General features: G+C 71.7%; 79 protein-coding genes and 12 pseudogenes (1 of these 91 running past the window's edge). 52 read left to right on the top strand and 39 right to left on the bottom strand.

Annotation, left to right across the window (positions count from 1 at the left end; translation table 11 throughout):
- Positions 1–1,532, top strand: the 3' portion of a protein-coding gene (locus AC3ETA_RS09730) for an FUSC family protein (protein ID WP_432192410.1). It extends 673 nt beyond the left edge of the window; 1,532 of the gene's 2,205 nt are visible here — the last part of the coding sequence; the start codon falls outside the window, past its left edge; the stop codon is at positions 1,530–1,532.
- 9 nt (positions 1,533–1,541) lie between these two features.
- The gene (locus tag AC3ETA_RS09725; RefSeq protein WP_432192409.1) at positions 1,542–2,699 is read left to right on the top strand and encodes a PP2C family protein-serine/threonine phosphatase; all 1,158 of its coding nucleotides are present in this window, start codon (positions 1,542–1,544) and stop codon (positions 2,697–2,699) included.
- Positions 2,700–2,718: 19 nt separating this feature from the next.
- Here AC3ETA_RS09725 and AC3ETA_RS09720 read toward each other — a convergent pair.
- Positions 2,719–2,925: pseudogene (locus AC3ETA_RS09720) on the bottom strand (RICIN domain-containing protein); the annotation flags it as partial.
- A 214-nt stretch (positions 2,926–3,139) separates the two neighbouring features.
- On the opposite strand from AC3ETA_RS09720, the pseudogene AC3ETA_RS09715 reads away from it, so the two are divergent.
- Positions 3,140–3,214: pseudogene (locus tag AC3ETA_RS09715) on the top strand (RidA family protein); the annotation flags it as partial.
- Here AC3ETA_RS09715 and AC3ETA_RS09710 read toward each other — a convergent pair.
- Positions 3,215–3,880 (bottom strand): NAD(P)H-binding protein, encoded by a 666-nt coding sequence (locus AC3ETA_RS09710; RefSeq protein ID WP_432192408.1) that lies wholly within the window; start codon positions 3,878–3,880, stop codon positions 3,215–3,217.
- Positions 3,881–3,944: 64 nt separating this feature from the next.
- Entirely contained in the window at positions 3,945–5,108 is a 1,164-nt protein-coding gene (locus tag AC3ETA_RS09705) for a mannose-binding protein (protein WP_432192407.1), read from the bottom strand.
- Here AC3ETA_RS09705 and AC3ETA_RS09700 point away from each other — a divergent pair.
- The 5 genes from AC3ETA_RS09700 to AC3ETA_RS09680 all read left to right on the top strand — a co-directional run bounded on the left by AC3ETA_RS09700 (position 5,107) and on the right by AC3ETA_RS09680 (position 12,308).
- Entirely contained in the window at positions 5,107–5,337 is a 231-nt protein-coding gene (locus tag AC3ETA_RS09700; RefSeq protein ID WP_432192406.1) for a hypothetical protein, read from the top strand. The genes AC3ETA_RS09705 and AC3ETA_RS09700 overlap by 2 nt on opposite strands.
- Before the next feature lie 251 nt (positions 5,338–5,588).
- On the top strand, positions 5,589–6,329 hold the full coding sequence (locus AC3ETA_RS09695; RefSeq protein ID WP_432192405.1) for a type VII secretion system-associated protein: 741 nt from the start codon (positions 5,589–5,591) through the stop codon (positions 6,327–6,329).
- Positions 6,326–7,609 carry a ricin-type beta-trefoil lectin domain protein gene (locus AC3ETA_RS09690; protein ID WP_432192404.1) on the top strand — a complete coding sequence of 428 codons (1,284 nt, stop codon included), beginning with the start codon at positions 6,326–6,328 and terminating at the stop codon, positions 7,607–7,609. Before AC3ETA_RS09695 ends, AC3ETA_RS09690 begins: the two co-directional genes overlap by 4 nt.
- A gap of 152 nt (positions 7,610–7,761) precedes the next feature.
- Positions 7,762–11,076 carry a right-handed parallel beta-helix repeat-containing protein gene (locus tag AC3ETA_RS09685; protein WP_432192403.1) on the top strand — a complete coding sequence of 1,105 codons (3,315 nt, stop codon included), beginning with the start codon at positions 7,762–7,764 and terminating at the stop codon, positions 11,074–11,076.
- On the top strand, positions 11,073–12,308 hold the full coding sequence (locus AC3ETA_RS09680) for a S8 family serine peptidase (RefSeq protein ID WP_432192402.1): 1,236 nt from the start codon (positions 11,073–11,075) through the stop codon (positions 12,306–12,308). Before AC3ETA_RS09685 ends, AC3ETA_RS09680 begins: the two co-directional genes overlap by 4 nt.
- A 63-nt stretch (positions 12,309–12,371) precedes the next feature.
- On the opposite strand, the gene eccCa is transcribed toward AC3ETA_RS09680, so the two are convergent.
- The gene (gene eccCa / locus AC3ETA_RS09675; RefSeq protein ID WP_432192401.1) at positions 12,372–16,364 is read right to left on the bottom strand and encodes a type VII secretion protein EccCa; all 3,993 of its coding nucleotides are present in this window, start codon (positions 16,362–16,364) and stop codon (positions 12,372–12,374) included.
- A 454-nt stretch (positions 16,365–16,818) separates the two neighbouring features.
- On the opposite strand from eccCa, the gene eccD reads away from it, so the two are divergent.
- The 9 genes from eccD (at position 16,819) to AC3ETA_RS09630 (ending at position 43,024) form a co-directional block, all read left to right on the top strand.
- Positions 16,819–18,225 (top strand): type VII secretion integral membrane protein EccD, encoded by a 1,407-nt coding sequence (gene eccD / locus AC3ETA_RS09670; protein ID WP_432192400.1) that lies wholly within the window; start codon positions 16,819–16,821, stop codon positions 18,223–18,225.
- Positions 18,226–18,265: 40 nt separating this feature from the next.
- On the top strand, positions 18,266–19,831 hold the full coding sequence (eccB, locus tag AC3ETA_RS09665; protein ID WP_432192399.1) for a type VII secretion protein EccB: 1,566 nt from the start codon (positions 18,266–18,268) through the stop codon (positions 19,829–19,831).
- 474 nt (positions 19,832–20,305) lie between these two features.
- Positions 20,306–20,641, top strand: a complete 336-nt coding sequence (locus AC3ETA_RS09660; protein WP_351198081.1) for a hypothetical protein — start codon at positions 20,306–20,308, stop codon at positions 20,639–20,641.
- 87 nt (positions 20,642–20,728) lie between these two features.
- On the top strand, positions 20,729–21,037 hold the full coding sequence (locus tag AC3ETA_RS09655; RefSeq protein ID WP_432192398.1) for a WXG100 family type VII secretion target: 309 nt from the start codon (positions 20,729–20,731) through the stop codon (positions 21,035–21,037).
- A gap of 122 nt (positions 21,038–21,159) precedes the next feature.
- On the top strand, positions 21,160–21,630 hold the full coding sequence (locus tag AC3ETA_RS09650; RefSeq protein ID WP_432192397.1) for a type VII secretion system-associated protein: 471 nt from the start codon (positions 21,160–21,162) through the stop codon (positions 21,628–21,630).
- A gap of 25 nt (positions 21,631–21,655) precedes the next feature.
- Positions 21,656–24,955 carry an AAWKG family protein gene (locus tag AC3ETA_RS09645; protein ID WP_432192396.1) on the top strand — a complete coding sequence of 1,100 codons (3,300 nt, stop codon included), beginning with the start codon at positions 21,656–21,658 and terminating at the stop codon, positions 24,953–24,955.
- 181 nt (positions 24,956–25,136) lie between these two features.
- On the top strand, positions 25,137–25,592 hold the full coding sequence (locus AC3ETA_RS09640; protein ID WP_432192395.1) for a YbaB/EbfC family nucleoid-associated protein: 456 nt from the start codon (positions 25,137–25,139) through the stop codon (positions 25,590–25,592).
- Positions 25,592–25,966: a hypothetical protein gene (locus tag AC3ETA_RS09635; protein ID WP_432192394.1), complete on the top strand. Its 375-nt coding sequence runs from the start codon at positions 25,592–25,594 to the stop codon at positions 25,964–25,966. Before AC3ETA_RS09640 ends, AC3ETA_RS09635 begins: the two co-directional genes overlap by 1 nt.
- Before the next feature lie 81 nt (positions 25,967–26,047).
- Positions 26,048–43,024: a WXG100-like domain-containing protein gene (locus AC3ETA_RS09630; RefSeq protein WP_432192393.1), complete on the top strand. Its 16,977-nt coding sequence runs from the start codon at positions 26,048–26,050 to the stop codon at positions 43,022–43,024.
- 15 nt (positions 43,025–43,039) lie between these two features.
- Here AC3ETA_RS09630 and AC3ETA_RS09625 read toward each other — a convergent pair whose 3' ends face one another.
- Positions 43,040–44,923, bottom strand: coding sequence for an exo-alpha-sialidase (locus tag AC3ETA_RS09625; RefSeq protein WP_432192520.1), 1,884 nt, complete (start codon positions 44,921–44,923; stop codon positions 43,040–43,042).
- Positions 44,924–45,128: 205 nt separating this feature from the next.
- Complete coding sequence (locus AC3ETA_RS09620; RefSeq protein WP_432192392.1) at positions 45,129–46,343, bottom strand: erythromycin esterase family protein; 1,215 nt, start codon at positions 46,341–46,343, stop codon at positions 45,129–45,131.
- A 58-nt stretch (positions 46,344–46,401) separates the two neighbouring features.
- On the opposite strand from AC3ETA_RS09620, the gene AC3ETA_RS09615 reads away from it, so the two are divergent.
- The 9 genes from AC3ETA_RS09615 to AC3ETA_RS09575 all read left to right on the top strand — a co-directional run bounded on the left by AC3ETA_RS09615 (position 46,402) and on the right by AC3ETA_RS09575 (position 55,100).
- The gene (locus tag AC3ETA_RS09615; protein ID WP_432192391.1) at positions 46,402–47,151 is read left to right on the top strand and encodes a TioE family transcriptional regulator; all 750 of its coding nucleotides are present in this window, start codon (positions 46,402–46,404) and stop codon (positions 47,149–47,151) included.
- Positions 47,152–47,521: 370 nt separating this feature from the next.
- On the top strand, positions 47,522–47,908 hold the full coding sequence (locus tag AC3ETA_RS09610) for a hypothetical protein (protein ID WP_432192390.1): 387 nt from the start codon (positions 47,522–47,524) through the stop codon (positions 47,906–47,908).
- A gap of 78 nt (positions 47,909–47,986) precedes the next feature.
- Positions 47,987–49,498 (top strand): GT4 family glycosyltransferase PelF, encoded by a 1,512-nt coding sequence (gene pelF, locus AC3ETA_RS09605; protein WP_432192389.1) that lies wholly within the window; start codon positions 47,987–47,989, stop codon positions 49,496–49,498.
- Positions 49,495–50,898 (top strand): hypothetical protein, encoded by a 1,404-nt coding sequence (locus AC3ETA_RS09600; protein WP_432192388.1) that lies wholly within the window; start codon positions 49,495–49,497, stop codon positions 50,896–50,898. Before pelF ends, AC3ETA_RS09600 begins: the two co-directional genes overlap by 4 nt.
- An 88-nt stretch (positions 50,899–50,986) precedes the next feature.
- On the top strand, positions 50,987–51,988 hold the full coding sequence (locus AC3ETA_RS09595) for a GDP-mannose 4,6-dehydratase (protein ID WP_432192387.1): 1,002 nt from the start codon (positions 50,987–50,989) through the stop codon (positions 51,986–51,988).
- A 31-nt stretch (positions 51,989–52,019) separates the two neighbouring features.
- Positions 52,020–52,733, top strand: coding sequence for a nucleotidyltransferase family protein (locus AC3ETA_RS09590; RefSeq protein WP_432192386.1), 714 nt, complete (start codon positions 52,020–52,022; stop codon positions 52,731–52,733).
- An 8-nt stretch (positions 52,734–52,741) separates the two neighbouring features.
- Complete coding sequence (locus AC3ETA_RS09585; protein WP_432192385.1) at positions 52,742–53,644, top strand: NAD-dependent epimerase/dehydratase family protein; 903 nt, start codon at positions 52,742–52,744, stop codon at positions 53,642–53,644.
- The gene (locus AC3ETA_RS09580; protein ID WP_432192384.1) at positions 53,641–54,303 is read left to right on the top strand and encodes a spherulation-specific family 4 protein; all 663 of its coding nucleotides are present in this window, start codon (positions 53,641–53,643) and stop codon (positions 54,301–54,303) included. Before AC3ETA_RS09585 ends, AC3ETA_RS09580 begins: the two co-directional genes overlap by 4 nt.
- Positions 54,300–55,100 carry an endo alpha-1,4 polygalactosaminidase gene (locus tag AC3ETA_RS09575; RefSeq protein ID WP_432192383.1) on the top strand — a complete coding sequence of 267 codons (801 nt, stop codon included), beginning with the start codon at positions 54,300–54,302 and terminating at the stop codon, positions 55,098–55,100. The genes AC3ETA_RS09580 and AC3ETA_RS09575 overlap by 4 nt, the downstream gene beginning before the upstream one ends.
- 212 nt (positions 55,101–55,312) lie before the next feature.
- Here the strand turns inward: AC3ETA_RS09575 and AC3ETA_RS09570 are convergent, their stop codons facing one another.
- The 11 genes from AC3ETA_RS09570 to AC3ETA_RS09520 all read right to left on the bottom strand — a co-directional run bounded on the left by AC3ETA_RS09570 (position 55,313) and on the right by AC3ETA_RS09520 (position 67,424).
- Positions 55,313–55,801 carry a hypothetical protein gene (locus tag AC3ETA_RS09570; protein ID WP_432192382.1) on the bottom strand — a complete coding sequence of 163 codons (489 nt, stop codon included), beginning with the start codon at positions 55,799–55,801 and terminating at the stop codon, positions 55,313–55,315.
- A gap of 297 nt (positions 55,802–56,098) precedes the next feature.
- Complete coding sequence (locus AC3ETA_RS09565; RefSeq protein WP_432192381.1) at positions 56,099–56,842, bottom strand: methyltransferase domain-containing protein; 744 nt, start codon at positions 56,840–56,842, stop codon at positions 56,099–56,101.
- A gap of 94 nt (positions 56,843–56,936) precedes the next feature.
- Entirely contained in the window at positions 56,937–58,361 is a 1,425-nt protein-coding gene (locus AC3ETA_RS09560) for a Gfo/Idh/MocA family protein (RefSeq protein WP_432192380.1), read from the bottom strand.
- A 619-nt stretch (positions 58,362–58,980) separates the two neighbouring features.
- A complete protein-coding gene (locus AC3ETA_RS09555) occupies positions 58,981–59,973 on the bottom strand; it encodes a zinc-dependent alcohol dehydrogenase family protein (RefSeq protein ID WP_432192379.1) in 993 nt (330 codons plus the stop codon).
- On the bottom strand, positions 59,970–60,857 hold the full coding sequence (locus tag AC3ETA_RS09550) for a carbohydrate ABC transporter permease (protein ID WP_432192378.1): 888 nt from the start codon (positions 60,855–60,857) through the stop codon (positions 59,970–59,972). The genes AC3ETA_RS09555 and AC3ETA_RS09550 overlap by 4 nt, the downstream gene beginning before the upstream one ends.
- Positions 60,854–61,813, bottom strand: coding sequence for a carbohydrate ABC transporter permease (locus tag AC3ETA_RS09545; protein WP_432192377.1), 960 nt, complete (start codon positions 61,811–61,813; stop codon positions 60,854–60,856). Before AC3ETA_RS09545 ends, AC3ETA_RS09550 begins: the two co-directional genes overlap by 4 nt.
- 81 nt (positions 61,814–61,894) lie before the next feature.
- A complete protein-coding gene (locus tag AC3ETA_RS09540) occupies positions 61,895–63,250 on the bottom strand; it encodes an ABC transporter substrate-binding protein (protein ID WP_432192376.1) in 1,356 nt (451 codons plus the stop codon).
- A gap of 88 nt (positions 63,251–63,338) precedes the next feature.
- The gene (locus AC3ETA_RS09535; RefSeq protein WP_432192375.1) at positions 63,339–64,100 is read right to left on the bottom strand and encodes a DeoR/GlpR family DNA-binding transcription regulator; all 762 of its coding nucleotides are present in this window, start codon (positions 64,098–64,100) and stop codon (positions 63,339–63,341) included.
- A gap of 286 nt (positions 64,101–64,386) precedes the next feature.
- Positions 64,387–65,139, bottom strand: a complete 753-nt coding sequence (locus AC3ETA_RS09530) for a hypothetical protein (protein WP_432192374.1) — start codon at positions 65,137–65,139, stop codon at positions 64,387–64,389.
- On the bottom strand, positions 65,136–66,800 hold the full coding sequence (locus AC3ETA_RS09525; protein WP_432192373.1) for a serine/threonine-protein kinase: 1,665 nt from the start codon (positions 66,798–66,800) through the stop codon (positions 65,136–65,138). The genes AC3ETA_RS09530 and AC3ETA_RS09525 overlap by 4 nt, the downstream gene beginning before the upstream one ends.
- Positions 66,801–67,217: 417 nt before the next feature.
- Positions 67,218–67,424: a DUF2180 family protein gene (locus AC3ETA_RS09520; RefSeq protein ID WP_432192372.1), complete on the bottom strand. Its 207-nt coding sequence runs from the start codon at positions 67,422–67,424 to the stop codon at positions 67,218–67,220.
- A gap of 276 nt (positions 67,425–67,700) precedes the next feature.
- Here AC3ETA_RS09520 and AC3ETA_RS09515 point away from each other — a divergent pair, with 276 nt between their 5' ends.
- The 5 genes and pseudogenes from AC3ETA_RS09515 to AC3ETA_RS09495 all read left to right on the top strand — a co-directional run bounded on the left by AC3ETA_RS09515 (position 67,701) and on the right by AC3ETA_RS09495 (position 72,280).
- Positions 67,701–68,867, top strand: coding sequence for a Rieske 2Fe-2S domain-containing protein (locus tag AC3ETA_RS09515; protein WP_432192371.1), 1,167 nt, complete (start codon positions 67,701–67,703; stop codon positions 68,865–68,867).
- A gap of 40 nt (positions 68,868–68,907) precedes the next feature.
- Positions 68,908–69,099, top strand: coding sequence for a VOC family protein (locus tag AC3ETA_RS09510; RefSeq protein ID WP_432192370.1), 192 nt, complete (start codon positions 68,908–68,910; stop codon positions 69,097–69,099).
- A gap of 207 nt (positions 69,100–69,306) precedes the next feature.
- Positions 69,307–70,636, top strand: a pseudogene (locus AC3ETA_RS09505) (PP2C family protein-serine/threonine phosphatase).
- 82 nt (positions 70,637–70,718) lie between these two features.
- Positions 70,719–71,447, top strand: coding sequence for a FadR/GntR family transcriptional regulator (locus AC3ETA_RS09500; RefSeq protein ID WP_432192369.1), 729 nt, complete (start codon positions 70,719–70,721; stop codon positions 71,445–71,447).
- On the top strand, positions 71,444–72,280 hold the full coding sequence (locus tag AC3ETA_RS09495) for a sterol desaturase family protein (protein WP_432192368.1): 837 nt from the start codon (positions 71,444–71,446) through the stop codon (positions 72,278–72,280). Before AC3ETA_RS09500 ends, AC3ETA_RS09495 begins: the two co-directional genes overlap by 4 nt.
- 51 nt (positions 72,281–72,331) lie before the next feature.
- On the opposite strand, the gene AC3ETA_RS09490 is transcribed toward AC3ETA_RS09495, so the two are convergent.
- From AC3ETA_RS09490 to AC3ETA_RS09475, 4 genes are all read right to left on the bottom strand, one after another.
- Entirely contained in the window at positions 72,332–74,479 is a 2,148-nt protein-coding gene (locus AC3ETA_RS09490) for a bifunctional serine/threonine-protein kinase/ABC transporter substrate-binding protein (protein ID WP_432192367.1), read from the bottom strand.
- Positions 74,480–74,527: 48 nt separating this feature from the next.
- Positions 74,528–76,762, bottom strand: coding sequence for a bifunctional serine/threonine-protein kinase/ABC transporter substrate-binding protein (locus AC3ETA_RS09485; protein WP_432192366.1), 2,235 nt, complete (start codon positions 76,760–76,762; stop codon positions 74,528–74,530).
- Positions 76,755–77,681 (bottom strand): hypothetical protein, encoded by a 927-nt coding sequence (locus AC3ETA_RS09480; RefSeq protein ID WP_432192365.1) that lies wholly within the window; start codon positions 77,679–77,681, stop codon positions 76,755–76,757. Before AC3ETA_RS09480 ends, AC3ETA_RS09485 begins: the two co-directional genes overlap by 8 nt.
- A gap of 387 nt (positions 77,682–78,068) precedes the next feature.
- Positions 78,069–80,798 carry a SpoIIE family protein phosphatase gene (locus AC3ETA_RS09475; RefSeq protein WP_432192364.1) on the bottom strand — a complete coding sequence of 910 codons (2,730 nt, stop codon included), beginning with the start codon at positions 80,796–80,798 and terminating at the stop codon, positions 78,069–78,071.
- Between the two features lie 201 nt (positions 80,799–80,999).
- On the opposite strand from AC3ETA_RS09475, the gene AC3ETA_RS09470 reads away from it, so the two are divergent.
- From AC3ETA_RS09470 to AC3ETA_RS09455, 4 genes are all read left to right on the top strand, one after another.
- Positions 81,000–82,121 (top strand): PP2C family protein-serine/threonine phosphatase, encoded by a 1,122-nt coding sequence (locus AC3ETA_RS09470; protein ID WP_432192363.1) that lies wholly within the window; start codon positions 81,000–81,002, stop codon positions 82,119–82,121.
- 182 nt (positions 82,122–82,303) lie between these two features.
- On the top strand, positions 82,304–83,059 hold the full coding sequence (locus AC3ETA_RS09465; RefSeq protein ID WP_432192362.1) for a hypothetical protein: 756 nt from the start codon (positions 82,304–82,306) through the stop codon (positions 83,057–83,059).
- 53 nt (positions 83,060–83,112) lie between these two features.
- The gene (locus AC3ETA_RS09460) at positions 83,113–83,325 is read left to right on the top strand and encodes an enoyl-CoA hydratase-related protein (protein WP_432192361.1); all 213 of its coding nucleotides are present in this window, start codon (positions 83,113–83,115) and stop codon (positions 83,323–83,325) included.
- Between the two features lie 343 nt (positions 83,326–83,668).
- A complete protein-coding gene (locus AC3ETA_RS09455) occupies positions 83,669–84,730 on the top strand; it encodes an NAD(+)/NADH kinase (RefSeq protein ID WP_432192360.1) in 1,062 nt (353 codons plus the stop codon).
- Between the two features lie 13 nt (positions 84,731–84,743).
- Here AC3ETA_RS09455 and AC3ETA_RS09450 read toward each other — a convergent pair whose 3' ends face one another.
- Entirely contained in the window at positions 84,744–84,872 is a 129-nt protein-coding gene (locus tag AC3ETA_RS09450; protein WP_432192359.1) for a hypothetical protein, read from the bottom strand.
- 78 nt (positions 84,873–84,950) lie between these two features.
- Positions 84,951–85,280: a TetR/AcrR family transcriptional regulator C-terminal domain-containing protein gene (locus AC3ETA_RS09445; RefSeq protein ID WP_432192358.1), complete on the bottom strand. Its 330-nt coding sequence runs from the start codon at positions 85,278–85,280 to the stop codon at positions 84,951–84,953.
- A gap of 18 nt (positions 85,281–85,298) precedes the next feature.
- Between AC3ETA_RS09445 and AC3ETA_RS09440 the strand changes: the two are divergent.
- Both AC3ETA_RS09440 and AC3ETA_RS09435 read left to right on the top strand, forming a co-directional pair.
- Positions 85,299–85,611 (top strand): annotated as a pseudogene (locus AC3ETA_RS09440) (MFS transporter); the annotation flags it as partial.
- 47 nt (positions 85,612–85,658) lie between these two features.
- A pseudogene (locus AC3ETA_RS09435) lies at positions 85,659–85,973 on the top strand (FAD-dependent oxidoreductase); the annotation flags it as partial.
- A 28-nt stretch (positions 85,974–86,001) separates the two neighbouring features.
- On the opposite strand, the pseudogene AC3ETA_RS09430 reads toward AC3ETA_RS09435, so the two are convergent.
- Positions 86,002–86,868 (bottom strand): annotated as a pseudogene (locus AC3ETA_RS09430) (sensor histidine kinase); the annotation flags it as partial.
- Between the two features lies 1 nt (position 86,869).
- Between AC3ETA_RS09430 and AC3ETA_RS09425 the strand changes: the two are divergent.
- Positions 86,870–87,613, top strand: a pseudogene (locus tag AC3ETA_RS09425) (endonuclease/exonuclease/phosphatase family protein); the annotation flags it as partial.
- Positions 87,614–87,671: 58 nt separating this feature from the next.
- On the opposite strand, the gene AC3ETA_RS09420 reads toward AC3ETA_RS09425, so the two are convergent.
- Positions 87,672–88,745, bottom strand: a complete 1,074-nt coding sequence (locus AC3ETA_RS09420) for an alkene reductase (protein WP_432192357.1) — start codon at positions 88,743–88,745, stop codon at positions 87,672–87,674.
- Positions 88,746–88,870: 125 nt separating this feature from the next.
- Here AC3ETA_RS09420 and AC3ETA_RS09415 point away from each other — a divergent pair, with 125 nt between their 5' ends.
- Positions 88,871–89,248, top strand: coding sequence for a MerR family transcriptional regulator (locus AC3ETA_RS09415; protein WP_432192356.1), 378 nt, complete (start codon positions 88,871–88,873; stop codon positions 89,246–89,248).
- A gap of 264 nt (positions 89,249–89,512) precedes the next feature.
- Positions 89,513–90,820 carry an MFS transporter gene (locus AC3ETA_RS09410; protein ID WP_432192519.1) on the top strand — a complete coding sequence of 436 codons (1,308 nt, stop codon included), beginning with the start codon at positions 89,513–89,515 and terminating at the stop codon, positions 90,818–90,820.
- Between the two features lie 283 nt (positions 90,821–91,103).
- Here the strand turns inward: AC3ETA_RS09410 and AC3ETA_RS09405 are convergent.
- Together AC3ETA_RS09405 and AC3ETA_RS09400 are read right to left on the bottom strand one after the other, a co-directional pair.
- Positions 91,104–91,574 (bottom strand): annotated as a pseudogene (locus tag AC3ETA_RS09405) (MFS transporter); the annotation flags it as partial.
- Positions 91,567–92,646: pseudogene (locus AC3ETA_RS09400) on the bottom strand (HAMP domain-containing protein); the annotation flags it as partial. The pseudogenes AC3ETA_RS09400 and AC3ETA_RS09405, both read right to left, overlap by 8 nt.
- 697 nt (positions 92,647–93,343) lie before the next feature.
- On the opposite strand from AC3ETA_RS09400, the gene AC3ETA_RS09395 reads away from it, so the two are divergent.
- Entirely contained in the window at positions 93,344–93,571 is a 228-nt protein-coding gene (locus AC3ETA_RS09395; RefSeq protein ID WP_432192355.1) for a hypothetical protein, read from the top strand.
- A gap of 8 nt (positions 93,572–93,579) precedes the next feature.
- On the opposite strand, the gene AC3ETA_RS09390 is transcribed toward AC3ETA_RS09395, so the two are convergent.
- From AC3ETA_RS09390 to AC3ETA_RS09375, 4 genes are read right to left on the bottom strand one after another with little or no spacing between them, the layout of a single operon-like run.
- Positions 93,580–94,416, bottom strand: coding sequence for a carbohydrate ABC transporter permease (locus tag AC3ETA_RS09390; RefSeq protein ID WP_432192354.1), 837 nt, complete (start codon positions 94,414–94,416; stop codon positions 93,580–93,582).
- Positions 94,413–95,393, bottom strand: coding sequence for a carbohydrate ABC transporter permease (locus tag AC3ETA_RS09385; RefSeq protein ID WP_432192353.1), 981 nt, complete (start codon positions 95,391–95,393; stop codon positions 94,413–94,415). Before AC3ETA_RS09385 ends, AC3ETA_RS09390 begins: the two co-directional genes overlap by 4 nt.
- Before the next feature lie 2 nt (positions 95,394–95,395).
- A complete protein-coding gene (locus tag AC3ETA_RS09380) occupies positions 95,396–96,697 on the bottom strand; it encodes an ABC transporter substrate-binding protein (protein WP_432192352.1) in 1,302 nt (433 codons plus the stop codon).
- Entirely contained in the window at positions 96,694–97,935 is a 1,242-nt protein-coding gene (locus AC3ETA_RS09375; RefSeq protein ID WP_432192351.1) for an aminotransferase class V-fold PLP-dependent enzyme, read from the bottom strand. The genes AC3ETA_RS09380 and AC3ETA_RS09375 overlap by 4 nt, the downstream gene beginning before the upstream one ends.
- A gap of 228 nt (positions 97,936–98,163) precedes the next feature.
- Between AC3ETA_RS09375 and AC3ETA_RS09370 the strand changes: the two genes are divergently transcribed.
- On the top strand, positions 98,164–98,892 hold the full coding sequence (locus tag AC3ETA_RS09370) for a FadR/GntR family transcriptional regulator (protein ID WP_432192350.1): 729 nt from the start codon (positions 98,164–98,166) through the stop codon (positions 98,890–98,892).
- Here the strand turns inward: AC3ETA_RS09370 and AC3ETA_RS09365 are convergent.
- On the bottom strand, positions 98,828–99,088 hold the full coding sequence (locus AC3ETA_RS09365) for a YhjD/YihY/BrkB family envelope integrity protein (RefSeq protein WP_488187633.1): 261 nt from the start codon (positions 99,086–99,088) through the stop codon (positions 98,828–98,830). The genes AC3ETA_RS09370 and AC3ETA_RS09365 overlap by 65 nt on opposite strands.
- 61 nt (positions 99,089–99,149) lie before the next feature.
- Between AC3ETA_RS09365 and AC3ETA_RS09360 the strand changes: the two genes are divergently transcribed.
- The gene (locus tag AC3ETA_RS09360) at positions 99,150–99,830 is read left to right on the top strand and encodes an alpha/beta fold hydrolase (protein ID WP_432192349.1); all 681 of its coding nucleotides are present in this window, start codon (positions 99,150–99,152) and stop codon (positions 99,828–99,830) included.
- Between the two features lie 93 nt (positions 99,831–99,923).
- On the opposite strand, the gene AC3ETA_RS09355 is transcribed toward AC3ETA_RS09360, so the two are convergent.
- A complete protein-coding gene (locus AC3ETA_RS09355) occupies positions 99,924–100,556 on the bottom strand; it encodes a TetR/AcrR family transcriptional regulator (RefSeq protein ID WP_432192348.1) in 633 nt (210 codons plus the stop codon).
- An 80-nt stretch (positions 100,557–100,636) separates the two neighbouring features.
- On the opposite strand from AC3ETA_RS09355, the gene AC3ETA_RS09350 reads away from it, so the two are divergent.
- Entirely contained in the window at positions 100,637–101,572 is a 936-nt protein-coding gene (locus tag AC3ETA_RS09350) for an oxidoreductase (protein WP_432192347.1), read from the top strand.
- On the opposite strand, the gene AC3ETA_RS09345 is transcribed toward AC3ETA_RS09350, so the two are convergent.
- Positions 101,468–102,634, bottom strand: a complete 1,167-nt coding sequence (locus AC3ETA_RS09345) for an NAD-dependent epimerase/dehydratase family protein (protein ID WP_432192346.1) — start codon at positions 102,632–102,634, stop codon at positions 101,468–101,470. The genes AC3ETA_RS09350 and AC3ETA_RS09345 overlap by 105 nt on opposite strands.
- Positions 102,635–102,660: 26 nt before the next feature.
- Between AC3ETA_RS09345 and AC3ETA_RS09340 the strand changes: the two genes are divergently transcribed.
- Positions 102,661–102,957, top strand: a complete 297-nt coding sequence (locus tag AC3ETA_RS09340) for an SbtR family transcriptional regulator (RefSeq protein WP_432192345.1) — start codon at positions 102,661–102,663, stop codon at positions 102,955–102,957.
- Between the two features lies 1 nt (position 102,958).
- On the opposite strand, the gene AC3ETA_RS09335 is transcribed toward AC3ETA_RS09340, so the two are convergent.
- Both AC3ETA_RS09335 and AC3ETA_RS09330 read right to left on the bottom strand, forming a co-directional pair.
- Entirely contained in the window at positions 102,959–105,175 is a 2,217-nt protein-coding gene (locus AC3ETA_RS09335; protein WP_432192344.1) for an MMPL family transporter, read from the bottom strand.
- On the bottom strand, positions 105,172–105,768 hold the full coding sequence (locus AC3ETA_RS09330; RefSeq protein WP_432192343.1) for a class I SAM-dependent methyltransferase: 597 nt from the start codon (positions 105,766–105,768) through the stop codon (positions 105,172–105,174). The genes AC3ETA_RS09335 and AC3ETA_RS09330 overlap by 4 nt, the downstream gene beginning before the upstream one ends.
- 219 nt (positions 105,769–105,987) lie before the next feature.
- Here AC3ETA_RS09330 and AC3ETA_RS09325 point away from each other — a divergent pair, with 219 nt between their 5' ends.
- The 6 genes and pseudogenes from AC3ETA_RS09325 to AC3ETA_RS09300 form a co-directional block, all read left to right on the top strand.
- Entirely contained in the window at positions 105,988–107,160 is a 1,173-nt protein-coding gene (locus AC3ETA_RS09325) for a sensor histidine kinase (RefSeq protein WP_432192342.1), read from the top strand.
- Positions 107,157–107,849, top strand: coding sequence for a response regulator (locus AC3ETA_RS09320; RefSeq protein WP_432192341.1), 693 nt, complete (start codon positions 107,157–107,159; stop codon positions 107,847–107,849). The genes AC3ETA_RS09325 and AC3ETA_RS09320 overlap by 4 nt, the downstream gene beginning before the upstream one ends.
- A gap of 110 nt (positions 107,850–107,959) precedes the next feature.
- A complete protein-coding gene (locus AC3ETA_RS09315) occupies positions 107,960–108,919 on the top strand; it encodes a Dyp-type peroxidase (RefSeq protein ID WP_432192340.1) in 960 nt (319 codons plus the stop codon).
- A gap of 139 nt (positions 108,920–109,058) precedes the next feature.
- Positions 109,059–110,363, top strand: a pseudogene (locus AC3ETA_RS09310) (Clp protease N-terminal domain-containing protein); the annotation flags it as partial.
- Positions 110,364–110,538: 175 nt separating this feature from the next.
- Positions 110,539–110,733, top strand: coding sequence for a hypothetical protein (locus tag AC3ETA_RS09305; protein WP_037863050.1), 195 nt, complete (start codon positions 110,539–110,541; stop codon positions 110,731–110,733).
- A gap of 121 nt (positions 110,734–110,854) precedes the next feature.
- Positions 110,855–111,383: pseudogene (locus AC3ETA_RS09300) on the top strand (FdhF/YdeP family oxidoreductase); the annotation flags it as partial.
- Positions 111,384–111,412: 29 nt separating this feature from the next.
- Here AC3ETA_RS09300 and AC3ETA_RS09295 read toward each other — a convergent pair.
- The 3 genes from AC3ETA_RS09295 to AC3ETA_RS09285 are packed head-to-tail and all read right to left on the bottom strand — an operon-like array spanning position 111,413 to position 114,538.
- Positions 111,413–112,216 (bottom strand): hypothetical protein, encoded by an 804-nt coding sequence (locus AC3ETA_RS09295; RefSeq protein ID WP_432192339.1) that lies wholly within the window; start codon positions 112,214–112,216, stop codon positions 111,413–111,415.
- A gap of 49 nt (positions 112,217–112,265) precedes the next feature.
- Entirely contained in the window at positions 112,266–112,682 is a 417-nt protein-coding gene (locus AC3ETA_RS09290) for a hypothetical protein (protein ID WP_432192338.1), read from the bottom strand.
- Positions 112,679–114,538, bottom strand: coding sequence for a hypothetical protein (locus tag AC3ETA_RS09285; protein ID WP_432192337.1), 1,860 nt, complete (start codon positions 114,536–114,538; stop codon positions 112,679–112,681). Before AC3ETA_RS09285 ends, AC3ETA_RS09290 begins: the two co-directional genes overlap by 4 nt.
- 228 nt (positions 114,539–114,766) lie before the next feature.
- On the opposite strand from AC3ETA_RS09285, the pseudogene AC3ETA_RS09280 reads away from it, so the two are divergent.
- A pseudogene (locus tag AC3ETA_RS09280) lies at positions 114,767–115,343 on the top strand (regulator); the annotation flags it as partial.

Below are 115,343 nucleotides of genomic sequence, written 5' to 3'. Positions count from 1 at the left end.
CCCGCCGGCTCCTAGAACAGCTGGCGCATCTGACCGAGAGGGGCGAGCTGCGCGAACTCGTGCGGAGCGGTGCGAGGAACGACAGCGTTCGGGAGAGCGGAAAAGGCGGCCGGGACACGGCGCTGCGAACGCTGCTGCCGCGCGTGGTGTCGCTCCTCGACGAGACCGCCGCCGCCCTGCACACGGGCCGGGCCGCCCCGGGCCCGCAGCGGATGGACGAGGCCATCGACGACTTCCAGCGGATCCGCCTCCGGCAGGCGGCGGGACCCGCCGACGAGGTACCCGCGGCGGACGTGCTGCGCAGACAGGCGGCACTGCTGGCGGTCGCCGAGTCGGTGCGCGCCCTGGAGATCTCCGTACGGGTCGGCCTCGACGGACGGCGCACCCCGCCCATCGAACCCACGGAACTGTTCTGGTACACGCACACCGCCGCCGCACAGCTGTGGCTGCGCCGGATCACCGGCAACATCTCGCTGCGCTCGGTGCAGTTCCACAACGCCCTGCGGATCGCGATGGCGTTGGCCGCCGCACGCCTCGTGGCGGGCTCGCTCGATCTGACGCACGGCTTCTGGGTGCTGCTCGCGGTGCTCACGCTGAGCCGGACCACCGTGGGGGAGGCCTGGTCGGCCATCCGCCAGGCCGTCACCGGCAACCTCGTGGGCGCCGTCGTCGCGGGCGCCCTGCTCACCGGCCTGGGCCGGCACACCGAGGCGTACGCGGCCATCCTGGCGCCCGCCATGCTGATCGCCTTCGCGCTCGGGCCGCTGCTCGGCATCGCCTGGGCGCAGGGCCTGTTCACGCTGGTCGTGGCCACCGCGTTCGCCCAGATCGCCCCCGCCTCCTGGCGACTGGCCGAAGCCCGGATCGTGGACGTGGTCACCGGCAGCGCCATCGGTCTGCTGTGCGGAATGCTCGCCTGGCCGGCCGGCGCCCGCGCCGAGGTGCGCAGAACCATGGCGGGCCTCCTGTACGAGTGCGGCCCGCTGATCAAGGGCACCGTCGGCATGCTCGCCGCGGTGCCGCCGGGCTCCGTCCCCGCCCCGGCTTCGCTGCCCGCGCTGCACCGGCTGCGCCTGGCCGAGTCCGCCTACGCCCAGTTCCGCAGCGAACCCGGCAGCGACGCACACGTCCGCGCCGACTGGCACGCCGTGATCCTCACCGCCCACCACATCCTGCTCGGCGCCCAGTGGCTGCCCCGCTTCGACCTGCCCGCCGACGCCCTGCCGCCCGAGGCCGGTGACCGGGCCAGGGCCGGCGCCGACACGCTCGCCCGCAGGACCGACCGGCTCGCCGACCTGTGCAGCGGCAGACGACCGAAGGCAGCCGAGAAGGCGACGCCACCCGTGCGGCCGACCGGACCGCCGTTGCCGGTCCTGGTCGACCTCGACATGTGGCTGCGCAGCCTCACCGCCCAACTCACCCGCATCGAGGCCGCACTGCCCGAGGCGATCCGGCGGCCATCGCGCGGTACGGCGGCCGCCGGCACCGCGAGCCCAGGGCGCGGGGCCGGCCACGACGGGCCCGGAAGCTAGGGGCGCGCCGTGCCCGGCCGGCACCTCCGCGACGAACTACAGGGCCCCACCCTGCGCGGCTGGGTCTGGTGGCTGCCGCTGGCCGCGGTCCTCGTCGACGTGGCCGCCGAGTTCATCGTCAGCGGTCGTGAACCGGTGAGCTTCATGCTCATCGCGGTCCCGCCGCTGGCCGCCGCGACCCGCGGCCCGCGGGGCACCGCGATGTCGGCGGTCGTGTGCCTGGGGCTGCAGATCTGGATGGCGGCCCGCCGTCCCGGTCACGTGGACGAGCAGCACCACATCGCCATGTACCTCGCCACCGCCCTCATCGGCATCGCCAGTGTCGCGCTCGCCGCGCAGCGGGAACGGACCCGGCAACACCTCATCCGCGCCAACTCGGTCGCCGAGGCCATGCAGCGAACCCTGCTGCGCCCGGTGCCGCGAAGACTCGGCGCGGTGCGTGCCGCCGGGTTCTACGAGGCCGGCGAGGGCGGCACCCTCGTCGGCGGAGACCTGTACGACATGTGCGATACGCCCTTCGGGGTACGGGTGATCATCGGTGACGTCCGCGGCAAGGGGCTCGGCGTGGTGCAGACCGTCGCCGCGGTGCTGGGCAGCTTCCGGGTCTCGGCCCACGAATGGCAGAGCCTGAGCGCCCTGGCCGCCAGGCTGGAACTCAGCATCGCCCGCAACAGCCCGGCCGGCGACGACGGCGACCCCGAACTGTTCGTCACCGCACTGGTCGTGGAGTTCCCGCCGGAGGGCGGTGAGGTGCGCATCGTCGACCGCGGGCACCCCGCGCCCGTGGCGGTCGGCCCGAACGGCGCCCGACGACTGCCCACGGCGCCCGGACTGCCACTCGGGCTGGGCGGCCTTGCGCCGGACGGGGCCGACGCCACGGTGCACCCCCTCGGACCGTCGGAGGTGCTCGTCCTGCACACGGACGGAGTGAGTGAGGCGCGTGACGCGGGCGGCGTCTTCTACCCGGTCCTCGAACGGCTCGGGCAGCGGTTCTCCGGGGAGCGCGCACCGGACCCGCAGACGGTTGTCTCGTTCGTCCGCACCGACGCGGAACGCTGGTCGGCGCAGGCCGACAACGACGACCGTGCCGTCCTCGCCCTGTCGCTGGACCCCGTGACGTCCCGGCGCCGGACCGGACGGGACACCGGCGACGCCAAGGGCGGGTAGCGTCGCCGGCCCTCGACCAGGGCTGTGCGGTCAGCCGGAAGGACTGTGCGGTCGAGTTGTCACAGGGCCGCTGCACCCATTGCACGCTGTTCGCGGAACTGCCCGTCGTGCTCAGGCACTTGCGGCTGTGCCGGGCGACGAAGCGGTAGTTCCCCGATGCCTCCCGCTCGGGGCGCCACTGCTGGTTGCCGCCACCGCCGTGGGACCACAGCTGCAACGGCGCGTTGGGCGGCCAACGGCGCCTGCGTCGACGCCAGGGCGGCGGCCACTGCGCATGTCATGACACGACTTATTTCACCTCATGATGTGAGAAGTGCGCGAAATGACCTGTCAAGCGGATGGCGTGTATCGGCGTCCAGGAGGTCCGGTTCGACGAAGGAGATGCCGGGAGATGCCGCAGTTCCACCGCCGTGCTGATCGGCGGTGGAACGTTCTTCGCGGCCATCACGATGCTCGGGGTCACGCGACTGGCTGTCCCGGGCCGGATGGTCGAGCCGGAGGGCACCGCCGTCGCGTCAACCGCCGAGTCGGTTGATCTGGTCCGTCCGCACAACTCGCGGTCCGGAACCGTCGAGCCGGGCGACGGCGATCATCGCCCGTCCGAGGTGCTCGGTGCTGGTCACGTAGCGGGGCGTCACACGGCGCAGGACCGGATAGAGCCAGGACGTGAACCGGTACGCCAGCCGGTACCACCGCGTGGCGGAGGTCTCCCCATGGACGGGCTGGATCCATCCGGGGCGGAAGGCGTACGCGTGCATGTCCATGGCCATCAGCGCATTCTCCGTCCGGCCCTTCACCCGGGCCCAGAAGACGCGTCCCCGCTCCGTGCTGTCGGTGCCTTCCCCCGACACGTACACGAAGGTCACGTGCGGATTGTCGGCGGCCACCACCCGGGCGGCCTCCAAGGTGCAGTCGTAGGTGATCCTCTCGTAGTCCTCATGGCTGAGTCCCACGGACGAGACCCCGAGGCAGTAGAAACAGGCGTCCGCCCCTGAGAGTTCTCTTGCGATCGGGGTGAGATCGGAGAAGTCGGCGTGCCGCACCTCGCGAAGCTTCGGCGCGTTCCTGCCGAGCGGCCGACGTACGACGGCGACGACTTCGCCGACCTCCGGTTCTTCCAGGCATGCGCGCAGAACACCTTGGCCGACCATGCCTGTTGCCCCGAAGAGAACTACCTTCACCTTGCCTCCATCCGGATTGCTCGCGGCGGGGGTGTACCCGGCAGGTCATCCCCGCCGCAGGGGGTCAGGTCGACCAGAGCACGGCGCCGTTCTGGACGATGACCACCTTGGCGTCGGCACGGAGGACGAGTCGGGCTCCTTCGTGGCCCCAGGTCTGGGAGGCCCAGATGGGGCGGTCCTCGCCATTGTGGATGACGAGGTTGCCGTCCGACTGGAAGATCGCCCGGTGGTTCGAGCCGAAGGTCATGGACGCCCAGATCGGGTTGCCGTGCTCGTTGTAGACGACGAGGTTGCCGTCGGTCTGCATGACCATCCGGATGCGGTTCGTGGTCCAGGCCTGGTTGACCTCCAGGACGCTGGTCGCGAAGACGGTCTCGGTGCTCCAGTTCGGCTGCGGGGTCGCCTTGGGCTTCGGCTTGGGCTTGGCCTTCGGCTTCGCCTCGGGTTTGCTGCTCGGGCTGGACTCCGGCGTGGGTACGACGGGCTGGGGCGCGGTGACCTTGGCGGGCGCGCTCTTCGTCGCCTTCGCCTTCTTCGGGGACGGACTGGGCTTCTCGGCCACGTAGTCGTCGAGGGCGGCGGGGGCGGACGTCGGGTTGAGGACGGTGTCGGAGCCCTCCGCGGCCAACCCCTTGGCGGAGTCCGGGGGGCCGTCGTCCTTCGCGCTGCCGGTCAGCAGCAGGGGTATGGCAATCAACGCGGCGCCGGCTATCGCCGCGCCCGCCAGGATCGGCTTGCGAGGGCGGCCGCTGCCGGCACCGGTGTTGGTCCTGGTGCCCGGCGGCGTCGTCGCCACGGCGGCCGCTACGGCGACGCGCTCCTCTGATGCCTCGGTGGTCCCGGCTGCGGCTGAGGCAGCGGCTTCGTCGGATCCGGTGGCGGTGGTCTCACCGGTGTCGGGGACCGGGGTGGCGGTGGGCTCCCCGGTGCCCGAGACGGTGGGCTCCCCGGTGCCCGTGGCGGTGGTCGCCTCGGCAGCGGCGGCAGTCGGCTCCCCGGCCCCGGTGGTGCCGGACTTCGCCCCTGCGGTGCCGGTTTCCGACGCGGTGTTCCCGGACTCCGCCTCAGGAGCAGGAGCAGGAGCAGGAGCAGGAGCAGGAGCCGCAGCAGGGGCGGGACTCGGGGTCGGCTCGTCCGGTGCGGCAGGCGTGGGCGGCATTGCGGTCTCCCCTGCGCGGGTGGCGGCCGCCTCCGCGTTCGCGTCGGGGGTGGGGGGCTGGGGGGACATGCGGTACTCCTCCTCGGTGGCGGAGCTGTCGGTTGTGGCCGGGGCCCGTGCAGTGGTCGGCTGGACGAACACCGGGAAGCCCGGCGGGTGCTGTTCGAGCGCCGCGCCGGGGTCGGACCGGTTCGGCCCGGTCCCGGTCGCCGAGGTGCACCGACCCGCCGCGGTGGCGGCCGCAGACCGATCCGACGCCTTCTCGAACTACGAGGTCTTCCCGTACGGCCCAACTTAGCCCGTAGCAAGGGCGATCGGCCGACCGCCTCCCCCAACTCCCGCGTCGCTTTGTCCACTCACGCCTCGCTGCTCCCGGAAAGTTCCCGACCCGGGCAGCAAACGGGCACGCGGGCACGCGATTCGGACCCTGCCCGCTCCGCAACGGGCGGTGCTCGTGTGGCATCCTGGGCTCCCGATCTGATCATCGCCGGCACGTGCGCAAGCCGCCGGCACCCAAGTGTTCGTACTGACCGAAGAGTTCAGGTGGAGATGCGGCCCGGACAACGGCTAGAGGGCGGGCCCGACGTGCCCGACAGCTCCGGGCCGGCCACCGTGGAGCCGTCCGGCGCCGACGACGTCGAGGTCACCGACATCCCCGGGATACCCGAGGCCGTACGGGACGCCGCCCGCCGTGCGCCCGGCCACTGGATCGGGATGGTGGACCCGGAGTGGACCCAGGACCGTACGCCGCCGGAATGGGCGGTGGCGGGGGAGTGGCAGTCCGACGACAGCGGAGACGTCGGGGTCTACCGTCCCAACCCGGCCTACCGGCCCTCGGCACGGGTGCTCGGCTGGCCGGAGCCCACCGACCCGGTGGACGCGGCGGCGCAGCGGGCGGCCACCGGCTACGGCTCGGTCGACGAGGTGATCGCGGTGCTCGCGGAAGCGGAGGTCACGGTGGTGCGCGGACCGGACGGCGGGCCGCTGACGGCAGCCGGCCTGGACGGAAGCCCAGTGATCCTTTCGTTCACCTCACCGGCACACGAGTTCATGTCCGCGGCACTTCGCCATGACACCGTTCCGGCGCAGGAGCTGGCCCGATCGCTGCGCGGTTCCGGTGCGCAGCTGATGGTCAACGCCGGTGCCGCGGCCCCCCTGCTCGTCCCGGCGGACAGGCTCCTCGACGCCCTGCCCGAACCGGAAGCCGAGCAGGCGCCCGCGGCCCCTTCCGAGGTCCGGACCCGCAACTCTTCCGAACCCCGGCCCCACACCACAGGGAGGACCCCGTGACGCGTCCGGCCCAGAACACCCCCGCCTCCCCACGGGCGGAGTCCGGTTCCGCCGGCGAGGAGACGGCCTCGACCGCCACCGTCGCCCAGCCCCAGCCCCAGCCCCAGCCCCAGGTTGAGTCCACCCAGGGGCAGGGCGAGGCCGACCGGGCGAAGTCGCGAGGCACGCAGGCGAAGCCCGACGCCGAGGCCGGGACATCGGCCGCCGCACCTGAGTCCGCCGCACCTGAGTCCGCCGCACCTGAGTCCGCCGCACCCGAGGCCGCTGCGAAAGGCCGTACCACCGGGCCGGAGCCCGCGGCAGAAACCGCCCCCGGCAGCCGGTCCGGGTCCGAAGCCGAGTCGAACCCCGACTCCGACTCGGAGTCCGCCCCCGGCGCTGCCGCGGAGGCCAAGAGCCGGCTGCCCGCGCTCGTGCGGACCATGACCGCCACCGCCATCGACCGGCCGCAACAACAGGCCGCTCCCGTGGGCCGGCCGGGCAAGGCCGTGCTGGCCGGGGCCGCCGTCGCCGGGGCACTGCTCGTGTCGGTGCCGTTCCTCGTGCTCACCGGGGGCGACGACAAGGACGCCGGAACGGCGCCGGCGGGAGGCACCGTACTCGGTGACGGCGCGCAGGAGGCACCGGGCGACTTCGTGGTGACCAAGCCCGACACCGGCACTCCGGACGACGACGAGAAGCGTTCCGGCAAGCCCGACAAGCCGGTGAAGCAAGCCCCGGGCGGGGGCACGGCGCAGGGCTCGGGCAAGGAGACGCCGAAGCAGGACGGCGGCGGAAAGGAGCAGCCCAAGGGGGACACGGGCAAGCAGGACGAGCCCGCGAAGCCGGGTGGCGGGAAGACGTCCGGGGGCGGCGCCGCCGACCAGCCCGCGAACCCCGGCCCAGGTGTGACGTTCAGCGCCCCGGTCTCCGTGCGCAGCCATCTCTCCGGTCGCTGCCTCGACGTACCGAACGCCGACTTCGGCGACGGCAAGAAGCTGTTCGTGTGGGACTGCAACAACGGCGTGGCGCAGAAGTGGCAGTTCGCCTCCGACGGCACCATGCGCATCCAGGGCCTGTGCCTGGACGTGGCCAACGCGAACTACAACGACGGCACCCCGATCCAGATCGCCCGGTGCAGTGGCAACGCCGCCCAGAAGTTCGTCCTCAACGAGCGCCACGACCTGGTCAACACCGTCGTCGGCAAGTGCGTCGACATCAAGGACAACAACACGGGCAACGGCGCCTGGCTGCAACTGTGGACCTGCGCCGGCACCGACAACCAGAAGTGGAGCGTCTGACCGCGCTCCGGACGCCTTCCGGCCGAGAGCATCGCTCCCGGCATCTGCCCGCCCCGGCAGCGGGGCATGATGGCACCGTCGGTTCGCCGACACCCGCTCCCGGAGACCGGGGGCGCCAGCTGAAGACGTTGCCCCAGCAAGGAGGTTGGTGCGTGTCGCGCCAGGTACTGACGGTCGGTCCCGGGGACCGGGACCGCTACCGGACGATCGGTGAGGCACTCGCGGCTGCCCGTACCGGGGCGCTGATCAGCGTCCGGCCCGGGACGTACGCGGAGAACCTGGTGATCCACACCAGGGTCACCCTCACCGCCGCCGAGGGCCGGGGCACGGTCGAGATCCGGCCACGTTCGGGCAGCGTCCTCGCCCTGCGCGCCGACGCCGTGATGCTCTCCGAGCTGTCCCTGCGCGGCGGCGACGCCGAGTTGCCCGCCGTGGACGTACGGCGCGGGCAGGCCGCGCTCGACGGCTGCGAGATCGTCGGCGCCGCCTGGACCGCGGTACTGGCCGGGGGCACCGGCTCCCTCGCGCTGCGCGACTGCCGGGTGAGCAACCCCCAGGGCGCCGGCATCGTCGTCACCTCGACCACGCCCACCACTGTGGAGTCCTGCACGTTCGAGCACCTGGGCACCAGCGGGCTCGTCCTCGCCGAACAGGGCGAGGCGCGGCTGCGGGGCTGCACGGTGCGCGCCGCGCGCGGCAACGGCCTGCTCGCCAACGGCGACTCCACCGGCAGCGTCGAGGACTGCGACATCTCCTCCACCGACAAGCCCTCCATCGCCCTGGAGCAGAACTGCTCCCTCACGGTGGTGCGCACCGTGGTGCACGACACCAGCACCGGAGTGCACCTGAGCAGCGCGGGCCGTACGACGCTGGAGGACGTCCGCGTCACCGGCGCCTCCGGCAACGGGATCGCGTTGGCCGGGGGCACCGACCCGGTGCTGCGCCGCTGCCGCGTCTCGCGCACCCGGGGTCACGGCATCGTGGTCACCGACCGGGCGCGCGGCACCTTCGAGGACTGCTGGGTGGACGGCGCGCAGGGCGCGGCGCTCCGGGTCGCGGGGGCCGCCTCCCCGGCGCTGACCGGTCTGACGGTCCGTGACTGCGAGCAGGCGGGGCTGCTGTTGGAAGAGGACTCGGCGCCCGAGCTGGACCGCCTGGAGGTCATCGGTGGATCGCCCGCGGTCTCGGTGCGCGGCGGCGCCAACCCGCTGCTGCGCCGGGCCCGGCTCGTGGAGCCCTCCGGCGACGGCATCACGGCGGGCAAGGACGCCCGCGGCCGGGCCGAGGACTGCGAGATCGTCCGGCCGAAGGGCGCGGGCGTGCGCGTGGGCTCCGGCAGCACCCTCTACCTGGCAGGTGGCGGCGTCTCGGACACCGCCACCAGCGGCCTCGTCGTGGAGGACGGCGGCAATGTCACCGTCCGGGACTTCCGTGTCGAGATATCCGGCGAGGAAGGCGTCGTCGTCGCGGCGGGCGGTGAGCTGACCGCCAACCGCACCACGGTGCACGCCGCACAGGGCCACGGCTTCCTGCTCCGCGAGGGCGCGCTCGCCTCGCTCAGCGGCTGTGAGGTCTCCGGCGGTGCCCAGGACGGCTTCCGGGTGGAGTCCACGGCCCCGGTCTCGCTCGTGAACTGCCTCGCCCGGGAGAACGAGGGCGGCGGCCTCGTACAGACCACTCCCGGTGAACGGCTCGCCGTGGACGGCCTGAAGAGCACCGGCAACGGCAAGCGGGACGCCTGGGGCAGCGGCAGCGCCGAGAACACCGACCCGGCGGGCTCCGGCGCCGCGGACGCACCCCCGCCGGACCGCGTGGACGGCCCGCTCGGGGCCCTCAACGCGCTGATCGGCCTGGAGAACGTCAAGCAGCAGGTCGGCACCCTGGTCAACCTGACCCAGCTCGCCCAGCGCCGCGAACAACTCGGCATGTCCGCACCGCCGATGAGCAGACATCTGATCTTCGCCGGCCCGCCGGGCACCGGTAAGACCACCGTCGCCCGCCTCTACGGGGCGATCCTGGCCGAACTGGGCTCCCTGCGCAGCGGCCACCTCGTGGAGGTCTCCCGTGCCGACCTGGTCGCACAGGTCGTCGGCGGGACCGCTATCAAGACCACCGAGACCTTCCAACGGGCCCTCGGCGGCGTGCTGTTCGTCGACGAGGCGTACACCCTCACCGCGGACAGCGGCAACGGCGGCGCCGACTTCGGCCGCGAGGCCGTGGACACCCTGTTGAAGCTGATGGAGGACCACCGCGACGACGTGGTCGTGGTCGCGGCCGGATACTCCCGCGAGATGGAGTCGTTCCTCGGCTCCAACCCCGGCCTGGCCTCCCGCTTCTCCCGGACCGTCGAGTTCGAGAACTACTCCGTGCCCGAACTGGTCGCCATCATGGAGAACATGTGCGGCCAGCACCAGTACGAACTGGGCGAGGGCACCGCCGAGGCGCTCGCGGCGCACTTCGAGGCGATGCCCCGGGACGCCGGCTTCGGCAACGGCCGTGCCGCACGCGGGGTGTTCGAGGAGATGGTGGACCGGCAGGCCGTACGCCTCGCCTCGCAGGCCCAGGTCGGCGAGCACGACCTGCGGCTGCTCCTCCCGGAGGACGTGTCGGCCACCGCCGCCGCGAAGGCCGCCGAGTCCGGCGCGCCTCAGGACGACCCGCTGACCCGCCTCGGCGACATGATCGGCCTGGCCGAGGTCAAGCGCGACGTCGCGGACCTGGTCAACCTCATCACCACCGCACGCCACCGCGCCGCGGCCGGGCTGCCGGTGCCCTCGCTCAGCCACCACCTGGTCTTCACCGGCCCGCCCGGCACGGGCAAGACCACGGTCGCCCGCCTCTACGGCGAGATCCTGACCCAGCTCGGCATCCTGGAACGGGGCCAGTTGGTGGAGGCGGCCCGCGCCGACCTCGTCGGCCGCTACATCGGCCACACCGCCCAGCTCACCCGCGAGGTCTTCGAACGGGCCCGCGGCGGTGTGCTGTTCATCGACGAGGCGTACACCCTCACCCCGCAGGGCGGCGGCGCCGACTTCGGCCAGGAGGCGGTGGACACCCTGCTGAAGCTGATGGAGGACCACCGCGACGAGGTGGTCGTCATCGTCGCCGGCTACACCGACGAGATGGAGCGCTTCCTCGCCTCCAACCCGGGTCTGTCCTCGCGCTTCCCGCGCCGGATCACCTTCGCCGACTACTCCTCCGAGGAACTGGTCACCATCGTGCGCGCACAGGCCGCGAGCATGGGCTACGAGTGCGGGCCCGGCACCGGCCCGGTGCTCAAGTCGTACTTCGAGGCGCTGCCCCGGGACCGCTCGTTCGGCAACGCGCGGCTCGCCCGGCAGGTGCTCGAATCGATGGTCACCCGCCAGGCGGGGCGGCTCAGTTCGCTGGCCGCACCCACACTCGACGACCTGCGCATCCTCGTTCCCGAGGACGTCGTCGCGGCCCCGAAGGCGGCCGGCCTGTGAAGCCTCCCGCCCGCGGGGCCGCCCGACTGCTGTCCGGCGCCGGCCTCGCCGCCGCACTGCTCCTGCCCGCTGCCGTCACGGCCCACACGGCACCTCAGTCGGGGGTACCGACGGCCGACGGGAAGAAGGGCCAGGAACTTCCGGCGATGCCCTCCGCGCTCGACACGGACGCCGAGTGCACCGCCGCCTCTCGTGCCAAGGCGAAGAAGCAGGACTGGTCACGCCAGCGCCTCGACCTGGACCGGACGCACGGCCACGGCATCGGCGCGGGTGTGACCGTCGCCCTGATCGACACCGGCGTCGCCCCCGACGCCGACGGCCTCGACGGCCGCGTCACCGCCGACGGCTCGGCAGCCGACGACTGCGTCGGACACGGCACCTTCCTGGCCGGGCTGATCGCCGGTAGCGGTTCCCGTCTCACCGGGGTCGCCCCGGGCGCGCGGATACTGGCCCTGCGCGGTACGGACACCCGCGGTGAAGCGAGCCCGGCACTCGTCGCGGCCGCGGTACGCGAGGCAACCGAGGCCGGGGCCGACGTCATCGCGGTCACGGTGGCCCTGCCGCGCCGGGACACGGAACTGACCCGCGCGGTCGCCGACGCCCGCCGCGCGGGCGCGATCGTGGTCGCCGCGGCCGCCCCCGACCCGCCGACGCGGGGCGGCACCGACGAGATCGCGTCCCGTGTGTACTGGCCGGCCGGGGAACCGGGAGTTCTCTCGGTCGCCGACATGCTCCCCGGCGGCCTCCGCCCGGACCGGGCACTGCCCACCACGGGCATCGACCTGGCCGCGCCCGGGGCCGGTGTGGTCTCCGGCGGCCCGCGCGGTGACGGCCACTACCTCGGCGCCGGCGCCTCGGTCGCCGCCGCCTACGCCGCCGGTGCCGCCGCGGTGGTCCGCGCGGCCCACCCGGACGACTCGCCCGACACCGTCACCCACCGCCTGACCGCCACCGCCTACCCCGCCGACATCCCGCAACTGGACGCGTACGCCGCCGTGACCACGGTCCTCGGCGACCCGGATGCGTCGGCCGGCACCGAGCGCGCCGCGGAGCGCGTGGCCGTCCGTGACACCTCCGACGCCGACGCCGCCACCGACCGGGCCGCGCTCTTCGTCATCCTCGGCTCCACCGCCGTACTCACCGTCCTGTGGGCCGCTTTCACCCTGCCCAGGGCACGCGCCCGAGGCTGGCGCCCGGCGCGGGCCGGGGGCGGGGGATCGCCGGAGGACTGACGGTCTGCACGGGAACGACGACGGCGGGGATCACCAGGTGATCCCCGCCGTCGTCGTTCCGTCTCAGCCTTCCTGGCCGGCTGCGGTCTCCACCAGAGCCGTCTGCATCAGCCGTGCCTTGCGGCGGGCGATGTGGAGGGCCCGGCCCGGCGGCAGGTTGACGGGTTTCGCATTGCCGAAGAGGCGGCCCTCGGTGGGCGGGCAGGAGAGCAGGATCGCGGGGTTGTTCGCCTCGTCCATCCGGCGGATGAGGGAGTCGCTCAGACCCCGGCCCGCGCCCATGGCGCTACGGGCGACGATCACGTGCAGGCCCATCTCGAAACCGAGCGTCAGATGCTCGAAGAGCGGCTCGAACGGGCTCTGGAAGGAGTTGCTGGAGACCATGTCGTAGTCGTCGACCAGGATGAACAGACGCGGGCCGGTCCACCAGTCGCACTTGCGCATCCGGGCGGGGGCGATGTCCGCCCCGGGGACACGGGTCTTCATCGCGCGGGCCGCCCCGTCGATCGTCTCCTTGAGGTTGTCCAGGGAGATGACGTGCCCGATGCGGTACTCCTCAGGGATTCCGTCCACCAGCGTGCGCCGGTAGTCCACCGCGATGATCTTCGCCTCGTGCGGGGCGTACCGGGCGGTGATGCCCGCGGTGATCCGGCGCAGCAGGTTGGTCTTGCCGCTCTCCGTGTCGCCGACCACGATCAGGTGCGGGGTGCGGCTGAAGTCGTGCCACACCGGCTCCAGGGCGTCCTGGTCGATGCCGAGCGGAAGGCGCATGCCGCCGCCCTCGGTCTGCTCGGGCGCCGGGAGTTCGGCGAGCGGCAGCCGGTGCGGCAGCATCCGGACCTGCGGCGCGGCCGGGCCCGGCCAGTGCCTGGCCACCTCGCCGACCAGGTGGGCGACCCCGTCGCCGAGGTCCTCGAGGGAGCCGCTGCCGTCCAGACGGGGCAGGCCGGCGAGGAAGTGCATCTTGCTGTCGGCGGTGATGCCGCGGCCACCGCTGCGCGGCACCGAGCGGGCCTTGCGGGTGTCGATCTCCGAGTCCATCGGATCACCCATCCGCAGCTCCAGGCGGGTCGCCGCCTGATCGCGGACCTGCGCGGACAGCTCCACCCAGCGGGTCGTGGTGATGAGCAGGTGGATGCCGTAGTTCAGGCCGCGCGCGGCGAGCTCGTTGAACTTCGGGACCAGGTCGTCGTAGTCCTGACGGACCGTGGACCAGCCGTCGACCACCATGAACACGTCGCCGAACGGCTCGTCGGGGAACTCCCCGGCGGCGCGGCGACGGCGGTAGGACTGCATGGAGTCGATGGTGTGGTCGACGAAGAACTGCTCACGCCGGGCGAGCAGCGTCATCACCTCGGCGACGGCCCGGTGCACCCGCTCCGGGTTGAGCCGCGCCGCGACCCCGCCGACGTGGGGGAGCGCGGCGAACTGGGAGAGGCCGCCGCCACCGAAGTCGAGGCAGTAGAACTGGATCTCGGACGGCGTGTGGGTCAGGGCGAGCGCGGCGATCAGGGTGCGGGCGAGGGTGGACTTGCCGCTCTGCGAGCCGCCCGCGACGGCGACATGGCCGCCGGCTCCGGACAGGTCGACGACCAGCGGGTCGCGGCGCTGCTCGAAGGGATTGTCGACCAGGCCGACCGGGACCCGCAGCCTGCCCGTGCCGGACCAGCCGGCGGCGGTCAGGCCGCGCTCGGGGTCGGCGGCGATGCCCGGCAGCAGCGTGTCCAGCGGGGACGGCTCGTCCAGCGGCGGAAGCCAGACCTGGTGGGCGGCTGGACCCGAGTCGCGCAGCCGCTCCAGGGCGACGTCGAGCAGGGTCTCCTCGTCGCCGCCCTCCTCGGTCTCCGGCTCCGGAACGGGCGTGGGGTCGAGGGTGCGCGGCACGACCCAGCCGCTGGTCCACGGCACCACCTGGCTGGCCACCCGGGCCTGCACGACCGCGCCGGTGCGCCGCCGGTAGGTGCCGGAGGAGTAGGCGGCGCGGAAGCGCGTCAGGGCCTCCACACCGGACTTGAGATAGCCGCTGCCGGGCTGGGCGGGCAGCTCGTAGGCGTCCGGCACGCCGAGCACACCGCGGCTCTCCATGGCGGAGAACGTGCGCAGGCCGACCCGGTACGACAGGTGGCTCTCCAACTGGTGCATACGGCCCTCGTCCAGGCGCTGCGAGGCCAGCAGCAGATGCACGCCGAGCGAGCGGCCGAGGCGGCCGATCATCACGAACAGATCCATGAACTCGCGGTGCGCGGAGAGGAGTTCGCTGAACTCGTCGACCACCACGAACAGGCTGGGCAGCGGGGTGAGGTCGGCACCGCCGGCGCGGGCGCGCTCGTACTCCAGGGCGGAGGTGTAGTTGCCGGCCGCGCGCAACAGCTCCTGGCGGCGGATGAGTTCGCCGTGCAGGGCGTCCTGCATGCGCTCCACCAGGGCGACCTCGTCGGCGAGGTTGGTGATGACCGCGGAGGTGTGCGGCAGCTCCTCCAGGCCGAGGAAGGTGGCGCCGCCCTTGAAGTCGACCAGGACGAAGTTCAGCGTCTCCGAGGAGTTGGTCAGGGCGAGGCCGAGGACCAGGGTGCGCAGGAGTTCGCTCTTGCCGGAGCCTGTGGCGCCGATGAGCATGCCGTGCGGGCCCATGCCGCCCTGCGCGGACTCCTTGATGTCCAGTTCCACCGGGCGGCCGTCGACGCCGACCGCGATCGGCACCCGCAGCCGTGCGGAGCCGGTGTGCCGGGCGAACAGGGCCTTGGTGTCGTGCCGGTGCAGATCGGGGATGCCCAGCAGGGTGGTCAGCTCCACGTCGCTGTCCAGCGGCTGCGCGATGTCGCTGCCCAGGCTGATGCGGCGGGAGGCGAGCAGCCGCGCCAGGGACTGTGCGCCGAGCGGGCCGAGCCGGTCCGGCCGGCCGAGCGGCACCGAGCGCTCCTTGCGGCTGCGGTCGGTGCGCACCAGGTTCACCTGGTCCGGCCCGACGGTCAGCCGCAGCGTGTTGCGGCCGGGCCGCCAGCGCAGCGCGCCGGAGACGTCCAGCACCACGGCGTTGCGGTAGCCGTGGCCTTCCCAGCGGTGGCCCTCGGGGACGGTGATGCCGTCCAGGACGACGACCGTGTACGGCTCGTCACGGCCCGGTCGGGCATCCGGGTCGAAGCCGGGGCGCTCGGCGAACTCGGCGCCGAGCAGGTCGTCCAGCTCGGTCAGGTCGGCCGTGATCCGGCGGACCTGACCGGCACCGTCCTCCTCGTGCGGATGCAGCGCGTGCGGCAGCCACTTGACCCACTCCCAGTCGGCGCGGCGCTCGTCGCTGACACAGAGGGCGATCCACAGCTCCTCCGGCGCGTGGAACACGGCGAGCTGACCGAGAGCGGCACGCAGCAGGGCGCGTACGGCTTCGTCGTCGACGCCCTCAGGGCTCCCGGGCGACGCGGCGGGCTCCTCGTCCAGTGCCTCCTCGGGGCGCAGCAGCACCCGCGCGGACGAGCGCAGATAGAGGCCGAGGGGCTGCTCGGGAATCGTGGAATAGGCGCGGATGAAGCGCCGCAGGGCGTGTGCGCAGAGCGGTTCGAGGTCCTCCACCGGGCGGGTGGACACCGGGTTCAGGGTGAGGGCGAGCTGCTGTTCGCCGACCGCCAGCCGGACCTCGCCGAAGTCCTCGTCGGCAGGGCGGCGTTCCCACAGCCGTGAGGTGCGGGCCAGCGAACGCAGGGACGAGGGCTCCGGGTGACGCCAGGCGAGCGCCCGCTGCTGCTCCACGATGGTGGACCGGACCCGCTTGCGGGTCTGCGCCAGATAGCGGAGGTAGTCACGGCGCTCGCCCTTCAGGCGCTGCTTGCGCTCGCTGGAACGGCGCATCAGCTGGCCCAGCAGCATCGCGCCGGCGGACAGCGCCATCACACCCATCGCCAGGTAGATGAAGACCCCGTTGCCACCGCCCGGGCGCAGGAACATCAGCATCATCGACACCGACATCAGCGCCATCGGCAGATAGGTCCATATCGCCGAGGTGTCGGGCACCGTCTCGGCCAGGACCGGCGGCTCCTGGAGGGTCAATTGCCCTTCGGGCATCTCGGGACCGCGCCTGCGGGCCGGCCGGCGAAACAGCACCACACTCAAGGAACAGAACCTCCGGTTTCACTGGCTTTCCGGCCCACGCCGAATACCGGGACACCCGGCAGCCGGAAAGACCGCACCGCGCTCATTTTCCGGGGACCCGGGTACGCGGTGAACGCCGGATGAATGTTGTGAGCGGAAAGCAGGGAACGGTCAACTCTCCCACCATTCAACTGCATACCGGACAAGGAGCCCGGTCCCCAGCACGTTCCGGCGAGCGTAGGCAGTAGTCTGCATTCACGTAACGCGACCTGTCCACGCGGGAGAGGTGGTTGCCGGGCTCGCGGACGTAATTCCCCTGTCCGACCCCCCTGTTCTGGCCCGTGCGGACCCTCCGTACTCTTCGCACTGCCCCGCACGCGGGGAAGTCCTCCCGCCAAAACTCCCACGGAAGACGAGAGTTCAGCTGATGACCGACAGCGCGGTGGCCGAACTGTGCCGCCTGACCGTACGTGCGCCGAGCGTCTCCGTCGATCTGGCCGTGCCCGCCGACGTGCCGGTCGCCGATCTGCTGCCCACGCTGCTGCGTTATGTCGGCGAGGAGGCCGAGGAGGCCGGACTCGACCATGCCGGCTGGGTGCTCCAGCGGCTGGGCGACGCCCCCCTCGACGAGGAGACGACCCTCGCACGTGCCGGGCTAGCCGACGGGGACGTGCTCTATCTGCGCCCGCACACCGAGGCGCTGCCCGAGGCCCGGCTCGACGACCTGGTGGACGGGATAGCCGACACCGCCGGCCGCAGGCTGCACACCTGGCACCCCGAGGCGGCCCGCGGGCTGCTGGTGGGCGCCACGGTGGCGACCGTGGCCGCGGCCCTGGTGCTGGTGTTCTGGCCGGGAGCGGCTGGCTCCGGCTCGGTCCGGGCCGCCTGTTCCGCCGTGGCGGGGCTGCTGCTGCTCGCCGGCGCGGGCACCGCCAGCCGCGCGGTCGGCGACCGGCTGTCCGCGACCGCGCTCGGCCTGCTGGTCGCGCCCTGCCTGGCGCTGGCCGGCTGGGTGCTGCCCGGCGGTGATCTGACCGGCCCGGACGCGGCGCAGGTCGCGGGCGCCCGACTGCTCGCGGCGGGCGCGGCCGGTGCCGGCGGCGCGGTCCTCGCGCTGGCCGCCACCGCGGTCGGCGCCCCGGCCCTGCTGGGCACCGCGGTCGTGTCGGTGGCCATCGCGATCTCCGGTGCCCTCATCGGCTACACGGACCTGCACGTGCCGGCCGCGGTCGCGCTGGTCGCGACGGTGTTCGTGCTCGCGGCCGGGACCGTGGCACCGTTCGCCTTCAAACTGGCCGGGATGCGGATGCCCGCCCTGCCCTCCTCCGCCAGCCAGCTCCAGGAAGGCATCGAGCCCTACGCGGGCAGCGACGTCGCCGAGCGCACCGAACTGGCCGGACGCTGGGTCACCGCGCTCTTCGCCGTCACCGGCGTCATCGCCGCGGGCGCCCTGGTCGTCCTCGCCGAACACCCGAACCTGCCCGAGGTGCTGACCGCGCTCGCGCTGAGCCTGCTGCTCCTTCTGCACTCCCGGGGGCTGGTGCACATCGGCCAGCGGCTCACCCTCGCGGTGCCCGGGATCTGGGGCCTGCTGCTGCTCGCCCGCAGCTGGGCGGCGGACAGCGACACCGACGGGCGACTGGTGGTCTTCGCGGTACTGCTCGGCGCGGCCGCCACGCTGGTGATCGCCGCCTGGACGGTGCCCGGCCGCCGCATGCTGCCGTACTGGGGCCGGGCCGCGGAGGTGGCGCACACCGGCATCGCGGTGGCGCTGCTGCCGCTCAGCCTGTGGGTGGCGGGACTCTTCGGCTGGCTGCGCGGCCTGTTCGGCTGAGTACACCCGCACTCCGGCAAGAGAACGACTAGGAGAGGCCGTGCAGTCCAAACGCGACCAGGTACACGCCCACACCTTCATGATGGGCAGGCTCAGTTCGGGCCTGCTGATGGCCGACCCGGACGCCCCGGAGAGCCCGCTCGGGCGCACCACGCGCGGCGTGGTCTTCGGCGTACTGGTCACCGTCCTGGTCGGTGCGGGCGCCACCGTCTACGGCCTGCTGCGCCCCGGCGGCAACGACGCCTGGCGCGAGGACGCGCACCTGGTGGTCAACCGCGACACCGGCGCCCGCTACCTGTGGACCAACACCGACGGCGTGCTGCACCCGGTGCGCAACTACGCCTCCGCCCGGCTGATCGGCGGCTCCGACCTGGAGACCGTGGACGTCGCGACCGCTTCGCTGCGGGACGTCCCGGTGGGCGCCCCGGCCGGCATCCCCGGCGTCCCCGACACCGTGCCCGAGCCCGGCCAACTCGACGACGGAGCCTGGCACATGTGCGTCACCGGCCCGGCCGGCGCGCTGCCGAACACCTCCGGTGCCGTGTCGAACACAGGGGTGGAGAAGCCGGGGGCGACCACCGTGGTGGCCGGTGCGCCGCTGGACGCCGACGGCATCGGCGGCGACCGCGGGGTGCTGGTGAGCGGGCCCGACGACACCGAGTACCTGGTGTGGCGCGGCAGCAGGCTGCCCCTGGACCGCGAGTCGGACGCCCGCAACGCCCTCGGCTACGGCTCCGAACAGCCCATGCCGGTCTCGGCTGCCTTCCTCGACGCACTGGCACCCGGCCCCGTCCTGAAGCCGCCCGCGGTGCCGGGACGCGGTGAGGAGGGCCCAGAACTCGGCGGGGAGGCCAGCAGGGTCGGCCAGCTCTTCAAGGTCAGCGTCCCCGGCGGTGACAGCACCTACCACCTGCTGCGCAAGGACGGTCTCGTGCCGCTGACCCGGCTCGGCGCCGCGCTGGTACTGGGCGACCCGGCCACCCAGAAGGACGCCTACCAGGGGCGTTCGCCCGAGGTACGTACGGTCGGCGCCGACGCGCTGCGCGAACACCGGGCCGAGGACCAGGACACCGGCGCCGCCGCGGAGCTGCCCGACGCGCCGCCCGTCCCGCAGTCCGCGCCACGCGGCACCGCGCTCTGCGCGCAGGTCGACGGCGACGACGGCGGCGTCCGGATCAGGTCGGTGCTGGTGCCGCTGACCCGGCTCGCGCCGGTCGCGGTGTCGGAGGGAACCGCCCAGCCGCTGAAGCCCGCCTGCGTCCCGACCGACGCCACGGTGGTCCGGCCCGGCCGGGGCGCCCTGGTCCGCGCTCTCAACGCCAGCGGCGCCGCGCACGCGGGGACGAGCTATCTGGTGGCGGAGAACGGCGTCAAGTACCGCGTCTCCACCAAGAAATCGCTGGCCGCGCTCGGATACGAGAGCGCCGACATCGCCTCCGTCCCGGCCCCGCTCCTCGCGGCCCTGCCGACCGGCGCGGACCTCGACCCGGCCGCCGCCTCGGGTGTCGTCGAGCCCAAGGTGACCGCTCCGCAGTGCGCCCCGGACCCGGAGCGCAAGGCGGGCGAGGCGAGCGCCATTGCCGACAAGGCGGACACCGTGCACTGATCATGGCAAGGGGTGCATTCGGCGCCGATGAAAAGGAAAAGGGCGGGGGCAACAGAAGTATTGAGCCAAAGTGGTTGCCGGTGGTGTGAAGTCCGCGGAGGCGTCGCGGACGGATACGGCGGGAACCTCAAACAAAGCTCAGATATTTCGGCCGAGCCGTGCCCGCTCAATCCCGGGGAAGCGCTTGCAATGCCGGTACGGCACTTCGCGACGCCCGTTCGGCTTCCTCCCGTGCCCGCTTTCTGCCCGCCTCGCGTTGCCCGGGGGAGGGCGCGTGCACCGGGTTTCCGGCCGGTCGGAGAGGCTTGTTCATATCGCTGAAACCTCCGCACAACTCCCTTGCCACGCAAGAATTCCGGGACGAGCTGACCGAAGCTCAAATCTTCCCTGTGCGCGTTGCGCGGAACGCCGGCTTCTCTTTAGCCTCAGCGGGCAACTGTGCGACGAGACAGGGCTGAACGAAGGGAGCGCGACATGGCGGACAGCGCCGCTAGGAAAGCGGACTATGCCAAGGGCTTGGGGGGTGTCTCCTCGCTGGAGTCGGCCCGGAGCCAGGTCGAGAAGATCCAGAACAACGTCGCCGAGATCGCCGCGCGTTCGGGCGTCGGCGGCGACGAGGGCCAGGCCCTGCTGAAACTCTTCCGCAGCTGGAACGCCGAGGCGCAGAAGGTCGTCATCCAGATCAGCAAGATGGTCGACGCGCTCCAGGAGAACGTGACCTCCGCCAACCGTCTGGCGCAGGAGAACCAGGACCTGACCGAGATCCTCAACAGCAAGACCAGCCAGGGCGTCTTCGAAGCGCTGAGCTGACCCGACCGGTAGCACCGGCCCCGTCATGGCGAGGCCGGACCCCTTGAGCTTCCCGGGCCGGCGCCCGGCCGTACGAGAGGAGACGTCATGGCCGACGGCATCATCGACGTGCAGTACCCCGTGGTCCGCAACGCCATCGAGGAATTGATGGCGCAGACCCAGCAGATCATCACCACCCTCAACAACCTGGAGGACGAGCTGAAGCCGCTCGTCAACTCCTGGGAGGGTTCCGACCAGGAGACCTACCGTCAGGTCCAGGCGGAGTGGGACCAGGCCACCAAGAACATGGCCATGCTCCTCGGCGACAACGGCGAGCTGATCCAGACCATCCACGACAACCACTCCCGCGACGAGCGCAGGAGCGCTGACAACTGGGGCAATGTGCGGGCCCGTTAGGGCCTCGCCGAAGCGTCCTCGTCGTCGAGGGTTCGGCGGCGCGGCCCGGCCGTCGTCCGTGAACGGGACGTCTGCCGGGCCCCCGTGTCCCCGTCCGGCACCAAGCGTCAGGAGTGCGTCCCATGGCCGGTGAGAAGGCCGACGTCAAGCATTTCGACCTCAAGCAGATGGAGAACTTCCGGGACAACGAGGTGCAGCCGGTCTTCACCGCCGCGAAGAAGCACAAGGAGGAGGGCGACGGGTCCCACATCCGCCCGCTCGGCCACCTCATCGACGGACACACCACACCGGACAACCTCGCCCAGGACAAGCAACTCCTGCGCATCGGAAGGATGGTGACCGAACCACTGGTCTCGGGACCGAAGCTGATCGAGGACATCCGCATCGCGGCCGAGGCCATCGACAAGCTGCTCGGCGACCAGATGGACCTCTTCAAGGAGTTGAAGGAGGCCCTCACCGAGACGATCGAAGAGGCCAACAAGACCAAGGACAAGAACCTCGACGCGATCGACGCCCAGACGCTCCTCCAGACCTTCGACGAGGTCGACACCCTCACCGCCGGCGGCACCGGCGACCCGGACGACCAGTCCTGACCAACTCCGATAGAAAGGGCGCCCGGTGGCCGATCGGTACGATCCCAACTCCGTCGCCAACCTCGACAAGTTCGACAACGCCGGCGACCCGTCGAGTGACACCTGGGCCACCCTGGTCACCCACATCACCGGCTATCCGGTGCCCGACCGCAACACCATCTTCGACTCCCTGCGCTCCGAGCACGGGGGCAAGCTGTTCCGGATGGACATCAAGGAGCGCAGCCTCAGCCTGCTCGTCAAGGACTCCGGGTTCCTGACGAACAAGGGCGAGGACTACGACATCTGGTTCTTCGACAGCGGTAAGAAGCGCTCCATCATGCAGGCGCGGATCGTCTTCGAGGGCCGGGTGAAGGCGGGCGAGGAGATCATCTTCGCGAGCCCCGGCTCGGACAACGTCCATGACGCGCAGGTCCGTGAGGGCAACGAGTTCACGGACTACAACAAGGACAAGATGAGCACCATCCCGCTCGCCCGGTACATGAACGGGCCGCGGGCTGCACTCCTCGCCCTGCTGGGCGGCAACACCACGGACGCCCGGTTCAGCAATCTCGGCGTGCCGGGGGCCGACGTCGTGGACCTGAACTCCTTCAACACCACCGGGGAGTCCTTCGACTTCGCCGCCAAGTTCTTCAAGGACCACGCGGTGGTGCTGAAGGACTGGGAGGACCGGTTCGGCCGGGACGACGCGAGCTGGAAGGGCGAGGCGGCGGAGGTCTTCCGCAGCCTGCTGAAGAAGATCCGCGAGAACTACGACAGTTACGTCGAGACCTTCAACGAGAGTCCCGGTGACGGGACCGGTACCGGCGCCACCGTGTACTCCCGGGCCCTGTCGCTGGGCCGCAAGTACCTCGAGGACGCCGCGAACAAGCTGCTGGAGGCGTGGCTCGCCTGGGCCAAGTCCTCGTACTACGACCCCCACCAGGTGCTGCGTTACGTCCTGGACGACCTCGCCCAGTGGGTGGACGCCAACAACGTGGCCAAGACGGACATCAAGTCGTACACCTCCCGCTACACCACGACCGTGAGCCACAGCCCGCAGGCCGGCTTCACCCAGGTGCACCCGGAGTACGGCGATCTCACCGACATCGCGAACTGGGCGAAGGTCGGCGACAAGGCCGTCAAGATCTGGAGTCAGGGCGTCAACGAGTACCTCGGCAAGCCCGCCGCCGAGGTGCAGTCGAACCTGAACAACCACTTCCTCGACCTGGGTGACGACTTCTCCGACAACGTGCCCAAGCCGAAGTCGACCAGCACCGCCTCCGAGGAGTACCAGGAGAAGAAGGCCGAGGAGGAGCAGGAGGAGATCAACCGGCAGAACGAGGAGAACCGCAGGTACCAGGACGAGCTGCGCGCCGAGCAGGAGCGGCAGCGCGAGGAGGACCGCAAGTACCAGGAGGAGCTGCGCGCCGAGCAGGAGCGGCAGCGCGAGGAGGACAAGAAGTACCAGGACGAGCTGCGCGAGGAGCAGAACCGGCAGCGCGAGGAGGACAAGAAGCTTCAGGAGGAGCTCCGCAACGAGCAGAACCAGCAGCGCGAGGAGGACAGGAAGTACCAGGACGAACTGCGCGAGGAGCAGCGGCGGGAGCAGGAGGAGGCCAAGCGCGAGGCCGAGGAGCAGGCCAAGGCCATGGAGGAGAGCCTCGGCGGCATCAACAACCCCAACGGCGTCACCGAGCAGAACCTCGGCAGCCTCGACGACCTGCTGAACCAGAACAACCCGGTCACCGAGAGCCCGGGCGACCTCGGCGACGTGAACGGCCAGGGCGATCAGGACGCTTTCACGTCCACCCCGCCCCCGGGCATCACGAACCTCGGCAATCTCGGCCCGGTGAACAACGGGCCCGGCGGCACGAACAACTCCGCCAACGACGCGATCACCGAGAACCTGGGGAACCTCGGCGGCCTGAACACGGTCGGCGGCTCGGTCAGGACCCCGACCGGCGGCAGCACCCAGCTCGACGCCGGCACGCTCACCACCGACTTCCCGGACGGCAGCAGCACCAGCTTCGACCCGGACAGCGGGGTGCTCACCACCACCCACCCGGACGGCAGCGTCACCACGCAGAACCTGGGCGACGGCACCAGGGTGACCAACCCGGACGGCTCGGTCACCTCCCTCGGCGACGACGGCAAGCTGACCACCACCTTCCCCGACGGCAGCGTCCAGACCGTCGACCCCTCGACGGGACAGGTCAGCACCACCGACCCCAACGGCACCACGACCACTCAGGATCTCGGCAACCTGGGCGACCTCAACAGCCAGAACAACAACGCCGGCCCGGGCGATTTCGGCGACATCAACTCCGACCTGCCCACCCAGTCGGAGGGCGACCTGGGCGACCTGGGGAACCTCAACTCCGACCGCAGCGGCCTCGAGACCCCGACCGGCGGCAGCACCCAGCTCAGCGACGGCGACATCGCCACCGACTTCCGCGACGGCAGCAGGATCAGCTTCGACCCGGACAGCGGTCTGCTCACCAGCACGAACGCGGACGGCACCACCACGACCACCGACCTCACCCACGGCGCGACGGTGACCAACCCGGACGGCTCGAAGACCAGCCTCGACAACGGCATGCTGACCACGGAGTTCCCCGACGGCAGCAAGCAGGTCATCGACCCGGACACCGGCATCGCCACCGTCACCGACCCGCAGGGCAACACCGAGCGCGTGGACCTGCACGATCTCAACGCGCAGGGCAACGGGGACGCTTCGGACATCCTCGACGGCCTCGGCGACCTGGAGAGCATCGGCGGCCTCAACGACACCGGCGGCGGCACCTCCACCCAGGACCTGTCGCTCTCCGACCTGGGCGTCGGCGGCGGCGCGGGCGACGGGGCATCCGGCGGCGGCGTCGGGGAGAGCTACCTCTCCGCGGACAGCACCGGCGCAGCCGGAGCCGAACCCCTCTCGGACGGCGCCGCCGACAGCGCGGGCAGTGCTCTCGCCCCCGCCGCGGCGGCCGGCGCCCCCGGTGCGCCCGGCATGCCCGGCAGCCCCGGCATGCCGATGGGAGGCATGGGCGCCGGCGGCATGGGAGCGGGCGGCGACAAGGGCAACGGCGAGCGCGTGCGTGCCGTACTGGTCGACGCGGCCGAGGAGAGCGAGCGCCGCAACCGCCGTCGGCGCAGCCCGTGGAACCGCCAGGAGGACGACGACACCTTCCTCGCCCCCGCCTCCCGGGTGGCGACCACCGGCGGTGACTCGCCCGAGGAGGAGCCGGAGCCGGGACGCAACAGGGCCACCAGCTCCGACTACCTGGAGGAGGACGCCGACGTATGGGGCACCGAAGAGGGCGGCACTCCGGCCGTCATCGGACGGTGAGCACCGTACGGCTGCACCCTCAGCACCGCACGGAGACGAATCACACCCGGTCCCCGCTTCCGCGACGGGGGCCTCACCGGGCAAGATCAGCAGGGCAGTTGACGGACCGGCAAGCACGAGGGGGCGTACGGACCACACGTCCGAACGCTCGCGGAGACCGACGGGGAAGGCAGGAGCGGGCGTGACGGAACCGCTGGAGAAGCGCCTCGAGAAGGCGATGGCCGAACTCCAGGCCGCCCAGGAGGCGGTCGCGCGCACCGAACGCGAGCTGCGGCAGGCGTCGTTCGCGGTGCTCTCCTCCGACCGCGCGGTCCGCGCCACCGTGGGCCCGCAGGGCGAACTGGCCGGGATCGAGTTCCTGGCGAACAAGTACCGCGACATGTCGCCCCAGGAGCTGGCCGCCAGTGTCCTGGAAGCGGCGAACGCGGCACGCCTGAAGATGAACCGGCATGTGATGAAGGCGATGGCGCCCTTCACGGAACCCAGCAGCAACGTGCCGGAGTTGAAGGGCTTCGAGCTGGACTGGGAGCGGATCTTCGGCCCCGAGGTACTGCGCGACGACGACGAGGACCCGACGCGCGACGACCGGGCCACCCCCGCCTGGCGGGACGCGCTCGGCGAGGACGGGGAGGACTGATGGGACAGCGGTACTACGTCGACCCGAACCGCATCGAGGCCCTGGCCAGGCAGCTGGAGGAGATCGGCACCCTGGCCAAGGGCATCACCGAGGAGTTCCTCGACGACCTGGCGCCCACGGTCACCTGGCCCGGCACGGAGGGCGACTTCGCCGAGAAGGCCAGGCCGCAGGAGCAGAAGGAGCGGCAGACCACCAAGGAGACGATGATGTCCATCCGCGACGCGGTCGTGGGCATCACCGACGCCACGGTCAGCCAGGTCCGCATGATGAAGGACACCCGCGACCGCAACATCGAGGACGTCGAGCGGGTCAACAACCGCATCGAGACCGATGGGCTGAACGGTGACGGCCCGGGCGGGCATGGCCGTCGCTGACCTCCGCACCGCCGGCCGCTCCCGCACCGCGCCGGGAGCGGCCGCTTTGTCGCGCCCGCACGGTCCCAAGGACGGTGCCCGATGAGCATCCAGGCATCGCCCGAGGTCAACGCGATGATCTTCATCCTCACCGGGGAGAAGCTCATCGACGCCGACGAGGACCTCGCCTACGAGAGCCGGCGGCCCTACTCCGGTCTTGGCCGCAAGGTGGACCGGCTGTCCTCACTGATCGACAAGTCGGTCCACGACATCGCCGAGGTGATGCCGGACGACCTGTCCAAGTCGTACGCCAAGGCGATGGGCATGCTCATCGACGACGGCGGAAAGAACTACCTGCGCGAGTTCGCCGAGCAGCTCGACAAGATCGCCGAGGGCCGGCGCAAGACCTCCATGGACATCATGGAGTCCAAGTGGCAGGTCATCGCCGAGGTCATCCGGCTGCTCATCGAGATCGCCATCTACCTGGCGATGTCGTTCTTCACCGGCGGTGCCTCGGCGAGCCAGATCATGATGGCCAAGCTGCGCAGCCGGTTCCTCATCCTCACCACGCTCACCCACCTGCTCCAGCGGCTGCACCTGGCGCCCTCGCTGACGGAGGCGTTCGCCGAGGCGTTCACCACCTTCGCGGTGCGGCTGGCGATGATGAACTTCGCCCCGAACGGCCGCCGTCCCGACGGCTTCGACTGGAACGACATCCTGAAGTCCGCCGCGTTCGGTGCCGCCGCGGGCTTCCTCACCAGCATCTTCGACGACATCGCGAAGAAGATCGTCAAGAGCTACGACAACAACTTCCTCAAGAACGGACCCGACCTCGACTTCAAGCCCAACCCCAACCTGAAGAACACTCCGAACCCCGAGTTCAAGAACAACGGCCCCGGCCCCGGTCCCAAGCCGGACCCCGGCCCCGGTCCCACCCCGAAGGACCGACCGGACCCCGGCCCGAACGCGAACGGCCCGAGCTCCAACGGCCCGGGCGTCACGAACAACCCGCCGGTGACCTTCCGGAACGACCCGCTCTCCTTCCGGAACAACCCCAACCTGTGGCGCAACAACCAGATCCTGCGCAACAACGCCGACCGGCCGGGCGCACTGGCCGGGCACTACGGGATCAAGGGGACGTCCGACTTCCTGGCCGCCGGCGCCGGCGAGGCACTCGCGGAGATCCTGATCAAGGGCGCCTTCGACGGCGACTGGTCGACCAGTTGGTCCACCTTCGTCGGCGCGGGCATCAGCAGCCAGGTCGAGGCCACGCTCACCGACACCGCCCTCAACAGCGGCGCCGAACTGCGCCACGTCATCGACAAGCTGCGCAACCAGCCGCCCACCGTCTCCGCCGACACGGGCGGCACGAGGGACTCCGACACCAGGGACACCGCCGACTCCGCACGCACCCAGGAGGGCGACGGCCCGGACCGCGCCGGCGGCGCCTCGAACACGGACCTCACGGGCGGCACCAGCTCCACGCGTACGTCCCCGACGCCCCGTACCGGGGACAGCCCGCCGCCGTACACGAGCCAGGACCCTCCGCTCTACAGCACCCAGGACCCCCCGCCGTACTCCCCGGGCCCGCTGCCCGCGACGGCCGCCGAGAACGCCCTGTGGCAGCAGGTCCACAACGGCCCTGCCGACGTCCGCGAGCAGGCCCTGGACGACATCGCCGCCCTGCGTGGCGCCCAGCCGCCCGGCGGCGCGGAGATCGACGTCCGCGACAGACTGCACGGCAACCTCTCACAGGTGCCCGAGGTCAGGGTGGTGCCCGCCGGGGACGGGCCTGCGGTCCAAGTCGACGCCGACGAGGTCCGTCGCGCCCTGGACGGCTTCGGCACGCCGACGACGGTCGAGGACCCGTCCGCCGGCCCGCTGTCCCCGCAGAGCGACGTCGACGGCACTTCGGACGTGACCGTCCAGGACAACAGTGACGTCAACGGCACTTCGGATGTCACTGTCCAGAACGGCAGCGACATCGGGGGCGCTTCGGAGGGGGCCGTGCGCAACGGCGCTGACGGTTCGGCCGAGCAGGAGGCGCCGGGCCAGGTCGGCGGCAACCCTGTCGCGTCCAACGGCTCCCAGAGCTCGCCCGGGACCGGCAGTACGGCCCGGCCGGGTGGTGCGCCCGCACCGGGCGGCAGCCAGACTCCCTCCGGCTCGCAGCCCCAGGGCACCCGTACTCCGGACTCCACGGCTATGCCGGACGGCCCGCAGGTCACGCAGGACGGTTCCGCGCAGCCCTCCCTGACCTCGGAAACCTCCCCTGCGCCGGAGACCGCGTCCGACCCGGCGGAGGACTCCGCCGAGCACGTCCTCACCCCGCACACCGACCTCACCAGCGCTCCGCCGAAGGTGAGCACCACCGGGGCGTACGCCGACACGGGCGACGGATCCCAGGCGCCGCCGCTGACGATCGTCGTCTCGGAGGTGTCGCCGCCGGGGGAGGCGTCCCCGGAGGCGGCCGACCTGCTGGACCGGGCCGGGACCGACCGGGCCGTGGTGCTGGGACCGGCGGTCACACCGGACGGGGCCGGGCGGCCGGTTCGCGCCGCCGTCGAGCTGACGCGGGAGGGGCCTGGTGCGCCTGTCCGCGCCCGTCCGCTCACGGGCCCCGCGCCGACGCCGGACGGCACCATGACGACCACGGTCACGACCGGGACGTCCTTCCCCGGCGCGGACATCCTGCTGCCGCTCGCCGACGCCCTCGGCCCGGCACCCCGACCCGCCACGCAGAGCACCGCGACGACCGACGGCGCCCCGGTGACCACCACCGCCCCGCCGCCCAAGAAGGTGCTCACCGAGTCCTCAACACCCGTGCGCGGCGACGGGATCGCCCCCGATTCCACCGTCCCCGCCGTGGCCAAACCCGCCACCCGGTCCCGCCCCTGGACCGAGACGGCCACCGACCTGCACCTGGAGTCGGAACACACCAACGGCACCGGCGGCGACGCGCCCGGCACCGGCGGCGGACGCGGACCAGGCCACGACGGCACCCCGCCCCCGCCTGCACCCGAGCTGCCGGACACCCGTACGCCCGCGCCCCCCATGGCCACCCCGCCGCAGGGACGCATCATCGTGCGGCCGGCGGACGGCGCGGACAGCGAAGCAACCTCCGGCAACGGCAACACCCCCACCCGCGAGCCCGCGGTCACCGCACTGGACGGCCACACGGTCCCGCTCGCGCAGCTGCGGCGCTGGGTGCCGGAGTCCGCCGTAAGACCGCAGCCGGGGCGGGCCGTTCGGACGCTGACCATCTCGCAGAGCCCCGCCGAGGACGGTACGTCGCGGGACGCGGGCCGTCGGGCGCTGTTCGGCCAGGACACCTTCCGCGGTGTGCGCACCACTTCGGGTCCGACCCCGTCGGCCCCGCCCCGCACGGTGTTCACCGGCCCACCGACCGCCCTCCCCGGCGCCGCCACCGACCAGGGCGCCGACTACTTCGTGGGGCACGGCACCCCCCGAACCATCACGCTCGGCACCGACGACGCGGCACGCCCCACCGTCAAGGTCAGCGGTGTGCAGCTCGGCGAGGTGCTCAAGTCCTGGGCGCAGGACGGCGATCAGCAGCGACCGCTCGTGCTGTTCTCCTGCGAGACCGGGCGGCAGCCGCTGGTGGCGGGGCTGCCGGTCGCCCAGCACGTGGCGAACCGCACCGGACGGCCGGTGTACGCCCCGACCACCGAGGTCGGCACGGCCCGGGACCGGGACGGCGAGGTCCGCGCGGTACTCACCGAGGGCGCGGACGGGCCGGGACGCTGGCGGCTGTTCACCCCGGAGCCCGGCGGCGCCGACCTGGACGCGCTCGCCCGCGACGCCGGTCTGCACACCGGCCCGGAACCGGCCGACGCCTTCGCCCGCGCCCGCACCCTCCAGCAGATCCGCACCCTGCGCGACGCCCTCGGCCCGGACGCCGAACAGCGGCCGGAAAACCGGGAGTTGCTGGCCGGGCTGGCGTACGTGGACGGTCTGCGCTGGCTCAGCCCGGACTCCGCGGCCCGCTACGGCGACGGCCGGATGACGCCGGACCTGCTGCGCCGGATGGTCACCGACCGGCCCGGCGCCACCGTCGACCCGGCGACCGGACCGACGACGGAGCAGTACACCGAGTTCCTGCGCGCCGCGGCCGAGCTGCGCTCCACCGCCGGACCCGACACCACACTCGACGCCCTGCTGCCCCCGCCGCCGCCCGCGCTCCCGCCGGGCACCCTGGTCTCGCCGGAGGACGTGCGCGGGCTCACCTACGCGCCGTCCGCGCAGATCACCTGGTCGCTCTCCAGCACCCCGCTGCCGCTGTCCGAGCTGGGCCTGAGCGCCGAGGACACCGCCGAACTCGCCCGGCGCAGGACCGACCTGGCGCCCGCGCCGAGCCGCCCGGAGAGCCTCGCCGTAGACCTGACCCTGTTCAGCAAGGACGCCACGACCGCGGACGGCGTGCGGGCGGACGGCCGGAACTTCAGGCGGCTGGACACCCCCGGCGGCGGCAACTGTCTGTTCCGGGCACTGCTCGACAGTGCGCGCAGCCAGGACGTACCGCCGGCGTGGGCCGCGCGCAACGTCGCCGGGCTGCGCGGACTGCTGCGTGAGCGGATCACCGGGTCCGAACTGGCCGCCGCGGCGGCCGAGGCAACCCCGGACCCGGTGCTCGCCGTGGTGGACGACCTGCGGATGACCGCGCTCGCCGGGGTGCGGAACCCCGATGCGCGGGGCAGGATCACCCAGCGCTGGAACGGCATCGCGCAGGCCGTCGTCAACGACGGCGACGCCCGGCGGTGGCGGCGCATCCTCCGCGACAGCGGCTATCCGCAGCTCGCCGAGATCGCGCCCACCCCCGACGACGCACGACGGCTCGGCACCGAGGGACTCATCGCCGCGGCGGCCGAACACGCCGGGCTGTGGGCCTCCCCGTTCGCCGACGTGCTCCCGCAGGCGCTGGCCCACACCCTCGACCTCGATCTGCGCCTGGTCCAGGCCGACCCGCACGCACCGGCCAGCACCCTTGTCACCCCCCTCCACCCCGGCGGCCGCGGCGGCACCCTGCATCTGGCCTACAACGGCACCGACCACTTCGACGCCCTGGTCCCGGCCACCGCCCCGCTCGCCCCCGTACCGGACGCCGTCACGTCCCCCGCGGACCCGGTCACCGGCGAGCCGGAGGGCGACGACCCCTTCGGCGAGTGGCTGCGCGGCATGGGCGGGGTCACCGACCTCGACAGCCCCGACACCGAGACGCCCGACCGCGGTGACCCGGTACCGCTGGAGACACAGCTCGAACGGCACCGTCCGGCCCGCCTGCTGACCGGGCCGGACGCCCGGCCACCGGGTCCGGCACCGCGCACCGTCACCTTCGAGGACGGCAGTCGCCTGCCCACCGTCCTCATCGATCCGGGCGCCGATCCGGATCCGGACGGCGGCCCCGAGTCCCGCACCGACGGCACCCGCGGGAGCCGGCCGACCGGACTCTTCACCGGCCCCGGCGTCCTCACCCTGCGCTCGCCCGAGCAGGTCGCCGCGGAGATCCTGGGACAGCTGCCGAAGAAGCTGCGCGACCAGTTCGACGAGGCGGAACTGCTGCGTCTGCTGACCGACCAGCCCGGCGCCTTCACCGCCCCGCGCGGCGCACGCCTCGTGGGCCGGGAGAAGTCCGGCGTCGGCCACGAGATGACCGTCGAGGCCATCCCGTACCACCGCTGGGAACGCTTCTCCGACGTGAACGGCGGCACCACCCGCCTGGACACCATGCGGCGCGGCCAGGCCGGCACGGGCGGCGGGCGCAGGGTCGGCCACGGCCGCCGGATCGCCGCCGCGCTGAGCATGGGCCCGCCCCTCAACTGGCTGCTGAAGATCGGCGTTTCGCTGGGCTGGACCCGCCGCACCGACTACTCCCTGGGCACCCAGGCGTACCACCAGACCGAGCACCGCGCCCACGAGGGCTCGCACCTGCACCTGGACGACGTCCACTACCGGGTGCGGGTGGAGCGCGTCACCGAGGCCCCGAAGGCCACGGGCCCGGTCCCCTCGCCCGCGACGGGCCCGAGCTGGCGGCGCAGCCAGGTGCACACCGCTCGGTTCGCCATGCGGGACGGGCTCAGCTGGCGACTGCCGGACGACCTCACCGTGCCGTACAACGGACCCCGCCGGGCACCGGAGACGCTCACCTTCCCGGACGGGACCGAGCCGCGGATGACCGACACCACCGCACTGCACCTGGTCGACCCGCCGGAGGACATCGCGCTCGCCATCTCCGGTGCCCGGCCCGGCAGTTCGGCGCACCGCACACTGATCTCGTACGTCCGTCCGGGGCGGCTGCTCGCCCTGTTCGGACGGTTCTCCGGGCCGGTCAGCGGGCCTGAGCTGACGCGGGGGAGCGGGCAGCACCCGCTGGGGCACCTCGTCGTCGAACGGTCGATCCCGCACCGGGCGACCCTGGTCGCCGAGTCGGTCAAGGCGGAGCTGCGCGACCTCACGCAGACCACGTACCAGAACGAGCGCGGCCACGTCCGCGACACCCGCTTCGGCATCCAGATCACCGCCGGACCCAACTACACCCTCGTCGGCCCGGAGACCGACGTACGCCTCCAGGGCGGGCCGCTCGTCCGCGCGGACCTCAGCTCCGGGCGCGGCCACTACCTCGGTACCGACGCGGCCCGCAAGACCACCGGCCGGCTGCGCAACCACCCGGTCGCGCTCTACCGGGTGGAGCGCACCCTCATGGTGCGCAAGGCCGGCGAGCCGGCGTCCGCGGCCCGCCCGGTGCGGGTGGTCAGCCTGGACTGGATCTCCACCCAGGACGCACGCCGACTGGCCGGCTGGGACAGCCGTACGCCCGGACAGACGGGCCCGAACCCGGACGCCGAGCCGCCGGTGCCCTGGTACCTCACCCGGGAGGACCCGGTACACCTCAGCGGTCAGGTCCGCGCCGAGGGCTTCCGCCCCGACCGCCCGCGCAACGCCCTACCCGCCGACGGACAGCCCCGGCAGCCCAACCCGCCGCGGAACCAGGACGGGCAACCCGCTCCGCAGGACCCTCTGCGCGCCTTCACCGACTCCGTCCTCGACACGCTGCACCGCTCGTACCCGTCGCTGTTCGTGCCGCCGCTGATGCTGCGGCACCCGCGGCTGGCGCGGTTCTGGTACGGCGACGGGCGGATGCGGACCGCGCTGCACAACGACCGTCAGGTCCGCGAGGCGCTCAACCGGCCCAGCCTGGCGCAGAGTCTGGACGACCTGACCACCACCGGCGTGCCGGTCACTCTCACCGAGGACGGCAAGGTGCGCCGCGGCCACCACACGCTGATCCTGCGGGCGAGGCTCACCGACCGGCGGTTCGAGACCACCATGAGCGAACGCTCCCTGCGCAACGCGGTGATCGGCACCGAGGTCTCCGGGCAGGGGCAGCAGTCGTCCATCACCCTGTCCGGCGGTGTCGAGCTGGGCATCTCCCCGCGCGACCACGACAAGGTGCCCGAGGCCGGGGTGCCGCGCCGGACCGGCAACGTGTCCGTGGGCGCCCGGTACGCCAGGACCGACCAGAAGGCCACCCGCAGCACGGCGGCGATCACCCACGACCAGCTGATGTTCCAGAACGGCGCCGACCTCTACAGCTACCAGGTGGAACTCGGCGCCTCGTTCGAGGGACACCGCCGCCCGCGCGGCTGGGCCCGGCTCGCCTCCATCGGCCTCCTCGGCGCCGGTGTCTTCGTCAGCAAGGTCGAGGAGCGCCCGCTGTTCGACCGGGGCAGCGAGACCGTGGGGCGCGTGGAGCTGGCCGTGCCCGCGGCGCACGGCTCCGACCGGCACGCCCCCGCCGACCCGCCGCCCACCGGACCGGCACCGGCCCCCGCACCGGTGCGGCTGTCCGCCGTCGAGGCCGAGCAACTCCTCGACGGCACCCGCCCGCTGCCCAGGACGGACTCGGCAGGCCAACGTCTCGTCCGCAGGCTGCTGCGCGCCCCGCACGTGGTGCTCAGCGCCGAGGGCGGCGCGCAGCGCCAGCGGCTGATGCAGGACACCGCCGACCGCGCCTCCGGCACCTCCTGGCACGTCAGCGCGCCCGGCGCCCCGGTGCGCAGCGCACTGCGCCGGGCGATGGCCAACCTCCACGTGGCTGGTCAACTCGGCCAGTATCTGGGCCCGTTCGGCACCCGAGTCACCGGACTCAACGGCGCCGGACCGCTCCAGACCCACTACCTGAAGGCCGCGGTCCGCGGCGAACTGGACAACCTGCGGGTCAAGAGCGACCCGAAGGCGGCCAGCCTCGAAGCGACCATCGGCAACGAGCACCGGGTGGCCGGCAGCGCGAGCACCGTCTCGCGCACCACCGTCGGCGTCCAGGGCGCCTACATGCCGCTTCAGCAGGCCCCCGGCGGGCCGGCGGTGGTCGGCTCCTACTCGACCGCCCTCCAGTACGCCTGGGGCAAGGGCCGCAGCGTCGCCCAGACCCTCACCCGGGGACGCAACACGACCCTCACCTACGCCGGCCGGATGTACCTGGTGGTCGCCGACGCCGCCGAGACCGTCGCCGTACGGGACCGCTGGACGGCCGCGATGGGCACCGTGGGCACCCGTGTCGGGGCGGGGATCAGCTCCGCCGCCGGACGGCTGTCCGAGGGCCTCGGCCGCGCACTCGCCCCGCGCCGGGCCGCCGCCGCGCTCCAACGCGTCCGCGACGCGGTGATGTTCCACCTGCCCATGCAGGACGTCATCGAGGCCGGGCTCGCCCCCGACGGCCTCGGTACCGAGACCCCGCGCAATCTCGGCCGCGGCTACCGCGTGCCGCCCTTCCTGCACGGCCGCCGCTTCCCCGGCCACCCCAGCGGCCAGCTCGACGCGAGCCATGCCGCCCAGCAGCTCATGGGGCGGATGACGAAGATCGGAGTGCCCTCGCACGACCGGGAACAGGTACTCCAGCGGCTCTCCCCGGACTTCCTGCGCGCCCATCTGCACGAGCTGACGACCGATGGAATGACCCTGCCGGTGCGCTACCGCACCTGGCGCAGCCCGACCCGGCTGCCGGTCGGCGGCAGCCCCGGACAGGTCCGGTTCAAACTGACCCCGGTCACCACCACCGTGGAACGCCTGCGCACCGGCTTCGAGCTGGAGGACTACCGCACCACCGCCCGCGACAACTCCGGCAGCTCCTCCCAGGACCGCGGCGCCGACGTCACGCTCGCCACCGGCCAGCGCGCGGCGGAGAGCGGAATCCTCCTCGCCAACCCTTCGCTCCAGGGCACCGCGGCCAAACAGCGATCCAGCACCCGGACCGAGACCACCGGCAACACCTCGATGCCGAACATCGCCACCACCCAGGCACACGCGGAGATCGTCACCGGCTACATCCTGACCGTCACCATGACCGACGCGAACGGCGAGCTGTTGTCTCCGCGCGCGGTGACGTCGGTCGGCACCCTCAACGAGATCGTCCCGGCCGGGCTGCTCACCCCCACCGGTGACGGCGCCGACGGCGTGCTCAGCGAGGAGGACGTGCCCGAACCGGAGCGCGCCGTGCAGATGCTGACCGCCGATCAGGCACGCCCGCAGGGCATCGCCGCCTGGCGGAGCGGCGACGAAGGCACCGGCAACCCCGACCCGGACGTCCTGCCCTTCGACGACCGCATCGGCTCCGGCATCCTCGCCGTCGACATCCTGGGCGCGGCCAACGTGCAGGACGCCCTGACCCTCGCCACCGCCCGCGCCGACGGCCTCGGCGACAGCGACCTCGGCCGCCGCCACACCGGCAACGTCCTCACCGAACGCGTGCGCATGGCCCGCCTCACCCCGCTCACCGGCCTCGGCACCGCCCCCGCGCAGGCCCAGCAGGAGGCCACCACACAGGTCGGCCTCACCTCCGGCTTCCGCGAGGCGCTCGGCACGAACGGCTCACAGCTCCCCGCCCAGGCGTCCGCCCGCCTCTTCGGCCAGTCCCACACCGCGGACTCCCGCCTCTACGCGAAGATGCACCGCACCGGAGCCCGGCTGCTCGCCGTCGAGAACAAGCCGCGCATGGAGGCCATGCAGCGCTCGAAGACCTCCGACGCGCTGGAGGCCGGCATCACCGACAACGTCGAGGGCATGGTCGGCACCTCGCCGCTCGCGGGCAACAGCAACGCGGGCCTCACCAACCCGGGCGCCTCCGTCCCGATCGGCGGCACGAACGACGGCACCACCCTCAAGGGCACCGTCGACACCACCCTCGGCACCCACCTCAAGGTCGTCACCGACCGCAGCATGCTCTTCGCGATCCCGGTGAGCTGGCTGACCGTGGCGGAAGTGGACCACCACGTCACCGACAGCCGGCCGCTGCACGCGCTCGGCAAGGCCAAGCGCGGTCCGCGTGCCGCCGAGGCCGAGACCACCGCACTGGTCTGGCTGCGCGAGGACATCGCCCGCGACTACGGCCTCCTGGACGACACCACCTTCCCCGACGAGGTCGGCGCGGCCTGGGACGCCATGGCCAAGGCGGCCGGCGACCTCGCCGCCGCCGAGAAGAACTATTACGACGCCCGGGCCCGGGCCCGCGAGACCTGGCTGGACCTGACCGCGGAGGAACAGGCCGCACTCGGCGACGACCGGCCCGACCTGCCGACCGTCCTGCCGCAGTCCGTGGCCCAGTCCCCGGCCGTCGCCGCCTGGCAGGCCGCCCGCGAGGAGGTCCGCCGCCGGCAGGGACACACCGACGCCGCCGCCGCGGACCACCACCGGCTCCACCTCGCGGCATCCCGCCTCACCGCCCACCACCAGGGCCGGGCGACGGTCCCGGTGCCGGACCGGGCGCAGGAGTACACCGAGCCGGCCTGGCGCTCCGAGGCGCCCGAGCCGTACCGGATCACCGACGCCACCGACACCGCCCCGCGCACCCTCACCTCGCCCGACGGCACCACGGTGCGCGAGGTGCACGACATGCCGCACGACGGGGCCTCGTTCTTCCACGCGCTGATCGCCGTCGCCCAGGACCGCGGCCGGCTGCCGCACCTCCTCGGCACCGACCTCGCGGCCCGGTTCACCGCCGCCCCGGGCGACCCGGCGGTCACCGAACGGGCCGTCCGGGCCGCCCGCAACCGCCTCGCCTGGGAACTGGGCGAGAACCGCAACGAGGACCTGCTCGACACCCTCGCCCTCGACGCCGCGGACACCTTCACCCAGGACGAACTCGACTTCGCGCAAGTGCGGCTGACCCCCGCCCAGCAGGCCGAGTTCGACGCGTTCGGCCGTCTCCCGCTGACGCTCTGGCCGACCCCCGGGCAACGGGTGGCACTGGCCACCGCCGCCATGCTCCGGCCGTTCACCGGCGAGCCGACGCGGAGCGGCACCGCACAGCCGGCCCCGCCGGAACGCCGCGCCGGCGACCACGGCGGCGCCGACCTGCTGCCCGCGCTCGCCGCCCGCCTCCTCGGCACCCCGGTCACCGTCGTGACCGGCGAGGGCCGCGAGCAGCGCTTCCTCCCGCACGGCACCGACCCGGCCGCCGTCGCCCCGGCCACCGACCCCGTCCTCTTCGCCGCCGGCGGCTACTTCCACGCCGCGCTCCCGCCCGGCACCCCGCCCCCGGTCGCCACCCCGCTTCCGGCGCGGGCGACCGCGTCCGGCACCGGAACCACGGACACCGACCTCGCGGACGCCACCCCCGCGCACCGCAGCCACGCCACCCCGCCCTGGCACCCGCCCGCCGAGAGCACCGGCCCGCGCTTCCGTCTCGCCCGCGACGGCATCCTCACCGCACCGGACGGCGCCACCTACACCCAGGGCACCCCCACCGGCCGCGGCAACGGCTTCTTCGCCGCGCTCTCCACCGCCCTGCACCACGCGGCCCAGCAGCCCGGCCTGGACCGCCAGGAGGCGTCGCGACTGCGCCTGCGCGCCGACGCACCGCCCGCCCAGCTGATGCGCCTGAACGGCCTGCCCGGCGCCCGCGCCGAACGCGACTCGCTGTTCACGCCACCTCCCCTCACCGTCCGCCCGGGCGCACCCGCACCGAGCCGGGACGCCCGCGACGGACACCTGCGCCGCCATCTAGCCGAGGCCCCCTGGGGTCCCGGGGCCGACCGCGCGGTGGCCGAGTGGGCCGCCGCCGCGACGGGCACCACCGTCACCCTCGTCGAGGAGAACGGCACCGCCCACACCTACCCCGGCCCGTCCGGCGAATCCGGCCCGCACCTTCGACTCCGCCGCCGCGGCGGCGACTTCGTCCCCCTGATCCTGCGCACCCCGGCACCCGCCCCGACCCCGCCGGCCTCCGAGACCGTCCCGCCGCCGTCGGACCAGGACCCGGCCACCGTCCCCCTGCCCCCGTCGCCGACCGGCAGCGACCTCCCCGGCCTGCCCGGCGAGGAGGAGGCGTACGACCTCAGCACGCTGTCGGGAGCGGGCGACACCACGGACGCGGGCGCGGACTCGGACGTCGAGATGGACCTCGACTCCGGTTCCGAAGGCGAGCGGGCGGCCGTCGAGGCGAGCCCGGAGCAGGCGTTCGCGGTCGAGTTCGCCGGCCTGCTGGACGAGGCCGAGCTGCGGGCCGACGCCCTGCTGGACGTGGTGCGACGGCGCAACGCACAGCTCGGCGGCCTCCCGGACGTGGCCTTCGACAGCGCGTTCACCGAGCACACCGGGATCGGCGTGCCCGAGGCCCTGGACCAGGTGGAGCAGGCCGGACGGCTGTCGTCCGAGGAGTACGAGGCGCTGCGTGAGGCGCTCGGCCTCGGCATCGGCGTCCCCTTCACGCAGACGACCCCGCCCGGCACCTCCCGGCGGGACCGCGAGGTGACGCTGCGGATGCTGGACCGGGTGGCCCGGCTGGTGAAGGAAGCGCTCCGCAAGCCGGACCGCCAGGCCGACGCCCGGGTCACCCCGCACATCGCCGTCACGGTGCTGCCGGACGGATCGCTCGGCATCGCCGGCAACACCGGCGCGAAGGCGCTCACCGCCGACGAGGCCGCCCTGGTCGAGCAGGAACTGCGCTGGTTCGTCTCCGGACAGGAGCCGGGCGGTACGCAGCGGGTGCGGGAACTGGAGCAGTGGTCGAGGGACGAGGAGTCCCACCGGGAGTGGTCGGCGCGGCTGGACCAGGAGGAGCGGGAACTCGCCCAGCGCTCCGCCGAACAGGCGCGACTGCGGACACGGCTGGAGGAGCGGTACGAGACGGGCGAGTGGGACGACACGCTTCAGCACCAGTGGGACACCCTGCTGGAGGACGAGGCGGCCGCCGTGCAGGAGCAGCGGCGTCTGACGGGGGACCGGCAGCAGTGGCGGCGCGACGAGCGGTGGCTGGCGCGCAGGCGACCCGCCGTGGCACGGGACGTGCGGGACCGTACGAAGCTCCGGGCGCTGGCCACCGGCTGGTACCGGCTCTACCACCCGGATTCGCCCGAACTCGACCTCATCAAGCGGGCGTTGGCGAACCCGCGCGTCCTCAACGTGGCGGGCCGGGACGGAACCCCGGCACCCGGGGCGCACGGCTCGGAGCACGGCGAGCTGACCCTGCTCGGACACTGGGTCGCGCACTGGGAGAGCAACCCCGGCGACCCGAACGCGCCCCGGACGCTGCCGCTGGGCGGGTTCAAGATGGCCTGCGCCTCCTGCGACCTCGCCTACCAGGCGGTGAACGAGCACATCGGGAGCACGCTCGGCTACCGGGTGCAGGCGTCCGGAACCCACGGGATGTTCTTCCCCGGCTGGCGCATGCCGCAGTGGATGCGGCAACGGCCCCAACTGGTGCAGCACATCAGGGACAACGCGGAGAGCATCGGCGCCTACCTGGACCAGGGCGGCGTACTCCAGGGCGACCGGACGGAGGGCACGCACGAGCAGAATCCCGCCGGGTCCTCGTCCGAGTACGAGTCCGGCGACGAGGCCCTGGACACGGACGCCATGCCCCGCTCCCCGGCGCCGGGCACGTCCCCGCGACTGCCGCAGACCATCTCGCCCGCTCCGGACGAGGCCGCCGCCACCCCGCCGGTCCCACACGGCCCGCGCGACAACCGCCCCCGCTTCGTGGTGCGTTCCGGCTTCGACGCCCGCCGGTTCTCGTACGGCGGCGAGCCGGTCACCGACCTCACGGTGCGCCTGGCGATCCGCGGACCCGAGAGCCAGACCGCACAGGTGCGCCGCCAACTGGCCCTCGGCGTACAACAGTTGCTCAACGACCCCGCGCACCGCCTGGCCAACGGCGACCGGTTGCACGTGACCGTCGAGCATGTGGACCCCGCCGACGCACCCCACCTGACCGTGGACCTGGCGGGCCGGGACCGGCCGATGGACCAGACGACGTGGTGGGCGGACGCGTCTGCGGCCCATCTCGTCCACGAACTCACCCACCAGCTGGGCCTGCGGGACGAGTACCGGGACGCCGACTCGCCGCACCGCCCCCACATCCCGGGCAGCCTGCTCGGTGCCCTGGACGAGCAGCCCGAGGACGCCTCGCTCATGCCCGCCGGCCTGCGCGGGCGGCACCTGGCCCTGCTCGGTGCGCTCATCGGCCCCGTCGCCCAGCACCCTCAGCAGGAGGACCAGACCTGGGACGCGGCCCGTACGAGCACCGCACCGTTCCCGCGGCGATCCGTCTGGGTCGACCCCGTCTCCCTGCCCGGGACCGGGTCCGCCGAGAACGGGTCCGACGTGCCGGCCCGCATGCCGCAGGAGGGGAACCTCACCCCCTTCAAGTCGGGCAACTTCGAGTTCACCAACCTGAAGCACACGAACGAGCGGTACCGCGACAAGGCCGTCCGCATCATCGAGCTGCTCGGGGACCACCCGACGATCCGGGACTACATCGGCGGCCGTCCCTGCCGTATCACCCTGCACGTGCGCACCACGGAAACCCCCGCCGACGTACGTGATCTGGGCGACGACGGCGTGCAGATCAACCTCGCGAGCTACTACTTCGAGAAGTACGACATCGGCTACATCATGGGGATGCTGGCCCACGAGATCGGCCTGCACCCGCTCGCCTCCAGGAACAGGGACATCCCCGACGAGGAAGCGATGTTCCGCGGCATCCCCCTTCCGGTGCCGGGGCTGGCCGACCTGAAGACGCCACGCACCATGAACACCGACAGCGCGGGCCAGGCCGACCACATCATGGCGGCGTTCCCCAGCAGCACCCGGCACGGGATCTACCGGGACATCGTCCTGAAGACGGCCGACATGCTGGCCCAGGCCGCGCGGGCCGGCGTGGAGGGAGCCAAGGCCAAGGACGTCACCGACCTCATCGACTGCTACCTCATGGACCTCGCCTCCATCGCGATCACCAGCGACTACCGCATGAACGCGGCGAAGGAGCCCGGCAACACCGCCAAGGTCTACAACGCCTACAAGGCCCTGCTCGCCCAGCACATGGCCGAGGACAGTCCCGCCCGCCCCCTGCTGCCCGCCGACAAGGGACTGTTCGGTGTCGTACGGGACTTCGCCCAGCTCGCCACCAGCCTCGCGACGAACAACCGGGGCGACAGCATCCAGCAGCCCCTCGCGACGGACGAGGCGCAACCCCGGCTGCCACAGGTCACGGAGGCGCCCCGGCGGCAAACCCCGTCCGCAACGCCTCAGTTGAACGGCTCGCGCGACCAACGCCCCCGCTTCGTGGTGCGGGCCCGCTTCGACGCACGGCGTTTCTCGTACGGGGGCGAGCCGGTCACCGACCTCACCGTGCGTCTCGCGATCCGGGGTCCGGAGGACCAGGCCGCTCAGGTGCGCGACAGGCTCGCGGCGGGAGTGCGTGAGTTCCTGAACGCGCCCGCCTACCGTCTGCCGAACGGGGACCGTCTGCACGTGACCGTCGAGCACGTCGACTCCTCCGACGACCCGCAGTTGACGGTGGACCTGGCGGGCCGGGACCGGGTGATGGACCAGAACACCTGGTGGGCCGATGCCGACCCGGTCCAGTTCGTCCACGAACTCACCCACCAACTGGGCCTGCGCGACGAGTACCGCGACGCTGCCTCCCCGCACCGCCCGCACATCCCGGGCAGCCTGATGGGCGCTCTGAACGAGTCCCCCGAGGACAGCACACTCGCCGCGGGCGGCCTGCGCGGCCGGCATCTGGCCCTGCTCGGCGCGCTCATCGGGGACGTCCCCTCTGCCCCCGCGCAGGACACCGCGCAGACCTGGGACACGGCCCGTACCGCAGCCGTACCCGTCCCGCACCAGTCGGTGTGGGTGGACCCGGTCTCGCTGCCCGGGCCGGCCGACGGCACGGCGGCCGACGGAGTCCCGGCGCAGGTGCAGCAGGACCAGAACTCCCAACCGGCGCCCGCCCATGTGCCGTTCTCCTCGGAGAACTTCGCGTTCACCAATCTCAAGTTCACGGACGACAGATACCTCGCCAAGGCCGTCCGCATCATGGAGCTGCTGCGCAAGCACGACACGATCCGGGAGTACGTAGGCGGCCGTCCCTGCCGGATCACCCTGCATCTGCGCACGACCGAGACCCCGGCCGACGTGATCGACCGTGGCGCGGACGGCGTGGACATCAACCTCGCGAGCTACTACTTCGAGAAGTACGAGATCGGCTACATCATGGGGATGCTGGCCCACGAGATCGGCCTGCACCCGCTCGCCTCCCGGAACACGAACATCCCCGACGAGGAGTCGATGTTCGAGGGAGTCCCGCTCGCCGTGCCGGGCCTGACCGACCTCAGGACGCCGCGCACCATGAGCACCGAGGGCGCTGGTCAGGCCGACCACATCATGGCCGCGTTCCCCAGCAGCACCCGGCACGGGATCTACCGCGACATCGTCGTGACGATGGCCCGGATCCTGGCGCAGGACGCGGCGAACGGGGCACAGAACGCGCAGTCCAGGGACGTCACTGACCTGATCGACTGCTACCTGATGGACCTCGCCTCGATCGCCGTGACCAACGACCACCGGATGCAGGCGGCGACCGAGCCCGGCTACACGGCGAAGGTCTTCAACGCCTACAAGCAGGCGCTCCTCGCCCAGTTGCCGGCCGACTCCCCGCTCCGGGCCCTCCTTCCGTCGGACAAGAGCATGTTCGGCGTGATGAACGACTTCCGTCGCATCGGCACGTACATAGCGATCAACAACCGCGGCGACAGCATCCAGCAGACCGACCCGACCTGATCGCGCCGGTCTCCGTTACCCGCCCGCGGTGACCTGGTCCAGCGGCAGCCACAGGGTGGTGTTGGTCGTCGGACCCACGTTCGTCCGGCGTACACGGGTGAGTTCGGCGTCGGTCAGGGCCCGGTTCCAGACGCGGACCTCGTCGATGCGGCCGGTGAAGAACGCCCTGCTGTCCATCCGCTGGCCGATGTGCACCCCGAACGGCGAGTTGCGGCTGACGGATCCGGCCACGTCGGCCGTGCTGATCGCCCTGCCGTCGATGAACATGGTCAGCCGCCCGCCTCCGCGCCGCAGGGCGAGGTGGTGCCACTGGCCGTCGTTGTGCGCGGCGGTGGTGCTGACGGAGGCGGACCGCACGGCCGTCGCGCCGCTGCGCACCGTCATCAGCCCGCGCACCCGGTTGTTCCCGGGTTCGCCGCGCAGCCAGAACTGCGGCTGGTTGCCGCCGATGCCGCCCATCCACAGCAGCGGCTGCTCGCCGGTCCGGCTGCTGTAGCGGAACCACAGGGAGGCGGTGAAGCTCTGGGTGCCGAGTTCGAGTTGGTTGCGGAACGGCAGTCGTACGGCGTCGTCGGTGCCGTCGAAGGACAGGGCCCCGCCGAACCGTCCGGTCACAGGCGACGCGCCGCCCAGCACGCTCGCGCGCTGCGCCGACGGGGCGCGGTCGGCGGTGGTCGGGTCGGCACCTCGACGCGGCTTGAGCCACTCCTCGTTGAAGCGGGCGAAGCGGATCTCGTCGCGGGCGTCGACGGTGCCGCCCTCGTACATCAGCCCCACCACATCGCCGCCGATGTGCACCATGTCGGAGTAGCCCGACCAGTCCTGGGTGACGACGGTGCCGCGGTCCACGCTCTCCCAGGTGCTGCCGCCGTCATAGGAGGAGCGGATCATCATGGTCCGGCGGCGGTCCGGATCGCCGGGGCAGGACAACAGCATGCGCCCACCGGCGAGTTGCAGCGTCGAACCCTGGACCTGGGGCGTGTACAGGCTCGGGAGGGGACGGAACCGGGAGGTGAAGCTGTCCCCGCCGTCCGTGCTGAAGGTCTGGGTGCGGTGGCCCAGGTCCGTGCCGTCCTGCTCGCGGCCGCTGACCAGGATGGCCCCGTCGGTGCGCTCACTGATGGTGAGTTCGGACGGCTTCTGGTGGAAGGTGCCGCCGGTGGCGATGGGCCAGGAGTCGGTGGCACCGCGGCGCCAGGTGGTGCCGCCGTCGTCGCTGACGATGAGAGCCGCGTGGTTGGCGGAGACCCGGCTGCCGTTCCAGGTCTCGGCGTTGACTCCGAAGACCAGCCGGCCGGCGTGGCTGCCGCGGGTGAGCTGGATCCCGTGCACGGGGCCGGTGGCGTACCAGGAGTTCCAGCTCGCCGGCATGATCTGTGAACTCAGGTTGCGCGGCCGGGTCCAGGTGCGGCCGTCGTCGTCGCTGTACTGGAGGTGCGGGCTGCGGTTGCACGGGACGGCGCAGCTGGAGCCGTCCGGACTCGACGTGTTGTGCGTCTGCGGCAGCAGGATGCGGCCGGTCGCCCGGTTCACGATCGGTGCCGGGTTGCCGTGGGTGTTGCCGGCACCGTCGGTGACGACCCGGAGCGGTCCCCAGGTGCGGCCGCCGTCGGTCGAGCGTTTCATCACGATGTCGATGTCGCCGGCGTCACCGCAGGTGGCGTGACGGCCCTCGGCGAAGGCGAGGAGCGTGCCCTGGTTGGTCCGTACGACGGCCGGGATCCGGAAGCACGAGTAGCCGCCGGGATCCTGGGACGCCCTGAAGATCACCCGCTGCTCGAAGAGCGGTGCGGCCTTGGCGGGTTGGGCGTGGGCGGGGCCCACGAGGGCCGCCGCGGTCGCCATGACCACGCCTGCGGCGAGGTCGGCCTTCAGGTGTGCGCGAAGCCTCGACGGCATGGAGCGGCCCTTCGTCGTGCCTTTCGTCTGAACATCCCGCATCCCATTTATTAATATTTGGGAGTGTTTGATCTCGATGACACGCCGCAGCATGCGAGTGACGGACTTGTCGGCCACGTCATCCGTCACAGGCGGAGCGGATCTTGTAGAAGGTGCTCAAATACCGGGAGTGGTACGACGCGCCGGTGATCCGCGCGGACGCGCATCACGGAGCGCGCCGGCTCTGGACGACGTCCCTGACGAACACGATCCCGTCGATGGCGCTCAGCTGGGCCGGGTCGAGCGGCGCGTACCCGAACCAGGGGGAGACGCGGAGGGCGGGCACTGTGTCGCCGAGGCCGGCGGCCAACTGGGCGGGGTCGATGACGGAACTCTGCTGCGGGCGGGCGTAGAGCAGCCCTTCCACGGTGTCCGGCGAGGGCGTGTCCACTCCGCGGTGGCGGATCGTGCCGAGGGCCGTGGCCACGAAGGCGTAGTCCGTGCCGAGCCGGGCGTTCACCAGAGCGCCGGCGCTCCACCACTCCAGTCGGTCTCCGCCCATCCGCATCGAGCTCATCTCCCGCTGGAGATGGCCGTTGTGGGCGTGGACGAACACCGGGCCACGGTCGGCGAGGGCGAGGAGGTTCCGGGCCATCATCTGGTCACGCACGCTCACCAGTCGGGTCAGACGGGCCGGTGAGGTGTCGGCCATCCAGTGGTGGTAGCGCAGCAGACCGGTCGCGGTGCGGGCGTACAGGCGGGCCCGTTCCCATTCCTCAGGCGTGGACTCCGCGAGCAGGTGCGGGATCTGCTCGTCCAGCAGCGCCGCCAGGTCGTCGGCGAGCACGCGCAGCTCACCGGCCCTGGCCGAGCGCCCCACAGACCGGGTCGGATCCATCATCGCGGCGGGCTCGGTCCACCGGTCGTCGGTGCCGAGCAGGCGGTCGAGCGCGTCCGAGGTGCAGGGCAGCAGCTTCGCGTCCACCCGGGCGGAGAGGTAGTCGTGGAGTGCCGTGAGGGCCTGCCGGGGGCTCGCTGCCGCCGTGATCTCCAGCGGGCCGTCGAAGCCGGCGAAGCGGACCTGCTCGGACGCGGGGCGGCCGTCGTTGTGGGCACGCATCCAGCGCACGAGCTCGCGGTTGCCGGCGAAGGCGCCCCAGTCGTGGCTGATGCCGTGTTCCATGGTGTCGTCGAGGCTCCCGGTGCCCGAGGTGACGTAGTCGTCCACGACCAGCCCCATCAGGCAGTCGCTCTCGATCGCGATCGTCCGGTAGCCCTCCTGCTCGACCAGCTGCCGGAAGACGCCGTTGCGCAGTTCGAGCAGAGCGTCCTCGCCGTGGGTGGGTTCGCCGAGGGCGAGCAGCCGGGGTCGGGCCGGGACCAGCCTCATGACGCAGGCAGCGTCGACGGAATGGGCGGTGTCCTTGATGTCGGTCGCCATACCTTCAACGGTATCGTTGAACCTTCGGTGGAAACTTTGCCGCGATATCGTCAGTGACATGGGGCAAAACCTTCAAACCAGTGGACGGCTCCGACCGGTCGACCTGGCACGCGGACACGGTCTGTCCACGCAGGCGGTCAGGAACTACGAGGAGGCCGGCATCCTTCCGGCCGCCGCGCGCACGCCCCACGGCTACCGGACCTACACCTCGCTCCACGCGGGGGCGCTGCGCGCGTTCCTCGCCCTGGTGCCGGGGCACGGCCATCGGACGGCGACGTCGATCATGCGGGCCGTGAACCAGGGACGCGCCGATGAAGCCCTCCACCTCATCGACGAGAGCCACGTCCAACTTCTCGACGACCGGCGGACCCTTCAGGCGGTGGAGAGCGCCTTGCGCGACCTGGAGCGCGGGGTGGCGGCCGAGTCCGGTGCGCGGGCCGATCCGGCAACGGGGTCCGGGCCGGGCGGCACCTTCATCGGTCCGCTGGCGCGGGCGCTGGGCATCCGGCCGGCGACACTGCGCAAATGGGAGCGCGCCGGGCTGGTGCGCCCGCGCCGCGACCCGCAGACGGGGTACCGGGTCTACGACGAGGCGGACGTACGGGACGCCCGGCTGGCCCACCAACTCCGGCGTGGCGGGTACCTGTTGGAGCACATCGCCCCGCTGATCACCCAGGTGCGGGCGGCCGGGGGCCTGGAGCCGCTGGAGGCCGCGCTGTCGGACTGGCGCGACCGGCTGTCCGCCCGCGGACGGGCGATGCTGACCGGGGCCGCCGAGCTGGAGGCGTACCTTCGCGAGCACGGCTGACTTGAAACCGCCCCCTCTGGCCCACGATTCGACCGGTCCAGACCATTGGCAGTCGCATCGGCGGAGCCCGGCAGTCCGGCGAAACGGTGCTTCCGGCTCTTGCCTGGGCGGCTGAGCCCGAAGAGACCCTGGCGGGTGTTCGTGATCCAGCGTCGAGCACACGGTCCAGCGGGAATGAGTCACCGCGGCGCACCTGCGTTTTTCCGTCAAGCTCCGCCGCAAGTGCACGAAAGCTCCACGGATACATCACTATTTGACGCGACGAATGCGTCGACGACCGGTCTCTGAGGGGGAAGCCGGCGTCACGCGCGGGGGTGCGTCCGCTCGACGGAGCAGTGCTCACCCCTGCCCGGGGAGGGAACAACACCGCATGAAGCGGACCTTACGCACCACCTTGCTGACGACGGACGCGCTCATAGCGGCCTGCGGCGAGCCGGTCGCACAGGCAGCGGCCGAGCCGTCGGCCCGCATCGACCCGCGGGTGCTCGTCGTCAGCGACGGCGGTTCGGCCACCGACGCCGTAGCCGCCGGACCCGACACCACGAAGGCCGACTCCGCCTTCGGCGACGCGTACACGGGCGGACGCTCCGGGTGGGCCACCACCCCGGTCGCCACGTCGCTCGCCCTCACCCTGCCGCGGTCCGCGGCATCCTCCACGGCCGCCGGTTCGGGCGGTTCCGAGCCGGCCGCCGACCCGCCGCCGGACGCCGGTGTGCCCAAGGGCGGGGCCGAGCCCGTCCCTCCAGCGGGGAGCTGACCGGACGTACCGGCAGCGGGGTCCTGGCGTGTGCCGGGTCCTGCACCTCCTCCCACACCTCGGCCGTGGAGCACATCAATGCACGTTCATCACGGCGCGCGACGCCATGCCGCCGCGCGCGTCACCCTGCTCACCGAAGGCACCTACCCGCACAGTCACGGGGGTGTGAGCGTCTGGTGCGACCAGCTCGTCACCGGCATGCCCGACATCGAGTTCGACGTCGTCGCCGTCACCGGCACCGGACGGGAACCGATCGTGTGGGACCTGCCTGACCATGTCCGCGGCGTCCTGCCCGTCCCGATGTGGGGCGTCGCTCCCGGGGGCCGCCCGCCGCGCGGCCGGTCGCGCAGGCGGCTCGCCGACGCCTACGAGCGGTTCCTGACCGCGCTCGTGGACCCCGGCGCCGAGAACGGCTTCGCACCCGCCCTGTACGCCCTGGCGCGCGCGGCGGCGGTCGGCGAGCTCAGCCCGTTCCTACGGGGCCACAAGGCGATCGCGATCCTGACCTCCGTATGGAGGCGCCCGGGGCCGGCGGTGCGTGAGGCGCGGCCGACGCTGCACGACGCGCTCACCGCCACCGCCCTGCTCGAACACGCGCTGCGCCCGCTGGCCGCGGCACCACCGCGGGACGGTGTCGCGCACGCGGTCAGCGGCGGTGTCGCCGTCCTGCCGGGGCTTGCGGCACGGGAGCGGTACGGGGTTCCGCTGCTGCTCACCGAGCACGGCGTCTACCTGCGCGAGCGCTACCTCGGCTATCGCACCGCCCCGTACCGCTGGCCGGTGAAAGCCGTGGTGCTGGGCTTCTTCCGGCTGCTGGCGGAGGAGAGTTACCGCCAGGCCGCCCTGATCACCCCCGGCAACCGCTACAACCGGCTGTGGGAGGAGCAGGGCGGCGCCGACCCGGAGTCCATCCGCACCGTCTACAACGGCGTCGATCCCGCCGCGTTCCCGCCCGCCGGACCCGAGCCGGAGTCGCTCACCCTGAGCTGGGCCGGGCGGGTCGACCCGATCAAGGACCTGGAGACCCTGATCCGCGCTTTCGCTCTTGTCCGACAGCAACTCCCCGACGTGCGACTGCGGTTGTTCGGAGGCACTCCTCGAGGCGGTGAGGCGTACCGGGAACGCTGCGAGGCCCTGGCCGCCGAGCTCGGGCACGGCGACGCGGTGACCTTCGAGGGGCGCGTCGACGACATCAAGGACGCCTACGCGGCCGGGAACGTGGTGATGCTGTCCAGCATCAGCGAAGGCTTCCCGTTCACGCTCATCGAGGCCATGTCGTGCGGGCGGGCGACCGTCTCCACCGACGTGGGCGGCGTGCGCGAGGCCGTCGGCGGCACCGGGCTCGTGGTGCCGCCGCGCGACCCGGCCGCCATGGCCGCCGCCGCGCTGGAGCTGCTGGTCGATCCCGGGCGGCGCCGGGCCATGGGGGAGGCGGCCCGGCTGCGGGTGATCGAACAGTTCACCCTGCGCCAGACCATCGACACGTTCCGCGCCATCTACCACGAACTGGCCTTAGGGAAGACCGAGTTGGCCGGCAAGGTCGTGCTGCCGTCCCCGGCGGTCAGCGGCACGGGGAGTCTGACCGGATGAGCGGTCCCCTGTCCCTGGAGCCCGGTGGTGTCGAGAGCGACACGCTTGCGCTGCGGCTGACCGCACCCCGTCCGCGCCGGGCCCTGGACGCCGCCACGCCCGCGGAAGGGCCGCCGGCCGGGGGGCCCGAGGAGGAGGCGGTCAGCACGCTCGCCGCCGAACTCGCCGACTCCATCGCGCCCGCCGTCCACCCCTACGAGGTGGCGGCGCTGCTGGAGGCGGAGGGCCTGACCGCCTCGGTGATCAAGGAACGGTACGGGCACCCGAACCTCTTCTCACTCGCGGCCGCGCTGTACGAGAGAGTGCCCCGGACGTTCCCCGAGCCGCCGCCGACGACCGACCTCTGGCGGCCCGACACCCCGCGCTGCCTGCTGCGCGGCGTCCTGTTCGCGCTGCCTGCCCTGGCCTACTTGCTCACCGCTCCCCTGTGGCAGCCCGGCCGGCACGCTCCCGCGCTGATCGTCGCGGGCATCGCCTCCTGGGCGTGGGGACAGGCGCTCGGCCATCGCGCGCACCTGCGGCTGCCGACGGGACGGCGCGAGGCGTCCGGCACCCTGCTGTCCGGGTCCCTCCTGGGCGCGGCGGTTGCCACGTCGCTGGCGGTGCTGCCGGCCGACAGCGCGGTGGCCGTCGGGGCGGCGGCCGCCCAGTCCCTGTACCTGTCGGCGGCGAGCGTGCTGCTGGTCCTGGCCCGGGAACGGCTGCTGCTGGCCGCGCTCAGCCCATTGATCGCGGGCGCCGCGGCACTGCCCTGGTGGGAGCCGGGGCCACACCTGCGGGCCGGGCTGCCCCTGTGCACGCTCCTGTTCACGCTCCTGGCCGCCGGCCGGGTGCTGAGAGCGGGCCGCGCCGGTCCGGCGGCATCCGACGCCGCGAGGCCGAGGCTGCTCGCGTCCCTGCCGTACGGCCTGTTCGGGCTGGCCGCCGCGGTGCTCGTCGTGCTGGAGGGCCGGCGGCAGCCGTACACGGTGATCGCCCTGACCCTGAGCATGGGCCCCGCCGAGTGGCTGCTGTACCGCTACCGCGGCTGGTCGGTCGCCGCACTGCGGGCCAGCGCGACCCCCGTCGGATTCCTGTTGCGCTCGGCCGCCGTCCTCGGCCTGTGCCTGTCCGCCTACCTGCTGCTGTTGCTGCCGGCCGTCCTGTTCACCGGCTCCGCCCCGGCCACACCGCTGCTGCTCGCCGGCGTCCTGTGGACCGCCCTGCTGCTCCAGGCGTTCGGGGTGGCCTGGCCACCCGCGGTGCTCTGCCTCGCCGCCGCCGGCGCGGCAGCCGCCGCGGTGACTGTGCCGGACCTGCCACCAGGACCGGCCGTACTGCCCGCGGCCTGCGCCGTGACCGCCGTCTGCCTCACGGCCTGCGCGATACACCGCCTGGGCCGCCCCTCCCCGCACGCCTGACCCCGCGAACGACCTCCGAACGGACCGCAGACCGGCACCGCTGGGTGCCGGGTCTCCGGTCTGTCAACGACCAGGAAAGGACCAAGCGTTGACCTCCGCACCGCTCGCCGCCGTCACCGGAGCCGAAGGCTTCATCGGCTCGCACCTCACTGAGGCGCTCGTCGCCTCCGGCCACCGCGTCAGGGCCATGGCCCAGTACAACTCGTTCTCCTCCTACGGGTGGCTGGAGACCCTGCCCGCCGACGTCCTGGACCAGGTGGAGATCGTCCTCGGCGACGTACGCGACGCGGGCTCGGTGCGCGGCCTGCTCGACGGCGCCGACTGCGCCTACCACCTCGCCGCGCTCATCGCGATCCCGTACTCCTACCAAGCCCCGCACAGCTACGTGGACACCAACGTCACCGGCACGCTCAACGTCCTGGAAGCGGTACGGGCGCTGGAGATCCCGCGCCTGGTGCACACCTCCACCAGCGAGACGTACGGCACCGCGCAGACCGTGCCGATCACCGAGGACCACCCCATCAACACGCAGTCGCCGTACGCCGCATCGAAGGCGGGCGGCGACCGGCTGGCCGACAGCTACCACGCCGGCTTCGGCACGCCCGTGGTGACACTGCGGCCGTTCAACACCTTCGGCCCGCGCCAGTCGATGCGGGCGGTGATCCCCACCGTCATCGGCCAGGTGGCGGCCGGGCAGCGCACCATCACGCTCGGCGACCTGCGCCCCACCCGGGACTTCATGTTCGTCGAGGACACCGCGAAGGCCTTCCTCGCCGTCGGCACCGCACCCGCCGACCAGGTGGTGGGCCGCACCTTCAACGCCGGAACCGGAGGTGAGATCTCCGTCGGTGACCTGGTCGCCCTCATCGGCAAGGTCATGGACGCGGCGCTCGACGTCCGAGAGGACCCCGCACGCCTGAGGCCCGCGGCCTCCGAGGTGATGCGGCTCGTCGCCGACGCCACCCGGCTGACCGCGGCGACCGGCTGGCGGCCCGGCGGCACGCTGGAGGAAGGGCTCGCGCGCACCGCGCGGTGGTTCACCGACCCGGCCAACCTGGCCCGCTACAAGACCGGCATCTACAACATCTGACCCGACCGGCACGTACCGCAGGAGGTATGCCATGCACGCAGTGATCCTGGCCGGAGGGAAAGGCGTGAGGCTGCGGCCGTACACGACCGCGCTGCCCAAGCCGCTCGTCCCCATCGGCGACCAGCACGCGATCCTGGAGATCGTGCTGCGCCAGCTGTCCACGGCCGGCTTCACCCGCTGCACCATCGCCATCGGGCATCTGGGCGAGATCATCCGCGCCTACGTCGGCGACGGAACCCAGTGGGGCCTGAGCGTCGACTACGCCACGGAGGACAGCCCACTGGGCACCCTGGGTCCGCTGCTGAATCTGCGCGACCGGCTGCCCGAGCACTTCCTCGTCATGAACGGCGATGTCCTCACCGACCTCGACTACGCCGACGTGCTGCGCACGCACGAGACGGCCGGCACGCCCCTGACCATCGCCACGTACGCCCGCAAGGTGCACATCGACTTCGGGGTGCTGACCACCGACTCCAGCCGGGTCGTCGCCTTCACCGAGAAGCCCAGCATCGACTACCGGGTCTCCATGGGCGTCTACGGCGTCTCGCGGGCCAGCCTCGACCACTACACCCCCGGACTGCCGCTCGGCTTCGACGAGCTGGTGATGGACCTGCTCGCCGCCGAACGGCCCCCGCACGCCTACGAGTTCGACGGGTACTGGCTGGACATCGGCCGTCCCGACGACTACGACCGGGCCAACGCGGAGTTCACCAGCCGCAAGTCGCTCCTGCTCAAGGGGGCCTGAGGAGAACCATGCACATCCTCGTACTCGGCAACACCGGCTACCTGGGCGCGCATGTCGCCGAGGACCTGCGCGGCCTGCCGGACGTGCGGGTCCTCGTCGCCGGCCGCTCGGGTGCCGCCGACGTCGCGGTGGACCTCGCCACCGACCGCCCGCGGGACCTGGCGGCCCTGCTGGCCGAGGCCGCGCCCGACGCTGTCGTCAACTGCGCGGGCGCGACCGGCGGCGACGCCGTCACCCTCGCTGAAGTGAACGCCCGCGGCCCCGCCGTGCTGTGCACCGCTCTGAGGGCGGCGGCGCCGGGAGCACGGCTGGTCCATCTGGGCTCGGCCGCCGAGTACGGGCCCACCGAACCCGGCGTGCGGGTCACGGAATCGGCGGCGACCCGGCCGGCCGGACCGTACGGCGCGACGAAGCTGGCCGGCACGGTGGCGGTCACCGCGTCCGGCCTGGATGCGACGGTACTGAGGGTGGGGAACCCGGTGGGCGCGGGAGCCCCGCCCACCGGGCTGCCCGGCCGGGTCGCCCGTCTGCTCGCCGACGCCGGGGACGACCCGGACGCGGAACTGCGGCTCGGCGACCTCTCCGCGCACCGTGACTTCGTGGACGCCCGCGACGTGGCACGGGCGGCCCGACTGGCGGTCACGGCCTCCGGGCCGCTGCCGCCCGTGCTGAACATCGGCGGCGGCGACGCCCGCCCGGTCCGCGACCTCGTGCGCACACTCGCGGAGACGGCCGGATTCCGCGGCCGGATCGTCGAAGCGGGATCCGGCGGATCCGCCCGGTCCGCGCAGGTGTCCTGGCAGTGCTCGGACATCACCGCGGCCCGCGACGCCCTCGGCTGGACGCCGGCCCACACCCTCGACGCGTCGGTGGCAGCGCTCTGGGCCGACGAGGGGGTACCGGCGCGGTGAGCCTGCTGATCCCGCTGTACGTACATCCGGCCGAGGACCCGGACGCCTGGCAACGGCTCATCACCCACGCCACCCGCACCTGCGCCGTCGTACTGAACCCGGCGAACGGACCCGGCGACGCCCCGGACCCGGCGTTCGCCACGGCCGCCGAGGCACTGCGCGCGGCGGGGGCCCGCGTGCTGGGCTACCTCGACATGGACTACGGCGCCCGCGACCTTGCACAGATCACGGAGGAACTGCGCCGGCACCAGGAGTGGTACGCCGTCGACGGATGCTTCCTGGACCAGGCGCCGGCGGCTCCGCGGGGACTGCCGGACTGCCGTCGCCTGGTCCGCTCCGCCCGCAGGCTCGGCGCCTCGACGGTCGTCCTCAACCCGGGCGTCCACCCGGCGCCCGGGTACGCCCGGATCGCCGACCTGACGGTCACTTTCGAGGGGCCCTGGTCGAGTTACGTGTCGGACTTCAGCCGCCCCGCCTGGACCGAGCGGCTGCCCGCCGAGCGGCTCTGCCACTTGGTCCACGGCGTTCCGGAACCACTCGTACCGCTCGCCGTGCGGACGGCGGGGCAGCGGGGCGCCGGCGTGTGCGGGCCGGTGACGGGAGACCTGCCCAACCCCTGGTCGCAGGTGACGCCCGCGCTGGCGGAGGCGGACCGGTGAGGCGGGCTGTCCCGGCCGTCATGGCCTGGCTGCTGTCCCTGACCACCCTGACGGCGTGCGCCGACGGCCCCACCCCCGGGAAGATGACTGCCGACGGCGCGCGTTGGCAGCCACGTCCCGGGGTGGCGTGGCAGTGGCAGCTGGACGGCAGGCTCGACCCGACCGTCGACGTGCCCGTCTACGACATCGACGGATTCGAGAACAGCGCCGACGACGTCGCACGTCTCCACCGGGACGGCCGCAAGGTGATCTGCTACATCAACGTCGGCGCCTGGGAGGACTTCCGCCCCGACCGGCGTGCCTTCCCCCGCTCCGTGCTCGGCCGCCCCAACGGCTGGCGCGGCGAACGCTGGCTGGACATCCGCCGCTTGTCGACGCTTCGCCCCCTCATGGAACGCCGCTTCGACATGTGCCGCGACAAGGGCTTCGACGCGGTCGAACCGGACCTGGTCGAGGGCTACGCCGACAACACCGGCTTCCGCCTCACCGCCCACGACCAGCTCCGCTACAACCGCATGATCTCCGAGATCGCACACGAACGCGGACTCGCCGTGGGCCTCAAGAACGACCTGGCCCAGATCCCGCACCTGGTGGCCGACTTCGACTTCGCGGTCAACGAGGAGTGCGCCCAGTACGACGAGTGCGCGCTGCTGGAACCGTTCATCGCCGGGGACAAGGCCGTCTTCCATGTGGAGTACGCCGAGCCCGTGTCCCGCTTCTGCCCGACCTCCCGCGAGCTGCGCCTGTCGTCGATGCTGAAGAGACCGGAGCTGGACGCCTGGCGCAGGCCGTGCTGACGCCCGGGTGCCGGGATCCGCCGGATCCCGGCTCAGGCTCAGGGTCAGTCCTGCCGCCGTCTCCGTGGCTGTCGACTTCCCGGTCCAGCGGGGCTGTGTACGGCACGAGCGCGATCCGTCGCGGCGCCGGGACGTCCATGTGATCGACGACCAAGGTCAGCGCGATGCCGAGCCGGCGTCCGGACTCTCGTACGCGAAGCCCAACGGCAAGCTCAGGCGGCAGCCTTGGGGTCGATCCACAGCGCCTCGGAGACACCGCACAGCGCGCCCTCCGCCGTGGCCAGTGCCACGCCCATCGTGTGCTTGCGGCCGGACTCCGACACCAGCCACGCGTACGAGATGTGCGGCTCACCCGCGACGACCGGACGCAGAACCGTGCCCGTGAGGGACGCGGTGACCGCGCCCGGGCGCAGCGTGCCGAGGAAGCGGCCAGCCCAGTGTCCCGGGCAGTCCAGCGCACCCCAGACCAACTGGGTCGGGAGCAGGCCGTCGGCGTCGGCGAAGGCGTGGGACGGGGTCCAGGCGGAGGCCACCAGGCCGAGATCCGGCACCGGAGTGCCGTGCACCCGCAGACCGCGGTCAGCGGTGCGCAAGCCGCATCCGAAGCAGTCGACCACACCCGACGGCGGCGCCGCCCGGAACCTCTCGGCCGCCGCGTCCGCCTCGTCCCAGGACGGCGCGGCCGGCACGTCGAGCGGCAACTCGGCGGGGCGCGCGGCGGCGAGGGCCGCTCGGCCTCGCCCAACTCCACACCCGCGTCGGCCGTTTCGGCGATCCGCACGGGCACCTCGACCGGCACCGGCCCACGGAAGTCCACCCGGACCGTCCGCGCTCCGGACCTCTGGGCCAGCACCCCGGCGATGTAGCCCCCGAAGGCCACCTGCGGGTAGCCGACGTACAGCCCGGGCACCACGATCGCGTCACTCGTCGTCATGATCCCCACCTCATCACACGCGAGGACCGCGCCGGCGCCGGCCGACCGCACAGGGGTGACCGTGTCAGGCGTCCGCGACCAGGAGGCGATAGCCGACGTCGATGGAGTCGAGTGCGAGCAGACCGGCGTACCGGTCGTGCCAGCGGCCGCTCGCGAGGTCCTCGGTGAGCGTGGCCAGGCCGGGTGCGAGGGCGTCCTCTCCGGTCTGGGCGAGCATGGAGATTCCGGCGCGCACCTGTGGGTCGAGATAGGCGTGCGGGCGGCGCCAGAAGGCCGCGCCGAACCCGTCCGTGCAGTCGTGCGGGATGTCGACGGGCACCTGACGGGCCCCGCCGAGCAGAGCCGCCAGCCGGTCGGTCGGGACTGCGCGGGTGTCGTCGAAGGCGGCGGCCTGGGGAAGGTAGTCGCGCACGAGCCAGAACCGCTCGCGGAAGACCTGCTGATCCCAGGTCAGGACGACGACGTGGCGGCGCGCGACCCGACGGAGCTCGGCGAGACCGGCTTCGAGGTCGCTCCAGTGATGGACGGTCAGCAACGCCATCACGGTGTCGGCGGCGTTGTCGCGCAACGGCAGTCGCTCGGCGACCGCGCACACGGCCGGCGCGGACCGGGGCGGGCGCTGGGCCAGCATGACGTGGCTGGGCTCGACCGCCAGCACGGTCCGCGGCGGTTCGTAGGAGCCGGTGCCCGCCCCCACGTTGATCACGTCCGCGGCATCGCCGAGCGCCGCGTGGATCTGGGCGGCGATCCGCGGATCCGGCTGCCTGGTCCGGCCGTACGTCGTTCCGAGCGTGTCATAGATGGCCATGGCTCCGAGTATGAGACGAAGGCGCCGATCGGGGTGGGCCGCCGGAGCCGCACCCCGACCCGGCGCTGTGGCGCGAGGCGAGGCGGTCGGCCGCTCAGCCGACGGGCGGCATGTCGGTCGGGCCGGAGTCGAGTCCGGGTCGCTTGGCCGCCCAGGCGCCGCGCGTGAAGTCCGGGATCTCGACGGGGCGGCCGTTGCGCGCCAGGGACGCCGCGCTGAGCGGGACCGCCGAGCACCAGGCGGCCGAGTCGTAGACGTCGATGTCGGGAACCAGTCCGGCGCGCAGCAGTTGGACGGTGCGCCATTGCAGGACGTAGTCCATGCCGCCGTGGCCGCCGTTGTTCGCGGCGTTGTCCCCGACCTTCTGCCACAGCCAGTGGTCGTACTCCTTGCGGTAGTCGGCGAAGTCGCGCCAGGTGTGCCCTGCGTGGTCCGGTTCGAGATAGACGCGCGCGCCGGTCGGGGAGGGCCCGGTGTAGTCCTCGACGATCCCGCGGCTGCCGGCGAGCGTGTTGATCCTGCTGTACGGCCGCGGTGAACTCACGTCGTGCTCGGCCCTGATGACCCTGCCCTTCTCGGTCTCGATCAGGCAGGTGACCAGGTCGCCGTTGATGTACGTCTCCTTCCAGGACGGGTGGTCCCGGGGGATGTGGCGCTCGCGGTAGTCGGCGAGCCCCTTGGGCGCGGTCGCCGTCGCGCGCAGGGTGGCCATGCGGTCGCCGCGGTTGACGTCCATGGCTGCCGCGATCGGGGCCAGCCCGTGCATGGGGTAGAAGGACGCGGTGCTGCGGGTGTGCCACAGCCGCCGCCAGGAATCGGTGTAGTACGTGTCGGAGAAGAGGAGTTCACGCAGGTCGTGGAGGTAGCCGCCATCGCCGTTGGTGATCTCTCCGAACACACCGGCGTGCGCCATCCGCAGTATGGCCAGTTCGTTGCGGCCGTAGTTGCAGTTCTCCGCGAGGAGCAGGTGCTTGCGGGTGCGCTCGGAGGTGTCCACCAGGTCCCACAGCTCGCGCAGTTCGGTCGCGACGGGGAGCTCCACGACGGCGTGCCTGCCGCTGAGCAGGGCCGCTCTGCCGTGCTCGTAGTGGAACTCCCAGGGCGTGGCGACGTACACCAGGTCGATGTCGTCGCGCCGGAGCATCCGGGCGTAGGAGCCGGCCGAGCCGCCGTACTCGGCGGGGTGGGGCTCGCCCTTGCTCACCAGCCGGTCGGCGGCGCGGGTCGCCCGGTCGGCACGGATGTCGCAGACGGCGGTCACGGTGCAGCCGGGCACGGCCGCCCAGCTCATGACCATGCCGCTGCCGCGGTTGCCGAGGCCGATGACGGCGACGCGGACGGTTCTGTGGACCTCGAAGGGCACACCGATCATCGACTTCTGTCCAGGACGGCGGCGGGGCACCTGTCCCGTGGCGGCGGACGCGGCCGGCGTCGCGGCGGTCATCCCGGCCGCGAGCGCGCCGGTGGCCACGGCTCCGCCAAGGAGCAGTCGGCGTGAGACAGCGGGTGTTTCGGACATGACGGCAACACTCCTCGGTGGGGTGGCTTGCATCACTGCCGGTGCACTGTCGTGACTGTGGGGACGCGGGGACTGTCGGTGCACGACTCTGCGGGCTGCGACGCTCGCATGTCAATATGTGCTCGATAGGGAGCTGTTACGAGCAGTATCGAGCATCACCGGGAGGCCTCGAAGCAACGGGCACACCCATCGGCCGTCGCGGGAGGAGCGGTTGCCCGCACTCGGCTGCATGACCGCGCGCCTCACGGCCCGCGGGGACCCTCGCCGGAAATCGCCGTTGCCTGTACCGCATTCCTCAAGGCGATACGAACCCCGGCCAACTGGGTGTCCGCTACAAGAAATGCAACGGATTACTCACCACGGATCTTCTGGATGCCTTCAGCGGCCACGCACCGGGACTGCCGGCCAACATTTCACATCTTGCGCAGGGGAATCCCGTGGCCCGGGAAGGAAGGAATTCCTGGTCGGCTTCACCATCGCCGAACGCCCCTGAATCCGCGGTACGAAGCCGACCGGGGGAGAGGTGATCCTTCAGGTGCCCGCCGGCTGTCGCTGCGACCTGAAATGCCGGCAGGCCCGTCGGCAGGGCGGCGCCGACGGGCTGACGTGCGGGCGGGACTCAGGGCAGGACGACTATCTTGCGTCCCTGGCCGGCGGCGAACTGGTCCAGCGCCTGCGGATACTGCGCCAGCGGCAGCCGGTGGCTGATGAAGACCTGCGGATCGAGCACTCCGGTGGCGAACAGCTCCGCCGCGCGCTCGTAGCTGTGCAGGACCGCCATCGAGCCGGTGATCGTGATCTCCTGGTTGTAGATGCGGTACGGCGAGATGGTGGCCTTCGTGGCGTAGTCCGAGACCCCGAACTGGAGGAACGTCCCCGCCTTGGCGACCCGCTCCAGGCCGTCCTGGATGGCGGCGGCGTTCCCGGTCGCGTCCACGACCACGTCCCAGCCGCCACCCGAACGCCGCAACTCATCCGCGGACAGGGCCACTTGAGAGCAACCGAGCTTCTCCGCCGTCGCCAGCCGCTCCGGATTGACGTCGACGACGTCCACCGACGCCGCCCCGGTGCGCTTGGCCAGCTCCAGCATCATCAGGCCCATCGTGCCGCTGCCGTAGATCAGCACGTGGGAGCCCAGCCTGCTGCTCAGCACGTCGTAGCCGCGCACCGCGCACGACAGCGGCTCGATCAGGGCCGCGTCCTGGACGTCCACATGGTCGGGCAGCCGTACGCAGTTGGCGACCGGGGCGACGGCGTACTCCGCGGCGCCTCCGGCCACCGTCACTCCGATCGCCTGCCACCGGTCGCACAGGTTGTTGCGGCCGACCCGGCAGTAGCGGCACTCGTGGCAGTAGAGCGAGGGGTCGACGGCGACCCGGTCGCCGAGGGCGAGTTCGGTGACCTCGCTGCCGAGGCCCACGACCTCCCCGGCGAACTCGTGCCCCGGCACGACCGGGAGCGTGGGCGCGAACTCGCCCTGGAGGATGTGCAGATCGGTCCCGCACAGCCCGCAGGCCGCCACGTCGACCACGACCTCGCGCGGCCCGGGAGTGGGGTCCGGCACCGTGGTGACGGTGACCTTGCCGGGCGCTTCGATGACAGCGGCTTTCACTTGACTGCTCCTAGGGACAGCCCTCGGACCAGTTTGTCCTGGGCGGCGAAACCGGCGATGAGCACCGGCAGGGAGACCAACGTCGCGGCGGCGCACAGCCGGGCCAGGAAGAGGCCCTCGCTGGTGATGAAGCCGACCAGGAAGACCGGCGCGGTCGACGCGTTGGTCGCCGTGAGGTTGACCGCGAACATGAACTCGTTCCAGCTGAAGATGAAGCAGATCAGCGAGGTCGCGGCGAGCCCCGGCATGGCGACAGGCGCGACGATCCGCAGCAGCACGGTGGGCAGACCCGCGCCGTCGACCTCGGCGGCCTCGAGGATCTCCTTGGGCACCTCGGCGAGGAACGAGCGCATCATCCACACCGCGATCGGCAGATTCATGGCGGTGTAGAGGATGATCAGCGTCCACACGTTGTCCAGCATCCCGGCGTCCTTGACGATCAGGTACACCGGCAGCAGCGCCGCGATGGCGGGCAGGAACTTGGTGGACAGGAAGAAGAACATCACGTCGGTCCACTTCTGGACCGGCTTGATGGACAGCGCGTACGCCGTCGGCACCGCCAGGACGAGCACGAGCAGCGTCGAAATCACGCTGGCCATGGCCGAGTTCAGCAGGAACGGCGTGATGTCGCGGCTGAACAGCAGCTTGTACTGGTCGAAGGTGACCGGCGCCAGCAGGCTCGGCGGGTTGGTCGCCGCGTCCGCCTCCTGGTGGAAGGAGGTGAGCACCATCCACGCCACCGGCGCGAAGAACGCCAGCGTGGCGAGCCAGGCGACGAAGGTCCACAGAGGGGACAGCCTGGGGGTGCCGCCGTGGTCGTCGCGCCGTCGAAGGACCTTCTTGAGTCTCGCGCCGGGCGCGGCGACTGCCGCGTGAGTGGTCATCGGGACACCTCCTCACGGAACAGCGACGCGATGGTGCGCAGCGCGAAGGTCGCGATCACGATCGAGCCGAGCACGACGACCACACCGGCGGCGGCCGCCTGGCCGTACTCGTACTTGCGGAACATGGTCAGGTAGATCTCGTACGGCAGGTTGGTGGTCCGGGAGCCGGGGCCGCCCTGGGTGATGGTGTAGACCGCGTCGAAGGTCTGCACGACGTAGATCGTGCCGAGCAGGATGCCCAGTTCGAGGTACTGGCGCAGATGCGGCAGCGTGATGAAGCGGAAGGTCGCCATGGCCGACGCCCCGTCGACCCGGGCCGCCTCCAGCACGTCACCGGGCTGCGCCTGAAGACCGGCCAGGATGATGAGCATCATGAACGGCGTCCACTGCCAGACCAGCGAGAGGACGACGGCGGGCATCGGGTAGGAGGACACCCAGTCGATCGTGGGGCCGTTGTCCGCGCCGAAGAAGCGGTACACGGCGTTGAGGGTGCCGTTGAGCAGGCCGTAGTCGGGGTTGTAGACGGCGTGCTTCCACAGCAGCGCCGCGGCGACCGGCATGACCAGGAACGGCGCGATGAGCAGCGTCCGCGCCAGGCCGCGGCCGACGAACCGGCGGTCCAGCAGCATCGCCAGGCCCAGGCCGAGCAGCACACTGATGAGGACCACCGAGGCGGTGAGTACGACGGTGTTGAGCACCGCCGTGCGCAGCCGCTCGTCGGTGAAGACGAACTTGAAGTTGGACAGCCCCACGAAGCGCCGCTCGCCCGGCTTGAGGACGTTCCACTGCAGCGTGGAGATGACGAGCGTGGCGACGAACGGCAGTTGGGTGACGACGATGGTGAAGACGAGCGCCGGAAGCAGCGGGATACGGCGCTTCCACTTGCCGGCGCCGGCGGACGGGCGCGGGCGGCTGGGCGGTGGAGCTGTCTTGGGGGGCGCGGTGAGCGTGGTCATGGCGGTTTCCTCTGCCAGTGACGGCCGGGAGATGGGAGAAAGCGGGCCCGGCCGGCCGAGGAGCCGGCCGGGCGATGACGGTCACTGGTAGTTCTTGGCGACTTCCTCGGCGAGCTTCTGGCCGTCGTTCAGTGCCTTGTCCACGCTGGTCTTGCCGGCGATCGCGGCGGAGATCTCCTGGGTGACCTTGGTGCCCAGGTCCTGGAACTCGGGGATGGCCACGTACTGGACGCCCACGGTCGGCCTCGGCTGGAGGCCCGGGTTGGCCGGGTCGGCCTGCTCGATGGACTTCAGCGTGATGTCACCGAACGACGCCGCGGCCTTCTGGTACTCCGGGAGCTCATAGGTGCTGGCCCGCTTGCCGGCCGGGACACGCGACCAGCCGAGCTTCTCGCCCACCGTCTTCTCGTACTCCTTGCTGGAGGCCCACAGCATGAACTTCGACGCGGCGTCGGCGTTCTTCGTCGTCTTGGGCATCGCCCACGCCCAGCTCCACAGCCAGCCACTGCTCTTGGTCTCGGCAGTCGGCGCGTACGCGTAGCCGACCCGGCCGGCGATCTTGCTGGACTTCGGGTCCTCCAGCGACCCGGCCGCGCTGGTCGCGTCGTACCACATCGCGACCTTCTTCTGGCTCATGGCGTTCAGGCACTCGGTGAACCCGGCCTGAGCCGCACCCGCCTCGCCGTGCTTGCGGACCAGGTCGACGTAGAAGTTCGCCGCCTTCTTGAACTCCGGGGAGTTCACCTGCGCCTTCCAGTCCTTGGTGAACCAGGTGCCGCCGTAGGTGTTCACCACGGTCGTCAGCGACGCGCCGAGCTCGCCCCAGCCGGCCAGACCGCGCAGACAGATGCCCCGCATGCCCGGCTCGGCACCGTCCACCTTGGCCGCGATGTCGGCTATCTGCTGCCAGGTCGGACGCTCGGGCACCTTGATGCCCTTCGCCTCCATGACGTCCTTGTTGTACATGAGGAACGAGGACTCGCCGTAGAACGGCAGGGCGTAGAGCTTGCCGTCGGAGCCCGACAGGGACGTGACCATGGGCTTGAGCAGGTCGGCCTTGTCGAAGCCGGTGTCCTTGTCGGCGTAGGAGCTGAGTTCGTGCAGCCAGCCGTTCTTCTCCCAGATCGGTACCTCGTAGGCGCCGATGGTGGCGACGTCGTACTGGCCGGCCTGGGTGGCGACGTCCTGCGTGACCTTGTCGCGCAGTTCGTTCTCGGGAAGGACCGTGAAGTTCACCTTGATGCCGGTGTCCTTCGTGAAGGTGTCCTTCGTCAGCTTGGCGATGTCCTCCATCTGCGGGTTGCCGACCATCAGCACGTTGATGCTCTTGCCGCCGCCACCGGAGCTGGAGGAGCCGCCCGCGCCGCTGCACGCGACGAGCAGCGAGCTCGCGGCCGCCGCCGCGGCGAGGACGTGGATCATTCTTCGTGTGCGCATGACTGACTCCAGGAGATGTGTTTCGGGGTGTGCGGAAGCAGACCCCCGGACGTGCGGGGGTGGGGTGGGTTGCAGGGAGGACCGCTGCTCAGACCCGGACGACCTCGGGGCCCAGCAGCGCGTAGCGGTGCGCCTCGGAGGCGGACAGTCCGGCGTCGGTGACGATCGCCTCGAACTCCGTGACGTCGCCGAAACGGCAGAAGCTCACGGCGCCGAACTTCGTGTGGACGCCGGAGAAGATCCGGCGCCTTGCGGCCCTGAGGACCTGGGACTTGACCTCGCTGACGGCGGGGTCGGGGGTGGTGAGTCCGTACTCGCGGGAGATGCCGTTCGCGCCGACGTACGCCAGGTCGATGACGAGGCCGGCCAGCATCCGCGTCGCCCAGTGGTCGACGGTGGCCAGCGTCCCGCCGCGCACCCGGCCACCGAGCAGGAGCACGGTGATGTTCTCGGCGGAGGCCAGGTCACCCGCCGTGGCCAACGAGGAGGTGACCACGGTCAGCTGACGGTCGCGGGGGAGCGCGGCGGCGATGAGCTGCGGGGTGTAGCCCTCGTCGACGAAGACGGTCTCGGCGTCCCCGAGCAGGTCTGCAGCGGCTGCCGCGATCCGGGACTTCTCGGGTACGTGCATGGTGGTGCGGAAGGCGAGCGTCGTCTCGAAGCTGCGGCTCTCCACGGGATGGGCGCCGCCGTGGGTACGGCGGACCAGCCCGTGCCCCTCCAGCAGATTCAGGTCCCGTCGAACGGTCTCCTTCGAAACCCCGAGATCGGCGGCCAGCTCTCCCACGTCCACGGATCCGGAACCCCTTGCCCGTTCCAGAATTCCGCGTCTTCGTTCCTCGGCGTCCACGGCGACACCTCCGTTTCACGCGCGGCGCGATGTTCCCGCGCCGGCTTTTTCCCGGAGCCCGTCCCATTCGGCTTCGGTGGCCAAATTTCTACAAGGGGATGACGGGTGGTGAACAGATTCGCCGTAGGGCAGTTCGTGACCGAATGTGCCCGCATTCCAACGTGCGTAATACCGGAATGACGGAGGTGAGGGCTGTAACGCGGGGGAGGTCATAGCCCGTTTCCCGACCGTCGCGTGCCCATTTGGTGCCTGCTTCCCCCGGGCGGTTTCGGCCAGCCGGCCGGGATCAGCGGCAGTCGTAGGTGAACCGGGCGGTCACCGCGCTGCGGGCGGGCGAGAGGATCCGCAGCTCGGCCCGCGCCTCGCGGCGGCCCTCGCCCTGGAAGGTCCACAGCAGATGCAGGCGTGCCTGCTTCTGGCCGCGGACCATCCTTTCCCGCAGCACTCCGGAGGTGGTGCCGTCGCTCCGGGTCCAGCGGTACGACAGCGTTCCCGGACGGCCGTTCGTCGTGACGAGGCCGACGACGTCCGCCGTGCCGTCGCACCCCAGGACCGTCGGCCGGGCCGTGACCGCCACCGTCCTGACTTCGACGGCCGGACCGAGGCGCTGCCAGGCGAGGAACGCGAGGACGCAGAGCAGGACCAGCGCGGGCAGCGCGTGCCTGCGCAGCCGTCGGCGAGGGGGCGCCGGAGGTACCGGCACGGCGGGGATCGTCCGATGAGTGCGCTCCGCGACGGCGGCGGTGACCCCGGGGCCGAAACGCAGCACGGTGCCTTCGACCCGGTCCGGCGGGGTCGACGGCCGAGTCTCCGGAACGGTCTTCTCCACGAGCGTGTCGTCCGCTTCCGGACGCTGTATCCAGTGGCTGGCCAGCACCGTGGCGCTGTATTCGGCGTTGGCCGAGTCGAGTTCGCCGCTGTGCGCGCGGGCGTCCTCGGGGGCGAGCCGCATGGTCGAGGCGTGCTCGTCGGAGGCCGTGAGGACCTGCGTCGGCTCCTCCTCGCCCGGTGCGGGAGTGCGGTCGTGCCGGGTGGTCATCGGATGTCACACCGCCTGGTCAGAAGCTGCTGAGAGGCACCTCCGTCGGCGGAGCCCGGGTTGGTCGTGGCCTGGACCGTCCAGTAGCAGCCGGCGTTCTGGAAGGTGTGATCGACGGGGATCGAGTACTGCGTGGCGCCGCTGCGCGTGAAGGTCTGCGACGCGCCGTCGGCGGAGCCCGGCAGCCCCGCCAGGTTGCCCGTGAACCACGAGACGGTGATGGAGACCGGCCCCGTGCCGTCCGTGGTGACGTCGATGGTCGCGGAGGCGCTCGAGGCGCCCGTCTGCACGAAGCCCGACACCGCGACGTCCTTGACGGCGGGGGCCGCGGGCGATGGGGGAGAGGCAGTCGTCGGCGTCTCCGTGATCCCCGGGTCCGTCGGCGGCGTCGTCTCCTCCCCTCCGGCCGGGGTGTCGGAGGCCGTGGGGTCCGCGCTGTCGGATGCCGCCGGCCCCGAGGAGGACGCCTCGCTCGGTGACGACGACGGATCGCCCGACTCGCCCGGGGCCGGAGACGTCGACGAAGACGCCGAGGCGGTCGGCGCGGTGGTCCCGGCCGGTCCCGAGCCGGGCTGCGCGCTGGTGGTGGCCAGGGCCCGATCCGCCCGGTCCGCGGCTGTCCCGGGGGTGAACGGGGCGCCGTAGGTGAGGAGGATCGCGAGGACCACGGCGGCGCCCGACACCAGCATTCCGGGGCGGCCGGGCAGCCACGACCGTGCGGGGGCGAGGGTGTAGCCCGGCTGGGGGCGCAGAACCGTGCGTGCGGTGTCCGTGGTGGTGCCGGGGTTGCTCCGGGCCGAGGGCAGCAGCAGCGGCAGCAGTGCCACCAGCGCGGCGAGCCGGCCCCGGCCGCGTTCCTCCCACTCGGTCCCGTAGGCGGCGCCGGCGACGGCTTCGAGCTCCGTCACGAACTCCTCGGCCTGCGGGGGCCGTTCCGCCGGGTCCTTGGCCAGGCCGTGGCGCACCAGCGCACGTACGGCCTCGGGCGTCTCGTCGGCGGGGATGGGCGCCTCGACGTGCTGGAGCGCCAGCTCGGCGAAGTTCTCGCCCGAGTAGGGCTTGCGTCCCGTCAGGCACTCGAAGAAGGTGGCCGTGGCCGCGTACACGTCGGCCGCGGGGGAGGCGGGCGCGCCGGTCCACTGCTCCGGGGCCATGTAGGACGGGGTTCCCGCCACGCCGGCGCTGGTGCCCGAGTCCACCGCGATCCCGAAATCGACGAGCCTGGACGACCCGTCCGGTGCGACCAGGACGTTCTCCGGCTTGTAGTCGCGGTGCACGACACCGACGCGGTGCGCGGCGGCCAGACCGAGCAGGGATCCCTTGAGGATGACGAGTGCCGCCTCGGGGTCGAGCGGGCCCTGCCTGCTCAGGAGGGTGCGCAGGGAGATCCCGTCCACCAGCTCCATCACGATGGCGGCGCCGTGCGTGCTCTCCACGTATTCGTACAACCCGGTCACGTACGGGCTCTCGAGCCCGCCGAGCAGCCGCGCCTCCGCCCGGAAGTCGTGCACGAAGCCCGGCCGGGTGCGCAGTGCCTCACTGAGGTACTTCACCGCGACCGCGACGCCGGTCTCCTCGTGGACGGCCAGAACGACCCGCCCGCTCGCCCCCGCCCCGAGTTCGAGTGACTCGCTGTATCCGGGTACTTCCCATGTGCTCATTACGCCCCCCAGGCCGCTTGCCGGCGCGCCGCGCGAGCCTGACTCACTCCGCGGCGACCGGGCCACGCGCTCTGAGACACATTTTCGGCCACGGCGGTTGCGTGGCCAGAGGGATCGACGAGGCGTACCCCGACCGTGACATCGGCTCGGCCAGGCGTATCCCGACCGTGACATCCGCGATCCGGCTGTTGCCCGGATCTGCTACGCCCGTCGGCCGGACAGGAACCCGTCGGCGCGCCGGCAGGTCTCGTTGACGGGCGTGACGCCCTCGTCGTCGAAAACCCCCGTCGCCCGCCGCGATCGCGTACCTGTCTACGCTCCCCACCCGTGGAGCGGCGTTCCCCTGCACCGCTCCGTCCACGGTGACCTGCGTCAGGGAGGTGACTTCCGGCGGTGCCGTGGGGAGCGGTGAACGGTTCAGGTGTCCTGTTCCGCCGCCCGGCACACCGGGCAGGTCAGCCGCCTGGCCGGCACGTCATGGATCACTTCGCCGGGTTGCGCGGTGCCTCGCAGGACCACCGACTCGGAACGCACATGCTCCGGGCAGACAGCGGCTCCGCACACTCGGCAGATGGCCACCGGCTCCGTGGTGCGCCCTGACTGGGCGCATTCATAGCAGTTCATCTACGTGCCTCCCAGCCGTGCAGCAGAGACAGCACGAGCGTATCTCCGGAGGGCCCGGCTCGCTTGTCGTGAGCTCGGAGTCCCGCACAGCAGGCACCGGGCGTAACCGGAACGCCGCTGTCTCGGTTGTCGCCCGTCCGCTCACCCCTGCGGGCGCCCTGGGCAGGACAGGGCCGCCGGGGACCGCCACGCTGGGATGGTGCTGGGCTCTGACGCGTCCGCCGGTCGGTGATGCGCGGTCTGTCCATGCCGGGATCCCCGATGCAAGGGAGAGGTATGACCGAGACGGACTCCGACGGGACCAGGAGCAGCCGGCGCTCGCGGCAGGAGGCTCCCGAACGGGCCGCCGCCGATCTGAGGCGTGTCGGTGCGAACCCGGACTTCTGGTACCCGGTCGCGCTGTCGGGAAAGGTACGCCGCGGCCGGGTGATCGCGACCATGTTCGCCGGGGAACGCATCGCGCTCTACCGGGGGAAGAGCGGCACCGTCCATGCCCTGGAGGACCGGTGCGCCCATCGGCAGGTGCCGCTGAGCATGGGCGTCGTCGAGGGCGAGGTCCTTCGCTGCTGCTACCACGCGTGGGCCTACCGCGGCGACGGCCGTATCTCGCAGATCCCCTACCTGTCCAAGGGCGACGGCCGGCCGCCGCGCGGTGTGCGCGGCTATCCGGTCCGCGAGGCGTACGGGCTGGTGTTCGTCTTCCCGGGCGACCCGCAGAAGGCACCGGACGTCCCGCTGCCCCTGTTGCCCGCGTTCGCCTCACCCCGGTACAGGACCATGACTTTCTCCCGAACAGTGCGCTGCCACTACTCGTTCATGCACGAGAACCTGCTCGACATGAACCACCAGTTCCTCCACCGGGGAGTCGTCGGCAAGCTCCACCCCGAACTGCTGGGGTACGAGACTTCCGCGCGGTCGGTGGAGGCCCGCTATCTGTTCACCCACACCGGGGGAAAACGCAACCGCGGCGCGGGCCTGCTGGCGGCAGAGGGTTTGGGCGGGCGGGACTCCGCCGACGTCATGACGATCCGCACCGAATACCCGTACCAGACACTCGACCTGGTACCGGAGAACGCCGAACGCCCGGCCTTCCGGCTCTGGGCGGTGTACGTGCCCGAGGACGCCGAGCAGCGCAGCTGCCACGCCTACGGCCTGCTGATGATCGAGAAGCCTGCCGTGCCCGGTGTGCTGCACCTGGCCTGGCCGCTCATCAGGCGCTTCACCGAGCGGGTGTTCGCCGAGGACCGCATGGCCGTCGAGGCCGAGCAGCGGGCGTGGGACGAACAGGGCGAGGACCGCAACCACGAGGTCTTCCCGCTGATCCTCGACGTCCGCGATGTGCTGCGCAGCAACGGCGTCCCTGTGCGCCCCCGGACGCCCGCGTGCGCGCGTGCCGACGGCGACCTCTCGATGCCGGCATCCGACCTCCGGTCGACGGAATGACGCCCGGCCGCCCGATCGCCGTGCCGGCAAAGACGGCCGCATGGAAGGTGTGCTTGGCGTCGGCGGATACTTCATCCGGGCCGCTGACCCGGCGGCCCTGACCGCGTGGTACCAACTGCGCACCAGGGGAGCGGACGTGTCCGAGGAGACGCAGGACAGGGAGGGCGTCGGCCGATTCGGCCGGGTCACCGACCCGGAGGGCGACCGCATCGAGCTGTGGCAGCCGGCCTGACCTGCCGGCGGCCGCGGGGAACATGCCGCCTATGGAGTAATGGGCCGGTTGGGTCGTACGACTGCGTCACCCTGTGCGGGTTGATCACGGTCGTATCAGGGGACTGTGAGTCCGATGGGCAGGCAGCACAGGTGAGCGGCCACGGGACGACGAAGGGCACGCGCGCATGACTCCCACCACGGCCGTCGAGACCACCGGGCGCCTGTGATGGCGGACGGCGTCGAGGAACCCGGGCCGTCGTCCGGAGCCGACCCGACGCTGCGGCTGGGCCACCAGCTGGAGCAGATCGCCGAGCAGTTGCGGGAGCTGGCCGTCGCCAAGGACCGGCTCCAGGGGCTGCTGGACGCGGTGCTGACCATCAGCCGGGAGATGGATCTGCCCACGGTGCTGCACCGCATCGTCACCACCGCCATGGATCTGGTCGGCGCCCGCTATGGCGCGCTCGGGGTGCTGGACGACTCCGGTGAGCAGTTGGGGCAGTTCATCACGGCGGGGCTGTCGGAGTCGGAGCGCGGCGACCTGTCGGGGGTCGAGTTTCCTCGCGGACGCGGGGTCCTGGGCCACCTGATCCACCACCCCGAACCACTGCGCGTCGACGAGATCGGCTCCCACCCCGCCTCGGTGGGGTTCCCGCCCGGCCATCCGCGGATGCGCACGCTCCTGGGCGTCGCCATCAGCGTCCGCGGCACCATCTACGGAGATCTCTACCTGTCCGAACGCCGGGACGGGCGGCCCTTCGACCGCGATGACGAGGACATCGTCGTCGCCCTGGCCGGCGCCGCCGGTGTCGCGATCGAGAACGTCAGACTGTTCGAGCAGGTCCGCGACGGCGCCGAACACTTCCAGCGGCTTCTGCTGCCCACCCTGCCCGACCTGTCCCCCCCTGAGCGCCGCGGCCGTCTACCGCCCCGCCCTCACCCCGGCCCACCTCGGCGGGGACTGGTACGACGCCCTCTGGCTGCCCGACAGCGCGTGCGCGGTCGTGATCGGTGACGTCGTCGGCCACGACATGCGCGCGGCCGCAGCCATGGCCCAGACCCGCAGCATGCTGCGTGCCCTGCTGTTCGACCGCTTCACCCCGCCCAGCAGCGTCCTCGCCCAACTCGACCGCACCCTGCACGCCATCACCGACCTGCCCGTCACCACCGCCTGCCTCGCCCGGATGGAACAGGCTGAGGAGGGCTGGAAGCTGCACTGGAGCACGGCGGGCCACCTGCCCCCGCTGATCATCACCCCCGACCGGCACACGGAGTACCTGGAAGCCGAGCCCGGCCTGCCGCTCGCCGTCGATCCAGAACAGAACCGTCCCGACCACACCCATCCCGTGTCCGCCGGGACGACCGTGCTGTTCTTCACGGACGGACTCGTCGAGCACCCCGAGTACCCCATCGACCGCGGCCTGTCCGTGCTCGCCGAACTCGCCGCGGACCAGGTCCACTTGCCGCTGGACGACTTCGTGTGCTTCCTCGCCGACCATCGCCCGAGCGACGGCCACGACGACATGGCCCTGCTGGCCGTGCGCACGCCGGGCGACTGAACACCGCGCCCCGTGCGGTGCGGCCGGGGCGATCTGGTCCAACCAGTTGACCAGTCCGGGGAGGCGCCGTCAGGGTGTGTGCATGACAGAGCAGCGCATCCGGCGTGAAGCCGTATCCGAGCAGTTGTTCACGCTGCTCCGGGACCGCATCCTGAGCGGCGACCTCGCGGCCGGCGTCCCCCTGACCGCCGAGCGTGAACTGGCCACCGAGTTCGGGGTGAACCGGCACGCGGTACGGGAGGCGGTGAAGCGTCTCCAGCAGGCGAGACTCGTCGAGGTCAGCCACGGTGGACGCACCATGATCCTGGACTGGCGACGCACCGCCGGCCTCGACCTCGCCCTGCAACTCGCCCACACCGAGCGGCTGCCCACGTCCTACGACCTTCGCCGTGACGTCCTGGAGATGCGGGCCTCCATCGGCGCGGACGCCGCCCGGCTGTGCGCCGCCCGCTGCCCGGACCGGACCGCGGCCGAGATCGTCGGTGCCGCGGCCGCGTACATCAACACCGGACCCGACCTCACCGACCTCGCCGCGGCAGACGTCACCTGGTGGCGCCTCATCGTCGAGGGCTCCGGCAACATCGCCTACCTCCTCGCGTTCAACAGCCTGGTCGCAGAGGGCTTCACCGCCGGCGAGGTGCCGACCGAACTGCGCGCCACCGAACTGCTCGACGTCGCCGGACACATGAAACTGGCCGCCCTCATCGCCGCACGCGATGAACAGGGCGCCGAGTCCGCGGCGCGCGCACTGCTGGCCCGCAGCGTCCCGGCCACCCCGCACACCAGGGAACCCGAAGGAGGCACGCCGTGATACCCGCCGTCGTCCACGCCATACCCGCCTTCGTCCTGCTGGTCGCAGTTGAGGCACTGTCGTACCGCTTCCTCCCGGACGACGACGAACGCGGCTACGAGGCGCGCGACACCGTGACCAGCATGTCGATGGGCGCGGGCAGCCAGGTGATCGCCCTGCCGTGGAAGGCCGTCACGATCGTCGCGTTCGCCGCCCTCCACAGCGTCGCGCCCTGGCAGCTGTCCGCCACGTCGGTGTGGACCTGGGTGCTGCTGTTCCTCGCGGAGGACCTCGCCTACTACGTCTTCCACCGCTCGCACCACCGCGTGCGGGTCCTGTGGGCGAGCCACGTGGTCCACCACTCCAGCGTGCGGTTCAACCTCTCCACCGCGCTGCGCCAGAGCTGGACCCCGATGACCACTCTGCCGTTCTGGCTGCCGCTCGCCCTGCTCGGCATTCCGCCCTGGATGATCCTGCTCCAGCAGTCGGTCAGCCTCATCTACCAGTTCTTCCTGCACACCGAGCGAGTGGACCGCCTGTGGCGGCCGATCGAGTACGTGTTCAACACGCCCTCGCACCACCGCGTCCACCACGGTTCCAACAACGCCTACCTGGACCGCAACTACGGCGGCATCCTCATCGTCTGGGACCGGATCCTCGGCACCTTCCAGGCCGAGGACGAGCGCGTCGTCTACGGCCTCACCAAGAACATCGACACCTACAACCCGCTGCGTGTCGCCTTCCACGAGTACGCCGCCACCTGGCGCGACGTACGCAGCACCACCCGCTGGCGCGACCGCGCGGGCTACGTCTTCGGCCCGCCGGGCTGGACACCGGGCGTGAGCCGGAGCTGATCCGCAGACGTTCCCCCGGTGCCCGACGACCCTGCTGTACGGGCCGGTTGATCACTTCGACGTCCTGCTGATGTCATCAGCGCGGGCCATGAAGCGGATGGTGCGGTCCTTCACCCGGTAGAGGAACGCGCCCGCGTCCTCCAGGGCCTCGAAGAACTCGGAGTCCGGGTCGTAGCTGACCTTGCGGGTGATGCCCTGCCAGGGCCGGCGGAGCAGTTCGGAGCGCAGGGCGGAGCGGTCGTCGTCACCGGCGGCGGTCAGGCCGTGGGCGGCGAAGCGGACGGTGTCGTAGGCCTCGGCGGCCCATGGAGCGGGGGCCGCGCCGAAGCGGGCACGGTGGGCCGCGGTGAACGCCTTGACGCGGGGGTCGGCGGTGGCGTCCGTGTAGCCGGTCCCGATCAGCCAGCCGTCCGCCTCCGCGAGGAACCGGGCGCCGAGCACGTGCTCGTCCGCCACGCACGGGCCGCGATACCCCGTCTCGCGCAAGGCGCGAGCGCAGGACGCGGCCCGGTCGGGGTGGACGCCCGCGAAGAACACCGCGTCGTCGCGACGGGCGGCGATCCGCCGGGCAGCGGCGGCGAAGCCGCTGTCAGGGGCGATCTCCTCGACCGCGGCATCGCTGTCGAGCTTCTTGTGCACGGTGATGATGCGGACCGTCTGGAGGCTCTCAGCCCCGTCGGTGAGGTCATGGACGACCGTGGTGCGCGCGGGTTTCACGACCCTGTTGAGATAGCGCAGGATCGCCGGTGGCCCGGCGGTCCTCGTCGGGCGCATCAGCAGGGTGCTGGTGAGATTGACGCCGTCGAGTTCGTTGGTGTCGGCACGCGTGATCAGCTGGGCGACCCGAGCCTGCGCGCAGGCCTCCACCGCCGCCGGTGCGGTCGCGTTGGTGCCGGTGCCGATCACGAGGGACACCTCCGGGTCGGCGGCCAGTCGGGCGGCGGCCGCGGCGGCTCCCTTCGCCGTCCCGCCGTCGTCGGCGGTGCGCAGCACCAGATCGAAGGCGCGTTCCGAGACGGCGTTGTGTTCGCTCACCGCCACCCGGGCACCGCGCTCATGGGCCGTGAACACGCCGTCCGACCGATCACCGAGAAGACCGATCACCCGCCGGGGCAACGCCCCGGCCCCGGTCGTGCCGGACGAGGCCGAACGGCCCCAGCGCCACCAACTGCCCACACCCGCCGCGCTCACGCCGAGAACCGCCCCTCCGGCGGCCAGCACCCGGCGCCGAGCGGTCGGTGCCCCCGCCGGCTCCGAGGCGGCCTGGGTCACGGCGTCCGCCCACCCGTCCGCCGACGCCCCGTCGGCGACCGTGCCCTGCGGCACCGGCAGCTCCAGCACCCGCGCCGCGCGGGCCGCCACCAGCGCGGGCAGTCCCTCCGGCAGCCACCCCTGCTCGTCGAACTCGCCGAACCGGGCGCGGAGTTCACCGACCGACGGCCGCTGCTCCGGATCCTTCGCCAGACAGTGCCGTACGATCCCGTCGAGGGCGTCGGGCACCGAGTCCAGGTCGGGTTCCTCGTGCACGGTCCGGTACAGCACCCCTGCCGCGCCGCCGGCCCCGAACACCGGCCGGCCGGTGGCCGCGTGGGCGAGGACGCAGCCCAGCGAGAATACGTCGCTCGCCGGACCCACCGTGCGGCCCCGGGCCTGCTCGGGCGAGAGATAGCCGGGGGAGCCGATGACCGACCCGTCGGCGGTGAGCGCGGTCACGCCGACCGCGCGGGCGATACCGAAGTCGATCAGGCGCGGTCCGTCGGCCGCGAGCAGGATGTTGGCGGGCTTCACGTCCCGGTGGACGAGCCCGCACGCATGAACCCCCTCCAGCGCCTGCGCCAGAGCGGCGCCCAGACAGAGCAACTGCGCCGTCGGCCAGGGGCCGTTGCGGGCGAGTGCCTCGGCGAGGGAGGGCCCCGGCACGTAGGCGGTGGCCAGCCACGGCGAGCGGGCCTCGGCGTCGGCAGCGAGGACGGGCACGGTCCAGCGGGACCTCAGCCGGGCCGCCAGCTCCGTCTCGCGCCGGAAGCGGGCCCGGAAACCCGGATCGTCGGCGTGCTCGGACCGGATCGACTTCAGGGCACACCAAGTGCCGTGCGCAGAGCGCGCCAGGTACACCACGCCCATCCCGCCCGCGCCGAGCCGTGCGGCCAACCGGTAGCCGCCGATCACCGACGGGTCGGAAGGCAGCAGCCGATCCATGGCACGAACCCCCTTCCCTCTCCCTCCCGAGGCCGGGCGACAGGCCTCTCAGCTCTGAACATTCCCCGCGTTCTGAAGATCCTGGAGTGACCCCAGCTGACGGAACCGCCCGTCGCGCACCTCGTGCACGTACGTACTGCGCAGCCACCCCTCGCTGCTGCTCTGGAACTGGTGATAGGCACCGAAAGCGTAAGTCCGGTCCATGCCCTGGTACTTGACCTTCGCCAGCCGCTCACCGAGTTCGGCCCGCACCGGCCGGGCGCCCGACCCCTTCGGGACCGTCCGGGCGAACTCGCCGAGCAGCATGCGCACCGAGTCGTACGCCTCCGCGGCGAACGGTTCCGGAGCCGCCCCGTACCGCTTGCGCCACGCCGAGGTGAAGTCCCGCGCCGCCTCGGTGCCGAGGGCGGACGGATCGACCGCGGAGTCGACCACGTACCAGCCCTCGCCGGCGGCCCCGGCACGGACCGGGAAGTCCGTGCCGTACAGCAGATGCTGCATCCAGCGCGGACCCTCGAACCCGGCCGCGGCCAGCTGACGGGCCGCCGCGACGGTCGCGTCCATCGGGCCGAGGTAGGCGAAGGCGGTGACCCCGTCGGCGAGCAGCGCGCGTACCGCGTCCGGGCCGTCACCGGTCTCCTCGGCCACGACCTGGGGCACCACCTGGGCACCGAGCGCGTCCCGCCACTGCTGCACCAGCAGGGTGGCCTGGTCCTGGATGGTCGTGCCGCCGGAGCGGTCCAGGACCACGCCGATACGTCCCAGCCGTTTGGTGACCATGGCGTGCAGGGCGATCCAGCCGCCGAGCGCGGTGTGCGCCGCGCCGGTCTGGAAGGACGCGGTGGGCGAGGTCACGAAGTAGTCCTGCTGGCCGGTGGTGCTCGACACATGGGTCAGCCCGGCCCGGCCGTAGACCTTCGCGGCGGACCGCATCGGGAGCTCGGTGACCGGTCCGAGAACGGCGACCACGGCGCGGTCCGCGGTGAACCGACGGGCCACCTCCTGGGCGCCGGCCGCGTCCCCCTGATCCCGTCCGACGCGGACCTTCAGGTCGTAGGCGCGCTTCGGGTCGGCGTTGTGCTGGGCGACGGCGAGCCGGGCCGCGCGTTCGCTGACCCGGCTGACCAGCGTCGTGGACTCGGTGACATGAACGCCCAGGACATAGACGGGACGCGCCTTGCCGGGCGGCGCCTTGTCGTCGTCGCGGGTCGCGAGCACCGCGGCGCCCGCACCTCCCGCGGCGAGCAGCAACGCCCCACCGCCCAGCAGCAGTCGGCGCCGGCTGGGGCGCCGGTCCACCGCGTCCTGCGGCTCGCCCCCGGCGGCCGCCGGGGCCGCGGCGGACTCGTCCAGCTCGGTCGGCTCGATCTCGGGCAGTGCGAGGCCCTCGGCGGAACGGGCGGCGATCATACGGGCGACCGCGTCGGGAAGCCCCGGGACGCTGTCCCGCACAGGCGTTTCGCCGGTCTCGTCCGTCTCGCCGCCCTCGGACAGCAGACCCCGCAGTTCCGCGGCCGTCGGCCGCTCGCCCGGCTCCTTGGAGAGACACCGGGCCACCAGCGCCCGCGAGTCGTCCTCGATGCCGTCGAGCGAGGGTTCGTCGTGGACGGTGCGGTACAGCAGGGCGTCGGGTGTTCCGCTGCCGAAGGGCGGGCGGCCGGTCAGCGCGTACGCCAGGACTCCGCCGAGCGAGAAGACGTCGCTCGCGGCCGTGGCCGGTTCGCCCTGAGCCTGCTCGGGGGAGAGGAAGCCGGGACTGCCGACGACCATGCCGGAAGCCGTGAGTGCCGTGTCGTCGTCGGCCCGCGCCACCCCGAAGTCGATCAGCCGGGGGCCGTCCAGGGCCAGCAGTACGTTGCCGGGCTTCACGTCCCGGTGGACCAGTCCGGCCGCGTGCAGGTCCACCAGGGCATCGGCCAGCAGCCGGCCGAGGGAACGTACGGTGGCCACGGGCAGCGGACCGTGCTCGGCGACGGCCTCGACGAGCGAGGGACCGGGAACGAACGTGGTCGCAAGCCATGGCTCGGCCGCCTCCGCGTCCGCGCCGAGCACGGGTACCACCCAACGGCTCGTCACTCGCCGGGCCAGCTCGGCCTCGCGTGCGAACCGCGCCCGGAAGTCGGGATCGTCGGCGCTCTCGCCCCGGATCACCTTGACGGCGGCGAGGGTGCCCTCGTCGTCGCGCCCCAGGTACACCACGCCCATGCCGCCCGCGCCGAGCCGCCGCAGCAGCCGGAAGCCGGCGATGCGCGAGGGGTCGGCGGGCCTCAGCGGTTCACTCATCGCGAGCCTCCGCGTCGTCGGTGCTGTCCTTGCCCTCGGCGTCGTCGCGTGCCGTGTTCCCGCGGATGCTGTCGATCTCGGCGGCCGTGTAGGTCACGCCCTGCGCCACCTGGGAGGCGATTCGGCTCGCCTCCTCGTCCGTGTGGCCCGCTCCGATACGGTCCGTCGCGGCCACGGTCACCGGACCGAGCCGGTACTTGAACCAGTCGAAGGGCAGCGCGCCCTTGGCGCCGTCGACGAGTAACTTCCCGCTCTCGATGAGGTCGTCGTCGGTGACCCCATTGCGTGCCTCGGCGAACGGATCGGCCCGCGAGTACAGTCCGCGCACCTGCTCGGTGGCGTTCAACCGCTGGTCGGGACAGCGGAGCGCTTCCTCCAACGACACCGCCATGTCCCGGCGCGCCGCCGTGGTGTCCTCGTGGACGGTGACCGTCATGGACACCTTCACCGGCCCCTTGCCCCCGCTGCCCGGCAGCTCGAATCTCCGGGTGAGACTGGCCAACGCCGTGTCGGGCAGCGGCTGCCGCTGCCACACACAGTCCTCGTCGAGCACGGCCCACTCGCCCGGATCACTCTCGTACGGCTGCGCCTTGCGGAAACCGGAACCGAAGTTGTCCGGCCGCGAGGTGAGCCCACGCACGAAAGCGACGGCCTCGGACCGGGTCTGCGGCGCCAGCTCTTCGATCATCGTGTACGGCTCGTCCTCGGCCGCGGCGGCCGACGGATCCGCACCGTCCGTCGACGCCGACGGACCGGCGCCGTCCGCCGAAGCGGAGGAGCCGGCGCCGTCCGAGCCGCTCGTGCTGTGCGCCGGGCTCTTCTTCCCTTCGGTGGCGGAACCTCCGTCCGCCCCACTCGTACACCCGGCCAGCAGCAGTGTCCCCGCCACCGCCGCCACGACCGGTCTCCACTCGGTCATTCCAGCCCCCCACCCATATGGATGCGCCCCCGCCGTCGCGGCGGTACGTATGGAGGAAGTGTGACGTACGTGAGGCTCTCCCGAACACCAACTCGACTTGTCTGAAGCGGACTTGACGCAACGACACGGTCCGGTCGCGGTGATGTCGCCGAGGTGTGACGGACGGGACGGGGTCCTTCCCGTCGCCGCTCCCGCCTACGCGGCCCGGCCCGCGCCTTCGACGCCTACGACGACCGCTACGGCCTCCGCGACTCGGCCGACGTCACGACGGGCCGCGTGAGCGACGTCGTCCTGGCCCTGGACCAGGGCATGATCACCGCGGCCCTGGCCCAGCAGCTACGCCGCGGCCTCCTCAGGGCCCGGACCCGCTGGGGTCTTCTGGTCCGGTCATTCTTCGACCGCGTGCGCCGTCGCCGCAGTCGGCACCGGGACCGGTTCTTCGATGATCGCCGGCAGGGCCTGTTCGGCCCAGATGACCTTGCCCTGGGGCGTGTAGCGGGTGCCCCAGCGCTCTGCCATCTGGGAGACCAGGAACAGGCCCCGGCCGCCCTCGTCCGTCGTCGCGGCGTAGCGCAGGTGCGGTGAGGTGCTGCTGCCGTCGGAGACCTCGCAGGTCAGGGTCCGGTCGCGGATCAGTCGTACGTGGATCGGCTCGGCGCCGTAGCGGATGGCGTTGGTGATGAGTTCGCTCAGGATGAGTTCCATGGTGAAGCCGAGTTCGGACAGACCCCACGCCTCCAGCTTGCCGGCCACCGCGTCGCGCATTCCCGCGACCGCCGCCGGGTCCGGCCGGACGTCCCAGTCGGCGATCCGGTCGGCCGGCAGCTCCCGCGTGCGGGCGACGAGCAGGGCGACGTCGTCCTTGGGACGTTCGGGGAGCAGGCTGTCGAGCACGTACTGGCAGGTCTCCTCCGGCGGGCGCTTGGGGTGGCCGGTCAGCGCGTCGCGCAGCAGTTCCATTCCCACGTCCAGGTCACGCCTGCGGTCCTCGATGAGCCCGTCGGTGTACAGGACGAGCTGGGTGCCCTCCTCGAGGCACAGCTCCGCGGTCTGGAACGGCATCCCACCGACGCCGAGGGGCGGACCGGCCGGGACGTCCGGGAAGGTGACGGTACCGTCGGGCCGGACCAGCGCGGGCGCCAGATGCCCGGCACGGGCCATGACGTAGCGGCGCGTCACCGGGTCGTAGATTCCGTACAGGCAGGTCGCGCCCACGACGCCCGCGGCACTCGCCGCCGCCTCGTTCTGGTCGATGCGGCCGACGAGGTCGTCCAGGTGGCCCAGCAACTCGTCCGGCGGCAGATCGAGCGCGGAGAAGTTGTGCACCGCGGTCCGCAGCCGGCCCATCGTGGCGGCGGCGTGGAGCCCGTGCCCGACCACGTCGCCGACGGCCAGCGCCACCCGGCTCCCCGGCAGCGGGATCACGTCGAACCAGTCCCCGCCCACGCCGGACTGGGCCGGCAGATAGCGGTAGGCGATGTCCAGGGCGTTCTGCTCGGGCATCGCCTGCGGCAGCAGGCTGCGCTGGAGGGTGACCGCCATCGCGTGCTCGCGGGTGTAGCGGCGGGCGTTGTCGATGCTTATCGCGGCCCGGGCCACCAACTCCTCCGCCAGCGACAGGTCCTCCTCGTCGAAGCTCTCGTGACGGTGGCCGCGCCAGAAGTTGGCCATGCCCAGCACGACGCCCCGGGCCTGGATGGGGGCGGTGATCAGGGAATGGATGCCGTAGTCGATGATCGCCTTGGCGCGCTCGGGGTCCTGCAGGCGCCAGGACGTGGCGCTCGGCAGGTCGCTCACCAGCTCGGAACGTCCACTGCCGTACCCGCGTGCCTGGGGCGTGGCCGGTTGATAGGCGAACAGCCGGCCCTGTTCGGAGAGCGGATGATCGTCCCGGATGCCGCACACGGCCGCGCGTCGCATGTCCGCCCCTGTCGGGGACGGCTCCTCGCCGTGCAGCACGGCGTCGGCCAGGTCGACGGTGACGAAGTCCGCGAAGCGTGGAATGGGGACGCACGCCAACTCGTCGGCGGTACGCAGCACGTCCAGGGTGGTGCCGACGTGCAGCCCGGCGTCGTACAGCAGCCTCAGCCGCTCCCGTGCGACCTCCGCCCTGCCGGTCACCGCCTGGAGTTCGGTGGAGTCGCGCAGCGTCACCACCGTTCCCTTGGGACCGCCGTCACGATCCGTGGGCCGCTGGTTGACCGCGAGGAGTCGCTCTCCGGCGAGGTGCACCTCGTCAGTGGCCTCGCGCCCGGAGACCAGCAGTTCCTTCGTTCCCGGATCGAGGCCCGGCAGCTCCGGCACGAGGCGTCCCTCGACGTCGGGCGGCAGCTCCAGCAGCCGCCTGGCCTCGTCGTTCGCCAGCATCAGCTGCCCGTCCGGGGACACGATCAGCACCCCTTCTCGAACGGAGTGCAGCACCGTGTCATGGTGCTGGTACATCAAGGTCATCTCGTCCGGGGCGAGGCTGTGCGTCTGCCGTCGCAGGCGCCTGCCCACCAGTGCCGTCACTCCGGTGGACAGCGCGAGGGCAGCGGCCCCGGCGCCCAGGATGATCGGCAGTTGCCGGTCCACCTGGCTCTCGACGTTCTTGACCTTCATTCCGGCCGAGACGAGCGCCACCACCTTGTCGTCGGCGTTCTTGATCGGGACCGTGGACTGCACCTCGCGGCCGAGCGGGCCGTTGACGCTCTCCACGTAGACCTTGCCCGCCAGTGACGGCCCGATCTCACCCACGAACCGCTTCCCGATCCGGTCCGGCAAGGGGTGCGTGTACCGGATGCCCTCGGTGTTCATCACCACGATGAAGTCCATGCCGGCGGCCCGGCGTGCCGCTTCGGTGAGCGGCTGGAGAATCTTGCTCGGGTCCGGGGCCTGCAAGGCCGTCAGGACCCCCGGTGAGTGCGCGAACGTCTGGGCCACGGCAGTGGAGCGGTGCCTGGCCTCGGCGCTGGTGTCCCGCTCCGACTGGAGGACGAGGGCAATGACGGCGCATGTCACCAGCAGCACCACCAGAGCCACCTGGAAGACCAGCACCTGCCCGGCAACGCTTCGCGTGCTCCTGCTGAACAGCCGTTTGACGGATAGGTGCCGAAAACGGGCGAATCGATTCGCCATGCGACCTTTCTAGCATCGGTGATCCCGGGAGGCCAGGGCCCACTCGCCGGATCCTTGTCCGGCTGACCTCGGACATCTGTGCCGCCACGCCCCCCTGGCCTCGGTTCCTGGGGGTCCCGCGTCCGCCTCGGACGCTCGTGCGAGGCCGTGATTTCTCCGCGCTTGATGTCCGCTTAGGTCGATATGATGCATTTTGTGATCATGTCTGCGCGGCACGGGCGCCATCGCCCCGCCTACAGCGGCCGATGGGAAGCCGCCCGGCTGTCACCCGTGATCCTGGCCGTCCTCATCATCGGCCTGGCGTTCTCGACCCCCAGGGAGATCGCCATCAGCCGCCTGTTGCCGGCCGCGCCCGCCCTGGCCGCCGCGATGTGGCCCGTGCTCCCCACGATCGCGCTGGGGGCGTGCTGCTTTCTGGCCATGATCATCCTCAGCTTCTTCTACACCGACCTGGGGACGCAGTACACGGCGGCCGCGATCATCGCGGTCACTCTCGCGGCCGCATACGGGAGCCATGTCCGGCTTCAGCGGGAGGAGATCCTCTTCCATGTCCGACTGGTCGCCGACGCGGCCCAGAAAGTGCTGCTGCGCCCGCTGCCCCGCCGTATCGACGACGTCGAGATCGAGTCGCTGTACCTCGCGGCCCAGGAGCAGGCCAGGATCGGCGGCGACTTCTACGAGGCGATCGGCACACCGCACGGGATCAGACTGCTCATAGGCGATGTACGGGGCAAAGGTCTGTCCGCGGTCGGGGCGGCCTCGGCGATCATCGGCTGCTTCAGGGAGGCCGCGTACGACGAGCCCGACCTCAGGGCGATCATCCATCGCCTGGAGACCACGATCACCCGCCACAGCGCCGCGTTTCCCGTCCCTGACCAGCCCGAGCACTTCGCCACCGCTCTCCTGGCCGAGATCCCGCACGGCGGCGGCCGGGTACGCATCCTCAACTGCGGGCACCCGCCGCCACTGATCGCGCATTGCGGGAAGGTCCGGGTCCTGGAGCCCACCATCGCCTCCCCGCCCCTGAACCTCGCGGCACTCATCGGCGACCGCTACTGGGTCGATGTCGTGGCCTTCGCGCCGGGCGACCGGTTGCTGCTCTACACGGACGGCGTGTCGGAGACACGGGACCACGACGGGCAGTTCTTCCCGCTGGCGGAATGGATGCGGCAGCAGGACCTGGAGCAGCCCCGCGAGCTGCTCGACCAGCTGCACCGGGACCTGCTCCAGCACGGCGGCGGGCGGCTCGACGACGACATCGCGGCGCTCGCGCTGAGGTGCACCGGCGTGCCGGATCCGGCAGCCGTGGGCGCGGAGGGCTGAGAACGGGCGTACCTCCCGAATTCCCTGCCTCACGACCGGCAGGGCGGATAGGGTCCGGTTGTGCGTTGATCTTCCGGCGGCCGCCTTGTGCCGCCGCGGACGGTGCGGGGCGCTTGCCGAACGAGGGACCGCCCCGGTTGCGATGCCTGCCCGCCACCTCCACTCCACCGGAGATCCGCACAGTGACCGCTGAGCCACTCACCTACGACGCCTTTGTCGCACTCGCCACCGCTGATCCGGCCGTCGTCGGCCTCGTCCTCAAAGGCTCCCGAGCCCACGAAGGAACGATCACCCGGCACTCCGACCACGACCTGTACGTGGTCCTCACCGACGACGCGACGACCGATCTCACCCGGTTGGCGGGCCACCGCACCGCGGCACTCGATCTCGTCGTGGTCTCCCTCGCCGAGTTCCGTGCGGCGGGGATGCCCGGCTTCGAACGCTACGCTCTCGCCCGCGCACAGGTCGTGCTCGACCGCCTCGACGGAGGCATCGCCCGGATACTCGCCGCCAAGGCCCGACTCAGCGCCGGGGAGGCATTCCGGGAATCCGGCGCCTGGCTCGACGCCTATGCCAACGCTCTGTACCGCTGCGTCAAGAACGACCGGGACGGCCACACCCTGGCCGCTCGCCTCGACGCCGCCGACAGCATCCGGTTCCTCCTGGAACTGCTCTTCGCCCTCGACCGTCGCCCGCGCCCCTACAACAAGTACCTCACCTGGGAACTCGCCCGACACCCGCTGCCCGGCTGGGACACCGACGAACTGCTCCGTGCCGTGGACCGCGTCGCGGCGACAGGCGACGTGGCCGAACAACGGCACCTCTTCGCCCTCGTCGAGTCGGCGGCCCGGCAGGCGGGACACGGGGAGGTCCTCGACGCGTGGGGCGAGGACCTCGACCTCATGCGCCCACGACAGGGAGATCGCGTGCGCCCGTAGATGCGCCTCGGGGACGGGTGCCGCCCGTCCCCGAGGCGCGTGTGGGTGTGACGATGCCGAAGCCCGTTGCCGCCGCGGCCAACGGTGTCGCCGCCGGTGTCGGCCTGTCGCCGGTGCCGGCCTGCGACTTCCGGATCGCCGCCGCATCCGCGACGCTCCCCACCGCGTTCGCCGGCATCGCCCTGTCCTGGGACGCCGGCATCTCCTGGACCCTGCCCCGCATCGCCGGACGCGCAACAGCACTCGATCTGCTGCTGCGGCCCTGACACGTGGACGCCGGGGAGGCACTCGGCCCGGGGCCCTTCCATCAGGTCGTGGCGGACGAGAACCTGGAGGCCGGGGTGCACGGGGCCGCCGTACAACTGGCGGCCGGTCCGACGCGCGCATTCGGGCCGTCAAGGGCACCGTGACCTTCCGGTCGACGGCCGGTACCTGGCCGGAACTGCCGCACTCGGGCCGGGACCGCAGCCGGGCACTGCCTACGCCCGCCAGGGTGACACCCGGGCCGCGCTGCACCTGGTCGCCCCGGCCCGGTGGTCGTCTATGGCTGTGAGGCGACGTGCCGGTCAGCCGGCCCGTCGGTGCGAGGACGAAGGCCCGGAGGCAGAGATGACGGTGAAGCGGCTCGGTCTGGTCGTGCACGGTGGACGTGCGGAGGCCGTGGAGGCGGGGCATGTGGTCCGCGCCTGGTGCCAGGAGCACGGTGTCCGGTGCGCGGACATCGACGTGTGGGACGACGGCGGCCGGCGCAACGCCCACGACGAAGTCGAAGCCGCCGGTCGCCCCGATCTCATCGTCACCCTCGGCGGAGACGGCACCTTCCTGCGTGGCGCCCGGCTGGCCGCCGAGGGCGACGCACTGGTGCTCGGGGTCGACCTCGGCCGAGTCGGGTTCCTCACCGAGGTACCGGCCTCCGAGGTACGGGTGGCACTGGACGCGGTGCAGGAGAACCGTCTCCACATCGACAGCCGGATGCTGCTCGCCCTGCGCGCGTCCCGGCGCCTGGAGGTACCGGCCGACGTCGGGGAGATGATGCGGTACAGCCGCGGACCCATGCTGCCGGCGCCTCAGGTGCGCCCGGACTGCGAGGTCGACGAGGAGTGGGGCATCCCGCTGAACGTCACCGCGCTCAACGACGTGGTGCTGGAGAAACTCTCCAGGGACCGTCAGGTGTCCGTCGGCGTGTACGTGTCCGGCCGGCTCCTGGCCTCCTACTCGGCCGACGCCCTGCTGGTGGCGACGCCGACGGGCTCGACCGCCTACAGCTTCGCCGCCGGCGGCCCGGTCGTCTCACCGCGCGCCGAAGCACTCGTCTTCACGCCCGTCGCCCCGCACATGACGTTCAACCGTTCCATCGTCACCGCCCCCGACGAACCCGTCGGGCTGCGCGTCCTCGAACGGTCCGGGCAGGCCGCCGTCAGCATCGACGGCCAGGTGCGGGGCGTACTCGAACCGGGGGACTGGATCGGGGTGTACGCCGCACCACGACGCCTGCGGGCCGTCCGGCTAGGGCCGATGGACTTCTACGGCCGCCTGCGTCAGCGCATGAACCTGACGGACGCGCCGGCAGCCGTGGCGGACGGAACTGCCGCGCCCCTGTGGTCCGTTTCGACACCCCCACCCAGGGACCTCTCGCATCTGACACTGCTCACGGTCCCGGACGGACACTGAAGCCGACCACGGCTCAGGAGCCCCGCTCGATCACCTTCTCCTCCATCAGCCTTTCCAACTCCGAGTCCGACAGCGGGCGCAGCGTGTCGAGGAGGTGACGCAGGCCGGATTCGAAGAACACCGCCGCGACGGCGTACGGCACTCCCGCTCCGCACCTCTCGCCCCGCACTGTTCATCGGTGCAGGTCATCGGTGTCGCACGGCAGCCGTATGCTCCCGCTCTACCTCGGCCGGCAGGCCCGCAGACAGGTCCGTACGCCCTCGACGACGAGTGGCCGGACGCGGGTGTCCGCCGTGGCGTTCGCGGAACCGAGCCTGTCCAGGGCCACGCCGAAGGCCAGGGCGATGAACCGGTCGGCGGCGAGGCGGGGGTCGGGGACGTCGAGCAGGGCGGCCTCGCCGAAGGCGGCGAACCGCTCGGCGATCGCCTCGTCCGGGGTGTTGGCCATGGCGTTGCAGCCCCGGTGCGGCAGGTTGCCGGACTCCGCGCGGACCAGTCGTTGCAGCGTCGCGTACTCCGCCGAGCCGAGCATGTCGGTCGCGATGCTCATCGAGAAGGTGATCAGGGCGTCGTCCTGGCGCCCGACGTCGGCTCGCAGCCCCTCGTGCTGGGCGCCCTCGTCCTCCTGCTGGCCGTCTTCGTCGGCGGATGGACAGCCGTCGAGCGCCGCGCGACCTCACCCATGGTCGATCTGCGCATGCTGGCACGGCCCGCGGTGTGGAAGTCGTGCGTGCTGACGTTCGTGATCTGCGTCGGCACCTCGGTGGCGGTCTATCTCGTCCCACAGTTGTTGGCGGTGCCCCTCGGACGAGTACGGTTTCGGGGCCGGCGCCACCGCGATCGGCTTCTTCCTGCTGCATTTCGCGGGGGCAGCAGACGTACGTACGACATGGTGGTCGGTGCGGACGGTAGCCACTCACGCACCCGCGACGTGGCCCACGCGCCCTCGTTCCTCACCGGACAGGGCTCCAGCCTCGCGCTCGTCAGCGCCTACATGCTCGCGCATTCCCCCGCCGACCGGGACCACGCCGCGGGCTTCGCCGCCTACGAGGACAACACCCGTGAGTTCGTCACCATGAACCAGGACCTGGTCGGCGAGGGCGATGCCGCACTCTTCCCGACCACCGCTCGCGCCCTGGAGCAGCGCAACGACATGCTGCGCAGTCTCAGCGCCATGCCCGCGGCGGAGGGACGTCCGGCCCATTGGGCGCTCACCCTGCCGGAATCGATGCCCGTGCCGTGACCCCGGCCCGGCGCGCCCGGGACGGGTGTCACCTGTCCTCGGCGCGGGGGGCTGCCGCGGGTAGCTCCACGGCGATACGGATCCCGCCGGCGGGCCGCGGGGTGAGGGTGAGAGTGCCGTCGTGGGCGTGGGCGACGGTCTCGACGATGGCCAGGCCGAGGCCGACGCCCGCGTGATCGGTGTGGACGCGTTCGGTACCGCGCCGGAATGGTTCGGTGAGGGTCGAGATCAGCTGTGGGGTGAGCTTTTCGCCCGTGTTCTCGATGGTGAGCACCACGGTCTCGGGGCGGACGCCGGTGGTGATCCGAACGGTGCCCCGCCCGGGCAAGTTGTGGACGATCGCGTTGTGCAGGAGGTTCATGGTCAGTTGCAGCAGGAGCGCCTGCGAGCCGTTCGTGGGCGCGACGCCGCCGCCGGTCTCGACGGTGACGCCGTGCTTCTCGGCGAGGGGGAGGAGTGTCTCGGTGGCTTCCTCCGCCAGGAGGGACAGGTCGACGGGTTCGCGGGTGAACGACCGCTGCCCGGCACGGCTGAGCAGGAGCAGGGCCTCGGTCAGGTCGATCGCCCGGGTGTTCACGGCATGGAGACGGTCCATGAGCCTGCCGGTGTCGGGATTCGGATCGGCGCGTGCCACGTCGATCAGCGACTTCGAGATCGCGAGCGGGGTACGCAGCTCGTGAGAGGCGTTGGCCGCGAATCTCTGTTGCTCGGCGACGTGCGCTTCGAGCCGCGCGAGCATCGTGTCGAAGGCGTCGGCGAGTTCGCGGAATTCGTCCTCGCGGCCCGGTAGCCGGATTCGGTGGGAGAGCGATCCGCCCGTGGCCGCGCGGGTGGCGTCGGTGATGCGGCTCAAGGGTGCGAGGACGCGACCGGCGAGAAACCATCCGCCCAGGAGACTGAGCCTCTTCGGCGGGCTGCTCGTCGACAAGTCCCACATGGGCGGCGACCTGACCCTGGTCAGCCACAACGTCGGCGCCGGGAACCCCGACCCGGCCGCCACCGCCCGTGACCTGGCAGCCTCCGGGGCGGACGTGCTGGCACTGCAGGAGATCACCTCGCAGGACCGCGGTACTTACGAGAAGGAGCTGGCGAAGACGTACCCGCATCACACGGTGCTGGGCACGGTCGGGCTGTGGAGCAAGCTGCCGTTGTCCGACACCCGGCCGGTCGACATCAAGCAGGACGTCGGGCCGCTGGGAGACGCCAAGTCGGACGACGTGAAGCTGACGTACAACCGGGCCCTGCGCACCACGGTGGCCACGGACCGGGGACCGCTGGCGGTGTATGTGGCCCACCTGGGGTCCGTCCGTGTGATGCCCAGGAACGGCTTCTGGACGGACGGTCGGGACCGCAACGCGAGGGCACTGGCTGAGGCGCTGGCCGCCGAGCGCAACGAGCGGGTCGTGCTGCTCGGCGACCTGAACGGCACCGTGGACGACCGCGCGTTCGCCGGCATCACCGCACAGCTGCACTCGGTCCAGGACGAGGCCGGTGACGGCTTCGGCTTCAGCTGGCCGGCGAAGTTCCCGGTGGCGCGGATCGATCAGATCCTGGTCCGCGGTGTGGAGCCGCAGAGCTCCTGGGTACTGCCGTCCACCGGCAGCGACCATCTGCCGGTGGCGGCGGGGATCAGCTGGTGAAGGCAGCGATGTGCCCGCGCCGGGGTGCGAGACGGGCAGGCGGCGAGGGCCCGAGACCTCACGCCGAGTGCTGGTACGCCGAGTAGGTCAGATAGCCGTGGTCGCCGCCCTCGAAGTACGTCGCCTCGTCGGCGGGCGCGATCGGCAGGCCGGTGCGCAGACGTTCGACCAGGTCGGGGTTGGCGATGAAGGCGCGGCCGAAGCTGATGAGGTCGGCTCCCAGGCCGAGCCAGTGGTCCGCTTCGGTGCGGCCGGTCTGCTTGGGGCCCATCGGCAGGACCGGGTTCATCACGAGGGTGCCGGGCCAGGCTCTGCGCAGAGCGACGAGCGTCTCCTCGTCGGTGGTTGCCTCGAAGTGGACGTACGCCAGGCCGAGCCGGGACAGCTCGGTCAGGAGGGCGGCGTAGAGCTCGGCGACGTCGGTCTCCTCGATGCCCCAGAAGGCGCCACCGGGGGAGAGGCGGATCCCGGTCCGGTCCGCGCCGATGGCTTCGGCGGTCGCGGTGGCCGCCTCGACGGCGAACCGGATCCGGTTCGTCACGGAGCCGCCGTAGCGGTCCGTGCGCAGGTTGGCGTTGGAGGAGAGGAACTGGGAGATCAGATAGCCGTTGGCGCCGTGGAGTTCCACACCGTCGAAGCCGGCGTCCACGGCCCGGCGCGCCGCGTCCGCGTACGAGCGGACGTGCTCGGGCACTTCCGCCGTGTCCAGAGCGCGCGGAGTCGGTGCCGGCTGACGCCCGTTGGGGGTGAACACCTCGCCTACGGCCGCCACCGCAGAAGGGCCGACGGGCCGCATCCCGGTGGTGTCGGGGTGCGACACGCGCCCGCCGTGCATGATCTGGACGAAGATCCGGCCGCCGTTGGTGTGCACCGCGTCGGTCACCGTCCGCCACGCGGTCACCTGATCGTCGGCGTGCAGGCCCGGGGTGCCCGGGTTGGACTGCCCGATCAGGTTCGGCTGCACGCCCTCGGTGACGATCAGGCCGGCCGTGGCCCGCTGGGCGTAGTAGCGCGCCATCGAGGGCGTCGCCAGACCGCCCGCGGCGGCCCGGACCCGGGTCATCGGGGCCATCACCACCCGGTTGGGCAGCACCAGGTCGCCGAGTCGGTAGCCGGTGAAAAGGGTCGTCACGTCATGTCTCCTTGGTCGGTCCCGCGTGATCGGTCGTGCCCTGATCGGCACACCGGTTACGCTAAAACCTGACATTGACGTCAGAGGCAAGGGTTGTGCCCCGGATCACATGAGGGAGGGGCGGCATGCGAATCGGCGAGCTGGCGGCGCGGGCCGGAGTGAGCGTCAGGTCCCTGCGCTACTACGAGGAACAGGGCCTGCTCACGAGCACCCGCAGTGCCAGCGGTCAGCGGCACTACAGGGAGGCCCACGTCGAGCGGGTCACCTTCCTCCAGCGGATGTACGCGGCAGGGCTGTCCAGCCGGACCATCGCCGAGCTCCTGCCGTGCGTCGACGCACCGAGCGAGGCCACGTCCGATGCCGCGCTGGAGCGGATGGCCGAGGAGCGCGAACGGCTCTCCGCGCACATCGAGGAGCTGGTCCGGACTCGGGACGCGCTCGACGTGCTGATGGCGACGAATCGGGCTCACCGCGAAAGTCTGAGCCCGACCGTGACGGGCTGAAGCCCACAGCGTTTTCACATCGCCTTTCACTTCTCGCCGAGCGGGAGTTACTGTTCGCGCAGCGAGTGACTCAAGAGGAGCGAAGACATGGTCGGTCGTCCCGGCACGCGTTGACATTCGAGGCCGTAGCGCCCTGTCATCGCGTGCTGCCCATGATGCGCGGCACAGCGAGCCTTCTTGTCCCGCTGCCTGAAAGGACCGGTGCAGCGCGTCTTTGCGTGCGCCGGTTCGCGGGTCTCGTCTTCGCTCATCCGTGGGGTCCCCGTGCCGTTCTCTTCCTCCGCCGTATCCGCTTCCGGTCGTCCCGTTCCGTCAAGTCTGTGGCGGGACCGCGACTTCCGCCGACTCTGGTTGGGCCAGACAGCCTCTCAACTGGGCGAGCATGCGAGCCTGGTGGTGCTGCCGCTGTTCGCCGTCCTGACGCTCCATGCCGGTGCCGGGCAGTTGGGTGCCCTGCGCGCGATGGGGCAGGCGCCGATCCTGCTGCTGTCGCTCTTCGTCGGCGCGTGGGTGGACCGGTGGCGGACCCGCACGATGATGGTGCTGGCGGACGCCGGCCGTGCCCTCGCCCTGGGCGCGGCCGCCGTGGCCGGACTCCTGGGTGTGCTCGGCCTGCCGGTGCTGCTCGTGGTCGCCTTCGTCGTGGGGGCGCTGTCCGTGTTCTTCGACGTGGCGTACCAGGCGTCCCTGGTGCGGATGGTGAGGCGCGATCAGTTGGTGCGGGGGAACAGTGCGCTGGAGGGCAGTCGCTCCGCTGCGCAGATCGGCGGTCCTGCCCTGGGTGGTGCGCTGGTGTCGATGCTGTCGGCGGTGGTTGCAGTCGCATCGAGCGCGGTGTTCTTCGCGCTGTCGTTCCTGTCGATCCGACGAATCGTTCACCGCGAATCCATTCCGGCACGCTCGGAGAAGCGACCACCGCGGGTCTGGACGCAGATCCATGACGGCCTCCGCTTTGTCGCCGGCAACGCCTCGCTGCGGACCGTGTGCCTCGCATCAGCCGCGTTCCAGTTCTTCTTCGCGGCCGTGATGACCGTCTATCTGCTGCACCTGCCGCGGGGCCTGCACCTCTCCGGCACTGCCGTGGGGCTGGCACTCGCGGCGACGGGACCGGGCGCGCTCCTGGGCTCGCTGCTGGCCGCCCGCCTGCCGAACCGCTTCGGACACGGTGCCGTACTCGTGTCCGCGGCGGCACTGGGCGACGGCGTGTTCCTGCTCGTGCCCGCGCTGGGCGGTTCTCCTGCAGTGACGGTGCCCGCGCTCATTGCGGTCAACTTCGTCTTCGGAACCTTCAGTCAGCTGGTGAACGTCACCGTCATGGCCATCCGGCAGACCGTCACCCCGGACGGGATGCAGGGCCGCGTGGCCGCGACGATCAACTTCGTCGGCATGGGTCTGACCCCGCTCGGCTCGCTGCTCGGCGGCTTCCTCGCGGAAGTGTGGGGGACGCGCACCAGCCTTCTGGTGACCGCCGCGGGCATGCTGTTCTCACCAGCGCTGATGGGCCTGTCTCCGCTGTCCCGCCTGGGCCGGACACTTCCCGCCCCGTCCGGGACGCCGGCCCCCTCAGCGTGACGGCTTCGCCAGGTCCGCAAGCCATGGATGTCCGGGGTGCACATGCTCCCACCACATACTGTCGTCCCGTCGGCAGATCCCTGTCCGGCCCTCGTGCGGCTCACGGAATACGTCGAACAGGAACCGGTCACTCTCGATCCCTGAGCCAGGTCCGGTGCGTTGCCGCCGGACCGCATCTCCTGCCCCTGCCCAGATCCGACCCGAACCCACCGCGTCACATGCGTACTCGGGGAAGCGGTCCCGGATCTCGGAGAACCTCGCGGTGGGTACGGCGATTTCGAGGTCACCGTGGTGCCGCGACTGACTTCCACGAAACAGGTCCAGCGCCCACAACCCGAGCGGGGCGAAGGCCAACGAGCCGAACCAGTCGTAGGAACTGAACGCGGGAGAGAGCTTCCTCGGGGACCTCGCGCTGGATGGTCGTGGACCAGAGCACGCCGAAGATGTCCGAGGCGATTCCCGATCCGAACATGGCCAGTGCGATCAGCCAGACCGGGGCCGAGGTGGCGAGCAGGGCGATGGGCAGGGCGGCCGGGAAAGTGGCCAGAACCCCCACCAGGATGGGCCTGTTCACCCGGACTCGCGCGGCCAGGCCGGCGCCGGCGACGGTGCCAAGGGCCTGCGCTGCGACGATGACCGACCACGCCGTCGCCCCGCCCAGGTCTTTCTCCGCAACCAGTGGCCCCAGCACGCCGACGTTGGCGTTGAGCGCCGCGACGACAACCGCGTACTGGGTGACGACGACCCTCCGCCTGCCCGCCGAGCCGGCCCTCGCTGCCGACCTCGCGGGCGACGCGGGTGACCTCGGCGGCGAACGACGACAGCTGGTCGACCATCGTGTTGATGGTGGTCTTGAGTTCCAGGATCTCGCCGCGGGCGTCGACGTCGATCTTCTTCGACAGGTCGCCGCCCGCCACCGCCGTCGTCACCAGCGCGATGTTGCGGACCTGGCCGGTGAGGTTGTTGGCCATGGAGTTGACGTTGTCGGTGAGGTCCTTCCACGTGCCCGCCACGTTCGGCACATGTGCCTGGCCACCGAGGCGCCCCTCGGTGCCCACCTCACGGGCGACGCGGGTCACCTCGTCCGCGAACGCGGACAGCGTGTCGACCATGGTGTTGATGACGTCCGCCAGGGCGGCGACCTCACCCTTGGCCTCGACCGTGATCTTCTGGGACAGGTCACCCCGTGCGACAGCGGTGGCCACCTTGGCGATCGAGCGGACCTGGCCGGTCAGGTTCGACGCCATCACGTTGACGTTGTCCGTCAGGTCCTTCCACGTACCCGAGGCGCCACGGACGATCGCCTGGCCACCGAGGTTGCCCTCCGTGCCGACCTCGCGGGCGACGCGCGTGACTTCGTCGGCGAAGGCGGAGAGCTGGTCGACCATCGTGTTGACGGTCTCCTTGAGCTGAAGGATCTCGCCCCGCGCGGGGACGTCGACCTTCTGCGACAGATCGCCCTTGGCAACCGCTGTCGCCACCTGCGCGATGTCGCGCACCTGGGTGGTCAGGTTGCCCGCCATGGCGTTGACCGAGTCGGTCAGGTCGGCCCAGGTGCCCGAGACGCCCGGCACCTCGGCCTGGCCGCCCAGGGTTCCCTCGGTGCCCACCTCACGCGCCACTCGGGTCACTTCCGAGGTGAACACGGAGAGCTGGTCCACCATGCCGTTGAAGACGGTGGCGATGTCTCCGAGCAGACCCTCGCCGTCGGACGGCAGCCGGGTGCCGAAGTCGCCGTCTCGCACGGCGGTGAGCCCGGCCAGCAGCTGCCGCAGCTCCTGCTCGCCGGAGGCACCGTCGACGGCCTCGATCGTCCTGCTCGCCATGCGCACCCTCGTTCCGCTCCCCAAGAGCCCTCGCGCCGAGGGCTCGGAACCGCGCCGGGCCTGTGAAGAGCCCACTCACCGGTCGCGTTCGTGCTGTTCACGGCTTCGACCTGGTGAGGAAATCTGGTGAAGATTAACTCAGTTGTCGGGCGACAACAAAAGCCTCTCCGCGCCCCCGTATGCGGCCGAGACAAAGGTGTCATCGACGGCCCACCGGGTCCTGGCCGAGGCGGCCGAGCGGGGCCTTCGACGCCTTCGCGGCGAGCGCCGCCGCGCTGGACGCCTGGTACGAGAACGGCCGCCACGGCCCGAGACCGCCCGGCCGCCCGCGGACGTATCACCGGCCGAGCCTCTCGCGTACGACAAGGCGCTCTGCACGCTGTTGCGTCGCCTGCTCGTCGACCCGGACGGCCGGCCCTTCGGACTGCGGCGCCGAAGCGGCTTCTGACGGCCCGATACTGTGCGCAGATCGACATGGCTCCCGTCTCGGCCGGCCTCAGGCGAAGGGAGCGGGCGTCGAGTGTCCGGTTGCCGCGGCCGAACTGTTCGCCGGCTCAGGGTGGCCCCGCCGAGCGGTCTTCGATGGTGTCCCGGCCGTGGCCGGTGGTATGTGCCGGGCGGCTACCCGATGTTGCGGTACGGCCGCGAACGCCGATCAGCGCGTTGCCGGTCGGGCAGGACTTGGGTTGGCCCGGGTATGGACGATTGGTTCGACGTGCTGGACGACGCACACCAGACCCGACCCGATGCCGCGCCGTGCCCCTACTGCGCGTGTCTCCTTGCCGCACGCCCGGCAGAAGACGCCCTGCCCGAAACGGGGCAGGGCGACGACGGCAGCGGCTTCGTGGGGTGGTTGCGCCTGTGCATGGTGCTCGTCGCGGCCGTGAGCGTAGGGCTGACCTTGTCCGGAGTGTGGGCGGGCTGAGCCTTCTCTCAGCCCTTCACCGCCCCCGAAGTGAGGCCCTGGACGATGTGGCGGCTGGCGAAGGCGAACAGGAGCATCGTGGGGAGGATGGTGAGTACGGCGGCCGCGGACATCGAGCCCCAGTCGATGTTGAAGCTGGAGATGAAGCCGTTCAGGGCGGTGGGGACGGTCTTGTTGCTGTCGCTGTTCATGAGCGTCACCGACAGGAACAGCTCGTTCCAGCAGTTGACGAAGTTGAAGATGAACGCGGCGACGATGCCGGGGCGCATCACCGGCAGCAGGACCCGGAACAGCGCGGAGAACCGGGACAGGCCGTCGATCATGGCGGCCTCCTCAAGGGCGTCCGGGATGTTCTCGAAGAAGCCGCGCAGCATCACCGTGCAGAACGGGATGCACACCGCGATGTAGACGAGGATCAGGCCGAAGCGGTTGTCGACCAGTTGCAGGTCGGTCATCAGCAGGTACAGCGGTCCCAGCGCGATGAACGACGGGATCATCTGGGTGACCAGCGCGGCCATCAGCAGGGCGGACTTGGTACGGAACTCGAAGCGGGCCAGCACGTACGCCGAGAGCATCGAGATCGCCGTGGCAGTGGCACCGGCCACCGTGGAGACGATGAGGCTGTTGGTGAGGTAGGTCCCGAAGTCGGCCGTGCCGAACAGGCCGCTGTAGTTCTCCAGGGAGAACCGCTCGGGCCAGTAGGCGAGCGGGAACCGGAAGATGTCGCCGGGCGCCTTGAGCGAGGTGACGGTGATCCAGTAGAGGGGAAAGACGGTGAAGAGCAGCCACACGCCGAGGAAGGTGAACTTGACCACCCGGCCGACCGTGGACTCCTTGCCGATCATCGCCTCGCTCCTTTCTTCTCGCGCGTGGCCATGAGGAAGAACACCGCGAACACCAGCAGCGCGGCCACCACGAGGAGGCCGAGCGCGGAGGCCCTGCCGTAGTCGCCCTGCTGAGTGATCTTGATCATCCAAGTGGTCACGATGTGCGTCTCGTTGTTCGGCCCGCCGCCGGTCATGCCGAAGATCAGGTCGGGGAAGTTGAAGATCCAGATCACCCGCAGCAGGACGGTCAGCGCCAGCGTGGTGCGGATGTACGGGATGGTGATCTGGAAGAGCGTGCGTGCCTTGCTCGCGCCGTCCAGCGCCGCCGCCTCGTAGAGCTCGTCGGGGATCGACTGGAGCGCGGCCAGGATCATGATCGCGAAGAAGGTGACGCCGTACCAGATGTTGGCGATGAGCACGGCCACCATCGCCGTCTTCGGATCCGCCAGCCAGGCGACGGGCTCGTCGATCAGACCGGCCTTCTGGAGCAGGTCGTTGACGACACCGAACTCGCTGTTGAACAGCCAGCGGAAGAGGATGCCGATGAGGAAGCCGGAGATCGCCCAGGGGAAGAAGATCAGCGCCTGGTAGAGGCCGCGGAAGCGGAAGCGGCGGCGCAGCCACAGCGCGAGCGCGAAGCCGATGACCAACTGCGGCACGATCGAACCGAACACCCAGATCGCGCTGTTGCCGAGGACGGTGCCCCAGGCAGGGTCCGCGAAGACGTCGCGGAAGTTCCTCAGCCCCACCCAGGAGGTGTCGGTCAGGTCGGTCAGCTTCCAGTTGCGGAAGGCCATCTGACCGCCCGCGATCATGGGGTAGTACGTGAAGACCGCCACGAAGACCGCGGCCGGCGCCATGAACCCGGCGATCTGAAGCCCGCGCCGCGTGGTGAACTCCCGTCGCCGGCCCCCACGGGGGAGACCCCGCTTGTGCGAGGTCTCCCCACTGCCAGGCGCCTTCGCCTTCGTCGCCGTTGTGGACGTGACGGACATGTCTACTGCTCCTGCTGCCACTTCTCGGTCCAGTACGCGTCCCAGCCCGCGACCAGCTTCTTGGGCGTGGTCTTGCCGAGGATCAGCTTCTGCACGTCGGCGTCCGCCTTCTGCTGCCACTCGGCCCACCAGGTGACCCCGCGCGGCTGGGTGACGACCAGGTACTTGTCCGGCTGCTCGGTCATCGTGACGTAACTCGACCAGGGGCCGGTCCTGTAGAAGGGGTCGCTGGTCGCCGACTTGAGGATGGGCACCAGGCTGTTCTTCTTGGTGAACGTCGTCGACGCCTCGCCCTGGGAGAGGAACTCGACCAGTTCGACCGCCTCGGCCTTGTGCTCGCTGCCCTGGGCGACACCCCACCCGGCGGTGGCCAGCGGCTGCACGGTCTTGCCGCCGGGCCCGGCCACGAGCGGCGCGGTGCCCCACTGGTCCTTCGAGATGGACTTGGACTCCGAGACCGTGGCGATCACCTCGGGGTCCTGGAGCAGGAACGCCGTGGAGCCGTTGGAGAACGCCTCGACCATCTCCGGGTAGCCCCAGGCGACGGACGACTTGGGGGAGGCCTGCTTGAAGAGCTTGAGGTAGTTCTCCATGGCCTCCTCCGCCTCGGGGGCGGCGAAGATCGTACGGCCGTCCTTGAGCTTGAAGCCGTTCGCCGGGTCGACCTGGTCGGCGAGGTAGGCCTCGATAGCCGCGGTGGCGTTGCTGTTGGAGTTGGCGCCGCCGCGGAAGGCGTAGCCGTAACGGCGCTTGGCCGGGTCGTGGACGGCGGACGCCTGCTCCACCAGTTCCGCCCAGGTGGCCGGCGGCTTGCTGAAGCCCGCCTCCTTGATCAGGTCGGTGCGGTAGAAGAGGCTCAGGCCGTAGAAGCCGTAGGGGACGAAGTACGTCTTGCCCTGGGCGTCCTTCGAGGCGTTGACGGCGTTCTCCGTCATCGCCTCCCAGCCCTTCCAGCCGGCGAGGTCCTTCTTCATGTCGTAGAGCCAGCCGTTGTTCGACCAGGGCCCGACGGTGATGTCGCGGACCTCCAGGACGTCCACCCCGCTGCCGGACTGGAGCATCTGCTGGAGCTTCTGGTCGGCCTGCTCAGTGGGCGGGGAGACCAGGTTGACCTTGACCTCGGGGTTCTGCTGCTCGAAGTCGGCTATGAGGTCCTTGAGCAGGTCGGTGCGGGTCGGGTTCGTCAGGCTCTCGACCATGTTGAGGGTGACTGTTCCGCTCGCCTCGGGGCTCATGGTGGAACAGCCGGTCAGAACCATCGCGGCGGCGGTGCCGAGCGCGAGAGCTGCCGTCCTTCTTCTCATTGTGCTGACCTCTTCCCTGAGATTTCTCGTGCCCACTTGCCGAGGGCGGGGACGCATTCCTCGGCGAAGTACTCGTAGTCGGCGGCGGTGTTGTAGACGTGGGCGGACAGGCGCATGTAGCCGATGCCGTCGAAGCTGGTGAAAGCCGCCTCCACGCCCAGTTCGAGAGCCACCCGGTCGCGCAGTGCGTCGGCCTCGACGCGGTCGGCGGCGAGCCCGTCCGGGAGGCGCACCAGGCGCATGCCGGGGACGGGCATGCCCACGTCGACCGCGCTGTCCGCGCCGGTCAGTCCGGTGACCGCGGTGCCGATGACCGAGGCGCCGTAGTCGGCCAGGTCGTCCATGTAGCGGCGGGCGGCGGGCCAGCCCCAGGTGCGCTCGATGAAGCCGAGGGACGTCGGCGCGGCCAGGTAGGAGGTGGCGTCGATGGTGCCCTGCTGGTCGAAGCGGTCCGGGTAGGGATCGGCCGCCGCCCAGGAGTCGATGAGGGGATAGAGGCGCTCGCGCAGCGGGCCGCGGGCGACCAGGGCAGCCGTGCCGCGCGGAGCGCAGCCCCACTTGTGCAGGTTGCCGGTCCAGACGTCGTAGGTGGCGTCGACCAGCGGCGCGTCGAGCAGACCGGGCGCGTGCGCGCCGTCTACGAGGACGGGGACGCCACGCCGGCGGGCTTCGGCCCCGATGCGTTCCACCGGCAGCCGGCGTGCGGTCGCCGAGGTGATCTGGTCGACGACGACGAGTTCGGTGGCGTCGCCGAGTTCGGCGACCACCGCCTCGTACGCGGCGTCCGCGTCCGCGTTCAGCGGCACCCGGGCGGTACGGACCCGGCCGCCCCAGCGCCGTGCCAGCCGTTCGGCACCCATCGTCACGGCCCCGTAGCCGTGGTCGGTGACGACGATCTCTCCGCCGGGACGCAGGGTGAGGGCGGCGTAGACGACACTCGCGCCGGCGCTGGCGTTCGGCACCAGGGCGACGTCGCCGGCGCTGACGCACAGGAAGTCGGCGAGCTCGACACGCGCCGCGGCGAGCCGCTGGGGGAGCGCAGGGAACCACACCACGGGTGAGCGTTCCATCTCCACGCGCAGCAGTTCCTGCCGCTCCTGAGCCACCAGCGGAACGGCCCCGAAGGAGCCGTGGTTCAGGTGCTTGAGGGCAGGATCCAGCGACCACGCCCGGTCGGCGGGCCGGCCGTCCGCCAGCAGCAGAGGGCGCGGTGCGGTGGTCACCTCGGTCTCGCTCACAGGACTCCACATCTGGGCAGGGCGGGTTCACGGAAGGCCGGACTCCGCTGGACACGTTTGATGACTCGGCATCCTGCACCACCTATCTCGGCGGAAACAAGGGTCGTACAGTGAAAGTCATCAGATGACTTTCGAGTGACACGCATCCGACACATCTGAGACTCGGTACAGTGCTCCGAGGGACGGCGGCATGATTCGCCGGCCTGTCAGGGGAGGAAGAGGGGACGGATGTCCGCAGTCGAGAAGGCGTTCCACGGCCTACGGCACATGATCGGTACGGGACGCCTCGGTCCGGGCGAGCGCATTCCGCCCGAGGGCGACCTCTGTGAGGAACTCGGCGTCTCGCGCGGTTCGCTGCGCGAGGCCGTACGGATGCTCGCCGCCCTGGGCGTCATCGAGCCGCGGCACGGCTCGGGCACCTACGTGTCACAGCTGAGGCCCGAGGACGTGATCGGCAGCCTCTCGCTGACCCTCGAACTCCTGCCGCTCTCGGGCCTGTTGGAGGTCTACGAGATCCGGCGCGTCCTGGAGGCCCATGTGGCCGCCCAGGCGGCGGCGCGCTGCACGCCGGAGACCGTGCGCACGCTCTTCTCACTGATCGAGGACATGGAGGCGACGAGCGACCCCACCAAGGCCTCCGAACTCGACCACCGCTTCCACGCGGAGATCGCGCGCGTGGGCGGCAATCCCACCCTGGCGACCCTCCTGGCGGTCTTCCGCGCCCGCTCCCGCAAGTACCAGGTCTTCACCCTGCCCGAAGGTCCTGACCTGCGCAGGAAGAGCGACGACGACCATCGCGTCCTGGCCACCGCGATCGCCGACCGCGACCCGGTGGCGGCGGCCGGCGCGGCGCAGTCGCATGTCGCGCAGACGGAGCGGTGGTTGCGGGCGTTCATGCCACCGGTGGAGGAGGCCGGCGGCCCCGACGGACCGTCGGATCGGGAGGGCTCGGCCTAGGCTTCGAGTCGCCGTCGATCGTCCTCTTGTGCGAGCCGAAGTCCGCCGCGCACACCGCGAAGGCGGCCGAGGCGGTCAGCCGGATCATCGGTGCCGGGAAACTGCCCGGCGTGACCCAACGGAGGCCGCGGACCTTGGCGTTCGGGGCGGCCCGGTAGAGAATCGCGACCATGATCGTGACCAGGAGGAAGGGCACCGGCCGCTTCGCGATCCAACCGGTTGCGCTTCACCCCACACGTATGCGCGGAGGAGGACGGATGGCCTGGCATCGGAGCGGATCCGGCGACGCGGGAGCGCACGGACCCGGGGCCGCGCTCGTGACCCGGCGCGCCACACGTCCGGCGCGTGCCGCGGTTCTGTTCCTGCACGGCGGATCTGTCGACAGCCGGGCGAGGTCGCGCTCCTGGCATCCGGCAGCCGTGCGGATGCGGCCCTTCGTCCGTGCCGTCGCCGGGGCGGTGCCGGATGCCGACATCCTGCTCGCCGAGGTGCGTTACCGGGTACGGGGCTGGAACGGCCAGGACGCCGATCCGGTCCGCGACGCCCGGCGCGCGCTGCGGGAGCTGGCCGCACAGGTCGGAGACGTCCCGGTGGTGCTGGTCGGGCATTCGATGGGCGGCCGTGCCGCGTTGCGCGCCGCGGTGGCGCCGGAGGTGCGGGCCGTGCTCGCGCTGGGGCCGTGGTGTCCGCAGGGCGAGCCGGTGGACCATCTGCGGGACAAGGACGTGCTGGTGCTGCACGGTGACCGCGACCGCATCACCGACCCTGCCGCGTCCGCGTCGTTCGTACGCCGGGCCGGCGCGGCCGGCGCGCGGGCTCACCTGGAACTGGTGAAGGGCGGGGATCACGCCATGATCCGCCGCGGACCGTATTGGCATCGCACCGTCGGCTCGACGGTCGCCGGGCTCCTGGCGGTGGTGTCGCGACCGGGACGATGACGGTCCGCGGTACGCCGGACCTCGGTCATCCTTCTGGGGCGCCGACCGCGAGGCCGTGCCAGTGCGCGTCTGCCCTCCTCGCCGGGGTGTTCGTCAGCGCGGGGTCGGTAGTCCCGCCTGCTCCGCGTCCGGCCTGCACTCGCGCAGGATGGACGCGATCACGTCGTCGAGTCCGTGCTCGGTGACCTCCGGGGGCAGCATTCCGCTGACTGCCAGGCCGGCGTAGCCGTGCAGGGCCGCGAAGATCGGCAGGGCGACGCGCTCCAGCTGTCCCGGCCGCACCTCGCCGCTGCGCTGCCCGTCGCCGATGAGGCCGAGGAGCCGCTCGGACCAGCGGTGCGCAATCGCTCCCAGCTCCTGTGACGCCTGCGGGCTGTGCTTGACGGAGAACATCAGGTCGAGCAGGGCGGCGTTGTCCACGGCGAACCCGACGTAGGCGCGGGCGGCGGCGTCCAGCCGGTCGCCGAAGGAAGTGCCGGCGGCGCCGAGGTTCTCCTGGGAGGCCGTGACGGCCTGCGCGAGGCGCTCGAAACCGGTCAGCGCCAGCGCGTCCAGCAGTGCCTGCTTGGTCTTGAAGTGGCGGCTGGGGGCGGCGGGACTCACTCCGATGTCGCGGGCCAGTTCCCGCAGTGACAGTGCCTCCGGCCCCCGTTCGCGCAGGGCCTGCTCGGCGCGCGTGAGCAGGGCGGTCGGGAGGTCTCCGTGGTGGTAGGGGCGACGCGTCATGACCTCAGCCTAGCCCGGCGTGAGCATTGCCCACATTGTTGGCGTTGCATACATTGTTATCGTCGCCTACATTGAAACCCATGACAAAGAACCAGAACCGCGGGCGGAACCCTCAGCCCTGGAGCGTCACCGACATCCCCGACCAGAGGGGCCGTACCGCCGTCGTCACCGGCGCCAGCAGTGGACTCGGCCTCGCGACCGTCGAGGCGCTGGCCGGCGCCGGTGCCCACGTCGTGCTCGCCGTCCGGGACACCGGGCGAGGTGAGAGCGCCGCGGCGACCGTGAACGGCAGTGTGGAGGTGCGCCGCCTCGACCTGGCCGATCTCTCCTCCATCCGCGAATTCGCCGCCGCCTGGGAGGGTGGCCTGGACCTGCTCGTCAACAACGCAGGCGTCATGAACATCCCGGAAGCCCGCACCAAGGACGGCTTCGAGATGCAGTTCGGGACCAATCACCTGGGCCACTTCGCCCTGACCAACCTGCTGCTGCCGTACCTCACCGATCGAGTGGTGACCCTGTCGTCCACCGGACACAGGGCCCCGGGCAACCCCCGCATCCGCTTCGACAACCTCGACCTCGCCGGTGAGTACCGCCCGATGGCCGCCTACAGCCAGTCCAAGCTCGCCAACCTGCTCTTCACCCTGGAGCTCCAGCGACGGCTCACCGCGGCGGGCTCACCGGTCCGCGCCCTCGCCGCTCACCCCGGCTTGGCCGCCACCGGCCTGCAGAGCAACGACGCCAGCCTCCTGCGCGGCCTCGTCCTCCGCCTCGGCAACAGGCTCGTCGCCCAGGACAGCCGGGCCGGAGCGCTGCCCACCCTGTACGCCGCCGTCCAGGACCTGCCCGGCGCGAGCTTCGTCGGCCCTGACGGCATGTTCGAAATGCGCGGCGCTCCGACCCTGGTCGGCCGCTCACCGGCAGCCGGCGACCCTGCCGCCGCCCGACGCCTGTGGACCGTCTCCGAGGAGCTGACCGCGGTCACCTTCCCCGAACCCGCCACCAGCGTCCGCGGCTGAGGACCTTGGTGGACGCGACCCCTGCCGGTGGCGGCGCCGCGGCTGGACCGCGCCGTGGGCGATCAGACTGTCGGCGCAGTCCAGGACCGTCTCGCGCGCGGGCCGTGGCTGCCAGCCGAGGAGGGTGCGGGCCTTCTCGGTGCTGTGCCGGTTGCGGCGGCCGAGCGAGGGAGTGATCTCGCGCAGCGAGGGGTCCTTGAACCGGGCCGTGAGGCGGACCGCGAAGTCCGGGATCCGACGCGTCCTGACTCGACGGCCGCGCTCGCCCAGCCCGTCGCGCAGGATGCGGGCCATGTCGGTCATCCAGAGGAACTCGCCGGTGGCGAGGAAGCGTTGGCCGGCCGCGACCGGTGACGTCATCGCCAGGACGTGCGCATCGACCAGATCGCGGACGTCGACGACCTCCAGTCCGATGCGCGGTGCTCCGGCCATCTGTCCCGAGACCATGCGGGCGATGATCCCGACCGACCCGAGGTTGTCGGGCGTGAGCACGGGGCCGAACACGGCGCCGGGGAGCACGGTGGCCAACTCGGTCGGACCGTCGTAGCCCTCCATGTAGTCCCAGGCGGTGCGCTCGGCGAGGGTCTTGGACCGGCGGTAGGGGATCAGCGTCGGGTCGTCCGGGTCGGTCCACAGGGTCTCGTCGGTGACGCCCTCGGCGGCGTACGACGACGGGCTCGCCGCGTTCGCCGCCGACGTCATCACCACGCGGCGTACGCCCGCCGCGGTCGCCGCCCGCAGGACGCGCAGGGTGCCGTCGCGCGCCGGGGCGATGAGGGCCTGGGGGTCGTCGGAGGCGGCGCCCAGTGGGGAGGCGACGTGCAGGACGTGGTCGACGCCCTTCATCGCCGCGTCCCAGCCGTCGTCCGCCGTTAGGTCGGCGACCGCGAAACTCAGGCGCCCCGCCGGGTCGACCTCGGTGGAGACGGCCTCGGTGACGAAGCGCTCCCGCTCCGCGCTGCGCACGGTGGTCCGTACGTCGTATCCGCGGTGCAGGAGCTCGGCGATGCACCATCCGGCGATGTAGCCGCTGCCGCCGGTGACCAGTACCGATTCGGGCATGGGAATCCTCCGTGGAATGGGGTGGGGTGGGGCGATGTGAGGTCGCGCACTACGGACGGCTCAAGTTCGGCGTGGCGGAGGTCATCCACGCGGCGACCAACGGCGGTCTGGACGACGAGTACTACGAGCCGTTCGTCCGCGCCATCGCCCGCCTGCTCGAAGCCGGCGCGGCCGACGGCACGCTCAAGCCCGATCCGGACCCGGAGGACGTCCTCCTCCAGCTCAGCGTCCTGTGGCGGATCGACCCGGCCCGAGGCGGCACGGACCGGGCGGCCCGCATCCTGACCCTGATCGTGGACGGGCTCCGAACCAGGCAGCCCTGACTCAAGGAGAGGCAGCGGCTGGCGCACCAGAGGGAGTGAGCGCCTCCGCATGGCCGACGGGGCCCTCCAGGTGCAGTGAGGGCAGGCGTCGGTCCAGTGGCCGTGGCAGCCACCAGTTGCGTCGGCCGAGCAGGTGCATGGCCGCTGGGACCAGCACGAGGCGGACCGCCGTCGCGTCCAGGAGGATGGCGCAGGCCATTCCGACGCCGATGAGTTTGAGGACGACCTCCGTGCTCGGCACGAAGGCGAGGAACACGGCGATCATGATGGCCGCCGCCGTGATGAGCCGGCCTGTGCTCGCCAGTCCGTGAGTGACCGCCCTGGCGTTGTCCTTGTCCCGCAGCCATGACTCCTGCACGCGGCTGAGCAGGAACACCTCGTAGTCCATCGACAGGCCGAACAGGACGGCGAACATGAGGACGGTGACGAACGGGGGCAGGGGTGTCTCCGTGTCGATTCCGATCAGCCGTCCGGCCCAGCCGCCCTCCAGCACGAGGGCGACGATGCCGTATGCCGCCGCCACCGAGAGCAGGTTCATCAGCACGGCCTTGAAGGGGATCACGAGGCTGCGGAAGGCGACGAGCAGCAGGAGCATCGACAGCACGATCACCCCGGTGATCAGATAGGGGATGCGCCGGGCCAGGTCCGCGGTGCTGTCGATCGACCTGGCGCTCGCGCCACCGACGTACACGCGGGCGCCGGTTCCCCCGGTCGCCGCGGGAACGGTGTCGTCCCGAAGGCGGTTCACCAGTTTCTCGGTAGCGTCGTCCTGTGGACCCGTCGTGGGCGTGACCGTCGGGACCGCGGTGTCGCGCTCCGGGTTGAGCCGGGCCGGCGTCACGGATGCCACCCCCGGCGTGCCGGCCGCCCGCGCCCGCAGGTCGTCCAGGACGGAGTTCGCGCCGTCGGGCAGTCGTACCACCAGGAGCAGCGGGGCGTTCGCCCCGGGGCCGAAACCGTCGGCGACGGCGTCGTACGCCTGCCGGCTCATGCTGCTCTCCCGGTTGTTGCCCGCGTCCGGGAACCCGAACCGCACGCCCAGGAACGGCGCCGCGAGCGTCAGCATGACCGCCGTTCCGGTCAGTGCCGCGGCGATCCGGTGCCGCTGGATCAGCCGGCTCCACCGCACCCACCCCCGGCGGTCTGCGGCGGCTGTCGCGGTGCCGCGCCGCCGGGGGAGCGGTATCCGGAGTCGGTCGATCCGTGTGCCGAGGCAGCCCAGGAGCGCGGGCAGGAGGGTGAGGGCGGCCGCGAGGACGACGAGGACACCGACGATCGCCACGAGTGCCGCGCCCCGCATGTAGGACAGGCCCATGGCGAACAGGCCCAGCAGGCTGACGACGACCGTGACACCGGCGACGAGCACCGAACGGCCGGCGGTGTCGAGCATGGCGGCGCTCGCGTCCTCGGGGTCGAGTCCGCCCGCCCTGGCCTCGCGGAACCGCGTCACCATCAGCAGCACGTAGTCGATACCGATGCCGATGGCCAGCATGGCGGCCAGCGACGTCGACCAGTCGGGGGCGTCGACGAGCCGGATTACCAGCCCCGTCGCCCCGGCGCTGACCGCGAGTCCGGCGAGGGCGACGAGGATGGGCAGCCCGGCGGCGACCACGGACCCGAACGTCAGGAGCAGGATCACCGCCGCGACACCGAGTCCGATCGCTTCGGAGCCGATGGGCCCGCCCTCGGCGAGGACCACGGCCTGCCCGCCGAGGAAGACCCGCACCCCGTCCGCGCTGTGCCCGCGGGCGATGTCCATGAGCCGGGTCGTGTCCTCGACCGGCATCTCGGCCCCGCTGGTCACGTCGAGGCTGACGGACGTCACCAGAGAGCTGCCGTCGGCGGAGAGCGCACCGGGCGTGGCGTACGGGTCGTCGACCCGGGTCACGTGCGGCGCGGAGCGCAGCTCGTCCAGCAGGCCGGACACCCGCCCGCGGACCTCCCGCACGCCCTCGTCGGCCTCCACCACCGCGGTGACGGTCGCCCCCGACTGGCTCGCGAACCGCTGCTCCAGCAGTTGCTGGGCCTGCTTGGACTCCGAGCCGGGTGCGGAGTAGTCGGCGGTGAAGTCGCCCCCGAACGCGCGGGAGAGGGCCAGCACGGCCACCAGGCCGGCCAGCCATGCCAGGAGGACGGTCCCGCGGCGGCGATACGCACCTCGGCCGATCCGGCCCATCAGGCCGTCCGCCATGCCGGGGCGGCTGTCGGAGGTGGTCACGGCATGTCTCCTTCGGTGAGCCGTACGGGGCGGCGGCAGTGGTAGACGAGAGCGGGCGGCACGTTGTCCCAGACCGTGCGGCCGACGACGACTTCGTCGAACTGGGAGCGCAGCGAGCGCATCAGCCGCCGGGCGGGCCCGGTCCATCGGGCGTGGACGTAGGCGAACGTGGTGAAGACGCCGTGGGGCGGCAGCACCGAGATCACGGCGCGCAGTACGTCGCGCTGGTCGCGCGGCGCGAACGCCGCCCAGGGCAGCCCGCTGACGACGACATCGGCCGTGCCCAGCCCGCGTGCGGCGAGGAGGGGCACGAGATCACGCGCGTCGGCCCTGGCGACGTCGACGCCGGGATGCGTGGCAGCCAGCTGCCGGGCGAACCGATCGTTGAGTTCCACGGCGACGTGCCGGCCGCGGCCCGCGAGGCGTCGCTGGATCGTGGTGGTGAACGACCCGGTGCCGGGGCCGAGCTCGACCACCACGGGATCGCCGGTGCTGGGCACGGGCGCGGTCACCACCCGGGCCAGTGACCGGCCGCTGGGTGCCAGGGCACCCACGGTCAGCGGACTTCGCAAGAACTCCCAGAGGAACGACACCGGCTGAGGCCTCTCTCGTGCACATGGGTCGGGCGACGGCGACGGGCCGTACGTCCTGCCCGCTTCGAGGAGCCGGTCGGCCGGTCGCCGCTCCTCGAAGCTAGGTCCGCCACGGCACGGCGATCTTCATCCGCGAAGCCGGACCCGCGGCCAGAAGGAGGAGGTCGGGCGACCGATGGAAGGGGGTGGCGGCCATGCGGCCGGACGTAGGGTGAAGCGGTGAGCGCAATCCAATGGCGCCGCCCCTGGCTCGACATGCTGATCGCCGCCGTGGCGGCAGCGGCCGGTGCGGCCAGCATCGTTCTGGGGCCGCCCTCGGACCTGCCGTGGGCGACGTGGGTGCTGGTCGAGGCCTCGGCGCTGACGCTCGCCCTCGCCCGGACCCTGCCGGTGGCCGCGCTCGCCCTGAACGTGGTCCTGATCGTCGTGACCGACGTGGTCGTGCCGGGCACCAGCCATGTGGCACCGCTGGTCGCCGCCCTGACCCTCGGCGTCGTGGCGTACCGCTGCGGCACGGCCACCATCGCCGTGTCCTGGGCGGCCACCTTCGCCGCCGTACTCGTCAGCGTCGGCCGGGACGCCGGCGCGCTCCTCGCCGGCGCGGACGGTGTGCTGCGCATCCTGTCCGCCGCGATGGCCATCGCCGCACCGGTGGCCTTCGGCCGCTACCTCGCCGCGCTGCGCCAGGCCGCCGCCGTCGCCGAGGCACGTGCCAGGGAGGCGGAGGAAAGCCGCCTCGTCGAGACACGCGCCGCACGCATGACGGAACGCGCGCACCTGGCCGGAGATTTGCACGACCTGGTGGCCCACCACGTCTCCGCCATCGCGCTCACGGCCGGCTCGGCCCAGTACGCCGCCACCCACGCCCCCGACCGGGAGCAACGGCTCGACGCGGCCCTCGCGGGGATCACGTCCATCCACGAGAGCGCCCGCCAGGCACTCGTCGACCTGCGCGGCCTGCTCCAGATCCTGCGTGACCCCAGCGCCCCCGACCTCCTCATGGACCCGGAACAGATGATCACCGACGCCGTCGAACGCAGCCGTACGGCCGGGCTCCACATCGACCTCACCCACGACGAACGCGCCACCCGGGCGCCCCTCGCCCTGCGCATCACCGCCGCCCGCGTCATGCAGGAGGCACTCACCAACGCCCTCAAGCACGCCGGACCCGGCTCAAGCGTGGCGGCCTCCGTCGCCGTGTCGGACGACCGCCTGCTCATCGACGTCACCAACACCGTCAGACCCGAACCCAGCCCCGACCTGCCGCCCTCGGGCCACGGCCTGACCGGGATGCGCGAACGCGTCGAAGTGCTCGGCGGGACGCTGGCCGCGGGCCCCACCGGCAACGGCTGGCAGCTGTCGGCGGCCCTGCCCCTGGCGGTACGGCCGTGATCCGGGTCCTCGTCGCCGACGACCAGGCGCTCGTGCGGGCCGGCGTCACGCTGCTGCTGCGCACCGCCGGCGAGGACGTGGTCGCCGAGGCCGCCGACGGACAGGAGGCCGTGCGGCTCGCCGAACGACTGCGCCCCGACGTGATCCTCATGGACCTGCGGATGCCTCGCCTGGACGGCATCGAGGCGACCCGCCGGATCCTCGCCTCCGTGCCGGGCACGCATGTGCTGATGCTGACGACGTTCGACGACGACGCCGAGGTCTACGGTGCGCTGCGCGCGGGCGCCGTGGGATACCTGCTCAAGGACGGCGCCCCGGACGCGATGATCGACGCGGTGCGCAGGGCGGCCCGCGGAGAGCCCCTGCTCGCTCCCTCGGTGCTGTCCCGCGTCCTGGCCCATGCGCTGAAGGCCCACCTCGACAGCGCGGAGAACACCGAGGCCGGCCTCGGCCCCGCCCGAGGGGACACCCTGACACAGCGCGAGCGCGAGGTACTGGCCCTGGTGGGCGCCGGCCACTCGAACGCGGAGATCGCGGAGGCCCTGCACCTGGGCGTGACCACGGTGAAGTCCCATGTCGGCGCCATCACCCAGAAGCTGCACCTGCGCAACCGGATCCAGGCGGCGGTGGTGGCACATCAGCTCGGCCTGGTCGACGACGACTTCCGGCCGCTCAGCCCGCACGGCTGAACGGCAGGCACACGGAGCGCGCCCGTGCGGTTTCCCGGACGGCCCTCCACCATGGAGGGGCATCACGCCCTTCGGGACGGACCAGCCGCGCCCGCTGAGGAGGCCGGATCGTGCTTGAGTCGCAGCCCGTGGTCGTGCCGCCGGCCCGGGCTGCCGTGTTCCTCGTGGCCACCGTCGACCCGGGCGGCGAGCACACGGTCAGAGACCTGCTGGAGGACATCTCCGGCCTGCGCCGCTCGGTGGCCTTCCGGGCCCCCGCCGACGAGCTCACCTGCGTCGTCGGCATCGGGTCGGCAGCCTGGGACCGGCTCTTCGACGGCCCCAGGCCGCGCGACCTGCACCCCTTCGTGGCACTGGCCGGCGAACGCCACCACGCCCCGGCCACGCCGGGTGACCTGCTGTTCCACGTACGGGCCCACCACATGGACCTCTGCTTCGAGCTGGCGCGGCTGCTCGCGGAGCGGCTGCCCGGCGCCGGCACGATCGTGGACGAGGTGTACGCGTTCAAGTACTTCGACGAGCGGGACCTGCTGGGCTACGTGGACGGCAGCGAGAATCCCGAGGGCGCGTCCGCCGCCGACGCGGTGTTCGTCGGCGACGAGGACCCCGGTTTCCAGGGCGGCAGCTATGTGATCGTGCAGAAGTACCTGCACGACCTCACCGCCTGGAACGCCCTGCCCGTCGAGGAGCAGGACCGGGTCATCGGCCGCACCAAGCTGGCCAACGTCGAACTGCCCGACGACACCAAGCCCGCCGACTCCCACGTAGCCCTCAACACCGTCACCGACGAGCACGGCGACGAGCGCAAGATCGTCCGGGAGAACATGCCGTTCGGCACGGTCGGCGAGCAGGAGTTCGGCACCTACTTCATCGGCTACGCCCGGACCCCCGAGGTGACCGAGCAGATGCTCAGGCACATGTTCCTCGGCAGCGGTCCGGCCACTCACGACCGGATCCTCGACTACTCGACCCCGGTCACCGGCTGCCTCTTCCACGTCCCGACCGTCACCTTCCTCGACGACCTTCCGCCCGCTCCCGGCGGGAAGGATGCGGCCACCGGTTCGCAGTGAAGCGGCGCGGGAGCCCGCGCATCGCGCATCACGGTGCGTAGCGCCGCACAACACGGGCCGACGCATTCCTCCGCTCCGTTTGCAGGGCTCGGACGGCCGGGTTTTGGTGGAAGGGACCCATCGATGTCCAGGAGCTGCCATGTCGATGTCGTCGTTCGGTTTCGGCTCGACGGATCCCTTCAGCGATATGTTGAGCGGCTTCTTCGGCATGTCACCCGCATCATCGCCCCCGGCGGCCCAACGGGTGCCGATCGGACGGCTGTTGACCGAGTCCTCGCAGGAACTCATCGACCTTCGGGCGAGCAGGGAGCGTGCCGGTTCGACCTGGGTGTCGGTCCGCAGCAGGTGGCTGACCCCGGCGGCCAAGCGCACCCTCGCCGCCTACGCCCGCTCGCAGGCGGCCGGGGTGTCCTCCATCGGCCCCGAGCACGTACTCGGCGCGCTGGTGGCGGACGCGGACTCCGGCGCTGCCCGGCTGCTCCGGGCCGAGGGCCAGGACGTCGGACGGCTGGCGGGCGCCACGGAACGGGCGGCCCGTACGCAGGGGCAGCCCACTGACCGTAGCCAGGCGCCGGCGACGACGCCGGACGAGTTCGGCCGGGACCTCACCGACGCGGCGAGGGCCGGCAAGCTCGACCCGGTGGTCGGCAGGGCCGAGGAGACCGAGGAGACCGAGGAGACCGTCGAGATCCTCTCCCGGCGCTCCAAGAACAACCCCGTGCTGATCGGCGAACCCGGAATGGGCGAGACCGCGGTCGTCGAGGGCCTCGCCCGACGTATCGTCGCAGGCGAGGTACCCGACACGCTCAAGGACAAGAGGGTGGTCGCCCTCGATCTGTCGGGCATGGTCGCGGGCGCGCAGTACCGGGGGCAGTTCGAGGAGCGGCTGAAGAAGGTCTCGGACCGCTGCATCAGCGACCGCTTCCTGCCCGACAGGGCCATCGACGTGATGGACCAGGCGGGCGCCCGGGTACGGCTGCGCAGCGCCGGCCGGTTCACCGAGGGCGTCAGCCGCGAGGACCGTATCGCCGAGCTGCGCCGTGAGCAGGGCCAGGCCGTCGCCGCCGCGGACTTCGAGCAGGCGGCCCGGACGAAGCGCGAGATGACCCGCGCGGAGGGCGAACTCGCGGGTGTCGAGGAACGCCGCGAAGGGACCGTGTCCGTCACGGACGCCGACATCGCCGACGTCGTCTCCCGCCGTACGGGCATCCCCGTCGACCAGCTCACCGCCACCGAGAAGGAGAAGCTCCTCGGCCTTGAGGAGCGCATGCACTCCCGCATCGTCGGGCAGGACGAGCCGGTCACCGCCGTATCCCGGGCCGTGCGCCGCAACCGGGCCGGCATGGGCGACCCGAACCGTCCCGTGGGCTCCTTCCTCTTCCCCGGTCCCACCGGAGTCGGCAAGACCGAGCTGGCCAAGACCCTCGCCGAGGAACTCTTCGGCCTCGGGGGAGAGGCGGAGCCCGGCGACACCAGCGTCGCCGACGTCACGGACGACTCCCTCCACCGCACCGCCCGCAGGGACGCCCCGAAACCGGACGCGGCACGGGAGGACAAGGACGGCAACGAGGAGAGCTGATGCCCCAGCGCTCCCGGACCCTCGATCGAGGAGGCCGCGCATGACGCACCATCACAAGTCCAACAAGGCCGTCGAGGGCGACTGGGAGCATGGCCACAACAGGGGCATGCCCCGCCGCCCCGACGAGGACGAACTCGCGCAGCTCACCGTGCACGAACGAAGGGAAGCAGGGCTGATCGGCGAACCCGCGCAGGGCGCGGAGGCTCCCTACGGCTGGGAGGGACGCAAGGGCTAGAGAACCGGCGGCACGCGGGGGCGGTCGAGTGGCCGCCCCCAGGTCATGGTGACCGTGCTGCCGATGCCCCCTGGCTGCAACTCCTCGGCGTCGCGCGCCCCGACGGTGAAGGGCGAGACTCATCCGCGACACCATGGCCCAAGTCCTCGACGGCTTCGAGGACTTCAACCGCCGGGTACGGCTGCCGCTGGGCTTCCGCATCAAGTGGCCCGCGCGCGAACTGGTCTTCCTGACCCCGTCGGGACGAGCCGAGTTCTCCACCGCCCCACTGCCCCGACGTCGTCCCCGCCCCCGGCACCCTGGCCCTGGGCACCATGCGCTCCCACGACCAGCGGAACACCACCGTCCACTCCGACGACGACCGCTGCCGCGGCATCAGCAACCTGCGCACCCTCGTCTTCATGAACGAGGACGACATGCGTGAGCGCGGGATCCTCGAACCCGAACCGGTGGACATCATCAGCACGGCCAAGGACGGCAGCCACCGCCGGCTCGACGGCTGCCTCGCCGTCCCCTACGACATCCCCCGAGGCTGCGCCGACGGCTACGTGCCCGAGATGAACGTGCCGTGCGCGATCGGCGACTACAGCACGCAGAGCGAACAGCCGCTCATGAAGCACGTCAAGGTCACCCTCACCCGGTCGACCTGACCGCGGCAGCGTCCTGCGGCGGCCACGCGTCAGCCGGCCGGAGTGGCGCAGGCGGCGTTCGGCGGGCAGAACCAGGCGACCGCCGTGTCGACGAGGTCGCGTTCGGCGCCGTCGGCGTTGTCGGGGCCGTACGCGACGAGGGCGTAACGGTTGCCGTCGCTCGCCTCGAAACGGTGGTCGATGACGTGCCGTACGGATCCGGTGTCCGACTCGCCGGCGATCTCACTGGCCCGGTACTCGTGCTCGGCCGCCGCGTAGGGGGACGACGAGATCTCGGTCAGGTCGATCAGCTCGTAGCCGTCCAGCTTGGTGCTCTCGGTCTGGGCGGCCCGGAGCGAGCCGTAGGGCGAGTCCTCCATCACCTGGAAGATCTGGAGCCGGCGCGACCCGTCGGAGCTGCGGTAGTTGACGATGTCGATGCCGAACTTGGACGCGCTGCTCGCGCGCGACCAGCCCGTCGGGACCGAGACGCGGAACCCCTCCTCGTCCTGCACCTCCTCGTAACCGTCGGGCACGGCGCCGGACCCGGCGTCCGCGACGGTGGGGGACTCCTCCGGGACGGAGCCGCCCGGATCGGAGCCGCTCGGATCGGAGCCGCCCGGATCGGCCGGGGCGCTCTCGCCCTGACTCGTGGTGGCGGGCGGCGGTGGATCCGGCTCGTCCTTCCAGGCGAACGCCCAGACGCCGAAACACACCCCCACCACGGCGAGCACCATGCCGGTGCGCTCCAGAACGCGCCGCTGCCGCGGCAGGTCCAGATACTGGTCCGGGTGGTAGAGGCGCTCGCGGCGCCCGCCCGCCCACTCCTGCCGTTCCCTGTCGTACACCCTCATCGCCGTCGTCCCTCCAGGCTCCCGGCCGTCTGCGCTTTCCGGTCGGCTCTCAGCCGAGTAGCTGGGCGATTCCCTGCACCACGGCGGTCGCCGAGGCCACCGCGCCCGCGGCGGCGGCCTGCGAGCCGAGCCAGCGCCGAACGCTGCCCAGCACCCGCGTGAGACGGCCGGACTCCGCCCGGCCCGAGCTCGTGATCTCGGCCTCCAGATCGACGAGTTCGGCGTGCAGCGCGGCGTCCTCCACCGCGCGGGCACCCTGCTCGGGCAGCTCGGCGAGCAACTCCCGGACCGCTGCCAGGAGTTCCAGGTGCCGGGCGTCCGGGTCCGCGGCCGTGGTGTTGACCGAGACGGCCCGGCCGTGGCTGCCGGTGGCGATCGAGCCACCGGACATCGAGCCGATGCTGACTCCGCCGCCCGCGGCAGCACCGCCGTCGGGGAGCTGCGGCGAGGTGTGGTCCTGACTCATGTGGGGTTTCCTTCCTGGCGCGGCAGGCCGGTGCCGGGCGCGGGGGACGTCCGCGAGGACGCCTGACCGTGGCTGCCGGTGGCGATCGCGCCGCCCGACATGTCCTTGATGAAGACGCCTCCGCCACTGACCTGGTAGATGTGCTGTTCGAACTCTTCGGTCCGGTAGCCGTGTTCGCGGAGCGCCACCCGGACACCGCCCGCGATGCGTTCCTGAATGGTCTTGATGTACCGCTCGGCGTCCGTCTCCTGGAAGCTCGACAGATCCTTCTGAGCGGCCGCAGCCCGCAGTGAGACGCGGGGGACGTCCGGCAGTTCGGCGCCGTCGGACCAGCCGGAGGCGATCTCGCGGTACACGCTGCCGAGCGAGCCGATCGCACAGCTCACGCCGATCGCGGGAGCGTGCCGCAGCGCGCGCAGGGCCGCGCTGGGCCACTTCTCCGGCAGCCGTTCCACCAGCGCGTCCACGCCCCGGAACTCCTTGCGGACCGGCCCCAGCACGTAGGCCTCGACCTCCAGGACGAGCATGCCGCCCTGGGTGTGCACCCGCACGAGCACCGTCACGACGAGCTGTTCGTGCCAGGCACCGACCCGGACCCGCAGGAACACCCGCCGGGCCTCACCGCCCTCGTCCACCGCCTCGTCGAGCTGCGCGGCGATCTGCCCCGGGTCGTACACCGGGCGTCCGCCCTGCTGCCCACGGCCCCGTGGCGTGGCGGCGAAGGCGGCCGCGTCGTCGACGCCGCCGACCTCCACCTCCTCGTCGCGCCCGACGCCTCCCGGGAGATACAGGAACCGCTCGATCTCCAGGTCCCGCAGGCGGTCGCGGCCCGTGCGGGCGGCGGACTCCCGCAGCTCGATCAGCTGAGGTTCGATCATGTCGAGTGCGGCGCTCGCCGTCAGCCGCTCCGTGGTCCGCCGGGCCAGGCCGGCTCCGGCGCCGTTGGCGGAACTGCTCTGCGCGGGGACCTGCCCCAGGGGCTCTTCGGGCCGCTTGCGCAGTTCCATCGCGAAGGACCAGCTCTCCTTGCGCGTGCCCATGCCGATGAAGGGGCTCTCCAGGTCGTACAGGGTGACGGGCGCCTGCTGCTCCCGGTGGATGCCGGGCACCAGGTCGTCGTACGGGAGGCCCGGGGGCAGCCCCGGTTGGGTGGCCGTGGGGAACGTCCACTTCGAGAGCCACCGGCACAGGGCCTTGCGGTGGCTCGCCTGGTGCTGCCAGCCGATCAGGGTGATCACCAGGGGGAACAGCGCCGGATACGGCGTCTGCGCGCTGCCGTCCACGAGCCCGGCGAGGTAGAGGTACCAGTAGAAGCAGAGGAACAGCACACTGCCCAGTCCGGCGAGGCGGCCCAGACCGTCGGCGGCGCGAGCCACCGTGCCGGGCAGACCCAGCTCCTTGACGTCGCCGCCGCGTTCACCCAGCGCGGCGGCGAACCACATCGCCAGTGCGACCAGGGCGTAGAGCTGCGACCAGGGCATCGGGATCCCGCCGGACACGTTCTCCTGGCCCAGGTAGAGCGCGGTGAACACGTCACCGAAGCCCACCTCGGCGCCGTGTCCCCAGCGGTCGGACACGCTGTCCCACACCATGAGGAAGTCGGAGAGCACGAACCCGGCCCAGGCCGCGAGCATCAGCAGCGCCGTACGGCTCTCCTTGCGGGCCACGCGCACGGCATGGGCGAGCACCGGCAGGACGTCCACGCCGAGCGCGGGGGCGACGGGCCGTTCCATGTGGCCGACCAGTTCGTCCAGCACCCGGCGGCGGAAGGTGGCGTCCTGATAGACGCCGGCGCACAGCAGCCGGGTGGCTTCGGTGCGGCTGTAGCGGTCATCGGGAAGGCTTGTGCCCGGCACGGTGCTCCCAGGGTCGTCGACGATGGTCCTGTCCCGGCGTGGCGGGCACGGCTCGTCGCACGCGAGAGCCGTTGTCGCGGGGCGGTGGTGCCGACGCCGGACGAGCTACACGGGAACAGATGCGTGACGGTAGGGGCCAAGGGCGCCGGGCATATGCGGACCGGCCTGTCTCTCCTTCGATCCGGTGAATATGTCAGGCATGGCTGGACAAGGGACGGTTCGTCAGGAGTGATCAAGGGCAGGCGAGCAACGCTCGTCGCCAGGCTTCTCGCCGCCGCCCCCGGCCTGACGGTGCTGACGACCAGCCGGGAACCGCTCGGCCTGCCCGGCGAGCCCGTCATCGAGGTGGCGCCGCTGCCCGCCCTGACCGACGGGGCGGAACTGCTGCGCGCACGAGCGGCCCTGCTCGGCGCTCCGTTGGCGAGCCCCGAGGACGTCAGCGCCGCCGTACGGCTGAGCCGGCGCCTCGAAGGGATCCCGCCGGCCATCGAGTTGGCCGCCGGACAACTCGCCGACCGGAGCACCGAGCAGGCCGACCGGCACCTGCGCTCACGCCTGGAACTCACGGCCGACCACGGCAACGGCCCGTCCCGGCATCGCGCCCTGCGGACGACGATCGGCTGGAGCCACGAGCTGTGCGAGCCCGCCGAACGACTGCTCTGGGCGCGGATGTCGGTCTTCCGCGGTGACGTCGCCGCGGACACCGTGCGACAGGTGTGTGCCGGCGGCCCCCTCGGAGCGGAAGCGCTGGCCGCCGCTCTCGCGGGGCTGGAGCGAAAGTCGGTCCTGAGCCGTCGCGGCGACC

The sequence above is a fragment of the Streptomyces sp. bgisy027 genome (assembly GCF_057710365.1).
Note: the sequence above shows the minus strand (reverse complement) of the source record. Positions and strands in the feature narration are given on the sequence as shown.

Excerpts from the sequence above, each read along its gene's own strand:
- AC3ETA_RS09700 (WP_432192406.1), top strand. The coding sequence starts at position 5,107 with ATGCGGTACTCCTCCTCGGTGGCGGAGCTGTCGGTTGTGGCCGGGGCC.
- AC3ETA_RS09705 (WP_432192407.1), bottom strand. The coding sequence starts at position 5,108 with ATGTCCCCCCAGCCCCCCACCCCCGACGCGAACGCGGAGGCGGCCGCC.
- AC3ETA_RS09695 (WP_432192405.1), top strand. The coding sequence starts at position 5,589 with ATGCGGCCCGGACAACGGCTAGAGGGCGGGCCCGACGTGCCCGACAGC.
- eccCa (WP_432192401.1), bottom strand. The coding sequence starts at position 16,364 with ATGCCCGAAGGGCAATTGACCCTCCAGGAGCCGCCGGTCCTGGCCGAG.
- eccD (WP_432192400.1), top strand. The coding sequence starts at position 16,819 with ATGACCGACAGCGCGGTGGCCGAACTGTGCCGCCTGACCGTACGTGCG.
- AC3ETA_RS09660 (WP_351198081.1), top strand. The coding sequence starts at position 20,306 with ATGGCGGACAGCGCCGCTAGGAAAGCGGACTATGCCAAGGGCTTGGGG.
- AC3ETA_RS09655 (WP_432192398.1), top strand. The coding sequence starts at position 20,729 with ATGGCCGACGGCATCATCGACGTGCAGTACCCCGTGGTCCGCAACGCC.
- AC3ETA_RS09650 (WP_432192397.1), top strand. The coding sequence starts at position 21,160 with ATGGCCGGTGAGAAGGCCGACGTCAAGCATTTCGACCTCAAGCAGATG.
- AC3ETA_RS09635 (WP_432192394.1), top strand. The coding sequence starts at position 25,592 with ATGGGACAGCGGTACTACGTCGACCCGAACCGCATCGAGGCCCTGGCC.
- AC3ETA_RS09630 (WP_432192393.1), top strand. The coding sequence starts at position 26,048 with ATGAGCATCCAGGCATCGCCCGAGGTCAACGCGATGATCTTCATCCTC.
- AC3ETA_RS09625 (WP_432192520.1), bottom strand. The coding sequence starts at position 44,923 with ATGCCGTCGAGGCTTCGCGCACACCTGAAGGCCGACCTCGCCGCAGGC.
- AC3ETA_RS09620 (WP_432192392.1), bottom strand. The coding sequence starts at position 46,343 with ATGGCGACCGACATCAAGGACACCGCCCATTCCGTCGACGCTGCCTGC.
- AC3ETA_RS09615 (WP_432192391.1), top strand. The coding sequence starts at position 46,402 with ATGGGGCAAAACCTTCAAACCAGTGGACGGCTCCGACCGGTCGACCTG.
- AC3ETA_RS09610 (WP_432192390.1), top strand. The coding sequence starts at position 47,522 with ATGAAGCGGACCTTACGCACCACCTTGCTGACGACGGACGCGCTCATA.
- pelF (WP_432192389.1), top strand. The coding sequence starts at position 47,987 with ATGCACGTTCATCACGGCGCGCGACGCCATGCCGCCGCGCGCGTCACC.
- AC3ETA_RS09600 (WP_432192388.1), top strand. The coding sequence starts at position 49,495 with ATGAGCGGTCCCCTGTCCCTGGAGCCCGGTGGTGTCGAGAGCGACACG.
- AC3ETA_RS09590 (WP_432192386.1), top strand. The coding sequence starts at position 52,020 with ATGCACGCAGTGATCCTGGCCGGAGGGAAAGGCGTGAGGCTGCGGCCG.
- AC3ETA_RS09585 (WP_432192385.1), top strand. The coding sequence starts at position 52,742 with ATGCACATCCTCGTACTCGGCAACACCGGCTACCTGGGCGCGCATGTC.
- AC3ETA_RS09565 (WP_432192381.1), bottom strand. The coding sequence starts at position 56,842 with ATGGCCATCTATGACACGCTCGGAACGACGTACGGCCGGACCAGGCAG.
- AC3ETA_RS09560 (WP_432192380.1), bottom strand. The coding sequence starts at position 58,361 with ATGTCCGAAACACCCGCTGTCTCACGCCGACTGCTCCTTGGCGGAGCC.
- AC3ETA_RS09550 (WP_432192378.1), bottom strand. The coding sequence starts at position 60,857 with ATGACCACTCACGCGGCAGTCGCCGCGCCCGGCGCGAGACTCAAGAAG.
- AC3ETA_RS09545 (WP_432192377.1), bottom strand. The coding sequence starts at position 61,813 with ATGACCACGCTCACCGCGCCCCCCAAGACAGCTCCACCGCCCAGCCGC.
- AC3ETA_RS09540 (WP_432192376.1), bottom strand. The coding sequence starts at position 63,250 with ATGCGCACACGAAGAATGATCCACGTCCTCGCCGCGGCGGCGGCCGCG.
- AC3ETA_RS09530 (WP_432192374.1), bottom strand. The coding sequence starts at position 65,139 with ATGACCACCCGGCACGACCGCACTCCCGCACCGGGCGAGGAGGAGCCG.
- AC3ETA_RS09525 (WP_432192373.1), bottom strand. The coding sequence starts at position 66,800 with ATGAGCACATGGGAAGTACCCGGATACAGCGAGTCACTCGAACTCGGG.
- AC3ETA_RS09520 (WP_432192372.1), bottom strand. The coding sequence starts at position 67,424 with ATGAACTGCTATGAATGCGCCCAGTCAGGGCGCACCACGGAGCCGGTG.
- AC3ETA_RS09515 (WP_432192371.1), top strand. The coding sequence starts at position 67,701 with ATGACCGAGACGGACTCCGACGGGACCAGGAGCAGCCGGCGCTCGCGG.
- AC3ETA_RS09510 (WP_432192370.1), top strand. The coding sequence starts at position 68,908 with ATGGAAGGTGTGCTTGGCGTCGGCGGATACTTCATCCGGGCCGCTGAC.
- AC3ETA_RS09500 (WP_432192369.1), top strand. The coding sequence starts at position 70,719 with ATGACAGAGCAGCGCATCCGGCGTGAAGCCGTATCCGAGCAGTTGTTC.
- AC3ETA_RS09490 (WP_432192367.1), bottom strand. The coding sequence starts at position 74,479 with ATGGATCGGCTGCTGCCTTCCGACCCGTCGGTGATCGGCGGCTACCGG.
- AC3ETA_RS09485 (WP_432192366.1), bottom strand. The coding sequence starts at position 76,762 with ATGAGTGAACCGCTGAGGCCCGCCGACCCCTCGCGCATCGCCGGCTTC.
- AC3ETA_RS09480 (WP_432192365.1), bottom strand. The coding sequence starts at position 77,681 with ATGACCGAGTGGAGACCGGTCGTGGCGGCGGTGGCGGGGACACTGCTG.
- AC3ETA_RS09475 (WP_432192364.1), bottom strand. The coding sequence starts at position 80,798 with ATGGCGAATCGATTCGCCCGTTTTCGGCACCTATCCGTCAAACGGCTG.
- AC3ETA_RS09470 (WP_432192363.1), top strand. The coding sequence starts at position 81,000 with ATGTCTGCGCGGCACGGGCGCCATCGCCCCGCCTACAGCGGCCGATGG.
- AC3ETA_RS09460 (WP_432192361.1), top strand. The coding sequence starts at position 83,113 with ATGCCGAAGCCCGTTGCCGCCGCGGCCAACGGTGTCGCCGCCGGTGTC.
- AC3ETA_RS09455 (WP_432192360.1), top strand. The coding sequence starts at position 83,669 with ATGACGGTGAAGCGGCTCGGTCTGGTCGTGCACGGTGGACGTGCGGAG.
- AC3ETA_RS09445 (WP_432192358.1), bottom strand. The coding sequence starts at position 85,280 with ATGAGCATCGCGACCGACATGCTCGGCTCGGCGGAGTACGCGACGCTG.
- AC3ETA_RS09415 (WP_432192356.1), top strand. The coding sequence starts at position 88,871 with ATGCGAATCGGCGAGCTGGCGGCGCGGGCCGGAGTGAGCGTCAGGTCC.
- AC3ETA_RS09395 (WP_432192355.1), top strand. The coding sequence starts at position 93,344 with ATGGACGATTGGTTCGACGTGCTGGACGACGCACACCAGACCCGACCC.
- AC3ETA_RS09390 (WP_432192354.1), bottom strand. The coding sequence starts at position 94,416 with ATGATCGGCAAGGAGTCCACGGTCGGCCGGGTGGTCAAGTTCACCTTC.
- AC3ETA_RS09385 (WP_432192353.1), bottom strand. The coding sequence starts at position 95,393 with ATGTCCGTCACGTCCACAACGGCGACGAAGGCGAAGGCGCCTGGCAGT.
- AC3ETA_RS09380 (WP_432192352.1), bottom strand. The coding sequence starts at position 96,697 with ATGAGAAGAAGGACGGCAGCTCTCGCGCTCGGCACCGCCGCCGCGATG.
- AC3ETA_RS09370 (WP_432192350.1), top strand. The coding sequence starts at position 98,164 with ATGTCCGCAGTCGAGAAGGCGTTCCACGGCCTACGGCACATGATCGGT.
- AC3ETA_RS09360 (WP_432192349.1), top strand. The coding sequence starts at position 99,150 with ATGGCCTGGCATCGGAGCGGATCCGGCGACGCGGGAGCGCACGGACCC.
- AC3ETA_RS09355 (WP_432192348.1), bottom strand. The coding sequence starts at position 100,556 with ATGACGCGTCGCCCCTACCACCACGGAGACCTCCCGACCGCCCTGCTC.
- AC3ETA_RS09350 (WP_432192347.1), top strand. The coding sequence starts at position 100,637 with ATGACAAAGAACCAGAACCGCGGGCGGAACCCTCAGCCCTGGAGCGTC.
- AC3ETA_RS09345 (WP_432192346.1), bottom strand. The coding sequence starts at position 102,634 with ATGCCCGAATCGGTACTGGTCACCGGCGGCAGCGGCTACATCGCCGGA.
- AC3ETA_RS09305 (WP_037863050.1), top strand. The coding sequence starts at position 110,539 with ATGACGCACCATCACAAGTCCAACAAGGCCGTCGAGGGCGACTGGGAG.
- AC3ETA_RS09295 (WP_432192339.1), bottom strand. The coding sequence starts at position 112,216 with ATGAGGGTGTACGACAGGGAACGGCAGGAGTGGGCGGGCGGGCGCCGC.
- AC3ETA_RS09290 (WP_432192338.1), bottom strand. The coding sequence starts at position 112,682 with ATGAGTCAGGACCACACCTCGCCGCAGCTCCCCGACGGCGGTGCTGCC.